Source organism: Paraburkholderia strydomiana (assembly GCF_046030495.1).
GTDB classification, from domain to species: Bacteria; Pseudomonadota; Gammaproteobacteria; order Burkholderiales; family Burkholderiaceae; genus Paraburkholderia; species Paraburkholderia strydomiana_A.
Genome location: NZ_JAQQCJ010000010.1, coordinates 1 through 115,343 on the forward strand (window position 1 = coordinate 1; position 115,343 = coordinate 115,343).

General features: G+C 60.9%; 95 protein-coding genes and 8 pseudogenes (1 of these 103 running past the window's edge). 37 read left to right on the forward strand and 66 right to left on the reverse strand.

All coding sequences use genetic code 11. The features are described 5' to 3' along the window. Positions 1-100 precede the first annotated feature (100 nt). Positions 101-1,285, reverse strand: a complete 1,185-nt coding sequence (locus tag PQQ53_RS14955) for a porin (RefSeq protein WP_408324631.1) — start codon at positions 1,283-1,285, stop codon at positions 101-103. A gap of 539 nt (positions 1,286-1,824) precedes the next feature. Between PQQ53_RS14955 and PQQ53_RS14960 the strand changes: the two genes are divergently transcribed. After that, a complete protein-coding gene (locus tag PQQ53_RS14960; RefSeq protein ID WP_408324633.1) occupies positions 1,825-2,145 on the forward strand; it encodes a hypothetical protein in 321 nt (106 codons plus the stop codon). Between the two features lie 834 nt (positions 2,146-2,979). Here the strand turns inward: PQQ53_RS14960 and PQQ53_RS14965 are convergent. The 15 genes and pseudogenes from PQQ53_RS14965 to PQQ53_RS15035 form a co-directional block, all read right to left on the reverse strand. Further along, a pseudogene (locus PQQ53_RS14965) lies at positions 2,980-3,276 on the reverse strand (DUF3047 domain-containing protein); the annotation flags it as partial. A gap of 207 nt (positions 3,277-3,483) precedes the next feature. Continuing rightward, positions 3,484-3,950 (reverse strand): annotated as a pseudogene (locus tag PQQ53_RS14970) (ATP-binding cassette domain-containing protein); the annotation flags it as partial. A gap of 38 nt (positions 3,951-3,988) precedes the next feature. Then, positions 3,989-5,305: an MFS transporter gene (locus PQQ53_RS14975; protein WP_408324634.1), complete on the reverse strand. Its 1,317-nt coding sequence runs from the start codon at positions 5,303-5,305 to the stop codon at positions 3,989-3,991. A gap of 101 nt (positions 5,306-5,406) precedes the next feature. Then, the gene (locus PQQ53_RS14980; protein ID WP_408324636.1) at positions 5,407-6,300 is read right to left on the reverse strand and encodes a phosphate ABC transporter substrate-binding protein; all 894 of its coding nucleotides are present in this window, start codon (positions 6,298-6,300) and stop codon (positions 5,407-5,409) included. A gap of 26 nt (positions 6,301-6,326) precedes the next feature. Continuing rightward, positions 6,327-7,184 (reverse strand): HpcH/HpaI aldolase family protein, encoded by an 858-nt coding sequence (locus PQQ53_RS14985; RefSeq protein ID WP_408324637.1) that lies wholly within the window; start codon positions 7,182-7,184, stop codon positions 6,327-6,329. Between the two features lie 42 nt (positions 7,185-7,226). Then, positions 7,227-8,075: an amidohydrolase family protein gene (locus tag PQQ53_RS14990; RefSeq protein ID WP_408144518.1), complete on the reverse strand. Its 849-nt coding sequence runs from the start codon at positions 8,073-8,075 to the stop codon at positions 7,227-7,229. Positions 8,076-8,120: 45 nt separating this feature from the next. Continuing rightward, complete coding sequence (locus PQQ53_RS14995) at positions 8,121-9,146, reverse strand: amidohydrolase family protein (RefSeq protein WP_408324638.1); 1,026 nt, start codon at positions 9,144-9,146, stop codon at positions 8,121-8,123. 11 nt (positions 9,147-9,157) lie between these two features. Further along, entirely contained in the window at positions 9,158-10,132 is a 975-nt protein-coding gene (locus PQQ53_RS15000; RefSeq protein ID WP_408324640.1) for an ABC transporter substrate-binding protein, read from the reverse strand. 251 nt (positions 10,133-10,383) lie between these two features. Continuing rightward, a pseudogene (locus tag PQQ53_RS15005) lies at positions 10,384-11,585 on the reverse strand (MFS transporter). Between the two features lie 55 nt (positions 11,586-11,640). Continuing rightward, the gene (locus tag PQQ53_RS15010; RefSeq protein WP_408324642.1) at positions 11,641-11,880 is read right to left on the reverse strand and encodes a thiamine pyrophosphate-binding protein; all 240 of its coding nucleotides are present in this window, start codon (positions 11,878-11,880) and stop codon (positions 11,641-11,643) included. A 12-nt stretch (positions 11,881-11,892) separates the two neighbouring features. After that, the gene (locus PQQ53_RS15015; protein ID WP_408324645.1) at positions 11,893-12,150 is read right to left on the reverse strand and encodes a hypothetical protein; all 258 of its coding nucleotides are present in this window, start codon (positions 12,148-12,150) and stop codon (positions 11,893-11,895) included. A gap of 167 nt (positions 12,151-12,317) precedes the next feature. Then, positions 12,318-13,862, reverse strand: a complete 1,545-nt coding sequence (locus PQQ53_RS15020; RefSeq protein ID WP_408324647.1) for an acetolactate synthase large subunit — start codon at positions 13,860-13,862, stop codon at positions 12,318-12,320. 33 nt (positions 13,863-13,895) lie between these two features. Then, a complete protein-coding gene (locus PQQ53_RS15025; RefSeq protein WP_408324648.1) occupies positions 13,896-14,855 on the reverse strand; it encodes a Bug family tripartite tricarboxylate transporter substrate binding protein in 960 nt (319 codons plus the stop codon). Between the two features lie 4 nt (positions 14,856-14,859). Beyond that, positions 14,860-15,753, reverse strand: coding sequence for an ABC transporter substrate-binding protein (locus PQQ53_RS15030; RefSeq protein ID WP_408144532.1), 894 nt, complete (start codon positions 15,751-15,753; stop codon positions 14,860-14,862). Positions 15,754-15,766: 13 nt separating this feature from the next. Next, positions 15,767-16,618, reverse strand: coding sequence for an amidohydrolase family protein (locus PQQ53_RS15035; RefSeq protein WP_408144534.1), 852 nt, complete (start codon positions 16,616-16,618; stop codon positions 15,767-15,769). Positions 16,619-16,876: 258 nt separating this feature from the next. On the opposite strand from PQQ53_RS15035, the gene PQQ53_RS15040 reads away from it, so the two are divergent. Beyond that, the gene (locus tag PQQ53_RS15040; protein ID WP_408144536.1) at positions 16,877-17,092 is read left to right on the forward strand and encodes a hypothetical protein; all 216 of its coding nucleotides are present in this window, start codon (positions 16,877-16,879) and stop codon (positions 17,090-17,092) included. 79 nt (positions 17,093-17,171) lie between these two features. On the opposite strand, the gene PQQ53_RS15045 is transcribed toward PQQ53_RS15040, so the two are convergent. The 6 genes from PQQ53_RS15045 to PQQ53_RS15070 all read right to left on the reverse strand — a co-directional run bounded on the left by PQQ53_RS15045 (position 17,172) and on the right by PQQ53_RS15070 (position 23,854). Beyond that, positions 17,172-18,152, reverse strand: a complete 981-nt coding sequence (locus PQQ53_RS15045) for a LysR substrate-binding domain-containing protein (protein ID WP_408144538.1) — start codon at positions 18,150-18,152, stop codon at positions 17,172-17,174. Between the two features lie 49 nt (positions 18,153-18,201). Then, the gene (locus PQQ53_RS15050) at positions 18,202-19,824 is read right to left on the reverse strand and encodes a tripartite tricarboxylate transporter permease (RefSeq protein ID WP_408324650.1); all 1,623 of its coding nucleotides are present in this window, start codon (positions 19,822-19,824) and stop codon (positions 18,202-18,204) included. Positions 19,825-19,827: 3 nt separating this feature from the next. Further along, on the reverse strand, positions 19,828-20,322 hold the full coding sequence (locus PQQ53_RS15055) for a tripartite tricarboxylate transporter TctB family protein (RefSeq protein ID WP_408144542.1): 495 nt from the start codon (positions 20,320-20,322) through the stop codon (positions 19,828-19,830). 36 nt (positions 20,323-20,358) lie between these two features. Continuing rightward, entirely contained in the window at positions 20,359-21,345 is a 987-nt protein-coding gene (locus PQQ53_RS15060) for an aldo/keto reductase (protein ID WP_408324651.1), read from the reverse strand. A gap of 36 nt (positions 21,346-21,381) precedes the next feature. After that, positions 21,382-22,395, reverse strand: coding sequence for a porin (locus tag PQQ53_RS15065; RefSeq protein ID WP_408144546.1), 1,014 nt, complete (start codon positions 22,393-22,395; stop codon positions 21,382-21,384). A 481-nt stretch (positions 22,396-22,876) separates the two neighbouring features. Continuing rightward, entirely contained in the window at positions 22,877-23,854 is a 978-nt protein-coding gene (locus PQQ53_RS15070) for a Bug family tripartite tricarboxylate transporter substrate binding protein (protein ID WP_408144548.1), read from the reverse strand. Between the two features lie 257 nt (positions 23,855-24,111). On the opposite strand from PQQ53_RS15070, the gene PQQ53_RS15075 reads away from it, so the two are divergent. Beyond that, positions 24,112-24,552, forward strand: a complete 441-nt coding sequence (locus PQQ53_RS15075; protein WP_459252109.1) for a sigma 54-interacting transcriptional regulator — start codon at positions 24,112-24,114, stop codon at positions 24,550-24,552. Between the two features lie 828 nt (positions 24,553-25,380). Further along, a complete protein-coding gene (locus PQQ53_RS15080; RefSeq protein WP_408144550.1) occupies positions 25,381-26,466 on the forward strand; it encodes a porin in 1,086 nt (361 codons plus the stop codon). An 86-nt stretch (positions 26,467-26,552) separates the two neighbouring features. Here the strand turns inward: PQQ53_RS15080 and PQQ53_RS15085 are convergent, their stop codons facing one another. After that, positions 26,553-26,900, reverse strand: a complete 348-nt coding sequence (locus tag PQQ53_RS15085) for a cupin domain-containing protein (RefSeq protein ID WP_408144552.1) — start codon at positions 26,898-26,900, stop codon at positions 26,553-26,555. Between the two features lie 501 nt (positions 26,901-27,401). On the opposite strand from PQQ53_RS15085, the gene PQQ53_RS15090 reads away from it, so the two are divergent. Both PQQ53_RS15090 and PQQ53_RS15095 read left to right on the forward strand, forming a co-directional pair. Beyond that, positions 27,402-28,469 (forward strand): hypothetical protein, encoded by a 1,068-nt coding sequence (locus PQQ53_RS15090; protein ID WP_408324653.1) that lies wholly within the window; start codon positions 27,402-27,404, stop codon positions 28,467-28,469. 240 nt (positions 28,470-28,709) lie between these two features. Continuing rightward, positions 28,710-29,174, forward strand: a complete 465-nt coding sequence (locus PQQ53_RS15095; RefSeq protein ID WP_408144556.1) for an MFS transporter — start codon at positions 28,710-28,712, stop codon at positions 29,172-29,174. Between the two features lie 335 nt (positions 29,175-29,509). Here the strand turns inward: PQQ53_RS15095 and PQQ53_RS15100 are convergent, their stop codons facing one another. The 5 genes from PQQ53_RS15100 to PQQ53_RS15120 form a co-directional block, all read right to left on the reverse strand. Beyond that, a complete protein-coding gene (locus PQQ53_RS15100) occupies positions 29,510-30,862 on the reverse strand; it encodes a methyl-accepting chemotaxis protein (RefSeq protein ID WP_408324655.1) in 1,353 nt (450 codons plus the stop codon). A gap of 648 nt (positions 30,863-31,510) precedes the next feature. Continuing rightward, complete coding sequence (locus tag PQQ53_RS15105) at positions 31,511-32,683, reverse strand: lactonase family protein (protein WP_408324656.1); 1,173 nt, start codon at positions 32,681-32,683, stop codon at positions 31,511-31,513. A gap of 404 nt (positions 32,684-33,087) precedes the next feature. After that, positions 33,088-34,029 (reverse strand): helix-turn-helix domain-containing protein, encoded by a 942-nt coding sequence (locus PQQ53_RS15110; RefSeq protein WP_408144562.1) that lies wholly within the window; start codon positions 34,027-34,029, stop codon positions 33,088-33,090. A gap of 1,432 nt (positions 34,030-35,461) precedes the next feature. Further along, positions 35,462-36,487: a porin gene (locus tag PQQ53_RS15115; protein WP_408144564.1), complete on the reverse strand. Its 1,026-nt coding sequence runs from the start codon at positions 36,485-36,487 to the stop codon at positions 35,462-35,464. An 86-nt stretch (positions 36,488-36,573) separates the two neighbouring features. Continuing rightward, on the reverse strand, positions 36,574-37,083 hold the full coding sequence (locus tag PQQ53_RS15120; RefSeq protein WP_408324657.1) for a hypothetical protein: 510 nt from the start codon (positions 37,081-37,083) through the stop codon (positions 36,574-36,576). Between the two features lie 691 nt (positions 37,084-37,774). Here PQQ53_RS15120 and PQQ53_RS15125 point away from each other — a divergent pair. From PQQ53_RS15125 to PQQ53_RS15135, 3 genes are all read left to right on the forward strand, one after another. Then, complete coding sequence (locus PQQ53_RS15125) at positions 37,775-38,713, forward strand: helix-turn-helix domain-containing protein (RefSeq protein WP_408144568.1); 939 nt, start codon at positions 37,775-37,777, stop codon at positions 38,711-38,713. Between the two features lie 481 nt (positions 38,714-39,194). Beyond that, entirely contained in the window at positions 39,195-40,535 is a 1,341-nt protein-coding gene (locus tag PQQ53_RS15130) for an MFS transporter (RefSeq protein WP_408324658.1), read from the forward strand. A 78-nt stretch (positions 40,536-40,613) separates the two neighbouring features. Further along, complete coding sequence (locus tag PQQ53_RS15135; protein ID WP_408324660.1) at positions 40,614-42,050, forward strand: aldehyde dehydrogenase (NADP(+)); 1,437 nt, start codon at positions 40,614-40,616, stop codon at positions 42,048-42,050. 102 nt (positions 42,051-42,152) lie between these two features. Here PQQ53_RS15135 and PQQ53_RS15140 read toward each other — a convergent pair whose 3' ends face one another. From PQQ53_RS15140 to PQQ53_RS15180, 9 genes are all read right to left on the reverse strand, one after another. Beyond that, positions 42,153-43,886, reverse strand: a complete 1,734-nt coding sequence (locus PQQ53_RS15140; protein ID WP_408324662.1) for a hypothetical protein — start codon at positions 43,884-43,886, stop codon at positions 42,153-42,155. A gap of 351 nt (positions 43,887-44,237) precedes the next feature. Then, positions 44,238-45,131: a substrate-binding domain-containing protein gene (locus PQQ53_RS15145; RefSeq protein ID WP_408144576.1), complete on the reverse strand. Its 894-nt coding sequence runs from the start codon at positions 45,129-45,131 to the stop codon at positions 44,238-44,240. A gap of 28 nt (positions 45,132-45,159) precedes the next feature. Then, positions 45,160-46,710 carry an acetolactate synthase large subunit gene (locus PQQ53_RS15150; RefSeq protein WP_408324663.1) on the reverse strand — a complete coding sequence of 517 codons (1,551 nt, stop codon included), beginning with the start codon at positions 46,708-46,710 and terminating at the stop codon, positions 45,160-45,162. Then, positions 46,711-47,568: an HpcH/HpaI aldolase family protein gene (locus PQQ53_RS15155; protein WP_408144580.1), complete on the reverse strand. Its 858-nt coding sequence runs from the start codon at positions 47,566-47,568 to the stop codon at positions 46,711-46,713. 55 nt (positions 47,569-47,623) lie between these two features. After that, positions 47,624-48,610, reverse strand: a complete 987-nt coding sequence (locus tag PQQ53_RS15160; protein WP_408144582.1) for a DODA-type extradiol aromatic ring-opening family dioxygenase — start codon at positions 48,608-48,610, stop codon at positions 47,624-47,626. A 72-nt stretch (positions 48,611-48,682) separates the two neighbouring features. Further along, positions 48,683-49,963, reverse strand: a complete 1,281-nt coding sequence (locus PQQ53_RS15165) for an MFS transporter (protein ID WP_408324664.1) — start codon at positions 49,961-49,963, stop codon at positions 48,683-48,685. A gap of 97 nt (positions 49,964-50,060) precedes the next feature. Further along, a complete protein-coding gene (locus tag PQQ53_RS15170; protein ID WP_408144586.1) occupies positions 50,061-50,906 on the reverse strand; it encodes an amidohydrolase family protein in 846 nt (281 codons plus the stop codon). A gap of 71 nt (positions 50,907-50,977) precedes the next feature. Further along, positions 50,978-52,003, reverse strand: coding sequence for an amidohydrolase family protein (locus PQQ53_RS15175; protein WP_408144588.1), 1,026 nt, complete (start codon positions 52,001-52,003; stop codon positions 50,978-50,980). An 80-nt stretch (positions 52,004-52,083) separates the two neighbouring features. Beyond that, a complete protein-coding gene (locus PQQ53_RS15180) occupies positions 52,084-53,061 on the reverse strand; it encodes an ABC transporter substrate-binding protein (protein ID WP_408144590.1) in 978 nt (325 codons plus the stop codon). Positions 53,062-53,534: 473 nt separating this feature from the next. On the opposite strand from PQQ53_RS15180, the pseudogene PQQ53_RS15185 reads away from it, so the two are divergent. After that, positions 53,535-53,696 (forward strand): annotated as a pseudogene (locus tag PQQ53_RS15185) (IS21 family transposase); the annotation flags it as partial. A gap of 925 nt (positions 53,697-54,621) precedes the next feature. Here PQQ53_RS15185 and PQQ53_RS15190 read toward each other — a convergent pair. Next, positions 54,622-54,858 (reverse strand): SET domain-containing protein-lysine N-methyltransferase, encoded by a 237-nt coding sequence (locus tag PQQ53_RS15190; protein WP_408324666.1) that lies wholly within the window; start codon positions 54,856-54,858, stop codon positions 54,622-54,624. A gap of 310 nt (positions 54,859-55,168) precedes the next feature. Here PQQ53_RS15190 and PQQ53_RS15195 point away from each other — a divergent pair, with 310 nt between their 5' ends. Further along, positions 55,169-55,654, forward strand: a complete 486-nt coding sequence (locus PQQ53_RS15195; RefSeq protein WP_408324668.1) for a beta-ketoacyl-[acyl-carrier-protein] synthase family protein — start codon at positions 55,169-55,171, stop codon at positions 55,652-55,654. Between the two features lie 107 nt (positions 55,655-55,761). Then, a pseudogene (locus PQQ53_RS15200) lies at positions 55,762-56,137 on the forward strand (IS630 family transposase); the annotation flags it as partial. Positions 56,138-56,208: 71 nt separating this feature from the next. On the opposite strand, the gene PQQ53_RS15205 reads toward PQQ53_RS15200, so the two are convergent. From PQQ53_RS15205 to PQQ53_RS15225, 5 genes and pseudogenes are all read right to left on the reverse strand, one after another. Continuing rightward, complete coding sequence (locus PQQ53_RS15205) at positions 56,209-56,436, reverse strand: helix-turn-helix transcriptional regulator (protein WP_408324670.1); 228 nt, start codon at positions 56,434-56,436, stop codon at positions 56,209-56,211. A gap of 330 nt (positions 56,437-56,766) precedes the next feature. Then, positions 56,767-57,977 (reverse strand): annotated as a pseudogene (locus PQQ53_RS15210) (tyrosine-type recombinase/integrase). Between the two features lie 314 nt (positions 57,978-58,291). Further along, positions 58,292-59,299 (reverse strand): sterol desaturase family protein, encoded by a 1,008-nt coding sequence (locus PQQ53_RS15215; protein WP_408144592.1) that lies wholly within the window; start codon positions 59,297-59,299, stop codon positions 58,292-58,294. 68 nt (positions 59,300-59,367) lie between these two features. After that, positions 59,368-60,375, reverse strand: coding sequence for a YVTN family beta-propeller repeat protein (locus PQQ53_RS15220; protein ID WP_408324672.1), 1,008 nt, complete (start codon positions 60,373-60,375; stop codon positions 59,368-59,370). A 531-nt stretch (positions 60,376-60,906) separates the two neighbouring features. Beyond that, on the reverse strand, positions 60,907-61,785 hold the full coding sequence (locus PQQ53_RS15225) for a LysR family transcriptional regulator (RefSeq protein WP_408144596.1): 879 nt from the start codon (positions 61,783-61,785) through the stop codon (positions 60,907-60,909). Between the two features lie 123 nt (positions 61,786-61,908). Here PQQ53_RS15225 and PQQ53_RS15230 point away from each other — a divergent pair, with 123 nt between their 5' ends. From PQQ53_RS15230 to PQQ53_RS15250, 5 genes are all read left to right on the forward strand, one after another. Next, positions 61,909-62,694: an SDR family oxidoreductase gene (locus PQQ53_RS15230; protein ID WP_408324828.1), complete on the forward strand. Its 786-nt coding sequence runs from the start codon at positions 61,909-61,911 to the stop codon at positions 62,692-62,694. A gap of 25 nt (positions 62,695-62,719) precedes the next feature. Further along, on the forward strand, positions 62,720-63,448 hold the full coding sequence (locus PQQ53_RS15235; protein WP_408144600.1) for a ribonuclease activity regulator RraA: 729 nt from the start codon (positions 62,720-62,722) through the stop codon (positions 63,446-63,448). Positions 63,449-63,494: 46 nt separating this feature from the next. Next, the gene (locus tag PQQ53_RS15240) at positions 63,495-64,433 is read left to right on the forward strand and encodes a dihydrodipicolinate synthase family protein (protein ID WP_408144602.1); all 939 of its coding nucleotides are present in this window, start codon (positions 63,495-63,497) and stop codon (positions 64,431-64,433) included. Between the two features lie 289 nt (positions 64,434-64,722). Then, on the forward strand, positions 64,723-66,372 hold the full coding sequence (locus PQQ53_RS15245) for a methyl-accepting chemotaxis protein (protein WP_408144770.1): 1,650 nt from the start codon (positions 64,723-64,725) through the stop codon (positions 66,370-66,372). Between the two features lie 304 nt (positions 66,373-66,676). After that, positions 66,677-67,993, forward strand: coding sequence for an MFS transporter (locus PQQ53_RS15250; protein ID WP_408324673.1), 1,317 nt, complete (start codon positions 66,677-66,679; stop codon positions 67,991-67,993). 357 nt (positions 67,994-68,350) lie between these two features. On the opposite strand, the gene PQQ53_RS15255 is transcribed toward PQQ53_RS15250, so the two are convergent. Then, entirely contained in the window at positions 68,351-69,271 is a 921-nt protein-coding gene (locus tag PQQ53_RS15255) for a LysR family transcriptional regulator (protein WP_408324675.1), read from the reverse strand. A 129-nt stretch (positions 69,272-69,400) separates the two neighbouring features. Here PQQ53_RS15255 and PQQ53_RS15260 point away from each other — a divergent pair, with 129 nt between their 5' ends. After that, positions 69,401-70,408, forward strand: coding sequence for a zinc-binding alcohol dehydrogenase family protein (locus tag PQQ53_RS15260; protein WP_408324677.1), 1,008 nt, complete (start codon positions 69,401-69,403; stop codon positions 70,406-70,408). A 56-nt stretch (positions 70,409-70,464) separates the two neighbouring features. Beyond that, entirely contained in the window at positions 70,465-71,118 is a 654-nt protein-coding gene (gene nfsB, locus PQQ53_RS15265; protein ID WP_408324679.1) for an oxygen-insensitive NAD(P)H nitroreductase, read from the forward strand. 376 nt (positions 71,119-71,494) lie between these two features. On the opposite strand, the gene PQQ53_RS15270 is transcribed toward nfsB, so the two are convergent. After that, positions 71,495-71,806 (reverse strand): DUF4148 domain-containing protein, encoded by a 312-nt coding sequence (locus PQQ53_RS15270; protein WP_408324681.1) that lies wholly within the window; start codon positions 71,804-71,806, stop codon positions 71,495-71,497. Positions 71,807-72,508: 702 nt separating this feature from the next. On the opposite strand from PQQ53_RS15270, the gene PQQ53_RS15275 reads away from it, so the two are divergent. The 5 genes from PQQ53_RS15275 (at position 72,509) to PQQ53_RS15295 (ending at position 77,821) form a co-directional block, all read left to right on the forward strand. Further along, positions 72,509-73,180, forward strand: a complete 672-nt coding sequence (locus PQQ53_RS15275) for a heavy metal response regulator transcription factor (protein WP_408144612.1) — start codon at positions 72,509-72,511, stop codon at positions 73,178-73,180. Then, positions 73,177-74,571, forward strand: a complete 1,395-nt coding sequence (locus tag PQQ53_RS15280; RefSeq protein WP_408324682.1) for a heavy metal sensor histidine kinase — start codon at positions 73,177-73,179, stop codon at positions 74,569-74,571. The genes PQQ53_RS15275 and PQQ53_RS15280 overlap by 4 nt, the downstream gene beginning before the upstream one ends. A 273-nt stretch (positions 74,572-74,844) precedes the next feature. After that, entirely contained in the window at positions 74,845-75,261 is a 417-nt protein-coding gene (locus tag PQQ53_RS15285; RefSeq protein WP_408324683.1) for a putative periplasmic lipoprotein, read from the forward strand. A 413-nt stretch (positions 75,262-75,674) separates the two neighbouring features. Next, the gene (locus PQQ53_RS15290; RefSeq protein WP_408144774.1) at positions 75,675-77,129 is read left to right on the forward strand and encodes a catalase; all 1,455 of its coding nucleotides are present in this window, start codon (positions 75,675-75,677) and stop codon (positions 77,127-77,129) included. A gap of 77 nt (positions 77,130-77,206) precedes the next feature. Then, positions 77,207-77,821 (forward strand): ankyrin repeat domain-containing protein, encoded by a 615-nt coding sequence (locus PQQ53_RS15295; RefSeq protein WP_408144618.1) that lies wholly within the window; start codon positions 77,207-77,209, stop codon positions 77,819-77,821. A gap of 96 nt (positions 77,822-77,917) precedes the next feature. Here PQQ53_RS15295 and PQQ53_RS15300 read toward each other — a convergent pair whose 3' ends face one another. The 4 genes from PQQ53_RS15300 to PQQ53_RS15315 all read right to left on the reverse strand — a co-directional run bounded on the left by PQQ53_RS15300 (position 77,918) and on the right by PQQ53_RS15315 (position 82,033). After that, on the reverse strand, positions 77,918-80,182 hold the full coding sequence (locus PQQ53_RS15300; protein ID WP_408324684.1) for a xanthine dehydrogenase family protein molybdopterin-binding subunit: 2,265 nt from the start codon (positions 80,180-80,182) through the stop codon (positions 77,918-77,920). Further along, entirely contained in the window at positions 80,179-80,631 is a 453-nt protein-coding gene (locus tag PQQ53_RS15305) for a (2Fe-2S)-binding protein (RefSeq protein WP_408144622.1), read from the reverse strand. Before PQQ53_RS15305 ends, PQQ53_RS15300 begins: the two co-directional genes overlap by 4 nt. Before the next feature lie 75 nt (positions 80,632-80,706). Continuing rightward, entirely contained in the window at positions 80,707-81,018 is a 312-nt protein-coding gene (locus tag PQQ53_RS15310; protein ID WP_408324686.1) for a high-potential iron-sulfur protein, read from the reverse strand. A gap of 16 nt (positions 81,019-81,034) precedes the next feature. Continuing rightward, entirely contained in the window at positions 81,035-82,033 is a 999-nt protein-coding gene (locus PQQ53_RS15315; RefSeq protein ID WP_408324688.1) for an aldo/keto reductase, read from the reverse strand. Between the two features lie 386 nt (positions 82,034-82,419). Here PQQ53_RS15315 and PQQ53_RS15320 point away from each other — a divergent pair, with 386 nt between their 5' ends. Beyond that, a complete protein-coding gene (locus PQQ53_RS15320; RefSeq protein WP_408324690.1) occupies positions 82,420-83,637 on the forward strand; it encodes an MFS transporter in 1,218 nt (405 codons plus the stop codon). 195 nt (positions 83,638-83,832) lie between these two features. Here PQQ53_RS15320 and PQQ53_RS15325 read toward each other — a convergent pair whose 3' ends face one another. After that, positions 83,833-84,651, reverse strand: a complete 819-nt coding sequence (locus tag PQQ53_RS15325; protein ID WP_408144630.1) for a TetR/AcrR family transcriptional regulator — start codon at positions 84,649-84,651, stop codon at positions 83,833-83,835. Between the two features lie 117 nt (positions 84,652-84,768). On the opposite strand from PQQ53_RS15325, the pseudogene PQQ53_RS15330 reads away from it, so the two are divergent. Then, positions 84,769-85,185: pseudogene (locus tag PQQ53_RS15330) on the forward strand (MFS transporter); the annotation flags it as partial. On the opposite strand, the pseudogene PQQ53_RS15335 reads toward PQQ53_RS15330, so the two are convergent. Further along, positions 85,183-85,377, reverse strand: a pseudogene (locus PQQ53_RS15335) (class II aldolase/adducin family protein); the annotation flags it as partial. The pseudogenes PQQ53_RS15330 and PQQ53_RS15335 overlap by 3 nt on opposite strands. Positions 85,378-85,898: 521 nt before the next feature. Here PQQ53_RS15335 and PQQ53_RS15340 point away from each other — a divergent pair. From PQQ53_RS15340 to PQQ53_RS15360, 5 genes are all read left to right on the forward strand, one after another. Continuing rightward, positions 85,899-86,333: a winged helix-turn-helix transcriptional regulator gene (locus PQQ53_RS15340; protein ID WP_408144632.1), complete on the forward strand. Its 435-nt coding sequence runs from the start codon at positions 85,899-85,901 to the stop codon at positions 86,331-86,333. Positions 86,334-86,978: 645 nt separating this feature from the next. Then, a complete protein-coding gene (locus PQQ53_RS15345; protein WP_408324692.1) occupies positions 86,979-88,280 on the forward strand; it encodes an MFS transporter in 1,302 nt (433 codons plus the stop codon). Between the two features lie 47 nt (positions 88,281-88,327). Beyond that, positions 88,328-89,269 carry a glutamate cyclase domain-containing protein gene (locus tag PQQ53_RS15350; RefSeq protein ID WP_408144635.1) on the forward strand — a complete coding sequence of 314 codons (942 nt, stop codon included), beginning with the start codon at positions 88,328-88,330 and terminating at the stop codon, positions 89,267-89,269. 35 nt (positions 89,270-89,304) lie between these two features. Further along, entirely contained in the window at positions 89,305-90,405 is a 1,101-nt protein-coding gene (locus tag PQQ53_RS15355; protein WP_408324694.1) for an alanine racemase, read from the forward strand. Between the two features lie 37 nt (positions 90,406-90,442). Further along, the gene (locus tag PQQ53_RS15360) at positions 90,443-90,913 is read left to right on the forward strand and encodes a RidA family protein (protein WP_408324696.1); all 471 of its coding nucleotides are present in this window, start codon (positions 90,443-90,445) and stop codon (positions 90,911-90,913) included. A 27-nt stretch (positions 90,914-90,940) separates the two neighbouring features. On the opposite strand, the gene PQQ53_RS15365 is transcribed toward PQQ53_RS15360, so the two are convergent. Further along, positions 90,941-91,912, reverse strand: coding sequence for an amidohydrolase family protein (locus tag PQQ53_RS15365; protein WP_408324698.1), 972 nt, complete (start codon positions 91,910-91,912; stop codon positions 90,941-90,943). A gap of 170 nt (positions 91,913-92,082) precedes the next feature. Between PQQ53_RS15365 and PQQ53_RS15370 the strand changes: the two genes are divergently transcribed. Next, on the forward strand, positions 92,083-92,982 hold the full coding sequence (locus tag PQQ53_RS15370) for a LysR family transcriptional regulator (RefSeq protein ID WP_408144642.1): 900 nt from the start codon (positions 92,083-92,085) through the stop codon (positions 92,980-92,982). Between the two features lie 121 nt (positions 92,983-93,103). On the opposite strand, the gene PQQ53_RS15375 is transcribed toward PQQ53_RS15370, so the two are convergent. After that, the gene (locus PQQ53_RS15375) at positions 93,104-94,096 is read right to left on the reverse strand and encodes a LacI family DNA-binding transcriptional regulator (protein ID WP_408144644.1); all 993 of its coding nucleotides are present in this window, start codon (positions 94,094-94,096) and stop codon (positions 93,104-93,106) included. A gap of 217 nt (positions 94,097-94,313) precedes the next feature. Continuing rightward, the gene (locus tag PQQ53_RS15380) at positions 94,314-94,577 is read right to left on the reverse strand and encodes a hypothetical protein (protein ID WP_408324700.1); all 264 of its coding nucleotides are present in this window, start codon (positions 94,575-94,577) and stop codon (positions 94,314-94,316) included. A 585-nt stretch (positions 94,578-95,162) separates the two neighbouring features. Here PQQ53_RS15380 and PQQ53_RS15385 point away from each other — a divergent pair. Next, a complete protein-coding gene (locus PQQ53_RS15385) occupies positions 95,163-95,930 on the forward strand; it encodes an N-acyl homoserine lactonase family protein (RefSeq protein WP_408324702.1) in 768 nt (255 codons plus the stop codon). 823 nt (positions 95,931-96,753) lie between these two features. Here PQQ53_RS15385 and PQQ53_RS15390 read toward each other — a convergent pair. From PQQ53_RS15390 to PQQ53_RS15440, 11 genes are all read right to left on the reverse strand, one after another. Beyond that, positions 96,754-97,410 carry a glutathione S-transferase family protein gene (locus PQQ53_RS15390; protein WP_408324704.1) on the reverse strand — a complete coding sequence of 219 codons (657 nt, stop codon included), beginning with the start codon at positions 97,408-97,410 and terminating at the stop codon, positions 96,754-96,756. 7 nt (positions 97,411-97,417) lie between these two features. Next, positions 97,418-98,587, reverse strand: coding sequence for a Rieske 2Fe-2S domain-containing protein (locus PQQ53_RS15395; protein ID WP_408324706.1), 1,170 nt, complete (start codon positions 98,585-98,587; stop codon positions 97,418-97,420). Beyond that, positions 98,577-99,563, reverse strand: a complete 987-nt coding sequence (locus PQQ53_RS15400) for an aromatic ring-hydroxylating dioxygenase subunit alpha (RefSeq protein ID WP_408324709.1) — start codon at positions 99,561-99,563, stop codon at positions 98,577-98,579. Before PQQ53_RS15400 ends, PQQ53_RS15395 begins: the two co-directional genes overlap by 11 nt. A 13-nt stretch (positions 99,564-99,576) precedes the next feature. Then, entirely contained in the window at positions 99,577-100,743 is a 1,167-nt protein-coding gene (locus PQQ53_RS15405; RefSeq protein ID WP_408144656.1) for a BMP family ABC transporter substrate-binding protein, read from the reverse strand. After that, positions 100,740-101,642, reverse strand: coding sequence for an alpha/beta fold hydrolase (locus tag PQQ53_RS15410; RefSeq protein WP_408153506.1), 903 nt, complete (start codon positions 101,640-101,642; stop codon positions 100,740-100,742). Before PQQ53_RS15410 ends, PQQ53_RS15405 begins: the two co-directional genes overlap by 4 nt. Further along, a complete protein-coding gene (locus PQQ53_RS15415) occupies positions 101,639-102,616 on the reverse strand; it encodes an isopenicillin N synthase family dioxygenase (RefSeq protein WP_408324711.1) in 978 nt (325 codons plus the stop codon). The genes PQQ53_RS15410 and PQQ53_RS15415 overlap by 4 nt, the downstream gene beginning before the upstream one ends. A gap of 127 nt (positions 102,617-102,743) precedes the next feature. Beyond that, entirely contained in the window at positions 102,744-103,697 is a 954-nt protein-coding gene (locus PQQ53_RS15420) for a LysR family transcriptional regulator (RefSeq protein WP_408324713.1), read from the reverse strand. A 139-nt stretch (positions 103,698-103,836) separates the two neighbouring features. Further along, a complete protein-coding gene (gene oxlT, locus PQQ53_RS15425; protein WP_408144664.1) occupies positions 103,837-105,147 on the reverse strand; it encodes an oxalate/formate MFS antiporter in 1,311 nt (436 codons plus the stop codon). Between the two features lie 112 nt (positions 105,148-105,259). Further along, positions 105,260-106,903 carry a gamma-glutamyltransferase family protein gene (locus PQQ53_RS15430; protein ID WP_408324715.1) on the reverse strand — a complete coding sequence of 548 codons (1,644 nt, stop codon included), beginning with the start codon at positions 106,901-106,903 and terminating at the stop codon, positions 105,260-105,262. A gap of 136 nt (positions 106,904-107,039) precedes the next feature. Then, entirely contained in the window at positions 107,040-107,810 is a 771-nt protein-coding gene (locus PQQ53_RS15435; RefSeq protein ID WP_408144668.1) for a GntR family transcriptional regulator, read from the reverse strand. 683 nt (positions 107,811-108,493) lie between these two features. Then, positions 108,494-110,128, reverse strand: coding sequence for a methyl-accepting chemotaxis protein (locus PQQ53_RS15440; protein WP_408153632.1), 1,635 nt, complete (start codon positions 110,126-110,128; stop codon positions 108,494-108,496). Positions 110,129-110,613: 485 nt separating this feature from the next. On the opposite strand from PQQ53_RS15440, the gene PQQ53_RS15445 reads away from it, so the two are divergent. After that, positions 110,614-111,201, forward strand: coding sequence for a rhomboid family intramembrane serine protease (locus PQQ53_RS15445; RefSeq protein ID WP_408324717.1), 588 nt, complete (start codon positions 110,614-110,616; stop codon positions 111,199-111,201). 66 nt (positions 111,202-111,267) lie between these two features. Continuing rightward, complete coding sequence (locus PQQ53_RS15450) at positions 111,268-112,179, forward strand: DUF72 domain-containing protein (RefSeq protein ID WP_408324719.1); 912 nt, start codon at positions 111,268-111,270, stop codon at positions 112,177-112,179. A 456-nt stretch (positions 112,180-112,635) separates the two neighbouring features. On the opposite strand, the gene PQQ53_RS15455 is transcribed toward PQQ53_RS15450, so the two are convergent. After that, a complete protein-coding gene (locus PQQ53_RS15455) occupies positions 112,636-113,085 on the reverse strand; it encodes a hypothetical protein (RefSeq protein ID WP_408153566.1) in 450 nt (149 codons plus the stop codon). A 574-nt stretch (positions 113,086-113,659) separates the two neighbouring features. Here PQQ53_RS15455 and PQQ53_RS15460 point away from each other — a divergent pair. Both PQQ53_RS15460 and PQQ53_RS15465 read left to right on the forward strand, forming a co-directional pair. Beyond that, the gene (locus PQQ53_RS15460) at positions 113,660-114,964 is read left to right on the forward strand and encodes an MFS transporter (RefSeq protein WP_408324721.1); all 1,305 of its coding nucleotides are present in this window, start codon (positions 113,660-113,662) and stop codon (positions 114,962-114,964) included. Positions 114,965-115,122: 158 nt separating this feature from the next. Further along, on the forward strand, positions 115,123-115,343 hold the 5' portion of the coding sequence (locus PQQ53_RS15465) for a porin (protein ID WP_408324723.1). 994 nt of this gene lie beyond the right edge of the window; the window shows 221 of its 1,215 coding nt (coding positions 1-221); the start codon lies at positions 115,123-115,125; its stop codon lies beyond the right edge, outside the window.

Here is a 115,343-nt window from a genome sequence, read left to right on the forward strand (position 1 = left end):
CTTAGGCTGCATGGCAGCAGCCTGACTTTTGTTCCGCTACGAGTTCGAGGTCAAGGGAAATCCAGAAGAATCGTCTCCCCTGCCGGACTCTCATGTCCTTTTAGAACCTCGTAGCCAAGCCGGCCATGACCCCAAACTGACTCTTGCCATAGTTCGGATTGCTGCTGGACGCGCTGCCATTGATTGGGTCGTTATTGAGGTTCGCTCCGTACAGGCCACTATCCAGGCCCAAATTAGAGGTTGAGCTGTTTCGCAGATACGCCAGTTCGGTGTACAGCAGTGTTCGCTTGGAGAGCGAATAGTTTGCACCGAGCGTGTACAGCGTTGCGTTGCCATTGCCATTGTTCGCGTTGGCATGGTAAACAGCGCCGGTAATTGCAAGCGCAGGTGTCGTCTGCCATATCGCGCCAATCCATTCATGATTGACGTTTGTCGGGAGGCTCGCTCCCGCAGGCAACGCGGACGGAGTAGCCGTGCCGAAGTATCCGGCATTGGATGCATCGGGAGCGCTGAGGTGTTGATACCCGAGATAGGCGGTCACGGAACCGACTGTGTAAGTCAAGCCAGTGAGAATAGATCGGGACGTCAGATAAACGTTGCTGAAATTGCCGTCAGGATCGCGGATCTCGTCGTACGTCGCTTGCCAGAATAGCCCTCGATTTATGTACGACAGTTTGATGCCATCGGAGCGACCTTGAGCACTTCCAAGTCCACTTGAAGTTCCCAGCTGACCGGGCGCGCTGCCGGGATCGCCAGCGTTCCACGTGGACGAGTTGGTCAGGTCATACTGACCTTGCAGCGTGAAGCCGAAGATCGTCGGCGACAGATACTCCACACCGTTCGCAGCCTGAGAGAAGATGCGCCCTCGCACGAGGGTCCCTATTGAATACCTTTTGGTCTGCTGCGGGTCGACATCGCCCGAATACTGGCTGATTTCGGCCGAGCCCATGTTTCCCAGCTTGACCTGCCCCCATGTATCGTTCTGCAGACCCACTGTCGCTTGTCCTTCGAAGAAGCTGCCGTTTGCGAAGCTTCCGTTCATCGTATTTAGCCGAGACTCCAACTGGAATATCGCGTGTGTGCCGCCGCCGAGGTCCTCGGCGCCTTTGAGACCGAATCTCGATTGCGCCCAGCCTCCACTTTGCGTCCCGAATACGTTCCCCTTCGGCTGATTCGTCTCGTACACGACACCGTTATCCACGATGCCATATAACGTGACACTGCTCTGAGCTGAGGCTGTTGCAGCCGCCGGCAATATGAACACGCTGAATAGAAGCTTCTTCATCGTCATCTCCATTAATATAGTTGTACTACTTGAATTGCATGTGATCGAGCGCGTTCTACTTCTTCATTAGCCCGCAATTTTCTGAACCTGCCATGCCCAACCATCTTCCATCTTTCATCGAGCGCTATCAGGCTGCATGACGTGGAGCCGCGCAGACGCTCGCATGAAAGCAAATGAGATTTGGAATCGGGGAAACAAAAGTCAGGTAATGAGGAGTTCGATAATTTCTCCGGGGACGTCTCCTGAACTGCGCGGGTGTATTTTTGCCGGAGTGTATATTCCCCATTCCCTCAAACAAAGAGCAGGAGGGGGAATCTCTTTCATGAAATCAGGGAAAATGCGGCTTAAAGCGAGCGTGCGAGCGTCTTCCAGCGTTACGTTCGGTCCCCTCCTCGCGGTTAACCCCTGTATCCCTGTCGATGTCTCGTCGACTATGGTTCAATCGTTCGGACACGAAAAGACACGCTAATCCCAGGAACTGAGCGCATCTTGTCCGTGAGCACTCTCACCTCGCCTTACGCATTGATACGGAGATACGCATGAATACCACACAACTGCGCGCTTTTGCTGTGTCAGCAGGCATGGCTCTGGGTCTCCTCTCCCTTTCGTTTTCACCGACTCATGCGGCGACAATCGATACCGGCGCTAGCGATGACGCTATGTCAAAGCAGGAATCGAAGGCAAAAAAAAAGGCCGATCACAAAGCACATCGCGCAAAAAAGAATGCTGAGCTGAGCACACTGGAAAAGAACGGATATAACCCGGCAGGCAATCAAACAAACTATCCACAAAATCTGCAGGACGCTCAACAGAAAGCGGCCGGTCAGAAGCCTACCAACGCGCCTGCGGTCGCTCCTTGACGATTTACGAATACTGATTCGCGCGTACCAGGCCAGGAACGGCGCGGGTCGTCCAGCCGATAGAACAAAGGGCGTTTTCGGGAACGGGGAGCGCCGAACAGCGACCGGTGGCACATCGCATCCGACGCGCGCCCGGATTCACAAGGCAGTAGCGTATCCCTGCCTCGATGCGAGGAGATACCATCGAAGGTAAGGGAGACGCTGCGACGTGTTCAATGCATTGCCGCGCAGGCGTCATCCATGCTCGACGCCAAGCAGACGCGCGTCCGGCCGCCGCGCGAGCGCCGCGCCGCCTTCGCTCATTATTACCCGCCATAGTCCGGTCGGTCGGCAGGAGGTCTGGAGGACCAGCGCGCGCCAACGCCCATGGTGATGCTCCGTCGGCTGCCCAGATCACTTCGAAACCGTTCAGACGAAGAACGGTCGACCACGCCGCAGCGCTCAATTCGTCATCCCCAGCCTGGAGGATCACTGGGCCCCGCTCAAGCGGTGTCACGGAAGATTCTGTCGGCCAATACGTTTCTGCGGCCGCAAGCTTCGAACCAGGACTGCGATCGCTCTCTGGGGGACGCCCCGGAGACTCAATCTTATTTTTCGCGGCAATAGTGACGTATATTCAAATTTTGACCGACCGCAGCGACCCTCTCGACGAACGCTCGAACTACGGCGGCGATAGTCTCAAAATGGCCGGTTGTATCCCCTGACTTATGCCGCCACAAAGCTGTCGTTGGCGCAGGGAAAATGGTTGCGACTGGCAGTCGTACGGCGAAAGGGTTGAAGAACAGCCACTCGCATCGTACCGATCGGCTCAGTTAGTTCGACGGCCTGGCGTTCTCAAGGTCCGCGCAGGAACTCGAGGTCGCCGTACCAGGCGCGTGTCGTAGCTCCGGTATTGTCGGTATCGGTCAGCAGCCCAAAGCCTGTTATCCGTCCTGGCGGCTCGTGAAAGACCCGCTCGTAGTCTTGTACGATATTGCGGCGCAGGCTTTGCCACTGGCCCGCATCGCCGGGCAGACCGGAGACCACGATCATCTGCACGCGGTCGGTGTGAGGGTTGGCGATGGCGGTGCCCGGCGCGGCGGTAGTCGGCTAGATATACATCAGCGTGGCATAGGGCAGCTCTTCGCCGCCCGAGGTCTCGATAAGGGTTTCACCCTTGACCACGAGCCAACTGAATCCAGGGCAATCGGATCGTCAACAACTCGATCCGCAGCAGCGCCAACGCGCCCGCAAAGTGCTGTTATGGCGATAAGGACTGCCTTCATCGGCTTCTATAGCACGAATGCGGTGATGGGACTCTGGATCAGTGCGACCGGATACAAGAAACACGTCGCCCCCTTACATACGCGCCCGCAATGCGTTCGGCTCGCCCGAGGGCACCGCCTCCAGGAAGCCATGTCCCATCTCCCGCTCGAAGCTCGACGGACTTCCCTCCCAGATGATGCGCGCGTGTTCGAGCACATACACGCGGTCTGCGTGCGGCAGCGCGAATTTGACGTTCTGCTCGCCAAGCAGAACGGTGATCGACATGGACTTCTGCATCGCGTCCAGCGCCTTCGACAACTGCTCCAGGATCACGGGTGCAAGACCGAGTGTGGGCTCGTCGAGAATGAGCAACCTGGGCTGCATCATCAGTGCGCGGCAATTGCGAGCATCTGCTGCTCGCCGCCGGACAGCGTCCTTGCGGTCTGGTTCTGGCGCGACTTGAGAATCGGAAAGAGATCGAACAGCCACGCGAGATGGTCCGCGCGAATGTTGTCGGCGAGATGATAGCCGCCCAGGTCCAGGTTCTCACGAACGGTCATGGCGAGCACCCGTAATCCTGGCTAAATGGCCCCAGCAGTTAGGGCGCGCTTTGACTCATCACAGCCGGTGGTGAGGCTTTCCGCTCTGACGGCTCTTCTGCGGGCTCGTTGACCTTCGGCGCCCATTTGCGGCGCATCAACACGACCGTGCTCGTCGCGCCAAGTAGCAGGAACATGAAAATGGCCATCATCGGCAACGTGTAACTATGGCTCACATGCAGGAGCCAACCCGAGAGACTCGCGGACACGCCGCCAGCGAGGCTCGTTGCCACCTGCTGCAAACCTGTATTCAGACCGACGGCCTGCTTCGGAATCAGCGTGAGCTTGACGAGCGCGAGGTTGTTCGTCGTCACGAGGCCTACCAGCGTCAACGAAAGCACATTCCAGAACAGCGCCATCCGAACCGATGGCGCATAAGCGCCGAACAACACTGTCATGCCGCCAATGAAGCCGACCACCATGAATGACTTGCGGACCACGACGGCGTCGTAACCGCGGGCGATGAGCCGGTCCGCCAGCCATCCGCTGAGCGCTGCCGTCACAGCGACGCCACAGAAGCTGAAAGCCGTATAGAACCCCGACTGCTTCAGCGACAGCCCTCGTTGTTCGACGAGGTAAGCCGGCATCCACGTCATGCAATAGAACGCGAAATAGGCGTAGCAGAAATTGGTCATCAGCCCGCCCCAAACCACGGGGCTCGCAAGCAGGTTACGAAGCGGCACCGATGCTGCCCGCTTCTTTCTGGTCGCCAGTTCGTTCGAATCCGGAAAGTCACTGCGCACCATCAGCAGCCACGGCAGCAACCACACGAGTCCCGCGACGCCGGTCACGATGAACATGACTTTCCAGGAGGTGCCCGCGATTAGCCAGGCGGCAAGCGGTGCGCCAAGCGCCGGGCCCATCTTCCCGCCGACCGAATAAATGCCGAGCGCCGTGCCTTTTTGAGTTTCCTCGAAGCGGTTGGCGATATAGCGATAAGTAGCAGGAACGACCACCGCTTCCGCTGCGCCAATCAGCACCCGCACGAGGATCAACGCGGAAAGAGTCGTCGCAATGCCAGTCGCCGCGGCCGCGATGCACCACAGCAGGAAGCAGATTGCATAGGGCCATTTGACGCCATATCGATCGACCAGCCATCCCATCGGCAATTGCAGCAGCCCGTAGGCCCAGAATACGGAAGATCCGAGCCAGCCACGCTGAACATGGGTGAGCGCGAAATCGTTCACGAAATGATGATCGGCAAGCGCGGCCGACATGCTCGTGCGGTCCATGAACGCGATCATCAAGCCACAGGCGAGCAGGAAGACGACGCCCCATCGGCTCTCAGGGCGTACTGCTCTCCGGATTGTCTCCATTACTTCGTCTCCGATTGGTTGCTTTTTTAATTTTCAATGCAAGGGGCTTTGCGCCTTTAGCCGGGCTTTCACCCGGCGTCATGGGCTTACGAGGCTTTCATTTACCCCAGGCTTCCGGTCACATCGTCGAATAGCTCATCCACCGACAGACGGTGTGGAATGATCTTCTGTTCGAGCGCCCAGTCTATAGCGAGTTGAATACCTTTGCGGTTTGCTTCCAGTCCAAACGGCGGAAACACGGCCGGCACGCCCTCGCCCAACGCGCGACTTTCTACAATCATCCGGTACAACTCGCGAACGATATCTGGTCTTTTCTTCGAAAGATCGGCGTGAACGACGAACATGTGATTGATCGGCACCACGCCCTCGCGCGCAAACCAGTCCTTCGCGGCGGTCTGGGCATCGGGTACCAGCGTGTTTATGCGCGGATCCTTCGGCATGTCGTCGCCAAGCAGCGCGGCGGTAAGTTCACCCGTCAGCATCATCTGCGGGATCGACGAGCCTTTGGGCAGGCGCTGACAATTCAACGGGTCCGTGTACTCGGCGAGATGACCTTCGCCGAGCGTCATCCACGTGACCTTGTCCAGATCCACGCCATATTCGTGGCGCAAAATGCCGCGAATCCACAGGCCCGTCGTCTGTGCATAAGTGCGCACGCCGACCCGCTTGCCTTCGATATCCTTCGGGTCGAGATGGCCGAATTCGCCGTTATAACCCGCGCAGTGATGCTGGAAACGTCCCGAGATCGGCGCGGGAAGCAGCACATAGGGCTTGCCGTAGGCCTTCGCCTGCAAATACGTGACGATCGCAAGCTCACCCGCATCGAAAGCGTTCTCGCGCACCATCGGCTTGAAGCCGTCGTGCGCGCGCGTTGGGCCGCAGTAATCGAGATTGGCGAGGCCGGACGTCACGCGTCCCTCCTTCATCGCCTTCGTCGCCGCGTAGTCGGCGAGATTGACGCGCAGCGTCGGCAGTTCCGTTTGAATCGTTGCCATCGTGTAGTTCCTCGTGCTTCGTTCGATCAGTAACCGGCAGATTCGCGCGTCAGACCCACGACGCCGTAACTGCGCGTGGGGGCCGACATCAGAAAGCGATAGCCCTCGTCGAGCAGCCGCTGATAGTTCCTCGTTGTCACATGCGGATGGCCGACCACGACGCCGTGCTTTTTGCACGTTTCAACGATCTTGCGCATCGCGTCAAGCACCTCGGGATGCTCGTACTGGCGCGGCACGCCGAGTTGCTGGCTCAGATCGCCTTCGCCGATGAGGATAAAGCCGATGCCCGGCACATTCGCGAGGATGTCGTCCAGATTCTCGATAGCCTCGGTGCTTTCGCACATCAGTCCGACGAGAATCTCGCCCTGCGGTGCGAGCGGCCATACATCGGCTTTGGCGTAGTACTCCGCGGTGCTCACACCCCAGTAGCGCGCCGCCGCAGCGGGTCCGTCGCCGCGCAGGCCCTTGGGTTCATAGAGCGGTGCGTTCTTCGGCCGCGCATAACGGCACGACGCCACCGCGTTATAAGCCTGCTCGATCGTCCAAACGTGCGGCCACACCACCCCATAGCAGCCGCGATCCAGCACCTGCTTGGCAAATGCCTGATTCAGCTCGGCGCCATTGGACGGAATGCGCGCGACAGGCGTCACGCGCGGAGCAATCGAGGCAGCCATCGCGATTTCCGCGCGGTTCAGCATATATTGCAGCGCATCGCCAAGCGCGCCCACGTCGTACGGGTTGTGCTCCATTTCGAAGACGATGCCGTCATACGGCGCGTCGCTCATCTCACTGGCGGTTTGCTTGTCGAGCCTGGAGAAAGCGGTCAAGGCCGGCTTGCCGGATTCGAATGCACGGATGATGCCGTTCAGGCGGGTGTCACTCATGGGTTCTTGTCCTGTCTGATGTCGTTTCTGCATCCGGTTCCCTCAAGCGAGCGCCGGATACAACTCCTGAGCCGTCCTGCCAAATATCCATGCGCGGTCTTCCTCGTTCACGTTTTGCAGACCTGCCTGAGCCGCCGCAAGAATCTCGGTCAGCGTGCCCTTCGAACTCGGGAAATTCGAGCCCCAGGCCAGACGCTTCGCACCAAAGGTTTCGATCAGCTTCGGGAAGAAGGTTTCCGCACTCGCATCGCCTTTCTGCATATCGTCGAAGATGCGCGGGGTGAGCTTCATATAGATGTTTTGCAGCGCAGCCAGATCGAACAGGCTTTGCGCCTTCGCATACGGCGCGCCGTCGGTGACATCGGGGCGACCGAGGTGATCGAGAATGATCTTCACGGTCGGAAAGCGCTTCGCGAGGTCGGCTACCTGAGGCAGACCGATCGGGCCCGTCTGAATGCACATCGGCAGATTCAGTTCCGCACACATTTCCCAGGCGGGATAAGCGCGGGCGTCTTCGAGTTCGCCCGGATCGAATGCCTTCGTGCTGCCGCCGGTGAAGAGCCGCAGACCCGCGAGGCCACGCCCGACGCAGGCACGGATGGTTGCCGGTGCATCGGGCAGCGTTACATCGACGGAACCCACCGCGACGAGACGAGCCGAATATTCGGCGCAAGCATCGAGGACATAGCTGTTGTCGAAGCCGTAGGTGGTCGACGAATGCACGACGGCGGCTTTCGCCACGCCTGCCTCGTCCATTGCGGCGATCAACGACTCGACGGTCGACGGACGCTCCTTCGACCAGTCGGAACGCTTGCCGCCCAGCGGTGCTACGGGATAACGCGTCACGTCGTCGGAAATGATGTGCGGATGAATATCAACGATTGAAGCCATGGATCACTCTATTTTGTTCGGTTTGTTTGATGTCCGACGCCGCGCTTACTTGCCGGCCGCCTTGAGGTGCGCGTCGAGACGTGGATACACGCGCCGCGCGTTGCCTTCGTAGATCTGATAGCGATCCTCGTCCGACAATGCCGCGCACGCGTCGACATAACGCCTGGTGTCGTCGAAGTACTCGCCAGTAGCAGGGTCCTTGCCGCGCACGGCACCGATCATTTCCGAGCCGAACAGCACGTTGCGCGTGGGAATGACCTTCGTCAGCAATTCCACGCCCGGCTGGTGATACACGCACGAGTCGAAGAAGATGTTGTCGAGCAGACCTTCGAGCGGACGTTCGCGCATCTCGAGCGACATGCCGCGATAGCGTCCCCAGTGATACGGCACGGCGCCGCCGCCGTGCGGAATCACGAAGCGCAGCGTCGGAAAGTCCTTGAATAGATCGCCTTGCAGCAATTGCATGAATACCGAAGTATCCGCGTTCAGGTAATGCGCGCCGGTGCCGTGGAAACATGGATTGCATGACGCGGCGACGTGAATCATCGCGGGCACGTCGAGATCGACGAGCGCTTCGTAGAGCGGATACCACGTGCGATCGGTCATCGGCTTGCCGGTCCAGTAGCCGCCGCTCGGATCCGGATTCAGGTTGCAGCCGACGAAACCCAGCTGCTCCACACAACGGCGCAGTTCCGGAATCGAATTGCGCGGATCCGCGCCCGGCGACTGGGGCAACTGACACACGGGCGCGAAGTTCTCCGGATACAGTTCGGTCACGCGATAGACGATGTCGTTCGACATCTCCGACCATTCGAGGCTCGTGCGCTCGTTGCCCAGGTGATGGCTCATCAGGCCCGCGATCGGCGAAAACAGCGTGAGGTCACTGCCGCGTTCACGTTGCAGCTTGAGTTGGCCGTTCTCGATGGCGTCGCGCAGCTGGTCGTCGCTGACAGACGCGGCGGCGCGCGGCGGCGCGTTGGCGGGATCGTCTGCGGCGGCGACCTGTCTCGCGCGCCAGTCGCGGAATGAAGCGGGTACGGTCGTGAAGTGGCCGTGGCAATCGATGATCATGTCGTCTCCGTTCAGTTCGCAAGCGGGTCGACGAACAACTCGGCGATCGACATGCGACGCGGCGTGAGCCGTTGCTTGAATGCGGTCGCTTCCAGCGCTTCGATGGTCTTGACGTTTTCCTCGATTCCGTACGGCAGCGGATCGTGCCCGACGATCTTGCGAAGCTCGAGGTACTTCTTGTCGCTGGCGTTCGTCGCATCGCTGGTGTTCAGGCCCGCGAGCCACGCTTGCTTGGCTTTGTCGAACGCGTCATAAAGCGACTTCGCGATCCACGGATGCTCGGCAAGGACCGAATCCTTGACCACGATGGTGCCGTGCATCGGATAGACACCGGTGCGCTGGTAATAGTCGGCTTCGAGCTCGGTCGCGTTCGGCAACAGATCCGGATAATCGGCCTCGACTTCCTGCCATCCGCCGGTCGGATTGCCGGTGCGGCCGATACCCGCGTTCGCAGCGAAGCCTGCCGCCAGTTCACCGGAGGCCATCATGTCGGCGAGCGACGTTCCTTTCGGCGCGTGGATCACGTTCGACGGAAGCTTGAGTTGCGTGACGTGTTCCTCGTCATCGACGACCCACGTGACTTTCGACGAATCGAGACCGAACTCGTCGATCAGCGCCTGGCGCGTCCACACCCCCGTAGTGACCGAATAGGCGCGCACCCCGACCTTCTTGCCTTCGAGATCGCTGGGCGTCTTGATCCCCGCGTCGGGACGCACGAGCAGGCCACCGTGATGGAAGCGCCGCATCACGAAGATGGGCAACGCAACGAACGGCGCGCCATGCGCACGGGCGATGATGTACGTCGTCGGCGCCAGTTCGCACACGTCGAACTCGACATCGCGAACCATGCGGCGAAATGCGCCGATCTGCGGCTTGACGGTGATGATTTCTGCATCGACCCCTTCGATGGGGATCGAGCCGTTTCGAATGGCCGATGTATGCGGATATTCGGCAACTGCAATCTTGAGCGGGACTTTCTTGGTCAACGGCGTCTCCTGTCGAGTGCGAATGAAGATCCGGGACCGGCCGGTGATCATTTGCGACGGCGGCTTGTCGAGCCGTGTGCTTGGCGCGGCGATCCGGTGAGGAGATCATCGGGTAGCGCGTGTTTCCCGTCTATTGAAAAAACCCATGGGTGCGTTAACCAAACGGTAAAGCGTCGCGCGTGCGTGCATCATCGAGCAACGCGGCTCCCGACCCTGAACGCGAGCACTTCAACGGTACGAAGCGACGGGGCTCAGTGAAGGGTTTCTCGATGCGCCAGCGGCGTGAACAAGCGGCGCCACAGGATGCTGATGAAGATGGTCGAGCATCCGTCAGCCACGACCGAGCCGATGACGCCAAAGGCCGCCGCCGTCACACCCGATTCGAGCTCGCCCAGTTGATTGCTCGCCCCGACAAACAGCGTGTTGACTGCCGAGACCCGACCGCGCATGTGGTCGGGCGTTTCCAGCTGCACGAGCGTCTGACGCACGATCACACTGACCGTATCGGCGCCGCCCGCAATCGCCAATAAAAGGAGTGAGAGCGGAAACCAGCGCGAAAGCCCGAATGCGACGATACAAGCGCCGTAGATGCCGACTGCGGTCAACAGCTTCTTGCCTACTCCACGCTGGATCGCGCTGCGCGAACGAATCAATCCGACGCATAACGCGCCGGCGGCAGGCGCCGAGCGCAGCAAGCCGAGGCCTTGGGGCCCGACATGAAGGATCTCTTTTGCGTAAATCGGAAGGAGCGCCGTGGCGCCACCGAACAGCACGGCGAACAGATCCAGCAGATGCCGCCGAGCACCAGCGGATTGCTCCAGACGAAGCGAATGCCCGCGAGCATCGTTGCGAGCGTCACCGGCTCGCGTGCCGGAGGAGCCACGTATTCATAGCGGATGAGCAAGCACATCCCGGCGCTCAACGCGAAGAGCACCCCGCACGTTTCGTACAGCCGGCTCACGCCAAGCGCAAACAGCATGCCGCCCAATGCGGGACCCGCAATGACCGATACCTGCTGTCCTGCGGTACTGAGTGCCATTGCCTGCGTCAGCACAGCAGGCGGCACGAGCATCGGCAGCAATGCCTGCTGCCCTGACATCTGAAATGGGCGAATCGCGCCGAGCAGAAGCGAAAGCCCTAGCAGGACATCACAGTTCACGACATGCTGGCCTGTCGCGACCGCGAGAGACGCCGCAACGGCTGCCTGTGCAGCCAGACACAGCGACACCAACCTCCCTCGATGCACGCGATCGGCACAATGTCCGGCGACAAATGTCGTCATCAACGACGGCACGAACTGAAAAAGCCCGACGAGGCCGAGATACCATGCGCTGCCGGTCAGGTCGTACATCTGCCAGCTGATCGCCAGTAGCAGCATCTGCTGACCTGCGATGGAGCACACACGGGCGATCAGAAAACGCCTGAACGACACGTGACGGATCGCTGTGTTCATCGCTTCTTCCAATGTTGGGCGTCGCGCGCTGCTGGGGTTCGCTCGTGTATCGGTCTCACGCTTCACTCCCGTTGTGTGAACGGTGTGCTGATGCGTTGTAGATGGCCATCGACGCATGCTGCAAGCCAACCGTGCTATGTACGAGACAGGCCATCGGTTTGCCCGCGACTTTCGCGTACCCATGAGCGATCGCCGCGGACGCCTCCTCGTGGGTGCAGACGATCGGTTGCGGATGCGCGTTACCAGCGTAGTTCACGATCGACTCGTGGATGCCGCACAACGTCGAACCCGGCATCGTCGATACATACTAGATACCCGCGACTCGTAACAGATCCACCATGAAATCCGAACCGGGATTGCCAATGTGCGCGGTGTCCGCCGCGGGTGCCTCGTCGAGCGACGGCGCTCGCGTCCCGGCCGCTGCGAGCGCGGGCGACGGCTTGCTGGACGCAGGCCGCGCCACAGCCGCCTGCGCGGATGACGTCGCGGCGGTCGCTGGTTTCGCAAGCGCCGCGGCCGTGCCGGTGATGAGCGCTTCCTTCAGGAAGGCGCGTCGGCCTGTCATGCCGCTTCTCCTTTTATGTCGTTATTCGATGGCCGGCAGGCGTCCTTCGCACGGCGGCTCTCGCCGTCGCGGTGTGGTGTTCGATCGGACATGCCGTGTGAAACGCGCGAGGCTGACCGCCCGCGCACCAGCGGCCAGGCGCCGTCATGTCGGTTTTTGTGCGGGCGTCAGAGCCTGACTTCGATGAGTCGTGGTCCGGGTTCGCGCACCGAGTCCGTCATCGTCTTGTAAAACGCCTGGGCGGTATCGACGGCGACCGCAGGCACGCCCATGCTTTTCGCCATGGAAAGCCAGTCGATACGCGGACGGTCGATATCGATCATCGACAGCGCGCGTCCACTCGGTGCGCCAGCGCCCATGTTCGCGTACTCGGCCTTGAGAATGGCGTAGCTGTTGTTAGCGAAAATGATCGTCGTGATGTTCAGGTTCTCGCGCGCCTGGGTCCAGAGCGATTGAATCGTGTACATCGCGCTGCCGTCGCCGACCATGCAGAACACGCGCCGATCGGGGCACGCGAGCGCGGCGCCCGTCGCCACCGGCGTGCCGTAGCCGATCGAGCCGCCCATGTTGTTGATGCAGTCGTGTGGCGCGGCGCCCGCCGTGATGCTCATCGTTTCGCGTCCCGTGGTGAGCGATTCATCGACGAGAATGCAGTGCTCCGGCAATGCGGCAGCCAGCGCCTGCGCGATGCTCGCGGGCGTGAGCCCGCCGCTCGGCGGCGCCATGTTCGAGCGTGGTTGAAGCACGGCCTGCGTGCTCGTCGCGCCAAGCGCCTGAACCAGCATGTCGAGGGCCGCCGTGCCGTCTTCGCCGATTTCCGCAAGCGGATGCACGAGCGTGCAGGGCGCTTTCAACAGACTAGGTTTGTCAGGGTAGCTGAAGAAGGCGATCGGCTCGGTCGTCTCGACTGTGACGATGTGTTTGAACGCTTTCAGATAGTCGAGCGCGGCGTCCACCGCGTAGGGAATGCGTTCGAGCGCGACACGTCCCGCACCGCGCTCGCTGCGCGCACAAAAGAACTGCGTCGCGAGACGACATCCGGTTGCCGCTTTCAGCTTACCCGCGAGTTCGAGTGCGCGGCCGCGCGTCGCACGCCCCGCGAGCACGAGAAGCGTCGGCTCGCCCGAATGCAGCACCTTCGCAATCGATTCGACGCGTGCCGCATCCGGCTGCTTCACCTCGGCTCTGACGCGCGGCGGGGCGACGTACTCGCCCCCGTCCTGCCACGAGGTATCGCCCGGCAGCACGAGCGTCGCGATACGCCCCGGATATTCGTTTGCCTTGCCCACGGCCATCGCCACGTCCCACGCCACCGCTCGAGACGATTCGACCCGCCGCACCCAATGGCTCAGCGGGCGTGCCAGTCCTTCGATATCGGACGTGAGCGGCGCGTCATGTTTCAGATGCGACGACGAATGCTCGCCGACGACATTGATCATGCCCGACGACGCGCGCTTCGCGTTATGAATGTTCGCGAGGCCGTTGGCTAGTCCCGGTCCGAGATGCAGCAAGGTGGACGCGGGCGCGTCCGTCATACGGTAATAGCCATCGGCCGCGCCCGTGCATACGCCCTCAAAAAGGCACAGCACGCTGCGCATGCGCGGATTGTCGAGTGCCTTCAGAAAGTGCATCTCTGAAGTTCCCGGATTCGCAAAGCAGATATCGACGCCCTGCGCAGTCAGCGTGCGCACGAGGCTTTCAGCTCCGTTCATGTCCTGATTTCCTGTCATTCGATCATGCGCTGCTCAGTGCAGCGGAATGCCTGCCTGCCCGATGACACGTTGCCATCTCGCCGTGTCGTCATCGACAAGCTTGCTCATGTGTTGCGGCGTGCTCGATTGCGCGACCGCGCCGAGCATCCGCATCTTCTGCTGCACGTCGGGATCGGCGAGCACCGCCTGGGTTAACGCAGCGAGCCGCTGCACGACGGCCTCGTCTGTCTTCGCGGGCACGCTCAGGCCGCTCCACGATGTCGCATCGAAGCCCGCGAGGCCGCTTTCCGCGAGCGTGGGCACCTGCGGCAAGCCGGCGAAGCGCTGCGCCGATGTCACGGCAAGCGCGCGCACCACGCCGGCGCGTACCTGCCCCAGCACCGACGGAATCAGTTCGACCGCCGCCTGCACGTCCTTGCCGCGCAATGCCGTTGTCACTTCACTCGTGGTCTGAAACGGCACTATTTGCATGTCGACGCCGGCGCGCGCCTTGATGAGATCGGCAACGAGGTTCTGCGTACTGCCCGTCGACACGGTCGCGACGTTCAGCTTGCCGGGATGCGATTTCGCATACGCGACGAGATCAGCAACGCTCCTGAATGGCGAGCTTTGATCGACCAGCACCACGAGACTGAAAAACGCGACGGTCGACACCTGACGAAAATCACTCATCCGATACGGCAGATTGCGAAACAGCACGGAGGATATCGCCACTCCGTTGCCGCCGAGAAAGACCGTGTAGCCATCGGCACGCGAATGCGCGACCACCGTCGCAGAGTTCGCGAAACCCGCGCCGGGGCGGTTCAGCACGATCACGGGTTGGCCGGAACGTTGGGTCATCTTCTGCGCGAACACGCGCGTGGTGAGATCGCCCGCGCCACCCGGCGCGTACGGCACGACGATCGTTACCGCGCGCTGCGGATAGTCGTCTGCATGCGCCGCACCCGCGAACCCGATGCACAGCGCAACCAGCATGGCGCGACAATGTCCCATGCGCTTATGCACCGGGCGTGCGCGTGACATCGCTGAACAATTCGTCCACGCTCAACCGGCGATCGATCAGGTTCTGCCGGTAGCAATAGTCGATCGCCACTTCGAGATTGCGCCGGTTCGCTTCCAGCCCGAACGCGGGTTCCTTTTTGCCGCCCTTCTCCGCCGCGAGGCGCCGGCTCTGCTCCAGCAGGCTGAACACTTCGCGCACCGCTTCGGGATGACGCTCGAGAAAGTCCTGCCGCGCGACGATCATATGATTGATCTGGATCGCCTGATTGCGGTCATGCCACGCGGCGGCTTCCGACAACGGATCGGGAAACAGTGTATGGATACGCGGGTCGGCCTTCACACCGTCGCCTACGATGGCCGCGTCGACCTCCCCCGCGAGCAGCATCTGCAGGAGTTCCTTGTCGTTGTCGGCGCGATGGACGTTGGGCGGGTCGACGAACTCGGCGACATGCGGCTCTTCGAACGTCACCCACTGCACCTTCCCGAGATCGAGACCGAAGTCGGCTTGCAAGATGCCGCGAACCCAGGTCGCCGTCGTCACCGAATATGAACGCAGGCCGATGCGCTTGCCGTTCAGATCGCGCGGCGACAGCGGCCCGCGTTCCGCGTTATAGACGATGTACGGATGCTGAAAACGTCCGATGATCACTGCCGGCAGCAATACGAGCGGCTTGCCGTGCGCCTTCGCCATCAGGAACGTGATGATGGCGAGTTCGGCCATGTCGAACTCGAGGTCGCGCACGGCTCGCTTGAACGCGTTGTTGGGGCGCGCAACCTTCGCAAAATCGAGCTCGACGATGTCAGATCGCAGCGTGCCGTCGACGAGTGCCTGAGTGCTCGGATACGTGCCGAGCAGCATGTGCAGCGGAATCGGATGGGATGCGGTCACGAAGCGGCTCCTGTCAGACGAGGCTCGGATAGAGTTGTGTGGCGGTGCGATTGAAGATCCACTCCTTGTCATCTTCCGACAGCCATTCGACGGCCTGCATGTTGTCGGCAAGAATCTCCTTGAGCGATCCGGGCGAGGCCGGAAAATTCGATCCCCAGGCGATGCGCCTGGCCCCGAACGTCTCCACCACGCGCGGGAAAAATGTTTCGGGCGAGGCACTGCCCGCACGCGCGTGACGAATGATCACGCTGCTCAGTTTCAGATAAATGTTGTCGTGCTTCGCAAGCGCGAAGAGCGGTTCGGCGTCCGCGTACGGCGGGCCGTCTTCGAGCGCCGGACTCATCAGGTGATCGATCACGATCCGTACGGTCGGAAAGCGCTCAATCAACGTGTTCAGTTGCGGGATGCCCTGAATGCGCGCCTGCACGCATACGGGCAGATCCAGTTCGGCGGCGCACTCCCAGCCCGCGAACGAGCGAGGATCGGCGAGCCAGTCGCCTTGTCCCTGCATCGTGCTGCCCGCCGTGAACAGACGCAGTCCCGTCATGCCGCGGCTGACCCAGTGGCGGATCCTGCTCTGCGCATCGGTTGCGAGCATGTCCACCGAGCACACGCCGGTGAATCGATCGGGATGCGCCGCGACGGCATCCGCGCAATACGAGTTGTCGAAGCCATAGCACGTCGACGAATGCACGATGGCCGCCTTCGCGACGCCTGCCTCGTCCATCGCGGCAAGCAGTTGCCCGTACGACGTCGGGCGCTCCAGCGACCAGACCGATTGCTTGCCGCCTAGCGGATTGCGCGGATATCGCTTCTCGTCGGTCGAGATGACATGCGGATGAATGTCGATCACTCGAGTCGGCATACGTTGATCTCCTGATGACGTGGTGACACGACCGCGCTCGCCGGCTCGCATGCGCGGACCTCATGCCGGTGCGCTGCGAGTCGGAGAGTCGGTTCCCGGTTGTCGGAAATGTGAATCGCGCCGCTATGGACGCTGAAGAAGCGCTGTAAAAGCGCTGTAAAAGCGCTGTAAAAGCGCGGAGGCTAACGCCGTGGCTGACTCAGGTCGCTCACGCCGAAAATGTCGATCAATACGGGCAACTGCTCGGGATAAGCATGAATGACGTTCTTCGCCACGCTCATCGCTACGCCGCACAGCGTGGCGGCGCGGCACCACGCGTTCGTCATCTGGATACGCATCCGCCTGTCTCCTGATCGTGTGGAACTGGGGCGCGTCATCGTCCCCGATCCTTTAAGCCATTGCCTTTGCGCTGTTTGCAAACTGCGCGAGGCCGATGGAGACATCATCGTGCTGCCCGAGATTTCCGTCTATTGAAATAAAGCACCGGCGCGTTAGCCTGCAGGTTAAGCCCCCAATGCCGATTCGGCGCGTAAAGAGGAAAGGCTGCAGGCGCTCAGCCGGCTTTTTCCGCCACCATCCAGCTACCGGATTCGCCCCTGTCCGTGATCGGCGGGCACACCTTCTCCAGACAGCGCAGCAGCAGCGTCGCACTTGGCGCGAGCGGCTTGTCGCCGCGCCACACCACGCCCATCGGGCGCGTGACGAGACTCAGATCGAGCGGCAGCACGTGTATCGGGCCGACATCCGTGCGGGGATACAGCATATCGACGGTGTGTAGCGCAATGGCGTCGTTGATCTGGATGTAGGCGCGGATCAGATGCGTCGACAAGGTCTCGATGTAATTCGATGGCATAGGCAGACCGTGGCGCGCCAGGGTGTTCTCGATCGGCTCGCGCAGCAGCGATCCCGACGGCGGCAGAATCCACGGAAATCCACTGAGGTCCGACCATTGCAGCTTCTTCTTGCCTGCGAGCGGGTGATGCACGGCCGTGACCAGCTTGACTGGTGTATCGAACAGCATGCGCTCCTGCAGACCAACGGTGTCCGCCTTGTTCGGCAGGCGGCCCACAATCATGTCGAGGTCGCCGCGCCGCAAATCCTGCAGCAGCGCGGTCATGCGGCCTTCGAGTATCAACACATTGGTGTGCGGCGCTTCCTGTTTCAGAAGCGCGAGCGCCCTCGGTATGAGGGTGGAGATCGGCGTCGGTAGCGCGCCGACATGGACCTTGCCGGCGCTGCCCGTCTGCAGCGCCTTGATTTCTTCAGCGGCCTGACTCAGGCTGCTCAGCACCGCGCGCGCGTGGCGCACCACGCACTCGCCGTAAGCGGTGGGCCGCAAGCCATTGACGGTGCGCTCGAAGAGCTTCACGCCCAGCGCGCTTTCGATTTCACCGAGCGCCTTGGATACCGCCGGTACGGTTACGTATGAATTCGACGCTACCTGCCGCAGGTTGCGGAAGTCGTAGACCGCGACGAGAAGGCGCAGATGACGCGCCTTCAGGTTGACGCTCAGATACCAATCCAGCTGACTCATAGTGTCTCCGGTGCGCACGCCGCGCATCGGACGATGCAGCGGACCAGCGCTATTCGTTCTGCGGGCGGCCTCCCGAACCTGTCGCCGCGTGATCGGGATACTGCGCGCGTTCGGCCGCGTGAGCTTCTTCCATCGTGGGTGGATGAGGGAGCAAGCCGGCGTGCCGGCGCGACCTGCGAAGCCTGATACCGCCACGCACCGCGAAATACGCCTGCGCTGCGATCAGCAGCAAGCATACGAACAAGAACGTCGCGCTGATCGGCCGCTCGACGAAAATGCGCAGGCTCCCATGCGATAACAACAGCGCACGCCGAAAGTTTTGCTCGACCATCGGCCCGAGCACGTACCCGAGCATGATCGGTGCAATCGGAAAGCGCAGTGCGATGAATACCGCGCCCATCAAGCCGAACACGAGCACCTCGCCCACCTCGAACAAGCTGTTGTTCGTGCTGTACACGCCCACCGCGATAAAGAATAACGCAGCCGGATAAAGGAAACGATAGGGAACTTGCAGTACGCGCACCCAAACCTGAATGAGCGGTACGTTCAGCAGCACCAGCAAAACGTTGCCGATCCAGAAGCTCGCGATCAAGCCCCAGAAAATATCCGGGTGATCCCCCAGCAACTGCGGCCCCGGCTGGATGCCCTGAATCAGAAGCGCGCCGAGCAGAAGCGCCATCACCGGATCGCCGGGAATGCCGAGGCTCATCGTCGGAATGAAGTCGATCTGCGTCTTCGCGTGCGAAGATGCTTCAGGGCTTGCCACACCTTCGAGCGCGCCGTGCCCGAAACACTCCGGGTGCTTCGCGATGCGCTTTTCCAGTGCATACGCGATGAAGGTCGTGATAGTCGGCCCGGTCCCCGGCATCGCGCCGAACAGCGTGCCCACCGCCGTACCGCGCACAATGGGCCAGAACGCCTGCTTCAGTTCCGCACCGCTCGGGCGCATGTCGCGCAAACGCAGTCTCGCGCCGCTGCCCACCACATGCATGCGATTCACGCTGCGCAGAAACTCTGCGACGCCGAACAGGCCGAGCGCGAGCGCGACGAGCTGCACGCCGTCCGCGAGTTCCGTAAAACCGAAGGTGAAGCGCACCGTGCCCGATGTCGAATCCGCACCGACCATGCCGAGCAGCAGGCCGACCACGGTCATCGATACACCTTTCACACGCGATCCGCTCGACATGGTGCCGCCCGCGAGCAGGCCGAGCAGCATGATCGAGAAGAGCTCGGTCGGACCGAACTTGAACGCGACACTCACGAGCAAGGGCGACGCGAACACCATCACTGCGATGCCGAATGACGCCGCAGCGAACGACGCCACCATCGTGATGCCGAGCGCTGTTCCGCCCTTGCCCTGCCGCGTGAGTGGATAACCGTCGATGCACGTCACCGCATGCGGCGGATGGCACGGCAGATTGAGCAAAATCGCGCCGATCGCCCCGCCATATTGCGAGCCATAGAAGATGCCTGCAAGCATCAGGATGGCCGGCACCGCGTGCATGGAATATGTCAACGGCAGCAGGATGGAGATCGCAGACAACGGCCCCATGCCGGGCAACACGCCGATCAGATTACCTGTCAGCACGCCGGCGAACGACCAGATGAAGTTATGCGGCTCCAGCGCCACGCCGAAGCCCTGCCACAGCGCGGAAAGCGACTCCCAGATCATCCATCACCCCCAAGTGAACAGAGGAAACTGTACTTGCAATGCCCACCAGAACACCACGACGCAGACGATCGACATCGCCACGGCCAGCACCAGAGCACTCAATAACGTGTTGTCGCGATCGCCGAGCGCCGAGATGAACACGACAGCGAAGGTTGCGGGCAGCAGTCCGCCGTATTTGCCGAGCACGACAAACGCGGCGACGCTCGCGAGAATGCAGAGCCAGCCGCGCCATTCCCGCGGGACGGGTTCTTCCTGCGGCGCGATTTCAGTGGCGCCATCCGCCGCGTGATGCGCCGTCGCTGCGATCCAGACGCCGAGCAGCGTCAGGACCACGCCCAGCGCGACAGGGAAAAAACCCGAACCCATCGCGGTGAGCGAGCCGAGCCCGTAGCTCGCGCCTTGCGCGATAGCGCCCGTGCCGATCAGCATCATCAGCGCACCACCGTAATATTCCCACCGGCGCGCGCCAGCGCCGTTTCCTTCGGTGCGAGTGTTCATGGCATGTTTCCTTGATGAACGGCTTCGTACGCCGCTTCAACCGAAACCCGCCACCGCATGAGGCACGTAAGGCTCCTCGAGCGCGGCGATCTCGTCGGCTGTCAGCGCAACATCGAGCGCCGCGACGGCATCCTGCAGATGCCGAAGCTTCGACGCGCCGACAATCGGCGTCGTTACTCCCGGCTTGTGTATCAGCCACGCGAGCGCGATCTGCGCATACGGCAGGCCGCGCGCCTCGGCCACTGCACCAAGCGCTTCGACCACGCTACGGTCCTGCTTCTTTGTCGCCGAATAGATTTTTTTCGAAAACAGATCGGTCTGGTCACGGATGGTGGCGGGCTCGTCTAGCCACGGACGCGCGAGCTTGCCGCGCGCGAGCGGACTCCACGGCATCACCGCTACGCCCTGATCCCAGCACAGCCCAAGCATCTCGCGCTCTTCCTCGCGGTAAAGGAGGTTAAGATGGTTCTGCATCGAGACGAAGGGCGTCCATGCATTCATCTTCGCCAGATAAAGCGCCTTGCTGAACTGCCACGCGAACATCGACGACGCACCGACATAGCGCACCTTTCCCGCCTTCACGATGTCATGCATCGCCTCGAGCGTTTCCTCGATGGGCGTCGCGTTGTCCCATCGATGCATCTGATAGAGATCGATATAGTCGGTACCGAGACGTTGGAGGCTTGCATCGACCTCGGTCATGATGGCCTTGCGCGACAGCCCGCGCCCGTTCGGATCGCCGCGCATCGGCCAGTAGACCTTCGTCGCGATCACGACCTCATCACGCCTCGCGAAAGCCTTCAGCATCTTGCCGACGATCGCTTCGCTCGTGCCCGCCGAATAGCTGTTGGCGGTGTCGAAGAAGTTGATCCCCGCTTCGAGCGCGGCTTGAAAAATGGGCCGCGCGTGTTCTTCATCGAGCGTCCATTCGTGCGTGCCTGATTGCGGATCGCCGAAGGTCATGCACCCAAGGCACAGCTTCGAAACCTGCAGGCCGGTCCGGCCGAAGTTCACATACTTCATCTGCCAGTACTCCTTCTTCAGATGCACTCCGCACCGTCAGAAACCGTGATTGATACCGACCGTGAGTGCGAGTTGATGCGGCTGCTGGGTCGCATTCAAGGCCTTGTTGGTGATGTATGAACCGGAGAATCTCGTGTAATCGCACTCCGCATAGAGCACGGTCTGCTTCGACAGCGAATACGCAATGCTTGCAAGTCCCTGGCTGCGCTTGCCGCTGGTATTCGGCAAGTCGGTGATGTAGTACGCCGCGCCGATACGCGTATACGGGTTCAGTTCGTAAGTCACGCCCCCCCAGTAGTTGAGCGTGCGCACGTCCTTATTCGGCTCGGCCGCGTTGACGTTATCGTTCATATAGCCGCCAGCGAAACGCAACGCACCGAACGTCAGCGCCGCGCCCACCGTGTAATAGTCGGCCGGCTGATACGTCGTGCCCGAGAGCACCGTGCGATAGATATACGCTCCGCCTACATTCACCGGTCCCATCTTGTATTGCAACCCCGCTCCGCGCGCAGAACCGGCGTTGAAATCTCCCGCCACACCGCCGAACGAATTCTCCGCACGCACCCGGAAGGGTCCATACGAGCCGGTGTATTTCGCGTCGTTATTGAAGCGTGTGCCGGCGGTCGCGGGCGTGAGAGGAATGATGCCGGGATATTGGAAGTTGAACGGGTCGTAATCGTAGACCACGTCATGAGCGATGGTGTATTGGCGGCCGAAATCGAGCGAACCGAACCAGCCGCCCACACCCACGTAGGCACCCCGGTTGAACAACACTCCGTTTGAGTTGTCGAGAGCGCCGTTGCCGAGATTGAAGCCGGTTTCCAGCTTGAAGTGAGCGTTGTAGCCCCCGCCCAGATCTTCCTCTCCAACGAAGTCGAGCCGGTTCGACGTGAAGAACCCGTTCGAGTTCATCGAGTACTGACTGCCCTGTCCGGTGCGGGTATAGCGGATGCCTCCGTCGACTACGCCCGCCAGCGTGACTGAGGATTGCGCATGAGCCGCGCCTGCGATCTGGCAGGCGGCCAGTAATACCGATAATTTTTTTATCATTGGATGTCTTCGATAAGTAGCGGATTGACACTTCCCGTGCTGGCCGCTTACGGCGTATGCCGTACAACCCGGCCGGCCGGGGTCGCCTGTCAGTCGTGCAGCATGGCGACCTCCGCCCCTGACTCGCCGGTCCGATCTGTTTCTCTTTTGCTTCGTTGCATGACTGTCTCCAGATAGCGCCCTGTCTCAAGGCTTCTTTTATGCGGGCATGTGCGCCCTTCACCGCTTCGCCGAGCGGTCGGTTCTGCTGTGAAATCTTTCTCCGTGGCTTCCCGCATCCCGTCACTTCGCAAGCGGATCAGCCAGTAGTTCTGCCCACCGCACGGTGTTCCGTGCAGTCCACCTTCCTGCTATGAGTGCTCGATCAACGCCGCGCTCCCGGGTCGATTCGGTTCGGTTCGATACCGGGGCGGCGGGGATCGCCGACGATCGCGGCGATCGGTGTCCATGGCGGACGAATCGATGAATTCGCCTCAGAACTTCATTGACGCGGAATGCCTGCCCTGTCGATGACGACCTTCCACTTGTCCTGATCCTTCTGCACGCGTTGCGTCATTTCGGCGGGCGTGCTCGAATGCGCCTCCGCGCCGAGGTCGAGGAGTTTCTTCTGTACGTCGGGAGCGGAAACAGCATCGGCGATGTGCTTCGCAAGCGCGTCAACGATGGCATCCGGCGTTCCGGCGGGTACGCTCAGACCGTTCCACGACGTCGCTTCGTAGCCTTTGAGTCCGCTCTCGCCGAGCGTCGGCACATCGGGAAGACCCGCGAAGCGCTTCTCACCGGTCGCGGCCAACGCGATCAGCGACTTCGACGCGATCTGTCCAATCACGGAGGGCATGATCTCGAACGCGGCCTGAATTTCGCCCCCACGTAGTGCGGTGACGACTTGGCTCGTCGAGTCGTAGGGAACGATTTGCGCATCGATGCCCGCCATCGACTTGAACAGATCCGCCGCGAGGTTCTGCGTGCTGCCCGTTGCGATGGTGCCGATATTGACCCTGCCGGGATGCGCCTTCGCATAGGCGATCAAATCAGCAACGGTCCTGAAATGCGACTGGCCATTTGCGAGCAGCACGAGATCGAACGAGGAAATAGACGACACGTGCTTGAAATCACTCATCGTGTACGGGAGGCGCTTGAATAGCTGCGTCGCTACGGCGGTACCCCCACCGAGCAGAAAAATCGTGTAGCCGTCCGGTTTTGCGTGCGCGACCATGGTCGCCGAATTCACGAAGCCCGCGCCCGGCCGGTTGAGAATGATGACGGACGCCTTGGTCTGCTGCGTCATCTTCTGCGCGAAGACGCGTGCGGTGAGGTCGCCCGCGCCGCCTGGACCATAAGGCACCACGATCGTGACGGTGCGGCTTGGATAATCCTGCGCAGCATGACCGGAGAGGCTTGAAAACAGGCACAACGCAGCAATGAACCGCCACAGACAGCGAGCTAACTCGCGAGGCATGTCGTCTCCTTGTGTGCGGCTGTGAACGCCACATCGTTATGCTGGTTCCGGAAGACGTAGACTCGCGCGCGGCTTGCATCGATTCGTCTGCGGCTTTCGATGCTTGCATCGTCTCACCGCGACATGACCAGGTCCATTGAATAAAATCGACGGCGCGTTAACCTCCCGGTAAAGATACACGCCGAATTTGATGCGAGAAGTGGACACGGTCCACCCATGCCAGGTAAGCAACTCAATAGCCAACCGAAGCCCAGACTATGACCGCCCGGCAAGGCGAGTTATTCGGAGAGCACCCCACCATTATCGAAGCACGGCGGCTCATTACCCGTATCGCGCAAAGCCAGGTCCAGAGCGTGCTCATTTACGGGGGAGACCGGCACCGGTCAAGGGCTGGTGGCGCGCATGCTCCACCAGCAGCCGCATCGCGCCCAGCAGACTTTCATCGATCTGAATTGCGCCGCCATACCTGCGGCGCCGCGGAGAAGAAGAGCGGCCTGATCGAGGCGGCGAACGCGGGTACCGTCTTTCTCGACGAAATCCGCGAGATGGACCTCGTGCTTCAGGCGAAGCTGCTCAGCCTGCTCGACACCACACGCTTTCGCCGCGTGGGCGCCGTGGAGCCCATCGAGGTGGCCGTGCGCTTCGTTGCGGCTACCAACAAGATCCTGTTCAACGAAGTCAAGAATGGCGAATCATAGTTCCGGGCTCACCGATTTTGATTTCGTAACCGAAGCCTGTGGTCAAGTAGCCTTACGGCTAAGTAACCAGAGTCTCGCTCGATGGCTTAGACGAGGCCGCGAACCCACGCGAAGATGTCCTTTGAGGCCCGCGAGAATCGCGTATAGGCCGTGCCCAAGATCTGTGAGGCGACGACGACACGCTGACCCCGGTCCGATATGCGCCGGCGGCGCCAACCACGGCTGCCAAGGCCCCCATTTGCACCATGAGATCGAGGCTGCGTTTGTAGTCGGACACTCATCGGCCCTGCAAAAACAAGTACGGAAATCCGCGCCAAGTGTCGCACAACCTCGGCGCTGCAGTGCTTCGCCAGTTCGTTTTTGCCACGCATAGACCATCCGGTGACGTCCCCAGCCTTCGCTCGGCTCACCGGATTGATACTGGTTTACCCGGTCCGGTTACCAGTAAAAAAATACCATCCAATCGAAGTTTTATACATGGACGCATCGCCATCCGCGCAATTAATCTTCGCCGGGTGACGTTCGGTACGCGTTTCGCGGGAATCGACATCGAGCACGCGAAAAATACATTCAATCAAAGGAAATCAGATTGAGCAGCGAAACTACTTCAGGCCGTCAGCTTGCCCCGCTGTTACCGGCCTCCGATCCGACAGACAACAACTCGACGGGCCGCCCCTAACCGACCCGCCATCCGTAAGACCGTGGCATATCCGGGCGTATCGGCACGCTCGACCGTTCCACTTCATGACATTTAGATTAGTTGTACAAACATAATAATTATTTATAAAAGCACCAGCATTCCGGTGTCAATAAAAACGGAGATTTCGCATGAGAAGGTTTATCACTATCGCATCCGGCGCAGTCTTGTCCTGCGCGTCCGCCACTCCTGTGTTCGCACAGTCGACGGTCACACTCTACGGCGTGCTCGACAATGGCTTCGTCTATCAGAATGCGGGCAGCAACAATTCGGCGATCAAAGCGGTACCGGGCGGACTCTTCTCGACACGGTACGGCCTTAAGGGCAGCGAGGATATCGGCGGTGGCCTGCACGTCAATTTTCAGTTGGAGCAGGCCTTCTCCGGTCAGACGGGTGCAGCGACAGACCCGACCAAGGCCTTCAATCGTCTAGCGTTTGTCGGCATGTCCGGTGGTTTTGGAGAAGTGCGCTTAGGCTTGCAAAACACGCCGCAATACGACGTGCTGCAAGCGGCAATGGATCCTTCCTGGGTGAAGAGCATTGCGTCGCCGATGAATAATTTCAACGCGTTGATCATCCGCGCCAACAATGGCATTTCGTATTACACCCCCACGTTTGGCGGCCTGAATGCCAAGTTCATGGTGGCATTGCGCGATAGAACGACCGCGACGGGCAACGGCATTGGGTTGTACAACGTTGTCGTCCAGTACGTTAACGGGCCGTTAAATGTGGCGGCCGGCTACGAACGAGGAGACGAACCCAGCGTCGGAGCGGGTGGGAGCTATTCGCTGGCGGGCGGTGCTTCCGCGGGCCCAGGCGCTGTACTGAGCGTGTTCAACGCGGGTGCTTCGTATGCGATCGGGGCCAACCGCATCTGGCTGGCCTATCACACGGAGAATCTGACCAATACACCGAAATACCAGCAGCACGACGTTTACCAGATCTCGGACTCGTATCAGATCGACCCATTCTCGCTCCTTTCGCTGATGTACGGTTACCTGCACGATCGCACGGGGAAGGGCAACAATGCGCAGCAATTGGGCCTGCTTTTCGAGTACTCCCTGTCCAAATCGACCGAGCTCTATACGGCGGCCGGCTTTATCCAGAACAAGAATCTGGCGGCATACACGCTTTCCGGCACCGCGTATTCAGGCCTTGCGGTCACTCCCGGCACCAACAACCGCGGCATTGGAGTCGGCCTGGTACACAAGTTCTGAAGGCCGTGGCATAAATCCCGTTAGCTTTGTCCAGAAGCGTCGTTTCGGCATTCTCGGTGTTTCCAGGAGTGGCCATTCGGGAACGGTCAATTGCAGGTAGTCTCGAATGACAGGATTGGCCAAGCTCTCGCCGCCTGACACAACTGCCTGGATGACCGTTTCGACCGAATCTGACGGTCAACGTCACGAACTCCGCGGCTCAACCTTAGCTCGATCGCGGTCTGAGTGGAACCGGCAAGCGGTATCGGGCGAGGCACAGACCACAGCGTGCTGAACTCGCGCAGCTCGGCATTGATGTGCCGGAGATAAACCTCGTCAGTCGTGACGACCCAGCGGTCGACATCGGTCTCATAGTCGAGACCACGCACGCATTTGGTCGGCAGCAGCAATGTGCAGGGCCCCTCGAAGGGCACACCGCTTTCTTCTAGATTCATGATGCCCCGCCCGCACAGCATGAGATCACTTTCCCATAGGCTGGATGCGCATGCGGTTCAGTATGCCAGCGGCCTCGCTCGGTCACATGCCCGACGTGCACGAACCAGTTCTTGTCATCCGGGCGTTCGACCTTCGGCACGGTTGTCTGCTTCACGGCTCCGCTTTGCTTACGGTGATGATCCTTTGTCATCGCGCCAGGTGTCATGGAACCCTTTTCCGACTGAAGCAGCCAGCACATCCTTTTCTGCTGTGTCCGCTGAACAACTTCGGATATTCGACCAGAAAAAAGGCTAATGAGACTTACCCGAAGATCTCACTCATTAAAAAGTGCCAGCGAATCTCAATTTTGTGTAAAGGCATTCGCGCGGGCATCGCATACATTCCATTCCACCGCGACAGGCTTCAACGTGTTGACGTCCGCAACCTGTTATCGACGGTACGAAAAATAGATAGTCGTGAAACGACCGCGTCTTGTATATCAACAAAATATGGAAGGGGACATGAAGAAATCCAACGCCGTCCGCGTGCCACTGCTGGGTATCGCTCTCTTCGGCTGCCTCACGGGTCTGGCGCATGCAGCAGAGATGCCGCTCGCCTCAGGAGGAGATGCACAAGCACTGCAACTTGCTCAGACGGACAGCACAACTCCCGTCGCCACATCTGATTTAACCGCGGCACCCGCGAAGCTGGCCCAGGCCAGCACAGTCACCGCGCCGCTTTCACCGCCGCCGGGGCTATTCGCCCCACCGTCCTCGTGGAATGACACGTATATCGGCTATCGTGTGGGCACCAATTTCCGCTATCCCGGCGTACGAACCGAGTCTGGTGCGCCGGCCAAGATCACGCAGAACATCGGCTTTCTGACGACCGCGGGCGGCTTCCGGTACGGCAGCTATGCGTTCAATGTCGACTACCTGGTCTCCAGCATGGCGAATCCCGAAGCGGGTCCGACCAATCAATATGGTTACCCCACGCCCGGGTCAGGCGGCGCGCAGGAAGTCTACAGCGTCGGCCGCGTCTCGTTGAGCGCGAGCAAGGTTTTCGGCAGATCGTTTTCCTATGGCTTCATCCGGGACTTTGGCCTAACCACCGGATACGAATTCGGCGCCAAGAACGATTCCTTCGGCGAACGGGCCCGTATGCTCGTTCTCGGACCCACCATCGAGTTCTCCATACCGCAGGGTTTCTGGAATGTCACGCTCGGCGTTCGCACGGAAAGCAACCACAACGGCATCACCAACGTGGACGTGCGCTTCAATCCGGCCGTGCACCTCGAGAGTTCCTGGCTGTATCCGTTCCGTCTGGGCCCGGTTCCGCTAGTCTTCAAAGGTTTTGCCAGCTTGACCGGACCGAAGGGCAAGGACGGCTTCGGCGTCAACACCACCACGGAATTCCTGACCCGTGTGTCGCTGCTGGCGGATGTCGGATCGTTCGCCGGCCATCCGCGCACCGCGTATGCAGGTATCGGCTACGAATACTGGCACAACATGTACGGCACGCCATCCTCCGAGCAACCGGGGACGACCCAGACCTCTTGCCCGATGTTCGTGGTCGAAGTCCACTTCTGACCGTTGGTCCTGGGAAGATTGACCATCGGCAACCGCGATCCGCGGTTGCCGATGGTTACTTTCACGCGCCTGATTGCGGTATGCAGTTTGTGACTTCATTCAATTCATCGCTCCGATACCTCTTTTTGGGTCGCGTCGCGACGGCCGTGTCCACCCAGATGCTTATGGTGGTCGCGGTGCAAATAGGCTCATCGGGTCGGATAAAAGTAGCTTGGCGCGGCCGCCTTCTGGTCCTACGGAATGCTCCAGCTGCCGATGGGCTGGCTCGTCGATCGCTACGGCGTGAAATGGCCTTACTCGACCTGCTTTGTGCTTTGGTGTCTCGGAGCTGCGGCAACCGGCCTGCTCGGTACGCTGTCCACCCTGATCCTCGTGCGCCTGCCGATTGGCGCCACTGAAGCGGTGGTGGCTCCTGCCACGTATCGCTACCTGGCCAACAATTTCGAAGAATCCCAGAAAGGCACGGCACTCGGGATTTATTCAGTCGGCGGCAAGATAGGTCCCGCGCTTGGCGCACCGATTGCGGCCTGGCTGATCGCCTCGGCTTCCTGGAAGATGATGTTCATTACCCACTGGCCTGGCCGGGCTGATCTGGCTGATGCCGTGGTTGCTGATGCTCAGGAACGATTTCCTGTCCAAAACCGAGCTTGTCGCGGCTCTCGGGTTGGCTGCTTCACATGGGCGGCAACTACACGCTGCCCATGATGGCGATTTTTGTGTTCTTGATGCTGGGCGCGACTAGCACGGCAGTGCTGCCGCGACGGAAGTGGGCACCGAAGGTCATGATTACGAGTCGGTGCAACAACAGTGCGAAGGGCTCGCGCCGCAAACCCCTACGAACAAAACCGCTGCATGACCGCGTCGCGCGCACGCATAAGCAGCAATCTATTCACAGGTAACCCCTCCGCAGCCACGTTCGAGCGCGACTATAGCTATGCGGCAGACACCCGCAGATTCGCCCGTTTCATTCACGCTCGCATTGCCGAACCCGGTGCCCTGATTCGACGACGACGTCCGCGTCCAATTGACGGCGGTTTTCGTCACAGCTGGAACTGGGCGACGGAGTCGACCAAACGCGTCGCTTGCTGCCTGAGGCTTTCGGCCGCCGCCGCGCTTTGCTCGACCAGCGCGGCGTTCTGCTGCGTCGTCTGATCCATCTGGCCGACCGCTTCACCCACCTGTTCGACGCCCGTGCTCTGCTCCGCGCTGGCCCTGCTGATTTCGCCCACGATGACCGTCACGCGCTGCACGGCGCCGACGATCTGTGTCATCGTCGCGCCCGCTTCGTCGACAAGCGCCGTGCCGTAATCGACCCGCTCGACGCTGGCGGCAATCAGCGTCTGGATCTCTCTGGCGGCCTGCGCGCTGCGCTGTGCGAGGCTGCGGACCTCCGTCGCGACTACCGCGAACCCGCGGCCTTGCTCACCCGCGCGGGCCGCCTCGACGGCCGCGTTGAGCGCGAGGATATTGGTCTGGGCCGCGATGCCGTCAATGATACCGATAATGTCAGCAATCTTGCGCGAGCTCTCGTTGATGCCCTTCATGGTCTCGACCACCTGGCCCACCACGTTGCCACCCTGTAGGGCGATCGACGATGCACCGGAGGCCAGATCGCTGGCTTCGCGGGCGTTTTCCGCGTTCCGCCTGACGGTGGCGTTGAGTTCTTCCATCGACGCCGCCGTTTCCTGCAGCGCGCTTGCCTGTTCTTCCGTGCGCTGGCTGAGGTCCAGGTTGCCGGACGCAATCTGCGCCGAGCCGGTCGCGATCGAATCGCTGCTGTTGCGCACCTGCCCCACGATCCTCGCGAGCGAGACAGTCATTTCCTTCATTGCCGCCATCAGGCTATCGGTGTCGCCGGGGTACACGTGCAGATCGATATCGAGCTTGCCGCCCGCGATCAGGCGCGCCGCCTCGCGCGCGTCGTCCGGTTCTCCGCCGAGCTTGCGCGTGATCGAGCGCGAAAACATCACCCCGCCGACGATGCCCGCCAGCACGGTCAGCATCAAGGCGGCGAAGCTCGCCGCGATCGCGCGTGTCTGCTGCGCCTTAGCCTCGGCGCCGGCCGCCGCGGCCCGCTGCACGATCTTGCTGCCGGCCTCGCGCAGCAGGATGACGGGCTCGCGGTCGAGGCCATCCATTGCCTTGTCCCCGGCGGCGCTATCGAACCCCGAGGCCTTGAACTGATCTAGCGCCTTGCGGTACGACTGCGCCATTTCATTGTGGAGCACATTGAATCGCTCGATCATCGTGCGAGCTTCGCCGGGCGGCAACTCGACCGCGAGCTTCTCAGTGGCGGCCTGGACCGTCTGCTCGTATTTCTCGAAGGCGCCCCAGTACTTGTCGAGTTGCTCGGGGTTCTTGCCGCGCAGCGCGACGTCCTTGCCGTTCTGCACCTGGTTCTTGAACGCCATCAATGCATCGGAGACCTGACGCGCCTGCGCGCCATCCACTGCGATGATCCGCTCGTACGCGTTCGCGGCGTCGTTCATCTGGAAAACGCCGAACAGTCCCGCCGTGGATGCAACCAGCAACGCGGTGCCCAACGCCAGCGGGAGTTGATGAACCAGTTTCATGTATCACCCTCACAAGTAAGCTCAGCGTGCCAGACGCCGGCCATATCGACACGCCGCGCCACCAGGTCGGCGGCTTGATCAGGACCGTGTCGGGTCTCCATCAATGTTTTTTAGCGAAAGATTCCTGACAACCGCTATTCAATGTCGAAGCATGGTCAGGCCTGCGGCAGCGACTCAGCTGCGCCGCTCATAGGCTGATGCGCGATGAAAACCGAGTATTGAACGCTGAACGTTGAACGACACCAGCAACACCCGGTCTGGCGAGCGCAAATACGCAAGACAACGATATCGTCAGTCCGTTGACAGCGCATCTGGCCAATCCGATGCGTGGCGCACAACCCACGCGCGCGTATGCCCAGCGATTGCAAATTGAATTCGGCCAACTCTGATCAACCACTTTCCTGTCGTATTGCCACGACAGAGACGACCGAGTCTCAAATTGCAGTAGCGCAGTCCTGGGACAACGACTCAATTCACAAACGCAACGCTGGTAGGTGACGAAATAGCAGCCGATTTACCGGTGTCCGATAGCAACCCCGACGTCGTGTCGATGCTGAACACACTCACCTTGCCGTTACGTTGATTGGCGACCAGCAACCACCTGCCTGACGGATCGATTCCAAAGCCCCACGGTTTGTCGCCGCCCGACGCGATACGTTGAACAAAAGAGAGATCTCCCGTATCGGGGCTGACGCGATAGACCACTAGCGAATTTTCTCCGCGATCTTCGACATAGATGAAACGGCCGTCATGACTGAGTTCAATCTCGGCCCCGCTTTTCGCACCCTGGAAACTCTGGCTGGAAATGGGCAGCGTTTGCTCCAGCGTCAAATGCCCTTGCGCGGCGTCCCAACGCAGGACCATCACCTGAGCACTTAGTTCGGTCAGCAGATAGACGAACTTACCGCTCGAACCGAACTGAAGATGACGAGGACCGGTGCCCGCAGGCGCGACGAACTCATGAGAAGCGCCATCGATCTTTGACATCGCATGCGTCGCCCGATCGAAGTGATAAATGAACACGCGATCCGCACCCAGGTCAGGGACGAGTGCATACTGGCCGGACGGATCGATTGCAACGCTGTGTGCGTGCGCGCTCGCCTGACGCTTGCCTGGCCCGGAGCCGGCCTCGGCAATCGTCGACACCAGGAGCCCCATGCTGCCGTCAGCATTGACTGCGACACTCGACACGGACCCGCTGTTGTAATTCGCACCGAGCAACGTATTCGATGGAACGTCGAAGTGCAAAAACGTGGTTCCGTGGCCACCCGTGAGAGTCGCGTTGATCTTGCTGATTGTGCCCGTTCCGCGATTCACGGCATAGGCGGTGATGCTGCCTTCCTTCGCGGCGTCGTCATCGACACCATACAGGATAGGCAACTCGGGGTGCGCCGTGACCCACGTGGATTTCAAACCTTGGGCAACCGGACCTATCGTGGTCAAGTCGCCGGTGGACGTATCGAGGCGCAACGCATCGATCTGGCTTTGCAGCGTACCAACGTAGACGAATTCCGCATGCGCAGATCCCGCCGATGCGGCGCCAGTCGTTGCGTCGGTCGTGCAGGCCGACAAGGCCAGTACGGAAAGTGACGCCAACGCGCCAAACAGCGCCAGGGGTTTTCTCTGGAACAACCGGGTCATATTCGATTAATGTAGAGACACTGAGGATGTGAGAGAAATGATTACCACCTGCCCCTGAGAACTAACAGACCGCAAGCGGACAATCGTCCGTGATTCCATTCCCGGTTCGCCACTGAGTTTTCTCCATCAATATGATCAGTAGTTTTCGCACAGTCAGGCGGAAACGTCCGGTTAAGCGTATTCGATTCGACTGCATGCGTCCCTGTACAAAAGTCGGATTCACTGGCATTTTTTCGAAGCGATCAAGCACATCTCCAGCTTGAATCCGGTATTCAGGAGCGACGTCACGCAGAACGGAAAAGACTCGAGATTACGCGTTCCGGCGCCGAATCAATCAGCCATACTGAGCGGACTCGAAGTCCAGGCATAACTAAAAACATAAGCCACTGAGTCATACCCATTCACTACGACAGCACCTTGCGATGCGGCTGTTGTCGCGCAGCGACGCGGAACTGGCTCGGCGCCTGGCCCACTTCCCTTCGAAAGAAACGCGTAAAGTACGCAGCGTCGGCAAAGCCAAGCCAAAACGCAATTTGCTCGACCGACATATCGCCGAAAATAAGATTACGTTTCGCCTCCGCGATGATGCGGGCGTGAATCATCTTCGTCGGACTTTGTTCCGACGCCGACGCGCATGCCGCACGCAGTTGCACCAGAGAGACCGCCATCATCGACGCATAGTCTTGCAGCGGCAGATTCTCGCGGTAATGTTCGTCGATCAGCTTGCGGAAACGGGCTACCTGGCGAATATCGTTGCGAACTGCGCCTTCGCTGCTGGCCTGCTCCAGACGCGTTTCCCGGACGAGCATCAGCAGAAGACTGGTGAGCAGGGCTTCTGTGCCCACAACATGGCCAACCGCTTCTGACTCGACTTCCTGCTTGAGGCGGTTGATCAGATTATAAAACTCCATTCCTGCCTCCGCAGAATAGGAAAGCGGAATCATACGGGCTAACGACCAGAGCGAAATGAATTCGCGAAGTTTGGCGTTGATCTGCGTCAGATAGGCGACTTCGATGGTCACGACCCAACGGTCGACATCGACTTCGTAGTCAAGACCATGAACACACTCGGTTGGCAGCAGTAACGCGCACGGGCCTTCGAATGGCACGCTGCTACCTTCCAGGTCCATGACGCCCCGTCCACTACGAACGAAAATCACCTGCCCGTAAGCGGGATGCGCATGAGGTTCGGTGCGCCAGCGGCCACGGTCGGTAACATGCCCGACATGCACAAACCAGTTCTTTGTTTCAAGGCGCTCAACGTACAACCGGACCTTGGGAACCGTCGTCCGCTTCGCTTTCAGAACCGATTTGGGTTGATACTTTGCCAGTGCACTGTGGGTCATAAAGTCTCCTTTCCGGCTGAACCGATTTCGGCGGCGGCCGTCATTGAAATTCCAGTCTTACACGGAAGCGTTCTCTCTCTAATCCGCGCAGACCATGATTTTCTAGTCAGGCGACTGATGCCGTTGACCGGAAATGACCCAACCGGGTTAGAGCAATATTTCGTGGACGCCGCCGCGGCGTTCGCAGCGGATACGAATACAACGGACTTTGCGGAATCAGACGTACGGTGGACCACCCAACGATGCGCTCCGCGGCAGCCGCCATATCCGGCGCAGCGCTGGGTAATCACTGGATGAAGAGTGCGTTCGCGTAACGGTCGTCGATCTGGCGTGCGGTTGTCGCTGAGATCGGCGCGGAACATTGACCGGCTTTCAGATGCCCGACCTTGTAGTTCCAGCATCGCGGAGGTCGTGTCTAACAGAAGCAGCGGGTGCGTGACATCGCGAAGTTTCGCGCCAATTATGGCGACGGAGATGTCATTAGGGTTAGGAGTGAGAGGGCACCTGAAACCTGTTCGTGTATGGCCCGTGAAGTTTGGCCGGGTTCCAGGGCTGCATGCACCGCGCGACTCGCCGGCAAGTTCAAGACACTCTGCGCGAAGCCGGGCAGGCTGACTGGTTAAAACCCGTCTTGCCAGACCTTGTGCAACGAGTCCCAGCCACCAACCACCCTTCAACGCTTCAAACGTTCGTCGATTCCGTCCGGACCGACGTCGATTTCCGTGGACGGATCGCGCAGGTCTGAGCGCGTTGTCCGCACGTACAGAGCGCTCACAAGCTCTGCCTGGTATGGCATCAGCTTGCGCCCCGGACTCCTGATGCACAAGAGCCTCGAATGCGGTAACAACGGTTCGATACGTGACCACAATTCTTCATCCTGAATCGGCTTACACTTCACCTCCCTCTACCACCATTTCGACAGTAGGAGGTTCGCTGCTCGGCACAGAAGTTATCAGCCTCGAAGGCCTTGATGAAATCGCCTCTATGTTGTTTCGCCGCCATTGAAACAGGCTCAGGACGGGCGAACATCTTTAACGAATACGACGGCCCTGGCCTTTTTTCGAGCAGAGAGCATTTTCCTCTCCGGATCGTGGCAAGCAACCACAAAATACCAGGCTCATCATCGATCCATTGCTTTACACAATGGACTCCGAATCACGCTCCGTGCATTCGCGAGTCAAGCCAGTATTTACCTTAATGGTTCGTTATGGAGAGTCCGACAACTCTTCTCGAAAGGAAGAAAGAACTCCTACTCATGCTATTCAGTAAGCTTCCTTACCATAACCTGAACCCGCATCCACGGGGAGTGCCATCCTGACACTCCCTGAGTACCGCGGAAACAGCCCATATTTTTCCACACATTTTGCGGAACGGGGCTTGCCATTTACCCGCACGCCGGTCCCGTTCTCACAACATCGGCGTGCACCCGGGATCAGAACTTATGCACGATCCCCACGGTCACGCCGCGGGTGTCTGCGCCCGGCGCACCCTTGAGACCCTGGTAGTTGGTGCCGTTAAGACTGAATTGCGCGTCATTCCGGTTCTGGATAAAACCAGCGGACGCATAGAGCGTGGTCCTCTTCGAAAGCAGGTGCTCGTAAGTCAGACCGATTTGCTGCGCGTTATTCCCTTGCCCCGTCCGGTCATGCGCATAACCGTACATCACTGAAAGATCGTCGGCGGGAGTGAACGAGTAGGAAGTCGATGCTGCGTACACGTCACGCTTCACGCTGTTGTCGGTCTGACGTTCCGTGTGATACGCCAGAAAGAACTGGGCGTTGCCAACGGTCACCGAAGAACCGATATTGAGCACTTTCAGCGTCGATGTTCCGGCCGCATTTTGCGCCTGCTCATAGCCGGCGGCGAGGTGGAAAGGACCGTTGACATAGCGGACCGCCGCGTTATAGAACTGCAACCCGTTAGTCGGCCTGGTCGTCGTGTCACGCATCGCCACCATGAACTGGGCAGTCAAGCCATAGAATGTCGGCGTGAAGTACGAGATCGCGTTATTGACGCGAACAGTCAGGGTGTTGAAGTTGTTCATTGGCGAACCCAGACTCATCACCGCCAGCGGGTCGAGTTCGGGGTTCAGGAAGATGTACTGTGGCGTATTTTGCAAGCCGATACGCGTCTCACCGAACGCACCCGACAATCCTACCCACGCCTGCCGGTTAAAGGCTGCAGTTGAACTGGCAGCGGCACCGGTCGCGCCGGAGAAGCCCTGCTCCAACTGGAAATTGACGTGAAGTCCGCCGCCAATATCTTCACTGCCCTTCAGGCCATATCGGCTTGCGAAGAGTCCGCCCGATGTCGCACGGACCGCCCCGCCGCTGCCTGCGTTCTGATACTCCACCCCGTTGTCAACGACACCGTAGAGTGTGACCGACGACTGCGCATGGGCAGCGTTAAAAGCACATACAGATGCAACGCCCGACACAAGAGTGATCAACTTTTTCATCCAGTCTCCGGATCAACGTGTATTTTTTAAATTCTTCATTCGGCATCCTGCTTTACCAAATTTATAATTATTATTTCGTTGGTAATCTAAGTTTTGTAAACCATGGCGCCATTGAGAGTGAACATAATCTCGGCGCGTCGCAAGGCGTTTGTCATGCCGCGCGCGCCTCGCCTGTCCGTGCCGGGCATAATCTGTCCGCGAAACAGAACGGACCGAACCTTGATCTGACTAATCGGTAGAAACGCGTCTTTCTCCCAAGAGCAAAGCGCGGCGTAACAGGCTGAACAGGTGGCGACGCTTGCGTCGTGCGGGTGCGGGCGTTCGATGACAGGACCGAGGTATTCGCCGATGCTGCTCGTCAGCGCGTAAAAAAATGTAAGCAGATGTGGGACACAGAGATCAATCGATGCATGGCGGCGCGGCGCGCGCGTAACACAAGCATCTGCGTGGACAACAGCCCCCGCGACGCACGCGTGCGACTCTGGCCGCCCGACCGTCCGGCTCGCGTCGTCCGGCGCGAGGTTGCTTGGCCGCGCCGATGCCACGGCGCCGACCATCATTGCGCCGAAAAGGCGACGAGGTGTCCCTTTTCGCATGAATGTCTCCAGTGCTTCTTTATTTGAATGTGACCGACTGCTGTGTGCTTCTATCGTCGCCTCAGTTGACGCGCGACGTTTCCGTCCGTTACTGCTTTCGCCCCGAAACGGCGCGCCTCCGGCGCGGGCGAGGACTAGATGAAACCACCAACCGCCAGACGCTTCGTCTTGTGCTTGTAAGAATATTTGATGCCAGATCGCTAGTCCTTACACAAAAAGTAGATTCACTGGCATTTTTTGCGGTCGAGCGAGGATTGCCGAAGCCCCGACCCTGCACGCAGATTCATGGACTCACGTCCTGGTCCAATCGCCGATGCAGCCCGAAAAAGCTCGTCAGACGGGGCCTGATCGCGAGACCTCGCGGCCAACGCGCTGTGCGGATTCCGCAAAAGGTGCCGAAGTCTGCCCACCAACCGGCAGGTGCGCCTGCAAGATATGTCATGCTATCGGCTTCGACTTCCCCGTTTCCCGGAAACAAGCGCGGCCCTTATCAGATCAAAGCCGGACGAGAGCCAGGATGGCGACGGTCACGGGTCACTGATCTGGGCCATCGCCGCGGGAACGACTCGCCGCCCGACCGCTGAGCTATGTGTTTAACGGGGACGGTACCGAAAAATTTTTCTGTTCAGGACCGGACAACGATGACCGGCCTTCGCGGAATGTTCCCGTTGATCTTCGCCACGGAGACTTTATGACACACAGTGCGATGACAAAACATCAACGCCAACCAGACAACAATGTGACGCTGAAAACGGTGCCGAAAATCCGCTTGTATGTGGAGCGCCCCGAAGAAGAAGAGAAATGGTTTGTCAATATCGGCCACGCTACCGAGCGCGGCCGCTGGAGAACCGAACCTCACGCGCATCCGGAATACGGCCAGGTCATCTTTGTTCGCAGCGGTCGCGGCGCGATGAACCTCGAAGGGTCCAGCGTGCCGTTCGAGGGACCATGCGTTTTGCTGCTCCCCACCGAATGCGTTCACGGGCTCGACTACGAGATCGACATCGACCGCTGGGTGGTGACGATCGAAGTGTCCTATCTGACGCAAGTCAACGCCAGGCTCCACGAGTTCATCCAGTTGTGGTCGGCCCCGCGCATGATCCCGCTGCCCTCCACTGCCGGCACGGCAACGGAGTTCTTCGGCCTGATCACCAGACTGGCGCGGGAACTCGAGTCCAAGACGGTCGGCCATGTGGTCGGCACGGAAGCGCTGCTTACGTCGCTGTTCCTGATGCTGGTTCGCGGAACCCAACTCGACCAGATCGACAATGGTGGCGCGAACCGCAACGAAATCAGACTGGCTGACCGGTTTCGTGAATTGATCGATCAGCATTACCGCCAGAATCTGCCGCTGCAGGAGTACGCGTCGACGATGGCGGTATCTCTGGTGCAACTGCGTGCGGCCTGCGCGTCGGCAACAGGGCAAAGCCCCACCAAGATGATCCACGCACGCATCATCACCGAGGCTAAACGGAATCTGATTTTCGGCGAGATGTCTGTGGAACAGATCGCCTTTGGGCTCGGTTTCTCGGACGCCGCGTACTTTACGCGCTTCTTCCGCAAGGAAGTCGGCGAAGCACCCAGCCAGTTCCGGGCAAACGCTCGCGACCAGTCACAAAAATCGAAGTAGGCCGCGATGCCAGACGGTGTCTTCACGCCGTCCGGATTGCCGGTCAAACCTCTCTTCGCCTCGATCATCTTTTAACTGTTCGCCCGATTCCGTCTGCAATCGCGGATAACCGCAAACTCGTGACTGCAAAAAATACCAGTGAATCTGACTTTTGTGTAAAGGCAGACACCCGACCATCCAATACTATGCTTCCCACGCTGAGACAGACTTGTCCAGTGTGGGATTGATTAGCTAGTTGCCAGAAGTGCAGCGCAAGAGTCGAAATACGACCGAGCCTCATGGCTGAAATCCATTTCTGATCAGCGTCCATTGTGAATCCGACTATTGGCGGCCCCGCAAGGGGCCGCCAATAGTCGTTTAAGAAGATTATTTGTTATTACCTGTTGATTGCTTCTGAAATCGCTCGTCCGCTTCGCTCTGACGCCGTCCTGAATGCCGTGCGTAGTGTGTTGTGCATTTCCCTCTCCGTTTATTTTTGCCCATGAAGAACCCGGTCCTCGAGATTTCGTCGTTCCGATATTTTCTTCTGAGCCGCGTTGCGATGACCATGTCCAATCAGATGCTTATGGTGATCGTCGCCTGGCAGATGTACGACATTACGCACAGCGCTTATGACCTCGGCATGGTGGGTCTGGCGCAGTTCATCCCCGCACTGGCGCTTTGTCTGGTCACAGGCCAGGTTGCCGATCGATATGATCGCCGCCGCGCTTTGATGGGCTGTCTGCTTGCACAATTCGGCGTTGCCCTGCTTCTGATTGCAGGCACTGCAGGAGGCTGGCTGGGACGCGAGGTGATCCTCCTGGCTTCGGTCGGGTTGGGGGTGGCAAAAGCATTCCAGATGCCCACTCAACAAGCGCTTCTACCTACGCTGGTTCCGCTGCCTGCATTACCAAGAGCGCTGGCCATCAATTCGGCCGGGTCGCAATGCGCCACCATCGTGGGACCTGCGATTGGTGGCTTCATCTATGTGGCTGGCGCTTCTGTCGTCTATTGCGCATGCGCGGCGATGTGCCTGTTTTCGGCTGCGATGATCTATTTGATCCGTCACCAACAGGTCCGCTCGGCTCGCGAGCAGGTCACTCTCCAGAGTCTGTTCGCAGGTATCCGTTTTATCTGGACGCGCAAGGAAGTACTCGGCGCGATCTCGCTCGATCTGTTCGCGGTTTTATTCGGCGGCGCAACAGCGCTGCTCCCTGTCTTTGCCCGCGACGTTCTGCATACCGGCTCATGGGGACTTGGCCTGCTGAGATCGGCGCCCGCAGTGGGCGCGTTGTTGGTGTCGTTGTATCTGGCGCGCTATCCCATCCAACGGAGGGTCGGAAAAATGATGTTCGGTTCGGTGGCTTTGTACGGTCTCACGACGCTGGTTTTCGCGCTATCGCATTCGATTCTGTTGTCCCTTGCGGCGCTGATGCTAAGCGGGGCATTCGACATGGTCAGCGTCGTGGTGCGCCAATCGCTGGTTCAACTCGAGACGCCCGACGAGATGCGCGGGCGGGTTAGCGCGGTCAATTCGATCTTCATCGGCGCCTCGAATCAACTCGGCGAGTTCGAGTCTGGTGTCACGGCCGGTTGGCTGGGCGCAGTGCCTTCCGTATTGGTCGGCGGTGCGAGTACGGTGCTGATTGTCGCGCTCTGGATGAAGCTGTTTTCCTTCGTTGGCTCAACGAGCGAAGCTCACGGTTTCGTAGCGCGGCTGGTTGCTCCATTGCTTTGGTTGAGTCGCTCGGCACGCGCCAAACAACTCAACCTCGTAGACCTGACCACGCATCGCCGTCACTTCAGCCTGTCGCGGCGAGTGGCAGCCGCTAGACGTCAATGAAACAGCACCGGTGGTACTCGCCACCTCAAAACGTCACGTCGTTCAGACCATTCGTCTTTCATCCTTTTTGGAGTAGTCATGCAGATTCAGGAATACACCGCCGCGCAAATCCTGGCAGCCGTCACGGCGGCCGCCAACGTATCCGATGATTGGGCTCAGTCATCCGCGCAAACGAGAGCCGCATTGTTGCGCGGGCTCAGCGACGTGTTGGTCGCGAATCGTGAAGAACTGGTCCGTCTCGCCGATGAAGAGAGCTCGCTAGGCACTGCTCGCCTGAACGGCGAACTTGATCGCACCACCTTCCAGCTCGGCGGCTTCGCTATCCACATCGAAGCAGGCCACGCCTTCGCGCTGACCGACAATGAAGCGATTGCCGGCGCGCCGCCCATCGGACGCCCACATCTGACACGCGTTCGAGTGCCGCTCGGACCGGTCGCGATGTTCTCGGCGAGCAACTTCCCGTTGGCGTTCTCAGTGCTGGGTGGCGACACAGCCTCCGCGCTTGCGGCGGGCTGTCCGGTGGTGGTCAAGGCTCACCCAGGTCATCCGAAGCTGTCGCGCCGGGTTTTCGAACTGGCGTGCTCCGTGATTGCGCAACAGGGACTGCCTGCGGGTTTGCTCGGCATGGTGGAAGGTGCGGGCATCGACGTCGGCGTCGAACTTGTGCGCAACCCGGATATCGCGGCCGTTGCGTTTACCGGTTCGTTCAAGGGCGGCACGGCGTTGTGGGCAGAAGCGAATTCGCGTTCGCGGCCGGTTCCGTTCTACGGCGAACTAGGTTCGATCAACCCGGTCGTCGCACTGCCCGCAGCGCTAACCGCGCAAGCCGAGGAACTGGCGCAGGCGCTGGCGTCATCGATCGAATTCGGCTCGGGACAGATCTGCACCAGCCCGGGTCTGGTCGTGCTGTTCGACGGCGCGGACGCCGACCGGTTCGAAAATACGCTGCGCGAAGCACTCCAAGGCAAGAAGACCCACGCGATGTTAACGCCCGGCATGAAGCGCAACTTCGACGCAGGCGTCGCGCGTCTCACGGGTACACCCGGCGTGCAGACCGTCCTCGCCGCAGAATCGAACAACGACGTCAACGCGCCGCCGCGTCCGGTGCTCGCGCGTACCTGTGCGCAAAACTTCATCGCGGAACATGCATTGCGCGAAGAGATTTTCGGTCCGGCCTGCCTGCTCGTGCGCGTGGCTTCCGTCGATGAAATCGTGGACGTGCTGAAAGCCGTCGGCGGAAGTTTGACCGTCACGTTGTGGGGCGCGGAAAGCGATTCCGCAGACGTGCGCCGTATCACGCGCCGTGCCGCGCAGATCGCCGGACGCATTCTGTTCGGCGGCGTGCCGACGGGCGTTGCCGTGACGGGCAGTCAACAGCATGGCGGACCGTGGCCCGCATCGACCGAGCCGTTCACTACTTCTGTAGGCTACGCCGCAATGGATCGCTTCCTGCGCCCCGTGGCGCTTCAGAGCGCCCCGGCGTGGCTCGCGGAGCGCGCTGGGCGGCCCTGCTGATTGCAGCGGACACCCGCGCGCCTCGCTAACCGTTCACGCCCATAAATAAAAAAACGCCGTGCTCCCGCACGGCGCCTCAACTCCATCCGCTCAATCGCCCGCTTATTGATTCGGGACGTACAACGGCATGGAGTCTTCCCACAACGTGTCCGTAATTGCATGCTGATCGGAGCCATCAGCATTCATTACCCAGTTCTGACCGTCAGGCTGGAAAGTGTTGTCGTACAGCGCGAGTTCATCGCGAAAGCCATACACGCCCGAGCTGTACCCAATGCGGCCGTCATAAAGCCACACGGCATGGCCCTGGTTCGCGCCGGGCGTCGTCAGACGGGTTACGTCCGTGCCATCCGGCTTGATCGTGTAGACGTCGTAGTGGAACTTGTTCGGATCGGTCGGATTGACTTCCTTGCGCGTGAACACGATCTTCGTGCCGTCCGGCGACCAGCCCGGCAGATTATCCGGCTCTGTCGTCAGGACCCTCGTCTTGCGCGTGTCCAGATCCAGAATGCGCAGGCCTTGTACCGTCGGGCTCCAAACGCGGTACACGATCTTCTTGCCGTCCGGCGAGTAACTTGGGAAACCCGCGTTGATTGAACCGTCGGTCAGGATTTCCGGCTTGTTGTCCATGCTGCCGTCGGCCTTGATACGTGCAATGCGTCCCGGACCCATGCCACGCGTAAAGAACCAGTCGCCAATGCCGAACGCGACCCACTCACGATTGGGCGACCACGTCGGCTGGAACGCACCCGCCAGGCCTTTCTGGATCATGTCCCTAGCCAGTCCGCTGTCGGCCGGATCGTAAATGCGCTGATAACCGGAGAAATCCGGATTGATGATGGCGATCGACGAGCCCATCGCCTTTTCCGTGTACACCAGCTTCTTGCGATCCGCCGACAGTTGCGGGAACACGTCGATATAACGGTAGTTCCACGTCGGGTCGAAGCTGAACATCGCCGTGCCGTTCGGATGCGCCGGACGCATCGTGATCTTTTCGTAGACCGTCCTGGTGCCGTCGGACGAATAGTGCGGCGAACGGATGCCGGTATTCGCGGTCGGGCGGAACGTACCCACCGTGGTGTAGAGACCTTCGGTCTGCCCACCCTTCACGTGATACGCAACGTTGGTATTCGAAATATATTGCGGGAACACCTTGAAGCCCGGCGTCGACGTCAGTGAGGTGCGGGACAGGTTCGACAGATCCACCGAGATCAGTTGCGAGCTGATCTGATTGATCAGTTCCGGACGGTGCGCGCCCCAGGTCGATTCGACCGGCGTTTCATAGAAGACCACGTGCCTGCCGTCGGGCGAAAACGACGGAGAACCTTCGTCAAAGCCCGGATTGCTGGAGATTTTCTTCCAGCCCGAACCATCGGGATGGATCATGTAGATGCTGCTTTCCTGCGTACGTTCCCAGCCAACCGGCAGGTTGTGACCGCGCCACTCGGAGCCGATATCGGAAGACAGTGCAATCCACTTGCCATCCGGCGACCACGACGGACGGAAGAAGCTATGTGGCTTGTTCGGATCGAACTTGATATCGCCGGTGACGTTCTTCAGCGCGCCAGTCGCTATGTTCAGCGTCCAGATATTGGTTGTGCCGAACTTGTCTGCGCCGCGGCGTGATGAAACGAACGCGATGACGTTAGGGTCGGTCGGCGAGAAAGCAGCGGCATCGTCAACGGCGATGTGATCGGTGAGCCGCTTCAGATCGGTGCCATCCACTTTCACGCGATAGAGATTTGCCTCGCCGTAACCGTCACGCTCCGACGTGAAGACGATCCACTGTCCATCTTTCGAGAACGATGCGTGGTAGTCGAAGCCAGCGGTCGGCAACAACTTTTGCTCGTCGCTACCGTCTGCGTTGGAGATATACAGATCGGAAGTCACGGGACCGAGGCGGTCGAGCAATGCCGTGCCCTGCGTCTCAGCGTGCGCGCTGGCTGAAATTACAATCCAAATGCTACCGATGGCCGAATAAGCCTGGAGTTTTTTTAAAGACGAAGTTAAATACACAGCCAAATGCCTCCGTTTATTATGCTTGGTTGAGCGGTGTGGCACCGCTCAACGGCCTCCTGCGTGACCGCTTTAGTCAACGCGTTGTGTTTTCTTTGCTTACCACGACTTCTTGCGTGTTACGACTTCTCTCTTCGGTCTTCCTTTCGCGTTTTCGCTTGCGCTTTCGTCCGATTACCCGAGGCTACCCGTGACGTCGTCGAACAGTTCGTCGACCGACAAACGATGCGGGATGATCTTCTGATCCAGCGCCCAATCAATCGCGAGTTGCAGACCCTTGCGGTTCGCTTCGAGACCGATCGGCGGGAACACAGCGGGCACGCCTTCGGCCAGCTTGCGGCTCTCCACCACCATCCGGTACAACTCACGCACCACATCCGGACGCTGCTTCGAAATATCTTCGTGAACAACGAACATGTGATTGATCGGCACCACATTCTCACGCGCGAACCAGTCTTTCGCCGCAGCCTGCGCATCGGGAACCAGCGTGCGCACACGTGGGTCCTTCGGCATGTCTTCACCGAGCAGGGCGGCAGCGAGTTCACCGTCGAGCATCATCTGCGGAATCGACGAACCTGCGGGCAGGCGCTCGCAGTTATTCGGATCGCGATATTCGGCAAGGTGCCCGTCGCCCAGCGTCATCCACGTCACCTTGTCGAGATCGACGCCGTACTCGTGGCGCAGAATGCCGCGAATCCACAGCGCTGTGGTCTGCGTGTAAGTGCGCACACCAACCTTCTTGCCTTCGATATCTTTCGGATCGAGATGGCCGAAGTCGATGTTGTAGCCCGCGCAATGGTGCTGGAAACGGCCCGAGATCGGTGTCGGCAGCAGCACGTAAGGCTTGCCGTAGGCCTTTGCCTGCAGGAACGTCACGATCGCCAGTTCGCCCGCGTCGAACTTGCTTTCGCGCACCATCGCCTTGAACCCGTTATGAGCTGGCGTCGGCCCGCAGTAGTCGAGGTTGACGATGTCCGATGTCACGCGGCCATCCTTCATCGCCTTCGTGACCGGGTAGTCGGCCAGATTGGTGCGCAGAGTTGGCACCTCAGTGGGCGTCGTTGTCATTTGTCTCTGTCCTTATGCTTGAATTGAATTACAGCCTGACCTCGATGAGACAGGGACCCGCCTCGTTCGCCGAGTTGGCCATAGCCTTGTGGAAAGCTTCGGCTGTGTCGACCGCGACGGCGGGAACACCCATGCTTTTCGCCATGGCCAACCAGTCGATACGCGGACGATCGATATCGATCATCGAAAGCGCGCGTTCGCCCGGCGCACCAGCGCCCATGTTGGCGTACTCTGCCTTGAGGATCGCGTAGCTGTTGTTGGCGAAGATGATCGTCGTGATGTTCAGGTTCTCGCGCGCCTGCGTCCACAGCGACTGGATCGTGTACATCGCGCTGCCGTCGCCGACCATGCAGAACACGCGCCGCTCAGGGCAGGCGAGTGCCGCGCCGGTCGCTACGGGCGTGCCGTAGCCGATTGAGCCACCCATGTTGTTGATCAGGTCGTGCGGCGCGGCGCCGACGGTCAGCCCCATCGTTTCGCGACCGGTGGTCAGCGATTCGTCGACGAGGATGCAGTTTTCCGGCAGCGCGGCGGCGAGTGCCTGGGCAATGCTGGCGGGTCCGAGTGAGCCAGTCGGCGGCGTGGCGTCCGCACGTTGCTGGAGCACCGCTTGCGCGTTCGATGCGCCCACGGCCTCGACCAGCATCTCCAGGCCTGCAACACCGTCTTCACCGATCTCGACCAGCTGATGCACGCTCGTGCCCGGTGACTTCAGCAGGCTCGGCTTGTCGGGATAGCTGAAGAACGCGATCGGCTCGGTGGTTTCCACCGTGACGATGTGTTTGAAACCCTTCAGATACTCGACGGCCTGGCCCACTGCATACGGAATACGTTCGAGCGTCACACGCCCCGCGCCACGTTCGATCCGCGCGGTGAAGAACTGCGTCGCGATGCGGCAGCCGGTTGCGGCCTTGAGCTTGCCCGCGAGTTCGATTGCACGACCACGAGTCGAATGACCCGCGAGCACGATCAGCGTCGGCTCGCCCGAACGCAGCACCTTTGCAATGTGCTCGACGCGGGCCGCGTCAGGCGCTTTTGCTTTCGGTGCAGAAAGAGGGCGCGACGGCACAACTGCGTCGCCCGCTTCCTGCCAGGACGCATCACCCGGGAGGATCAGCGTCGCGATCTGCCCGGCGTGTTCGCTAGCCTTCTCCACCGCCGCAGCGACGTCCCACCCCACCGTATACGACGACTCGACGCGACGCACCCAGTGACTCAGCGGACGCGCCAGCCCTTCGATATCCGAGGTCAGCGGCGGATCGTATTTCAGGTGCGCAGCCGAATGCTCGCCTACGATGTTGACCATCCCCGACGATGCGCGCTTCGCATTGTGGATATTGGCCAGCCCGTTCGCGAGACCCGGCCCGAGGTGCAGCAGTGTCGAAGCGGGCGTACCCTTCATCCGGTAGTAGCCGTCCGCCGCGCCCGTGCAGACGCCTTCGAACAGGCACAGCACGCTGCGCATCGCCGGGTTCTCGAGCGCCTTCAGGAAGTGCATCTCCGAGGTGCCCGGATTCGCGAAACAGATATCGACGCCCTGATCGGTGAGCGTCTGGACCAGGCTTTCGGCTCCGTTCATTTAATACCCCGCCAGCTCGCGTGCAGCGCCCACAACGCCATAGTTGCGCTGCGGCGCCGACATCAGGAAGCGATAGCCTTCCTTGACGAGACGCTCGTGATTCTTCGCGGTGGTGTGCGGATTGCCGACCACGACGTTGTGCCTGTGACACGTCTCGACGATCTTGCGCATCGCGTCCAGCACTTCCGGGTGTTCATACTGACGCGGCAAGCCGAGTTGCTGGCTGAGGTCGCCTTCGCCGATCAGGATGAAACCGATGCCCGGTACGTTCGACAGGATGTCGTCCAGATTCTCGATCGCCTCGGTGCTTTCGCACATCAGGCCGACGAGGATTTCGCCTTCCGGCGCAAGCGGCCATACGTCGGCCTTCCTGTAGTAGTCGGGCATGCTGAGGCCCCAGTAGCGCGCGGCCGTTGCGGGACCATCGCCGCGTGCGCCCTTCGGCTCATACAGCGGCGCGTTCTTCGGACGTGCATAGCGGCACGATGCGACTGCGTTATACGCCTGCTCCACTGTCGAGACGTGCGGCCACACGACACCATAAGCGCCGCGATCGAGCACCTGTTTGGCAAACGCCTGGTTCATTTCCGCGCCATTCGCGGGAATACGTGCAATCGGCGTAACACGCGGCGAGACCGAGCCGGCCTCGGCAATCTGCTTGCGGTTCAGCATGTATTGCAGCGCGTCGCCCAATGCCGAGACGTCGTACGGATTGTGCTCCATCTCGAAGACGATGCCGTCGTACGGTGCATCGCTCATCTCGATGGCGGCCTGCTTGTCCAGCTTCGAAAACGCGGTGTAAGCGGTCTTGCCGGATTCGAATGCGCGAATGATGCTGTTGAGACGAATGTCGCTCATGTTCTTTCTCTCTCGAAATCTCTTGAATTAGGTGCGTAATGCCACATCAGCCAGCTCAGTCAGCCGCCTTCCAGTACATGAAGCCCATACCTTCGCCAGTGCCGGCGGCCGTGCGCCAGCAGGGGACGTAGTCCACCAGCGTCATCTCGGCGCCCGTTTCCTGCACCGCTTTCATCACGCTGACGTAGAGCTTGATTTCGGAAGTGCCCGACTGGTACGACCGGTTGTCCACCGCTGCGAGGCCGTCGTAGTCGTAGTCGGCCAGCATCTTCATGATGCTGTGATCGAACTCTTCGTCGTTGACGAAGTGCGACAGACCGCCCGACGCGAAGATGCCCACACGCACGTCGTCCGGCCATGCGTTGATCGCATCGCGCAACACGCGGCCGAATTCGATACAACGCGACATCGACGGCTGGGTCGGCGGATAGAAGCAGTTCATGATGATCGGCACATGCGGCGGCGGGTTGTCGCCCATGATCTGGTGATACACGAAGCTGTATGCATGCGGCACCACCGGATATTCCGGCAGCGGCTTCATCCACACATTGTCTGGCCATGCGAACAGATCGGTCAGGTCAAAGTTCTCGCGCTGGAAATGTTCGATTAGATACGTCGCCAGCTTTGGATGACACTCGTGCGTGACGTGATGATCCGGCGCATAAACCGAGCGTTGCGGCGGACCGTTGTGCACTTGTTCACCGGTGTAGATCGCGATTGACGGCGAAAAGTCGGTGAAGATTTCCTTCTGGTCCTTGCCCAGAATGATCGCGACGTCCACGTCCGCTGCGCGGTAGGCTTCGGCCATCTTGTCGAGTGCGGTACGGCAGCGCGCAGCGCGCGCGGCGCGCTCCTCGATCGTCAGGAATTTCTCGAACGCTGCACCGCGGTGCGCTTCAAGCTCAGGATACGTCCACGTCCGATTGCGGTACCACAGTTCCGGATTGTTACGATCGCGCTCCCCGTTCTTGAGCCAGTCCTCCGGTGCCTGACCCAGCATGCCACTGTGCGGCACGGCCATCCCGAATACAATCTTCGCCATTTACGTTTCTCTGTGAATTAATGTGTTCAACAAGGCCGGTTATTCAAACCATTCTGGCCATGCCGTGATGTCTTAGGCTCGTCGCAGCGAACCTTGGGCCTCGGTCACCTTGGGAGCCCATTCGGGGCGGTACAAAATCGCCGTTGCCAGCGCGCCGACAACGAGGAATCCGAGAATCACCATCATCGGCAGGTCGTAGCTGCCGCTTACGTGCAGCAGCCAGCCCGACAGGCTTGCCGCCACGCCGCCAGCGAGGCTGGTGGCAAGCTGCTGCACGCCCGTCACGAGGCCGATGGCCTGCTTGGGAATCAGGGTCAACCGCGACAGCACCAGGTTGTTCGCCGTGACGAAACCGAGCAGCGACAGCGAGAAGACATTCCAGAACAGCGCCGTGTTGAGCGTCGGGGCATAAGCGCCGAACAGCACCGTGCATCCGCCGACAAAGCCCGCGATGGTAAATACCTTGCGCACCGTAATCGGGTTGTGGCCGCGTGCAATGATCCGGTCGGCCGCCCAGCCCGCGATCGCCGCGACGATCGCGATCCCGGCGAAGCTGAAGAACGTGAAGAGTCCGGAGCGAGTAATCGATAGCCCGCGTTGCTCTACCAGATACGACGGCATCCAGGTCATGCTGTAGAACGTGAAGTAGCCGTAGCAGAAGTTCGTGACCATTCCGCCCCACACCACCGGACTCGACAGAATGCTGCCGAAGGTCACCGTGCGGGCGCTCCGATTGGCCTGCGTGAGTTCGACCTTGGAAGGCATGTCATTGCGCACCATCAGCAGCCAGGGCACGAGCCACAGCAGCCCGACCAGGCCCGTCGCGATGAACATCATCTTCCAGGAATAGTTGACGATGAACCACGCCGCGACCGGCGCGCCGATTGCCGGACCGAACTTGTTGCCCATCGCCAGAATGCCGACGGCCAGTCCATTCTGACTTTCGTCGAAGTTGTGCCGGATCCAGCGGTAGCTCGCGGGAATCACAATCGCTTCGGCCGTGCCGATGATCAACCGCATGACGACCAGGCTGGCGAGCGCCGTCACGGCACCCATCAACGCGGTGGCGATACACCACAGCGCGAAGCTGACCGCGTAGGGCCACTTCACGCCGTAGCGGTCGGCCACCCAGCCCATCGGAACCTGAAACACGCCGTACGACCAGAAGAAGGCCGCGTTGATCCAGCCGCGATCAACGTCCGTCAGCGCAAAATGTTGAACAAAGTTTGCGTCCGCCAGCGTCGACGAAATGCTGGTGCGATCGACAAAAGAAATCAGCACGCCGAGTGCGAGGAGCGCTAGTACGGCCCAGCGGTTTGCCGACCCGGGTCGTCCAGAATTGCTTGTCTCCATCTATTCGTTTCTCTTAAATGTGATTGGATTCTGCGTGCCGGCCACCGTGAAAGCGCTTTTCAGTGCCCCGGGCGGCCGGCCCGGATACAGCGCAAAATCAGGCCAGAGCCGGGTACAGTTGCAGAGCCGTCTTGCCGAAGATCCATTCGCGGTCTTCATCACCCAGGCTTGCCAGTCCGGCTTGGGCGGTCGCGAGAATCTCCGACAGCGCGCCCGGCGAGGTCGGGTAGTTCGAGCCCCATGCCAGCCGCTTCGCACCGAAGGCTTCGGCCACGCGGGGGAAGAACGTTTCGGCGCTCGCCTTTTCCTTCTTCACGTCGCCGAAAATGCGCGGCGTCAGCTTCAGGTAGATGTTCTCGAGCGGCGCGAGGTCAAACAGGCTTTGTGCCTTTGCATACGGTGCACCGTCGGCCACCTCGGGGCGGCCCAGGTGATCGAGAATGATCGCGACCTTCGGGAAACGCTTCGCCAATGCAGTGACCTGCGGCAGGCCGATCGGGCCGGTCTGGATGCACATCGGCAATCCCAGCTCACCGCACAGTTCCCAGGCCGGGAACGAACGCGGATCGTCGAGTTCGCTTGGATCGAACTCCTTGGTGCTGCCGCCCGTGAACAGGCGCAGACCCGCGAGGCCCTGGCCAACCCATTCGCGGATGCGTTGCGGCGCATCCGGCTGCAGCACGTCGACGGAGCCTACGGCGACGAGGCGGTCCGCATACTTCGCGCAACCGTCCACGACGTAGCTGTTGTCGAAACCGTACGTGGTCGACGAGTGAACCACGGCGGCCTTTGCGACGCCGGCTGCGTCCATCGATTCGATCAGCGTTTCGACGGTGGTCGGACGCTCCTTCGACCAGTCCGAGCGCTTACCGAACAACGGCGCCGGCGGGTAGCGGCCTTCGTCGTCGGAGATGATGTGCGGGTGAATATCAACGATTGTCATGAGTGTCTCTGTGTTTGTCTGGTTGCAGGCGGCCGTTGCCGGCCGCCATTGCTCGCGCTGACTCACCGCGCTTATTTGCCTTGCGCCTTCAGGCGTGCGTCAAGGCGCGGGTACACGCGACGTGCGTTGCCTTCGAAGATCTTGTAGCGGTCTTCGTCGGACAGCGCCTCGCAGGCGTCGATATAGCGCTTCGTATCGTCGAAGTACTGACCCGTGGTCGGGTCCTTGCCGCGCACCGCGCCGATCATTTCCGAGCCGAACAGCACGTTGTCGGCCGGAATCACCTTGGTCAGCAGTTCGACGCCCGGCTTGTGGTACACGCACGAATCGAAGAAGATGTTGTCCAGCAAGCCTTCGAGCGGACGGTCGCGCATTTCGAGCGACATCCCGCGATAACGGCCCCAGTGGTAAGGCACCGCACCGCCGCCGTGCGGGATCACCAGACGCAGCCTCGGGAAATCCTTGAACAGGTCCGATTGCAGGATCTGCATGAACACCGATGTATCCGCATTCAGATAGTGTGCGCCCGTGCCGTGGAAGCACGGGTTGCACGATGCAGCGACGTGGATCATCGCGGGCACGTCCAGATCGACCAGTGCTTCGTAGAGCGGATACCACTCGCGATCCGTCACCGGCTTGCCGGTCCAGTAACCACCGCTCGGGTCCGGATTCAGATTACAGCCGACGAAGCCCAGTTCCTCGACGCAGCGGCGCAGTTCCGTCACGCTGTTCGCGGGCGCAACGCCCGGCGATTGCGGCAACTGGCAAACCGGCGCGAAGTTGTCCGGATAGAGTTCCGTCACGCGATGCACGAGGTCATTCGACACACGCGCCCATTCGATGCTCGTGCGTTCGTTGCCCAGGTGGTGGCTCATCAGGCCGGCGATCGGCGAGAACAGCGTGAGGTCGCTGCCGCGTTCGCGTTGCAGCTTCAGTTGACCGTTGCCAATGGCTTCGCGAATTTCATCGTCGCTGACATGAGCGCCGTCGAGCGAAGGTGCGTTGGCCGGGTCGTTGGCGAATTCAACCTGGCTGGCTCGCCATGCGCGGAACGAAGCAGGGACGGTCGTGAAGTGACCGTGACAATCAATGATCATTTTGTCTCCAAAGTCGACCGGAATTGGCGCTTCAGGATATGTTCCGGTCTCATGCAACTTGTTGCGTTCGAACCGGCGACTTAGCTAGCCAGCGGGTTCACAAACAGTTCGCTGATGGACATGCGGCGCGGCGTCAGCCCTTGCTTGAACGCGGTCGCTTCGAGCGTTTCGATCGTCTTCAGGTTTTCCTGCAGACCGTACGGCAGCGGGTCGTATCCAACGATCTTGCGCAGTTCAAGGTACTTCTTGTCGCCGGCGGTCGTGGCTTCGCCTGCATCGAGACGTGCCAGCCATTCCTTTTTCGCTTGTGCAAACGCGTCGTAAATCGACTTCGCGACCCACGGATTCTCCGCCAGTACCGAATCTTTGACGACGATCGTGCCGTGCATGGGATAAACGCCGGTGCGAGCGTAGTACTCCGTTTCGAGTTCGGTCGCGTTCGGCAGTAGATCCGGGTAATCGGCTTCGACTTCCTTCCAGCCGCCCGTCGGCGCGCCTGTGCGGCCAATGCCTGCGGCAGCCGCAAAGCCTGCCGACAATTCGCCCGACGCCATCATTTCAGCGAGCGAGCTACCTTCCGGCGCGTGAATCACGTTTTCCGGCAGCTTGAGTTGCGTGACGTGTTCTTCGTCATCGACAACCCACGTCACCTTCGACGAGTCCAGACCGAATTCGTCGATCAGCACCTGGCGGGTCCACACGCCGGTCGTGACCGAGTAAGCGCGCACGCCGACTTTCTTGCCTTCCAGGTCCTTCGGGTGCTTGATGCCAGCGTCCGGGCGAACCAGCAGGCCGCCGTGGTGAAAGCGCCGCACCACGAAAATCGGCAGACCGACGAACGGTGCGCCGTAGGCACGAGCGATAATGTAGGTCGTCGGCGCCAGTTCGCAGACATCGAACTCGACGTCGCGCACCATTCGACGGAACGCGCCGATTTGTGGCTTGACTGTGATGAACTCGGCGTCCACGCCTTCGATGGGAATGGAACCGTCGCGGATGGCAGACGTATGCGGATGCTCAGCGATTGCGATCTTGAGCGGGACTTTCTTGGTCAACATCCTCTCCTGTGGATTAGTCGCCGACAACCGGATCAGAACACCAGTGCCGGAGGTGTTGTCTCGATAGGGCAAGAATATTTGAGGATCGCTCCTGTGTCCCTACACAAAAGTTAGATTCAATGGCACTTTTGTGGATCGGCAAACAGCCGCGCTGCTCGGGCGCTTCAGCCTTGTGTGGCGTGATTTTGAGCAACTGTTCAAGTAGCTCGCGGACGTGTTGTGCGGGTGCGGAAGTGGCGCACATCGGGTGAAGACGGAACCAGAAATTCCAACGTTCCGCAGGTATACCCTCGTGGGGGAAACGCCCAGTCCCGGTTGATTTCGCGGAATAACAGGAGGTCGCTGAAATTGATTGCGCGACATTGAGGAACCGCTCTTCGAGGGCGGCCTGACCGCGACATACGAGACCATCTGATGCTGGTGCTACAAGTTTGGCAAGGGCTTTTCTCAGCGTCTAAAAGGGCACGATAAAGCCGGCGCTGATTGTGCCCGACAATCCCCGCGCCTTGATCGCTGGCGCCAACCGCTACGAACCGCGCACCAACGACACCGTGCTCGACTTCGCCGTTCATTACGGGACCTCGTTTCTCCTGGCGCGCCCCTATCACCCCAGGACAACTATCACGTCGAGCTCGACATGCATCGTTACAGCGTGCCGTAAGCGGCGCACTCCATCAAGTTTAGTTACCCGAATCGTTAAGGAATAGTTGCTCGAGGTTGTCGCAAAGCCGTCTGTCATCGCTCCCACTGGAATCGATAATCACCAGGTCATGCGGTGCCGGCATGTCAAGTGCGGTTCATCGTCCATCGGCAGGAGGCGCAAGCTACCTGCGGTCGAAGTGCGGTTTACGACCGAATTCGGTCAGACGGGGCAGAGCGCCGGCATTGCCCTGCCTCTATGCATGAAAGCTAAGTTCCGACCGGGGCTGTCAAAGACCTACCAAAACAGCGGCAAAGATTCGACGGTGGTGTAGCGCCGACGGCGCGGAGGCGCGGATCAACAGGTTCGTGCGGGACATTTCTCGCCGACCGAGCTGAGGTGCTTATCAAGATTCGGAAGTGCTTCACAGACAGACGTGCGATCGGGGCTTCCCGCCAATGCCAGCTCGAGCCGGTATAGCAGTACCGGCAGTCTCAATTCTCCAGTTACCTTTCCTGCTAACTTCCGCTTCCGCATAAGACCGTACCCTGATCGGGAAAACGCCGCCTGACGGCGTCATCACCAATCCTCAAGATTCAGCGACATCTGTTTTTTCGCCTTGGCGTTAACCGGCGCGTCGGATGCATCTCCCCTTCGCAACGTCACTTTTAGCGTATCGAGATGGAAAACCACATCGCCACAGATCCGGCGAAGCCAACATCCTCCCGCTTCGAGCCCTCGGCGCTTTCGGGATAGCGATGCTGCCCACTACTACCTCCGCCACCCTGTTCACGCAGCGTCCGCCAGCATCGAGTGACGACAGTCCGCCGTGGCGCAGCGGCATGCGTACTGCGTACTGCGCCCGGACGTCTTCATCCAGCGGATCGTCAGTGGTGAGCAGATATTCAATGAACAGTTCTTCACCGGCCCCGATCCTCGACGGTTTCGCAATTCGGTGCGCAGGCGCGATTCAGCCAGCATGCACTGTTGCCACTGCGGCTCCCGTCGATCACGCACCCGTCTGACAGCCCGAAGAGAAACGTGTGGCCTTCGACGCCTTCGCGCTGGTGACGGCGCACCGCATTGCGCCACGACGTGATTTCACCTTTGTACTGCAGCACGCGTTCACCCGCCCCGAGCGGTTCTATTGCGAACACGCCCCTGCCGTGAACTGACGATCGCCGGATCGATCACACGCCTCATGGTGTTCCCTCAACTGTTATACGCGTCAGGCGTCGGTATAGAAGAGGCATAAATCCACATCCACACTGACGTGGACGGCTGTGTGCCGAAGTCGGTACGCCGTGCTTTCCTTTTTCGGTCTCGCAACAGCATGGTGTATCGCCATTCACTGCATTAAGGCTTGCGGCCGACCTGTTCGGCGCTGAACCCGACATCCATACGATACTGGTCGCCGCGGCCGAGAAGTGGTACCCACCGTTTTCCAGACTATGCGGACCTGGCATCGTGCATGGTGACGCCGCAGGTGCACTGCTCGTCGAAAGGACCGACCACGGAACAGGTGGCCTGCAGTTGCTCGATGCGGCAGCCCGGCACGTTCCCGTTGACATCTGTCGCCGTGCAGGCGGAACCCCCGATGGTCGGACATTCGCCCTGCTATCGATGATCGAGTCTCTGCTCGCGCGACACGGTCTTTGTCACGAGGATATTGACGAAGTTATCGGGCACCCAGGCATTCCGTCGCTCACGGCTGCAGTATCCGACCTGCTCGGCCGGCCGGACACAGGTGCGCAGCATGAACATTGCATTCATCTCGGCGCCGCCGAATCCATCGTACGCCTCGTACAGATGCTCGGCCGCGCCGCCTGTTGCCGAACGCACCGCGTGCTGCTGTGGGGCTACGGGATCAGCGGTTTTGTCGGCACCGCACTGCTGGAGGCGCGCGGCGCGCCCGCTCTTTATCAGCAGGATGACGTCCAGCCCGTCTCATGATCCCCGATCTCGGCATCGCGCACGTCGCCTTCCATTTTCCCCAACGCATCGACGACGTCCGGAGCTGGGGAAGGCGAACCCGGCAGGAGACCACCACTGTGCTGAACGGGCGCGCGGCCGCCACGACTCATGACTACAGGCGCAATGGCACGACCACGCTGTTTGCCGCGCTCAACGCGCTGGACGGCCAGGTCATCGGCCAGTGCCAGCAGCACCATACCCACATCGAGTGGCTTCATGCCCACTTCGGCGTCGTGGCTGAACATGGTCGAGCGGTTCTTGCGTGACATCACCACCGAGCGGTTGCATCTAGGTGTGGTCGTCAGCGTACCCGAACTCGTCGCTGCCATCGATGAGTACGTCGTACATCACAACACCAACCCCAAGCCGTCCATCTGGACCAGGAGCGCTCACGATATCCTGCAGAAGGTCACTCGTGCCAACAGCCGCTTGAGTGCCAGACAGAATGGAACACTGCACTAGCGTTACGAAGCACGGGTACAACGTGATGCCAGGGTAACAAGGTCGTACTCGCAGCGACAGAATGAGCTGCATCATCCCGGCTCGCGCCGCGCGGCTTCCAAGCAACTGGCAATCCACGCATCAATCTCGCTTTCAAGCCACGCAACCCTGCCGCCACCGATCGCCACCGGCCGTGGGAACTTCCCTGCTGCCAGATAGCGGTAGACGGTGCTTGCACCGAGACCAACGCGGGTACGTACCTCGCGAAGGCGAATCAGGCGCGCTTTCGCGCCTGCGCGTTCAACAATCTGTTCAGCCATCGCTAAGTCCTCCTGACTACGCCCGGATCGCCCCAGATGTCACCAATCTAGCTTCCTGCTGACGGTGTCGCAAACGCGCTGTGCGGAAGAAAATTGCCCGAATCCGGAGTCATCGTCCGAAAACGACGTCCCCCGAATTCCCTGCTGTTCCCACGTCCGGTGACGATCGGTTAAACCTTGCTCCGACAAAGCCGGCAGGGAGCAAAACCTTGCGATTTGCGGCGATGTAACTCCCGGGCCCAGGCGGACAAAATCCACCCGGAGCAGACGCACGGCCTGTGCGACCCTCCCGCGCCGCTTCGCCACAGCAGGGCGGCGACCCGCACAACATCAGGCCGCTTTTGCCTTCCTCGCGCAGTACATCGCCCAGTCGTCCATCATCTGTCTGCGTCGCTGGAACATGTCCCCGCGACGATACGCGGCCTCAACCTTGTCGTCCACAGCATGCGCGAGCGCCATCTCGGCCATTTCGTTGGGGTACGTCGTACATTCTGCCGCCCAGTCGCGGAAGGTCGAACGAAAGCCATGTACCGTGAGGTCGTCTCGTTTCATGCGCCGAAGCACGGGAGCATCGCCATGTTGGACAGTGGTTTGCCCTTCTTCGCACCGGGAAAGACCAGATCGCCGTCCGCCCCGTCAAGCAGCGTACGCACGCGTACGAGGGCTGATGCAGACAGTGGAACCCGATGTGGACGTTCGGCCTTCATCCGTTCTGCGGGAATCGTCCACATGGCCCGCTCAAGGTCGAATTCGCTGCGCACTACACCGATCACTTCATTGGTCCTGGTCGCGGTGAGAATCAGCAGCTCCAGCGCACGTGCCGCGAGACCGTCCTGCTCCTTCAGGGCATTCATGAATGCGGATGCTTCGCCGTAGGGCAACGCATGATGCCGGGCCTTGCGTACCTTCGTGCGCGCGGGCAGGATCTTGTCCAGATGCCCTTTCCAGCGCGCCGGGTTCTCCCCTTCCCTGTACCGGTGCGCCGTTGCCCAGTCCAGTACCGACTCGACACGCCCCCGCACACGACTTGCGGTCTCGGGCTTGGTCTGCCAGATCGGATCGAGGACGCTGACGATCAGCCCCGTGTCGATGTCACGCACGGGAAGGTGCCCGATGACCGGTGAAGCATAGGTGGCCAGCGTGTTCTCCCATTGCGTCACATGCTTTTCGTTTTTCCAACCGACGCGGTTCGCCTTGATGAAGGCTGTCGTGCATTCGTCGAATGTCTTCGTCCGGGCCTCAAGCACGCGCTGCTGCGCACGCTCCTTCTGGCGAGCCTCAATGGGATCGACGCCGTCGAGAACCAGCTTCCTGCATAGTGCAGCACGCGCGCGCGCATCGGTCAGCGTCACCGTGAGCAACGGGCCCAGGCCCATTTCGCGCAGCCGGCCGGCCCGCCTGAAGCGGTAGACCCACGAGCGCGTGCGCGCCGGGGATACCTGAAGGTACAGTCCGCCGCCATCGCAGTAATAACCAGGCTTCGTCAGACGCGCGACGCCGAGCGCGGAAAGACGGTGGATGGAGCGTGAAGTCGTGCTCATGACTGCCTCCTTTCTACCCATACTTCTGCTTGCCATTCAGTGGGACAGGGCGGGAAGGTCCGGCAAAAGAAAAAACCCCGAAAGGCCCATGTGGCGGCCTTCCGGGGTCGGTCCCGAGACAGTGTGGACTGCTCCGGGAAGGACTCCTGGCGGAGACGAATCCGCTCACTTTGCCCATGATTCCCGTTATGGACACAGTCACATTTGCGCCCTGGGCCAGCATCGCGGGGCCGCCTCTCTTCTTTAGCCGAGTCGCAAACATGCTGCGCGGTTCCGTACGACCGCAACAACAAGGTGCGCTACGCCGGCTGCACTCACTCCACGGCACCAGCCGCGTAATTTCTTTGCCCGCGCAAACGCTTCGCAATTCTGCCGAATGCGTGCCACTGCTGCGCGATCAATCCATTGCCATACGAACGTCCCGGACCATGCGGCGCGGGGAGTTGGTCGCGGATGCCGGTCGGCTCGACGACGGGGTTCCATGAAGCGGTGCGGAACAACATATCCCACCACGGAAATAGCACACCGAAATTGCAACCGTAAGCGCTGCCTTCATGGCCGTAGCCCACCGCATGGTGGCGACGGTGAAAGATCGGGCTGACGATGATGCGCTCGAGCAGCCAGCCATACGGCAGTCGTGCATTGACGTGCTGGATACTCTGCATGAAGTTGCTGACTGCGACCAGTACCACGAACTGGTTCGGCTGCACGCCGATAAACAGCGAGATCGCCGCAAAGAACGCTATCTGGATGATGTCGTCGAGAAAGTGATTGCGGTCATCGGCCCACAACGACATCTGCTGCTGGCTGTGATGCACCGCATGCAGTTCCCACCACACTCCGAAACGATGCTGCCAGCGGTGATACCAGTAGCCGGCGAAATCGAGCACGACCAGGTAGATCAGGAACGATACGACTGGCTGATCCGTCACGCCTGGCCAGAGGTTGTCGATATCGATGTTCGGTATGCCGTAGATCGCGATCAGACTCTGCCAGTGATCGAACAGAGGCTGCAGCATGAAAAAGAACGCAATATTGATGATGCCGAGCTTGGTGATCCACGTGTAGATCACGTCGGCGCGCAGCGCCCTGCGATCCGGCCATAGCTCGATGGGGCGCAGCGCTTCGAGCGGCCGTAACGCGAGATACGTCACGACGATTTCCAGCACGCCGATGATCACCCAGTACAGCGCGTCATAAGTGTCTTCATCGTAACCCATCAAGCCGAAGCGATAGAAGAACGGCTGCACGACATCGACATATAACAGCGTCTGCAGCGCGGACACCATATTGTCGAGTTGTGCGACGATTTCATGAAACATCGGAATCCTCATGTTTTTCGGTTCTGCCGCTGCTCATGTAACGGCAAGTTCTAGACGACTCGCCCAGCTTAGTCCGGATTGGGCGACACGACCGGCGCGCGATTGTCGAAATAGATGCCGTGCGGAGAGCGGCCCACCGCAATAGTGTCGATCAGCTTGCGGGTGGTCAGATCGATGATGCCCACGTGCTTCGCGAATCGGAACCCCACCCATAGATAGCGCTTGTCGGGCGTTAGTTCCATGTCGTCGGGCCCAGGCATCAGGCCCGTGATATCGCCGGTATTGGTGAGCGTGGTGTAGTCGATGATGCTGATGGTGCTTTCGACGCGATTGGAGACCACCACATGCTTGCCGTCATCGAGGTTGCGGAAATTGTGCGCGCCACGGCCCGTGTGGATCTTCTTGACGACCTGCTGCCTGTGCCAGTCCACCACGGTCACGTCGTCTTCGCCGGTCATGCCGACCAGCAGGTAGCGGTCGCCGGGGGTCATCCACAGACCTGCGGGTTCATCGCCCACGTGCATTTTCCAAAGCACTTTCTGGGTCGGCAGATCGATCGCCGCGAGTTCGCCGGAATCCTGCAACGTGACGAACACGGTGCGGTTGTCCGAAGCGAACGTCATGTGGCTAGGAGTCTTCGCCAGTTCAATATGCTTGACCAGCGCCATATTCGTGCCGTCATAGCGGTAGATGTCGACACGGTCCATGCGCAGCGCAGCCGTGACAAACCACTTGTGATCAGGAGAGAAGCCAAGTTGATACGGGTCTTCGATGTCCTGCGCAGTACGCTGCACCTTGCCGCTATGCGGGTCGAGAAACATCAGGTTATTCGACACCGAATCGGCAACGATCAGCGAGCGGCCGTCGGGCGTGATCATCAGATGGTGCGGTTCCTTGCCGGTCGGCTCCGTGCCGATAACCTTATGCGTGGCCTCGTCGATCAGCGTCAGTTGCGATTCACCTGAATCGAGAACGATCACGTTATCAGCGGCATTCGCACAATTCGCCACGGCCAGGATACCGCTCAGCGCGGCGAGCGCTCCGATCCTTTTAATGAAAACGAAAGAAGATGGCATTGGGATCGTAATCACGAGGGAAGTTACTTTGAGGTTGAATGTAATGAAAATGGCAGGGTCTCATCGACCGCGGTCGATACCATCATCATTCAACGTTTGTAACGCCGCGACCGATGACACGACAGGTCAGGCCAGATGCGAAAATTGCGGCGGCTGTTTCGCATACGACTGCATTGGCAATGCAACGTTCACGCGATCCGATTCGCCGCTTCGATGAGCGAGTTGCTGCTTTGGCTGGGACCTGGTGTGGGACCAAATCGTTCTGTATTGCGCGTCGTACGGAGAGACGCCGTGAGCCTACTGTCATGCGCCAGTTACGAAGCGGGATGTGCAAGCAGATTCCTGGCGAAGCCGTTTAGTAGTTGGCCACGATTTCATTCTTCGACACGAGGTTCGACACACCAGCCAGACCGCTCTCCTGTGAGCCGTCTGTGCTTGCGAGCGCCGGTGTCCGCGATACCAATCCAGGCCGGACACGCATGACTGGCCAGCGGATGACTCGAGGCGCGACAGCAAAGGCTGCCGACCGCGCTACCGCCGCTGAAAGTTGCGCGCTTCGGCCGCAAGACTCTCAATGAGCATCGTTGTTGACGGCCTGCTCTTGGCCGAAAGCCGGACCAGAATCCCAACTTCCCGGACAAGCGGACGGCCCGGCAACTGTAGAACCTTGATCCCCGGTGTGTCGCTCACCGGTACCAGTTCGCCGGGAATGATCGAACAGCCCAGTCCCTGGCTGACCATCTTCAGAATGACCGCGGGTTCATCCACTTCGATGCTGTCCCTTGTCCATAAGCCGTGCTCCTTGAGAAAGCGGTCAACGAGGTGGCCGCCGTGAGAACGGCGGTCATAGCGGATAAAGGGCCGCTCGCGAAACAGGTCACCCAGATCGCTCGGCCAGTCCACGGGTGCCACGCCGACATAGCGCTCCTCCATCAGCGGGATCCATTTCAGGTCGGAAGTCAGGCCGAGGCGAGGTTTGATCATGACGGCCATATCCAGCTCGTGCGAATCGACCCACGTCAGCAATTGAAGCGATGTGCCGGGGGCGATGTTGAGATGCGCGACGGGCTGTTCGCGCCGGAAACGCAGCAGCGCTGCCGGCAGGAAGCTGTTCTGCACAGTGGCGATCACCCCGAGACTCATTGCGCCCCTATCTACGCCGGTCTGATTGCGCAGCTTCAATCCTTCGAACGATTCGAGAATACGCGCTGCCTGCTCGAGCACGTCTGCCCCTTCGTCACTGAGCGTGACCGATCTGCCGGTGCGGGTGAACAACGCGTAGCCCAACTCGTCTTCGAGTCGCCGGATCTGTGTGCTTACTGCGGATTGGGTGAGCCTCAGGCGATTGGCCGCCGCGGAAAAGGATTCCGTTTCCGCAGCGACGACGAAGGTTCGGAGATAGCGAATCATATATCGATATTTTCTATGCTTAGACAGAAATTTATGCGTTTGGTATCGAAGTTCTGGCTGCCTATACTAGCGCGTCTGCTCGCTGTCGGCGTGAAAACGGCACACACTTATGGAGTTCGAAACGTGGATTTTGGAATTGCAGGAAAGACAGCGCTAGTGTTTGGCGCGGCAGGCGGATTGGGCGGCGGCATTGCGCGAACGCTCGCTGCCGAGGGCGCGAAAGTCGTCGTTGCCGATATCAACGAAGATGCGCTGGTGCAAACCGTGACGGATATTCGTGCAACCGGCTCTGCCGCGCTGCCGCTGCAGTGGGATCTGTCGGACCTTAGCGTAATAGACCGCCGGATACAGGCAATCGAAGACGCGTTGGGTGGCGTCGACATCCTGGTCAACAACACCGGTGGTCCTCCGCCGACGCCCGCTGCCGGACAGTCTGTCGATCTATGGACCAGGAGCTTCGAGTCGATGGTGTTGTCGGTCATCGCTATCACGGACCGGGTGTTGCCCGGCATGCGCGCGCGCAAATGGGGGCGGGTGATCACCAGCACGTCGTCCGGCGTCGTCTCCCCGATCCCGGGGCTCGGCATCTCGAATGCGTTGCGGATGTCCCTCGTGGGCTGGTCGAAGACACTCGCGCGCGAAGTCGGCCGCGACGGCATCACGGCCAACATCGTCCTGCCAGGCCGCATCGCGACGCCGCGCATCACTTTCCTCGACGAGCAGAAAGCAAAGCGTGAAGGCCGCAGCGTCGCCGAGGTCAGCAGCGAAAGCGTGGCGTCGATTCCAGTCGGGCGCTACGGCGATCCGAAAGAGTACGCAGCTGTGGTCACCTTCCTCGCGAGCGTGCAGGCGGCCTATGTCACCGGCTCGGTGGTTCGCATCGACGGCGGGCTGATAACCAGCGTTTGACGAATTAGTTCACGGAACCTTGCTTATGACCACCGAGACACTTCAACTGCATCCCGACATCGCGCACGCGCTCGTCGGCATTACCACGGCTACCCTGTCGACGGTCCTACTGGAAAAAGGGCTTCGGAACGTCTGGATGCGTGGGCCAGCACCGCTTGCGGGCAATCGGACGCGTCAGGCCGGACGCGCTTTTACGCTGCGCTTCGTCCCTGCACGCGAAGATCTCGCCACACCGGCCGCCTGGGCTTCGCCCGTCTCGACGCGCACAGCAATCGAAGCCATGCCCGCGGGGTGCATCGCCGTCGTGGATGCCATGGGTGTCACCGACGCAGGGATTTTCGGCGACATTCTGTGCGCGCGGATGCAAAAACGCGGTGTCAGCGCACTTATCACGGACGGCGTCGTTCGCGACCTGGTGGGCGTGATCGACACGGGCCTGCCGGTCTGGTGTCGCGGCACTGCCGCGCCCGCCTCCGTCGCGGCGCTGACCTTTGTCAACTGGCAAGAGCCGATTGCATGCGGCGGAGTCGCCGTATTTCCAAACGATGTCGTGGTCGCCGATGCAGACGGCGCCGTGCTGATCCCCGCCGCGCTGCTCGACGAAGTGGTCGAGCTCGCCGCGCGCAAGGAGCGCTTTGAAGAATGGGCTGTGCGACAAGTGAAGAACGGTGCTCCTCTGCCCGGACTTTATCCGCCGAACGCCGAGACCAAAGCGCGTTATGAAGCTGAAATCGCGCAACGAGAAGGACTGTGACGCCGCCATCCTCTGCGCCACAGCTCCATAAAATTGAGAGTCGCATATGAGCAACGTGTTGAACGCCGATGCCAAAGGCGTGTTTGTGATCGCTGTGACCCCGTTCACCGAAAGCGGTGAACTCGATCTTGCCAGCACCGATCGCATGGTCGACTTTTATCTGGAGTCCAGAGCAACAGGTTTGACGATTCTCGGCATCCTTGGGGAAGCGACGAAACTCACCGCTGAAGAATCGCGCACCTTCGTCAAGCGCGTACTGGCGCGCGTGGCGGGCCGCGTGCCCGTGATTGTCGGCGCGTCGGCGGCGGGCTTCGCGCCGATGCGCGAGCTGAGTACCAGCGTGATGGATTTGGGCGCCTCCGGTGTCATGGTCGCGCCCGCTCCGACGCTGCGCACCGACGACCAGATCGTCGCTTACTTCGACATGGTCAACACGACACTCGGCGCGGACTGTCCGTGGGTGCTGCAGGACCATCCGGTATCTACGGGCGTGCAGATGTCCACTTCCGTGGTGCTGCGCGTGCTGAAGAACTCCCCGGCCTGTGTGATGCTCAAGCACGAAGATTCACCCGGTCTGGCCAAACTGTCGGCGCTCAGGGCGGCCAGCGACAAAGGCGATCTGAAACGCGTGTCGATCTTGACGGGCAACGGCGGCGGCCTGTTCCTTCCTGAAGAGCTCACGCGCGGCGCGGACGGTGCAATGACCGGTTTTGCATATCCGGAAATGATGGTGGATGTCTGTCATGCGCATGCAAGCGGAGATATCGAAAAAGCACATGACATTTTCGATGCCTATTTGCCGCTCGCGCGCTATGAACAACAATCGAATATCGGCCTGGCAGTCAGGAAATACCTCATGGCGCAACGCGGTGTGATCGCATCGGCCGCGCTGCGCAAACCCGGCCCCAAACTGTCTGAAGCGGACATCGCGGACATCGACCGTCTGGTGAGACGGCAGACTCGGCGACTGCAAGAGATCCAGTAGGCTGGAATGCCGCCTGGCCGCGCGGAACCGGCACTTTCGCGCTCACAGGGCCCGCGAGATGCGACCCGACATCCAGGCAATAAATGATGTTTTGATTAGGCATCCTAGTTACATATTGTAAGCCAACGATGCCGTCTTCAGCGATTGAACGAGACGCAAATAAAATTGCGCGATTTGTCTAAAGAATGACCCAGCTTCGACCGATAGCACTTAGGGAATGCTTGGGAAACTACTCAGGCATCCGACAGAGTTCATTCGTTTCAATCATGCCACCGGGGAGGAATTGATAGTGAGTCGCCTGAGTTTGAACGCAAAGTTATGGGCTGCACTTGCCGTCATGTGGGTGGGTCTTCTGCTTCTCGCAGGCAGCGCAGTGATCGAGTCCCGTTCGACCATGCTCGCCGAACGTAAAGCCACGATCCGAAGCGTCGTCGAAACGGCTTCGGCAATCGTCAGCGACCTGGCCGCGCAAGCGGATCGCCACGAGATTACCGTCGACGAAGCAAAGAAACAGGCAATGGCACGGTTGAAAGCGATGCGCTACGGCAAAGGGGGTTATGTCTTTATCCTCGACTCACATCCGACCGTGCTCATGCACCCCACCCTCCCGGATCTGCTCAACAAGGATGTGAGCCAAGCCAAAGATCCCGACGGTAAGTTGCTGTTCGTTGAACAGGTCCGGGCTGCGCAGACCAACGGCGAAGGCTATGCCGAATTCGTAGGGCGCGTTCCGAACGGCTCAGGGTACAAATATGAGACGAAGCTTGCGTTCGTGAAACAGTTCAAGCCCTGGGACTGGTATATCGATTCGGGCCTCTATTTGACGGACGTTTCCGACTCGTTCTACGAGAAGTTGCTGGAATACCTGTTGATCGTGCTCGGCATCGGCTCGGTGGTTTCAGCGGCGATGCTGCTTATCAGCCGCAGTGTACGCCGGAGTCTGGGTGGGGAGCCGTCACTGGCCGCCCGGATCGCTACCCAGATCGCTAGCGGCGACCTAAGCGCGACGGTCGTGACGGCGCCGACTGACCGTTCAAGCATGCTGTACTCCATGAAGCAGATGCAAGAACAGCTCACGTCGACAATCGGCAAGATCATCGTGTCTACCGACGCGATCGCAACGGCGACCAATCAGATTGCGGCGGGCACCACCGACCTGTCCCAGCGCACGGAAGAACAGGCCGCGTCGCTGGAGCAAACGGCTTCGAGCATGGAGCAGCTGACCGGCGCGGTTCAGCACAACGCTGAGAACGCCCGCCAGGCAACGTCGATTGCCGACACCGCATCGCGCGTCGCACAACGCGGCGGCGAAGTCGTCGGCCGGGTCGTCGAGACAATGCGCGGGATCTCCGGCAGTTCGGCGCAGGTCGCCGAGATCATTACCGTGATTGAAGGCATTGCGTTCCAGACCAATATTCTCGCGCTCAATGCTGCCGTCGAAGCGGCGCGAGCCGGCGAGCAGGGTCGCGGCTTTGCCGTCGTGGCCGGTGAAGTCCGGGCCCTCGCACAACGTAGTGCGACGGCCGCCAAGGAAATAAAGCAGTTGATCAGCGAGTCGGTCAGTCGGGTCGATGCGGGATCAAAACTTGTCGAAGAAGCGGGTAGCACCATCGAAGAGGTTGTCGCCTCAGTTAGCCGCGTGACGGCAATCATGAGCGAAATTTCGGCTGCGTCGGCCGAGCAGAGCACGGGTATCGGTCAGGTCAATCAGGCGGTCAGTCAAATGGATCACGTGACGCAACAAAATGCCGCGCTAGTCGAAGAAGCCACCGCCACTGCGCAGATGATGGCTGAGCAGGCTCAGCTCCTGCGACATGCAGTGGCGGTATTCAAGGTTAAGGGCGACAGCGCGACACGCGAGGCGAATACCGCGGCGCCGCGTCACGGACCGGCCGTGCCCGATATGGCCTTGAATCGCTTGGCTGCGACCCGGTTCTAACTCATCGGCATCGACGAAAGGAGCACTGTCAGTGCAGTCGTGCTCCCGCCTGCGAACGCGCCGCGGCATGACCTGGACCTCGGGTGATTTGCCATGATTTTGCATTCTTGACGGCTCAGGCCGTAAGCAACGGTTTGCGGCACAGCGTGAGCGCAACGGATATCCCGGCAACAGAATGGGAGGTCGTTCACTAGCGGCTGGTTCCAGGTTTCCTGTCGGGAGACGGCGCCTCGCCAGCGAGCAAGCAACTTGAATAACATGCCGGCGCGCAGCTGGCATTTCGACGATCGCGTCCTTGGATACTATGCAAAAGCTCAGCGAAAAGACGGTCATACGCAAGATTTTCTGGCGCGTGATTCCGCTTCTGATGGTCCTGTATGTCATCTCGTTCATCGACCGCATCAACGTGGGATTCGCCGCCCTCACGATGAACCGGGATATCGGCCTCACGCCGTACCTGTTCGGTTGGGGCGCAGGCATCTTCTTTTTCGGGTACTTCATTTTCGAAATCCCGAGCAACATGCTGATGGCGCGAGTGGGCGCACGAAAATGGATCGCCCGCATTCTTTTTACCTGGGGCGTTCTGGCGTGCGCGATGGCGCTCGTGACCGGGCCCGTCAGCTTTATCGTGCTCCGGTTCCTGCTCGGTGTGGCCGAGGCAGGCTTTTTCCCCGGCGTGATCCTGTACCTGACCTACTGGTTTCCCGTGCGTTATCGGGCGCGCATCATTTCGGCTTTCATGCTTTCCATCCCGGTTTCGATCGCCGTGGGTGCGCCGCTCTCGACACTGGTTCTCGGGATCAATGGCGCATTAGGCCTCAAGGGCTGGCAATGGCTATTCATCATTGAAGGCTTGCCTGCCTTGCTCGGCGCGTTCGTGGCGCTGGGACTGCTGACGGACAGCCCGGATCGGGCACGCTGGCTGACTGACCAGGAGCGAGACTGGCTGAAGCGCGAACTCGCCGCCGATGACGCCGCGCCAGGCACCAGCGGCAAAATCTCCGCGTTGGGCAAGGCTTTGCTGAACCCGTCCGTCATCCTGCTTGCCTTCATCTATTTCTGCGCAACGGGTGCGAACCTCGGGTTGTCGTTTTTCTTACCGCAGATCATCAAGCAGCAAGGCTACAGCACCGTCGCGGTTGGCCTGATCACGTCGATACCGTATATCGCCGGTTGCCTGGGCATGCTGGTAATCGGCAACCTGTCGGATCGATTCAACGAACGCCGATGGTTTCTCGCCGGCACGATGGTACTGGCCGCCGCGGGGTTGGTCGGCGCCAGTATCCTGGGGGCGTCCATCTGGTCTATCGTGGCGTTGAGCGTCGCGGCTATCGGCATCTTTGGTTGCAAGGGTCCGTTCTGGACATTGCCGGCTTCATATTTGCGCGGCCCAGCCGTTGCTGGCGGGATCGCCTTCATCAACTCGATCGGCAACCTGGGCGGTTTCGCCGGCCCCTATCTCGTGGGACTGTTCAAGACGTCGTCCGATAGCTATGCAGACGGACTCCTCGCGTTGGCCGGCTTCTGCGTGGCGGCCCTGCTTGTCACGCTCCTTTTCATTCGGCCGCGGCGAGACGCAGAGTCTGCGTCATTTAGCGTCCTCGACGCCAGTCAACACTAGATCGAGTTGTCGCCGTGATGCCGCTGCGCGCCGCACAACCCGTGTGCGGCGCGGCGGCTCCGTCACGTTGGCGGGGTGCTCGCGTAAGATGCCATCACGTCGTAGCCAGCCGTGCCCGTGATAGGGCGTTTTTCGATTTCCGCTTTTTTCATCGCATTATGTTTCCCGACCGCATTCCCAGCCTCAGATCCGGTCGACTCCTCTAAACGACAATTTGGCCCGCGTGCTGCCGAACGGCGGCGAGTCCGTGGTTGGCCATGGCAATCGGGTGACCGACCGGCTCGAAGCGCCCTGCAGTGCCATTGCGGGCGCCGTGGCTGCATACCGCCGGTTTCCTTCCATCTACGGCTGTCCGTACTAAGCCCCATACGTCGGCAACAGCGCTGCCAGCACCGAGACGCGCTCCTTCAGCACTTCATGCAGTTGCCGGATCGCGGGAAGGAACTGCTTGCGATGCGCGCAGATCAGATTCAGCGGTGCGGCCTCGCCGGGCTGCTCGGGCATCAGCACTTCGAGTCGGCCCGCCTGCACGTCTGCGCACACGTCGAGCCACGACTTGTATGCGATACCGTGGCCCTCGATCGCCCAGCGCCGTGCCACGTCCGCGTCGTCGCAAAAGAGCGACCCGACCACGGCGACCTGGCGGAGTTCGCCCCCCACAGGGAACATCCACTTGTCGTAGACACGTCCGCCCAGAACATAGAGCAGGCATTGGTGCACCGCCAGTTCGTCCAGCGTGCGCGGCCGGCCATGCCGTTGCAGATAGGCGGGCGAAGCGACGAGCACACGCCGATTGTCGCTCGCGAGCGGCAGCGCGACATAGCTCGCGTTGTCGGCGCGGCCGTAGCGGATGGCGATCTCGACCGGATCGCGAAACATGTCGGTCAGTTGATCGGACAGAAAGAGCCGCACCGACAGCTTCGGATGCGCCTCGCGAAACGCAGTGATCCAAGGCAGCAGAACATTGCGGCCCAGATCCGACGGCGCGGCGATTTGCAAAAGCCCCTGCAACGTATCCGCCGCGCTATGCAGACACTCCCGCCCCTCCTGCAATGTCGCGAGCACCTGCTTCGCGTACGGCAGATATTCCTCGCCTTGAGCAGTAAGCCGCAGGCTGCGCGTTGAGCGCGCGAACAAACGAATGTCGAGTTCCCGTTCGAGCCTCTGAATTGCCGCGCTGACCTGGCCTGGCAGCAGGTCCGCTTCGCGGGCGGCCCTCGAGAAGCTGCCGAGCGCGGCAGTGCGCACGAACAGCGCGAGGTCGTCGAACCGGATCATTTTCATTCCTCTAGTGAAAGTTCTACCCAATTTTCCCTGTTTTTCGAACGGCTTGTGCGGCGCATCATCACATCTATTTCCGGGCCGCCCCACGCGGCTCGCTCTCGAACAGCACGTCAGAAACACAAAATGAAAGCCATTGTTTACGACCAGCCCGGCCTGCCGATCGAAGATCCGCGTGCACTCTACGAAACCGATTTGCCGAAGCCCGAGCCGGGGCCCCGCGATCTGCTCGTGAAGATTCGCGCCATCGCCGTGAATCCCGTCGATACCAAGGTCCGTGCGGGAATGCTCGGTGACACGCCGCGCCTGCTTGGGTGGGATGCCGTCGGCACGGTCGAGGCCGTCGGCGCGGCGGTCACGCTCTTCAAGGTTGGCGACCGCGTGTTTTACGCCGGCTCCATCGCCTGCCCCGGCGCCTACGCCGAGTACGGCGTCGTCGACGAGCGCATCGCCGGTCATCAACCCACCACGCTCGATGACGCGCGTGCCGCCGCGTTGCCGCTCACTTCAGTCACGGCGTGGGAGCTGCTCTTTGATCGATTCTGCGTCGCCGAGAACGGGGGTGACGGCGATGCGCTCCTGATCATCGGCGCGGCCGGCGGCGTCGGCTCGATTCTCACTCAACTCGCGCGGCAACTGACGAAGCTGCGCGTGATCGCCACGGCATCACGACCGCAAACGCAAGAATGGGTCCGCGATCTGGGGGCGCACGACGTCATCGATCACACGCGCCCGCTGCAAGAAGAGTTGCGCCGGATCGGCGTTGCACAGGTGCGCTATGTCGCGAGCCTCACCCATACCGAGGAGCGCTATCCCCAGATCGTCGAGGTGCTCGCGCCGCAAGGCAAGCTTGGCGTCATCGACGATCCGAAAACGCTCGACGCGACGCCGCTCAAGTTGAAGGCAATCTCGCTGCACTGGGAACTCATGTTCACGCGGTCTTTGTTCGAAACGCCGGATATGATCCGCCAGCACGAGATCCTCGAGCGCATTGCCGCGCTGATCGATGCGGGCACGCTGCGTACGACACTCGGCTCGCATTTTGGGGCGATCAACGCCGCAAACCTGCGGCGCGCGCACGAGCTCATCGAAAGCAATCGCGCGTTCGGCAAGATCGTTCTCGAAGGGTTTTGAGTGACCCGTTGGCTTTCTGCTTCAATTACCTGTCATCTCCATAAGAAGATATCGCCATGAATTTGATTGACGCCGTGCAAACCCGTCGCACTGTGAAAGCATTTGAGCCGGGTCATTCGTTGCCGCAAGCCTCGGTCGATGCGCTGCTCGCCGCGCTTCACTACAGTCCCTCTTCGGTCAACTCGCAGCCTTCTCACTTTGTCGTCGCGTCGACACCGGAGGGCCGCGCGCGCATGGCCAAAGCAACGCAAGGCGCCTACGCATACAACGAACCGAAAGTGATGAACGCCTCGCACGTGATCGCACTTTGCATGCGCACGGATATGGATGCGGGCCACCTCGACACTATCCTCAAGCAGGAAGGTCACGACGGGAGGTTCCAGATGGACGGAGCGAAGGACATGCAGGATAAGACACGACGCTCGTATGTGGACATGCATCGCTACGAGTTGCGCGACATGCCCCAGTGGATGGAGAAGCAAGTGTATCTCGCGCTGGGCGGACTGCTCGTCAGCGCGGCCGTGCTCGGCATCGACGCGACGCCGATGGAAGGCTTCGATTCGCGCGCACTGGACCTCGAGCTTGGGCTGCGCGAACGTGGGCTTACGAGCGTCGTGCTGGCGGCTTTCGGGCGCCGCAGCGACAAGGATTTCAACGGCAAGCTACCGAAGTCGCGCCTGCCGCGTGAACAGGTCTTCACTTTCGTGTGATCGTAGCAGGCGAGGTCCGTGGGTTCTTCTCTGTCGCCGACGCTGGACGCTTCAGCGATTGTCGCTCCGGATGCCGGCGTGGAGTTCCTGCCTGGAATACGTGGCCAGTCGGTTCGACCCTCGCCCGCGGCCGGCCGACGCCGGACCTCATCGCTGCGGCTATGCTCGGTATCAATACCACTGCGGCCAGACGGAATACCACGATCTCGAAGAAGCACGCCGGTACGCCAGCTACGAAAATGGCGGTAAGGCAACCAACTGGATCGCCACCGCCGACGCGACTACCGGCTCGTGTCTCCGGCATGTTTAATCAAACCGGTTGACGTAGACCAGAGGAGACCGGCACTGACAGTGCGGATCGTCACCGCGACCAGTATCAGTGATGGGAGTAAATCGAGTGGGCGCCCACGCTCGTCTTGGGAGCACTCGTTTGTGAAGCCCCATCCAACACGCCCCCCACATCGTTGTTGCTCGATGCTGTGACGTCCTGCGCGTCGAGGCGGGCCTCTGCCGTCTGGATATCAGCGGGATATTTCAGTTTGCTCGGCCGGTAGCCGGCCTGTTCCAATCTGATCAGGTCCGCCTGTACGTCCTTATGCGTCAGTGACACGCCAGCGTCCTGAGCGAAGGAGGCAGTCGGGAGTGCGAGCAGCCCAATCACCAAGGCAGCATACAAATGTCGCTTCATCGTGAATTACCTCATAAACGTGGGTTTGGTCAGCTTCGATCAGTAATCGGAACCACTGATCTCCTTCCTCGCCGCAACGAGAGCAGGTGACAGTTATTTTGCATGGGCGAAGATGGAGGGATCCTGACGCTCGCATTACATCGACGTCATGTTTTGATTTCGAGGCCGGGATCGAGGCGCCAGTTGTTCCGTGCATCTTCCCAGCCTCTTTCCCTGCGTTGTGCTCGGCCATTGCGCCTGAGCCAGCCCTGGAAAAGCGCCCCGCTTTATGACTTCTTTGTCATCTTCCGTCCATCCTGGCGCAAGGAAGTCTCTCTATAATCGTCTGCCTGTCGGGTCGAACAGCGCTGCCGAGGCGATTCCAACAGAGTTTCGAGTATTGGCAATTGACCTGGTAGTTCTTATCGCATCCAGTATGGTCGGGAGCGAATAGTTCGGACGGTGCAAAGCGCGGCCTGTCGGCAGGCAGGCAGGCGAAGAAGTTTTCCGGCACGCGCGATGGAGTGTTGACGTACAGGTTATATGCCCATCATTCTGCCGCCGTCGCGAGGAACAAGAGGCCTTGCGCAATCACGCACTCGGCAGTGCAGACATATCGTATGCGACCCAATTGACTTCGCCTCAACGCGCTGCGCGGACGCAATTTGCGTAATGTACTATCTGGATTGAATGCACGACTTGCTAAGCGAAAGGGTTTTCATCATGCGTATTCTTATCGTCGAGGACGAACAGAAGATGGCCTCCTACCTTCGCAAAGGCCTGATGGAGGCAAGCTTCATTGTCGATGTATCTAACGATGGCAACGACGGTTTGTTCCTCGCGCTCCATGAAGACTACGATCTCATCGTACTCGACGTGATGCTCCCGGGCATCGACGGGTTTGAGGTACTCAGGCGTTTGCGAGCGCAAAAACGCACACCCGTACTCCTCTTGACGGCGCGCGATGCGGTCGAGGACAAAGTCGCCGGACTTGAAGCGGGGGCAGACGATTATCTTGCGAAACCCTTCGTCTACTCCGAATTTCTTGCACGGATTCGCGCGGTGCTGCGCAGACCGACGCAATCGGTCGACACCGTGCTGCGCGTCGGCGATATGGAAATCGACCTCCTCAGGCGCCGTGTGCGGCGCGGTAACGTTCGCATCGACCTGACCGCGCAGGAATTCACGCTGGTGAAGCTCCTCGCCGAGAGGCAGGGGGAAGTGGTCACGCGCGCGATCGTCACGTCACAGGTCTGGGACATGAACTTCGACAGCGATACGAACGTCGTTGAGGTGGCTGTCCGACGTCTGCGCACAAAGATCGACAACCCATTCGAGAAGAAACTGCTCCATACGGTCCGTGGCATGGGCTATGTGATGGAAGAGCGAGCATGACTGCCGCGGACGGAGCGTACTCGCTGCTCAGGCGTTTGAGTCTCGCTTTTACTATTGTCGCCATATTGGTGCTCTCGATGGCCGGCGGCCTTCTCTATCATTCGCTGTCGAGCCAACTCATGCACCGCGACGACAGCGAGATTTCGGTCAAGCTCGACGAGTTTCTGTCGACAGCTCGCCGATACGGCTCTGTGGAAGCGATCGGCAGCAATAGCGGCCTGTTTCGCGAGGAATTGCTCGCGCATCCGGCAATCTCTTTCGCCATACTGGATGGTCAAGGAAAGGTGTTGGCCGACTCGGACCGGCGGGACCAGCGCTTGCGCTCGATCGGGTCGGGCGATCCGGCACAACGGCAGCCTTATTCATGCTCCCCCCCGTCCCTCGGACCTTCGCGCTGCGTATTCGGCGACGAAAAGTTGCGCTCAGGTGAATCGATACGCGTGCTGCTCGCCCATGAAGCGGCAACGCGTTACTCCGTCCTTCGCGAGTACCAAGGCGATGTATGGCTCGTGATCCTCGGCGGCTCGGCGCTGACGGGTCTACTTGGCTACGCCATCGCCAAGCGGGGATTATCCCCGGTCAAAACCATCGGCCAACGAATTTCGCGCATCGAGGCCCACAATCTTGGCGAGCGCCTCGATATTCGCGGCGGTCCCGTCGAACTCCGTGACATCGCGGGTCCAGTGAATCGCATGCTCGACAGGCTTCAACGTGCATTTGCGCGACTCTCACAGTTCTCCTCCGATCTGGCGCACGATATGCGCACTCCGCTCGCCAACATGATCAGCGCGTCGGAAATTACTCTTTCGCGTGAGCGATCCACCGAGGAATACGAGGCGCTCATCGACTCGAATATCGAGGAATGCCAGCGCCTTCAACGGATGATCGAGACCATGCTGTTCCTCGCGCGAGCGGACCATTCAAAGGAACTGCTTCGGCTGGGCGTGTTCGATTGCCATGAAGAATTCGCGAGGCTCACCTCGTACTTTGAAGGAGTGGCCGAGAACAAGGGCATCCATTTCGCCCTCGACGGTGCAATCCAGGTTCGCGCCGATCCGTCCATGCTTCGACGCGCCCTGAGCAATCTCGTATCGAACGCGCTTGAGCATGCCGACGCCGAATCGGAGGTCGAGCTGCGCGCCTACCGGTCTGACGAGTACGTCGCCGTCGAAGTCACGAACACCGGCCACACCATTCCGCCGGAGCATATCGGCAAGATCTTCGACCGCTTTTATCGAATCAATCCGGCGCGGCAAGGGTCGGCGAAGAACATGGGGCTGGGCCTCGCCATCGTGCGATCGATCATGGAGTTGCATCGTGGCCGAGTCGACGTCGTCAGCCGCGCCGGCTCGACGACCTTCACGCTTTACTTTCCTTCCGCGACCGCGTAACAGCCTGAGTCGCCGTCGCGCGCAATCACGCGGCATCCTTTTCTCGCAGAGTTCCGTTAGCTAATCCGCGCAAGATGGCGCGCCCGCGTTCGTCTTGCGTCGGCTCGGCAAGCCGACGATGCATTTCGCGCGTGCCTTCCCAAGATGTCCGAAATGACATCTCGCCGCCACCTCGTAATCAGACACGCAACACGAAAATACGCTCTCCAACGCTGAGGGAAGACGTCGCGATACCTCGGTGTCCCAAGGTCTGTTCAACCATCGAGAGCTTTCGTGAACATTCGCTATCGCAGGCGTCTGCAGCTGTCTGTCGGGGGAGCTGGCATCCTCGTCCTTTGCGGTGCGCTGTTTTCCCTTCACTCGCGGACTTCGCCCGCGGCTAACGAGTCAGCGCTGCCCAATGCCGTAGACCTGTCGCCCGAGGCGCTCGCGAACGTCAAATTGCAGTTCGACGTTCGCGTCAAACCAACCGGGATACAACAGGTGATGAAACGACTTTTTCCAATTTGTGCGTTCGCGATCGTGCTAACCGGTTGCGCGACGCAGTCGCAATCGCGCCATCCCACCGGAAACCGGCAGACATCGCACGGCACTGTAGTCGACTACGATGGCGTGCCCTGCCGCAATCAGAATATGCATGTGAAATCGCCCATCTGTCTGTTTCCGAGAACCCTTACCTCTCTCAATTAATTCGCTTTACGAAACAATGTTAATTGAATTCCACAACTTTAATAGAATACTCATAAATACATATGAAAACGTACTCGATGAAATAGTGTTTTTTAACTGCGCGAGACGTACAGCCTGCTCCCATATCACGATCATGTGGCGCACACGGCTGTATTTTTCAATCACTCCGCATAGCAATTCACATTCATTGTTCTTTCTCTTTTTCCAATGTCTTTAATTTTCCAAAGCAATTAGTCGACTATTGAAATGATAGGAAAAAGAGATTGGATAGTAGAACGGATGAGTCATAGGATTCCTCCGGCTCCCTCTTTAACCAGGAATACAACGTGAAAGTACTGAAGACACAGATTGCTGCAAGCATTTTCTCGATCGTCTCAGCAGTGGCGCTCGCTCAAACGTCGTATGCGGCGGATATGACCCAGGATAGCGGGTCGCCGGTCGGCGACAATCAGAACTCCCAGACCGCCGGCCCCGAAGGTCCGGTCCTTTTGCAGGACTCTCATCTCATCGAGAAACTGCAGCGTTTCGACCGGGAGCGCATACCCGAGCGCGTGGTGCATGCGCGCGGCACGGGTCTCTTTGGCGAGTTCGTGCCGACCACGGACATCAGTTCCCTGACCTCTGCCCAAGTGTTCACGCCTGGAACGAAGACCCCAGTCTTTGTTCGATTCTCGACGGTGATGGGATATCGTGGTTCGCCCGAGCAGGCACGCGACCCGCGCGGCTTCGCAATCAAGTTCTACACGCAGCAAGGGAACTGGGACATGGTCGGCATCAACTGGCCCATCTTCTTCATTCGGGACGCCATCAAGTTTCCTGACTTCGTGCATGCGAACAAACCATCGGCAGTGACCGGTGTGCAGGATCCGAATCTGGCGTTCGACTTTTTCGCCCATTCGCCCGAAGCAACCAACATGCTCACGCACCTTTACACGGACGAGGGCATGCCGGATTCATACCGCCACATGGACGGCTTCGGTGTGCACGCCTTCAAGTTCGTCAATGCGAAAGGCGAGGTTCACTACGTGAAGTTTCACTGGAAGAGCCGTCAGGGTATCGAGGGCATTCGCCCCCAGGATATCCCGCACTCGATCGGCGCCGACTGGAATCTGATGACCAATGATCTGTACAACTCGGTCAAGGCCCATTCGTATCCGCAGTGGGACCTTTACATCCAGGTGCTCTCGCCGAAGGATCTGGACAAGTTCGATTTCGATCCGCTGGACGACACGAAGGTATGGCCATCTTCCATCCCCGAGCAGAAGGTGGGCACGATGACGCTCAACCGCATTCCGGATAACTATTTCGAGTCCACGGAAGAATCGGCATTCGCGCCTTCGCGCCTCGTACCGGGCATTGAACCTTCAGAGGACCGGATGTTGCAAGGCCGCCTGTTCGCCTATGCCGACACACAGATGTATCGCCTCGGGCCGAACTACAACCAGTTGCCAATCAACCGTCCTGCCGTCCCGATCTACAACAACAACCAGGACGGCCTCATGAATGGGGAAGATCGAAAGGGCGAAGTGAACTACGAGCCGTCCGGAATCGCCGAAATCGCGCAACAGGACAAGTACAAGTCCGTGCAGACGCCGCTGAAGGGGACGACCCAGCAAAGAGCGATTCACAAAACACTCGACTTCCGTCAGGCCGGCGAGTACTACCGGACGCTGTCCGATACCGATAAGACAGACCTGATCACGGCGCTGTCGGGCGACCTTGGCCGCGTGACCAACGACGCTAACAAGTACGCGATGCTCTCGTACTTCTATAAGGCTGATGCCGACTACGGCACCCGCCTCGCGCGTGCCACGCATGCGGATGTCACGCGCGTGAAGGACGCCGCGGCACACCTGAGCGACAACTGAAGCAAATTGGGGAAGCCTGCGCAAGCAGGTTTCCCAACCCGATAAGTAGATAGGTACGCTTTCTCACGGAGGACGCAATGCGATGCTCTTTTGCTGCCCGGCGCCTTGTTCGGACCGTGGCGGCCATTAGCCTGACCGCACTGTTGACAGCAAGTTGCGCGCAGCATGTGTATCAGTCGGGAACGTATTCGGCCGTGACGGACATGCCGCGTTACACCGAAGACTGGTTTGCTGCGGCGCGTGCGGGACGCACGGATATTGTTCAGGCGTTGATCGCCGCCCATTTCCCGCTCGACACAACGACGCCTGAAGGCTATACCGCGCTGATCCTGAGCGCGTACGACAATCACCCGGAGACCCTAACGGCCCTCCTTGCCGCAGGCGCCAACGCTTGTGCGGCCGACCGGCATGGGAATACGGCTCTGATGGGGGCGCTCTTCAAAGGCGAGCCGAAAATCGCCGCGATGCTGCTCGACAAGCATTGCGACATCGATCAAACCAACAATGCGGGGGAAACGGCATTGTCGTTTGCCGCGCTGTTCGGCCGACTCGATATGATTCCGGTGCTCGTCGCACACGGCGCCAACGTGAACCATGTCGATGCGCGCGGCGGCACCGCATTGCAAATGGCGATCGCACAACGCAATCCGGCGGTAGAGGAAGCGCTACGCCACGTCGGCGCGACACAATGAGACGTTGCCGATGAGCCGCGTTTCATGCCGCCTCGACCATCGGCAGATAAAAGTGACCGCAATACCCGCGCGGCCGCGCCCTTACCCCTGTGCGGGTCACGCCCGCTTCAACAGCGCGCTGTCTACCGGCAACGCCCGAATCCGCGTACCTGTCGCATTGAAGATCGCGTTGCAGATCGCAGCCGTTGTCGGCGGCACACCCGGTTCGCCAACGCCACCGGGCGGCGCGGCGCTCGGCACGATGTAGACATGGGTTTCCGGCACGGAGTCGATGCGGGCGACCCGATAGTCGGTGAAGTTCGATTGCTCGGCCGCCCCCTGACCGAACGTCAGTTCGCTGTATAGCGTATTGCCGAGCGCCATCACCACCGCGCCTTCGAACTGCGCGATCACGCGGTCGGGATTGACGATACGTCCGCAGTCGACCGCCAGATCGACACGCGTCACCCGCACCGAGCCATCGTCGGCCACTTGCACCTGGGCGACCGCGGCAACGTACGTCAAAAAGCTGCGATGGACAGCGATCCCGCGCCCGTGGCGAGCGGGCAACGCCGCAGCCCAGTTCGAACGCACCGCGGCCGCGCGGACCACAGCGGCATAGCGCGCGGTATCGATTGGATACTCGTCGATCGACGCGCCGTAGTTCGGATAATCGACCCCCAGCGCATGCAGATCGACATGACGCGGAGTGCCCAGCAGCGCGAGCAGATGCTTCACCGGATCCTGTCGCGCCGCAACGGCGAGCTCGTCGACGAACGAGCCCAGTGCGAAGCCGTGCGGAATGTTGTACACCGACCGATACCAGCCGATACGCGTATGCGCCGGCGCCGCTCCGTTCTCGCACTGCACATTGGCGATTTCATACGGCATGTCGGTCACGCCCTGACCGAGTTCGCCCGCCGAACCATAAATCACGTTCGGCGTGAACGTCGAACCGATGGACGGAAACACGCTCCGGTGCAACCACGCAATCGTGTTGCCCTGCGCATCGAGGCCGCCTTCCATGTGCTGCGCGCACACGGCATGGAAATAATCGTTGCGTATGTCGTCCTCACGTGTCCACGTCAGCTTGACGGGAGCGCCGACCTCGCGCGCCAGGTACGCGGCTTCGGCCACGTAGTCCGGCTTCGACTTGCGGCCGAAGCCGCCGCCGAGCAACGTGACATTGATCGTCACGGCCTGCTCCTGCAAGCCGAGTACTTGCGCGACGGTCGTGCGTGCTTGCTGCGGATTCTGCGTGGCGGTCCAGACTTCGACGGCGCCGTTCGCAAACGATGCAGTGGCAGCCAGCGGCTCCATCGCCGCGTGCGCCATATGCGGCACGTAATAGTCCGCCGACACATGTCGTGCGGCGTTCTTCAACGCGCCGGCGGTATCGCCATTGTTGCGCACGACCTTCCCAGGCTGCCGCGCAGTGTCTTCAAGCGCCTTGCGATACGCCCGGCTATCGTACGTGCCGTTGGGCCCGAGGTCCCATTCGAGCTTGAGTTTCCGGCGCCCTTGCAGCGCGGCCCAGGTGCTGGTCGCGATCACCGCGACGCCGCCCAGCGGCCGGAAGCCGGCGGGCAGCGGCGCCGAAACGATGCGCACGACGTGCAGCACGCCGGGCACCTTCATCACTTCAGTCGAGTCGACGCTTTTGAGCGTTGCGCCGTACACAGGCGAACGTTCGACCGACGCGTACGTCATCCCGGGCAACACGACGTCGATGCCGTACGTTGCGCGGCCATGCACGATGTCGTCGAGATCGACGATTGGCAGGGACTTGCCGATATAGCGCCATGTGTCCTCGTTTTTCAGCTTCAGCGTGTCACGGCCGGGCACCGGCTGACGCGCCGCAGCCTCCGCCACCGCACCGTATGAAACGCGCCGCCCGCTCGCCGCATGCACCACGTGGCCGGGCTCGGTCCGGCAGCTCGCCGGGCTCACTCGCCACTGCGCAGCGGCCGCCGCGATCAGCATCTGCCGCGCGCAAGCGCCTGCCTCGCGCAATGGCTGGAAGAACTGGCGGATGCTGCGGGAGCCATCGGTATTCTGGTCACCGTACTTGGCATCGCCTTGCGCCTGCACAACCTTGACTGTGTTCCAGTCGGCATCGAGTTCGTCCGCGAGGATCATCGCGAGGCTGGTACGGATGCCGGTGCCCATCTCGGAGCGATGCGCGACCAGCACGATCTCGCCAGACGGCGCGACCGACACATAGACGTTCGGCGCAAACACTGCTTTGACACCACTTGCCGAAGCGAGCGGGGTCGCCGCAAACGCCTGGCGCGCGCCGCCGACATGCAGACCCAGCACCACGCCGCCCGCCAATGTGCCCTTCAGTACCCGGCGCCGGCTCAAATTGACGATCTCGCTCATGACGTCTGCTCCGCCGCCGCCTTGATGGCAACCTTGATGCGTTGATAGGTGCCGCAGCGGCAGACATTGCCGGACATGGCTTCGACGATCTGCTCGTCGCTCGGCTTCGGCGTCTGTTTGAGCAGCGACGCGGCCTGCATCATCTGGCCCGGCTGACAATAGCCGCACTGCGGCACATTCGCGGCTTTCCACGCCCGCTGCACGGGATGTTCGCCGCCTTTGCCCAGGCCTTCGATCGTCGTCACGGGCTTGCCCTGTACATCCGCAAGCGACGTGACACACGAGCGCACTGCCACGCCATCCAGATGGACGGTGCACGCGCCGCATGCGCCCACGCCGCAACCGAACTTGGTGCCATGCAGCCCCAACAGGTCCCGCACCGCCCACAGCAGCGGCATGTTCGCGTCGGCGTCGACGTTGTGATGCACGCCATTCACAATCAGTTCCATCGGTTCACTCCTTGTCGTGGACGCACGCCGCACCTGCCGGCGCTGCCTGGTCATCGCCTTATCTGCGCACGCCGTTCATGCTCTTGCCTGATAGGCGTTGCACCATCCGGCGCCGCTCACCTGCTTTGCGCCGAACAGCGCACAGAGCGCGTTGGCGTCGGCTGGCTTACCCTGGTAGAACTGGCAGTTCGCGCAGCGCTGGTTGGTGCGGTAATGCGGATATTTCGTGTGGTCGACCTGGGTCGCATTGGCCTTGTACCCGAGCGCCTGCGCAGCGGGATCGCTCTCCTGAAGCTGCTGCGGCGCCGCCCAGACGGAGCGTCCGGAAACCACCAGCGCGGCGGCGCCGATCGAATGAATCATGAAGGTGCGTCGAAGGGTTCTCATGTTCAATACCTCCCTGTCAGGCTACGAGCAAGCGTTGCGGCGGCGCCATGAACTCCGGTCCCACGGGCTCCCTGACGAAGTTCGCGATAATCGCGTCGATCTGCGCGAACGCCTTCTCGTCGAGGCGCCAGCCGAACACATCTTCGACCCCGTCCAGTTGCGCCGGACGACGTGCGCCCCATAGCGCGATCGTCGGGCCGCGATCGAGCACCCAGCGCACCGCCAGCGCGAGCACCGACTTGTCGAAGTTATCGCGCGCGAACACGTTCAGCGCTTTCACGGCCGCGACATATTGCTCGCGACGCGGCGCGCAAAACTTCGGATCGCGCTGGCGCAGATCGTCGCCCTCGAAGCGCGTCTCGACGCCGATGCGCCCCGCCAGCAGTCCGCGACACAGCGCCCCATAGGCAAGCGCGACCAGCCCATGCTGTTCGGCGTACGGCAGCACGTCACGGTCGATATCCCGTTCGAACAGGTTATACGGCGGCTGTGTGGCCGATAGCGGCGCCACGCGCCGGAACGCATCCATTTGCGCAGGCGTGAAGTTGCTGACGCCCAGCGCCCGCACCTTGCCTTCCTTGCGCAGATCGTCGAGCACCGCGGCGGTCTCTTCGATCGGCACGAGCGGGTCGGGCCAGTGGACCTGATACAGATCGATGTAATCTGTCCGCAAGCGCCTCAGCGTGTCCTCCACTTCCTGACGAATACGCTCCGGCGATGAATTGCGAAATACCGCGCCGTCGTGCCATTCCAGTGCGACCTTGGTGGCGATGACCGCCTTGTGCCGGTAGCCGTCGGCCAGCGCCTTGCCAATGATCTCCTCCGAAGCGCCGAAACCGTACACCGGCGCCGTATCGATCAGATTGACACCGCTGTCGAGCGCCCGGCGGATCACCGCGATCGAGTCTTTCTCGTCGGTGCCACCCCACATCCACCCGCCAATGGCCCAGGTGCCCAGGCCGACACGTGAGACAGGGGTCGTTAAGCCTTCAATTGCGATTGTTTCGATAGTCATGTGAAGCTCTCAAATCAAAGCACTACATCAAGCGGCGCGTCCGGGTCGAATGCGATCTGACCCATAGCGGCGTGCCCATAGAGCAGGCAGGCGAGCCGATTATTTCAGCGGCATCCGCCGATCACAAGAAGGCACCTGACGGTTTCATACTTTCCCCGTGGAAACTAATTGCTGCCACGGCGCTTACACGCACGACAACCCGCAAAGGAGAACCAATGATCTTGCGCGGGTCGGCTATCGGCTCACACCACTGGGGCGTCGCCCATCGCCTCGCGTAGCCGCCGCCACGTGAGGTCGACGCTGGCCGCCATTGTCGGGCGCTCAGCAAAGCCGTGAGAAATTGCCCATAATGGCCCGCGGTCTTCGAGCAACCGTTGGGATATTTGATGAAATCAGTTTCTGGCACACCGCAATCCCCGATCGCATTTCTGGCTGTAGCATTGGCGTTCGCGATCAACATGATGGGTACAACGCTACCGACGGCAATCTATCGGTACTACCAACAGCAGTATGGTTTTACGCCGACTGTCATCACCGTGATCTACGCCTCATATGCAGTCGGTGTGCTCGGTGCGCTGCTGTTGATCGGCAACTGGTCCGATCAGCTGGGCCGTCGTCGCATGATGATCGCGGGGTTGTGTGCGTCGGCCGCATCGGCGCTGACGTTCCTGCTCAGTGACGGGTTGGCGCTTTTGATGCTGGGCCGCCTGCTGTCAGGCGTCTCTGCTGGCATCTTCACAGGAACCGCCACCGTCGCCGTGATCGAACTCGCGCCGCCTGCATGGCGCGGTAAAGCCATGCTCGCGGCTACCGCCTCCAATATGCTCGGGCTGGGTTTCGGTCCTTTGCTGAGCGGCATCCTGGTCGAACTATTTCCATGGCCGACGCAGTTGCCCTATGGGGTCCATCTGGTGCTGGTCGGCATCGCCGCACTCGCCGTGCTCGGTGTGCCGGAGACCGCCGCGATTCCCGCGCGGGTGAAGCTCGGCTTCCAGAAAATTTCGCTTCCGGTCGAGGTACGCCGTGCGTTCATTCCTGCCGCGCTGGCGGGGTTTGCCGGTTTCGTCGTGGTGGGCTTCTTTGCGGCGGTCGGCCCTCAACTGATTCGGGTCGTGCTCGGTTTTCACAGCGGAATCGTGACCGGCTCGATTGTGTTCCTGCTGTTCGCGTGCTCCGCTTTCGGGCAAATCGTGCAGACGATCATTGCTGCGCGGTGGCGCCAAGCGGTCGGCTGCATTGGACTCGTCGTGGGACTCGTCTGTGTGGGCCTGTGCGTGCCCGAACGCTCGCTGGGCGCGCTTTTGCTCGGCACCGTCCTGGCTGGAATCGGGCAAGGCATCAGCTTCCGTGCCGGGTTGGGCGAGATCGCGTCGGCGGCGCCCGCGCACCGGCGAGCGGAAGTCACGTCGAGCTATTTCGTCGTGCTTTATGTGGCGATCTCACTACCTGTGATTGGTCTGGGTATCGCCGTGCAGCTCACCGGCATTCAACGCGCGACCCTGCTCTTTGTCGGCCTGACGATAGTCCTTGTGCTTATCGCCCTGCTCCTGCTGATGCGCCGGCAAGCGAACCGGGAGCCAGACGCCCATGCAATGGGTGACTAAAGACGAAACCCCTCGCAGTTCGAGCGCAGCAATCGCTTGAAGAAACGGCGGCGACGGCCGCCCGGAATTCACCTGATGGATTGCGGGCGACCTCGATCAATTCACACCGTGCGGCGAAGCGGTCCACGACACGCGCTTTTGTGCAGCGCTTCCCGACCGTTTGCCGCGCTGTGCGAGCCCGCCGGCGCGTCACGCTCAGGAAGCCTCCAGCGCCGGTAGCAGCGCTGGCGCGCTCGTGAGGAAGGCGCGCACGTGCATCGCAATCACCGCGTCGCTGGGCGTGGTGTTGTCGTTCGAATAAATGCGGCGGCGAATCGCAAGGTGCGATACCGCGCCATGCAGCAGCCAGCCTACCTCGGTCAGATGCGCCGGATCGGCCGGTACGCCGCATCCCAATTCGTGCGCCGTCTCAGTGACAATGATCTCAAGCGCATGCGTCACGACGGCATTCGTGTACGTCGGCGCCATCTGCAGATCTTCAAGCGACGAGTAGAGGAACAGGCGAAGCCACTGCCGCGTCAGCAGGGTGTCGTAGTAGTCGCGATAAAAAGTATTGAGCCTGCTTTCAATCGGCACACTGCGGTCTTTCAGTTGAACAAACCAGATCGCCTTGAAGGTTCCTACAATTTCTCGCTTATAAACTTCGTCGATCAAGGCAGCCTTGCTGGGAAACAGGCTATACAGCAGACGTTGCGAAACGCCGCAGGCCTCGGCAATCGCGCGAGTCTGCGCGTTCAAACCGTGCTCGGCAAAATATTCGGCGGCCTTCTCCAGCACGCGCGCCTGACGCTCGGCGCGCGGCAGGCGCTGCGGCGCTTTCATCGGCCGCTTGACCGGCGCGCGGCCCGCTGCGCTCTTGCTGCCCGGCTCTGCAACATCCCTGGGTTTGGCCTTCATGACGCTCCTGTGTCCATCACTGTCGAAAAATAAGTCGCCACATGACGACTTATGATTTGGTAGAGTATATCGTCCGGGTCCGAGCAAAAGCCTCGCGAGGCACCCGGGCGCAGTCATGCATTATCTCAGGCTACCGCGCTGCGAGTCCCATCTTTGGCCGCCAGCCAATGCAAACGCTCCACCCTGAGGCGCGTTTGAGGACCTGCCGCACAACCCGAATTCCGTTCTCCATCCATGTCTTTGTCAAGCCGCCAGTCAGTCATCATTGCGCTGATCGTCGCCAGTGCCTATTTCATGGAGAATCTGGATGCGACGGTGATCGCGACCGCCCTGCGCCACATGGCCGCCACATTCGGCGTCACGTCCGTGAGCCTGAGTATCGGCATGACTGCCTATCTGCTGGCGCTCGCGGTCTTCATTCCCATTAGCGGATGGGTGGCCGACCGCTTTGGGCAACGTTCGGTGTTCGGCGGCGCGATCATCGTGTTCACCGGCGCCTCCATACTTTGCGGGCTGAGTAACGGCCTCGTCGAATTCACCGTTTCGCGGATCCTGCAGGGAATCGGCGGCGCGATGATGATGCCGGTAGGCCGCCTCGCCGTGCTGCGCAGCACCGAGAAACGTTACCTGATGCGCTCGATAGTAAAACTCCGGATCGCGGACCGTGATATGTCCGGCGATGCCTTCGGCCGGCCCAAATCGCGCAAAGATGCGAAACGCCGCGGCGAGTTTGAGCTTGCGATGCTGCCGTTCATCGTCGAGGCTGCCGAATACCGGTGGCTCCGGCAAGCGTCCGCCGATTGGTTTGGGAGTCTGCAACTCGCGGACTTCCGCGTGGCCCATGACATACTCCTTCGTGCTGGTCGACGACTTGATTTTCGTCGGCACAGAGGACACAGGCCATCGACGATTTGTCACAAGATCGCCTCTTGCGCTCATAACGTGCGCAGACGACTCGACCTTGGTGTCCGGATATGCAAGGACGATGTATGCCTCGCAACCCTATCGTCAGGTCGATGATCCAGCACTCAGCGCGACGCGACGAGCGCGGCTTTGCCGAAGGTGTCCTGAGCAAATTTATCGAAGGCCCGCCGGATCACCGCAATTGATTGCCTTTATTGGCGTCACCACTTCCTTCGCCGATAGCACGCGTCCGGGTCCAAGGCTTGAAACGGGCATACATAAAAAATTCAATCGCAAGGGTTTCGCTAGTCATGCGATACTTGTTTTTTGACAAACCGCACCTGGGTCGGATGCTGTCGAGGAACTGAAGCACGCTGACTAAATGAGCAAGCGAACACGCTTACGATCATGTCAGCCACATCAGGCGACCACCAAACACCTCGCGGCCCCATACCTCCCCCATGGAAACAAACTGCGACGATGCGCTTCGCGCCGACGGCAATGCGCAAAAGAAAACCGATGATCTTGCGCGCGACATCATCGAGCAGATCGCCGACAAGTGGAGCATTCTGGTGATCGATGCACTGGGAACTCATGGCGAGATGCGTTTTTCGCGCCTACGCGAACACATCGGCGGCGTCAGTCAGAAGATGCTCACGAAAACATTGCGCCAACTCGAGCGCGACGGCCTGGTGTCGCGCCACGTGCATCCCGTGATACCGCCGCGTGTCGACTATCGGCTGACACCGCTCGGAAACAGCCTTCTGGACAAAATCTGCGGAATTTGGGATTGGGCCGAAAGTCACATGACCGAAATGGAAGCCGCGCGGCAGCAGTTCGACGGCAGAGAAAAGCGCGCCGACACCTCACGGTCACCCGACGGGGCGACTCTTTAGACGGCACGGCTGAAGCTGCTGAATTGCAAATGCATGCGGCAGTTCTATGCCCACAACGGTGGCCGACGCGTTACACGAGCGGGTCAATGACGCTCCGTTGGCAACGAACCGCGTAGCTATCTCCTCCACCACCTGGCTACTGCACTGGCTTGCCTGGCGTTGTCCGAATTCTGCTTGACGATGCCGGTGAGTTGATGTCGTTGATGGTCGCGAGGCTCGCATTGATCCTGTTGACTCGCGTGATCCCTACGAGCGCCAGCGCGATGAGCGCAAACGGAATCAACCCAAACCCACGGCAACCCGCGTGCCGGTGCGAACATTCTGAAGTCTCAACATCGCTCCCTGTGCGATCGCTCTCACCAGGCACTGTAGCTGCTTGCCAAGGTCGGATGCGCGATTGTGCTCGATCTGAGCACCGCCGTGCTTGCGATTTTCGTGCTGAAGCCGCCGCACACGTGATCACCGATTTCTATCGACTGCGCGGCTCACTTTCGATTATCTGCACTCAGGTCCGCGCACCTATACTCGAATTCAACCAGTACGAAACGGGCGCCTGCGCGTAGCAGACGACCGGTTCATCTATCGCCGACGCGCAACGCGCCGGGCGTGTATCTGACATTCAAATAGAGCATTAGGAGAACAGGCATGAGCGGTGCACCTGCGGCGGTCGTTGCGTACGCCCAGCCGAAGACATCGGTTCGCTGGAAGATTTTCTTCATCATGTTGCTGCTGGTGACGGTCAACTACATCGATCGGGCATCGCTGTCCGTTGCGATGCCGATGATCGCAAGCGAGTTCACGCTTACGCCGGTCATGCAGGGCCTCATTATGAGTTCGTTCTTCTGGTCATACACGCTGATGCAGATTCCAGGCGGCATGGCCGTCGACCGCTTCAAGCCGCGGCTGGTCCTCGCGCTGTGCACTTTGCTCTGGGGCGCCTTCCAGGGCCTTGGTGCGCTGACGACCAACGCGGTGTCCTTGCTCGCCACAAGACTCGGACTTGGTGTGGCAGAAGCGCCCGTGGCTTCGGCGGGAGGTGCGCTCAATGCGATGTGGCTCACGCAGCATGAGCGCGTCCGTGGCGCATCGCTGATGGACGGTGGCTCGCCACTCGGCGCCGCGCTCGGATCGGTACTGATCACCTGGCTGATCGTGGTCGCGCACTCATGGCGCACCGCGTTCGCGATCGCCGGCGTCGGCACCGTCCTGTGCGGGATAGGCGCCTGGTACTACATCAAGAATCAACCGCGCGAGCACGCCGGCGTCAATGAAGCCGAAGCGGAACACATCGAACTGGCCCGGCGCAAGGAAGACGAAAAGGAAGCCAAAAGCCTGTCGGGCAACTCGCTCGATTTCTTCAGGTATCGCTCAGTGTGGCTGATGTTCATCGGATTCATGTGTTGCACAACGCTTTACTACGGCCTGTTGACCTGGATGCCCACCTATCTGCAGAAAGCGCAGGGCTTCAACATTCAGCAAATGGGCGGCGCCAGCTTCGTGATCTTCTTCTGCGGCTTCATCGGCGAACTCTCCGGTGCCTACGTCGCCGACAAGTGGCTCGCCAGCGGCGCCGCACCGAACCGCGTCATGCGTACTTTCTTCGGCATCGCCGGCGTGGTTGCCACGATCGCGGTATTTTCGGTGGCGCATGCGACGAACCCCACCATGGTCGTGATCCTGCTGTCCATCACGCTCTTCTTTCTGCGGTGGGGCGGCCTGTACTGGTCGATCCCCGCCATGCTCGCCTCTCGCAACAAGGTGGGCACGCTCGGCGGGATGCTCAACTTCGGCGGGAATATTGGCGGCATGGTGATCCCGATTGCGATTGGCGCGATCGTTCAATTCACGGGCTCGTATTTCCTCGCGCTGATGTGTTTCGCCGCAATGGGCGTCGGCCTGCTGCTCTGTTCAATCGGAATCGATTATGAAACGAAGATTCCAGTCTGAGCGATCGCCGCGCCGCTTATAAGCAAAATTGCTACTGAGATTGGAAAATGGGAATAGCAAAAGTCGAAGACATCATTGGCCAAACCGTCCGGCGCGACATTGGCCGCATGAAGCGGTTCGTCGAAGGTCAGCTGGAAGCGGCCGCGCGTTCGATCATGAGCACGCCGAACGCCCACGTCGGTATCGTGACCGGTTTCTTCATACGCAATGCCGTCCCGCCCTCGCCGGAGACGGACGGACTGGGCGGCATGGCCCATCTCGCCGCCGCACTGTCGAACCTCGGCATACCGGTGACGGTGATCTCGGACGCGCCATGCTGCAAGGCGGTCTGGGCAGTCACCACCGAATTGCCGAAAGAGGTGGCGTTCGAAATCACCTCGGTGAGCGCGGCATCGGTCAAGTCGCTGAGAGCCCGGCTAAGCGAGGCGGAACGTCCGATCACGCACATGATCGCGATCGAGCGGGTCTCGCCCGCGAGCGACGGCAAGCCGCACCGGGAATACGGCGCGGACATGTCCGACGATACCGCTCCGCTGCATCTTCTGTTCGAGGATCCCGAGTGGTCGCGTCCGTGGGTCACGATCGGCATCGGCGACGGCGGCAATGAAATCGGCATGGGCGTGCTGCCCGAGCAAATCGTCCACGACGACATTCCCAACGGCCCGTTGATCAGCGCGGCCATTCCCGCGGACTACCTGATCGTTTCCAGCGTCTCGAACTGGGGCGGCTGGGGACTGGTATCCGCGATGGCGATGGTCGCGCCGCGAGACGCGGCAGCGCGGCTGCTTAGCGATTTCACGCCAGAGCGTGACCGGGCGTATCTGACTGCGGCCGTCGACATCGGCCAGGCGGTTGACGATAGCCGCATCGACCGCCCGGCGACGCCGAAGATGAGCGTCGACCGGCTCTCGTGGGAACAGCATGCGCAAGTGCTGGGTCAGCTCAGGGCACACGTGGACGGATACCTCGCAGCGCCGTCGCACGCGTGAGCGTGACGCCCTTTCAATTTCTTGACGTACCGACCATGTCCGACCTTTCGAGTACCACTTTTACACGTGCGCCGTCGTGGGCCGCCAGCTTGCCAGGAGAATTGCAGACACCGTGTTTCATCGTCTCCGAGCGCGGCATTGTCGATAACTTGCACGCGACCGCCCGTGCGTGTGGAGGGGTGGAGCGGCTCATGCCGCATGTGAAGACGCATCGCGCCCGCTGGATCGTAGAAAGACTGATGCGCGAAGGCGTAACGGCGTTCAAGGCCGCTACCGTCGCCGAAGTGGCGATGGTGCTCGAGGCCGGCGCGAAACACGTCCTCTGGGCATATCCGACCGTGAACAGTGCTCATATCCACACCGTGCTCGCGCTGGCGCGCGCTCATCCGGCCGCACAGGTCGATGCGCTCGTCGACTCGGCGGCAGGCGTAGGCGCGTGGCGTCGCGCGACGAATGAGGCGCCGCCGGCCAATCTCGCGCTGCTCATCGACCTGGATGCCGGCATGGGCAGAACTGGCGCGCCAATGACAGTGGCGACGCTGCAACTGGCCCGTACGCTTGCCGCGCTCGGCTGCTTTGGAGGATGGCATGTCTACGACGGCCATATCCATGATCTCGATACTGCCACGCGCCGCGCGCGAGTGGACGCCATCGTGGGACAAGTGGCCGTGCTGACGCGCGCAGCCGATGCAGAGGGACTGTCGACAAAGCTCGTCGCCGGGGGCAGCTACACGTTCGATCTGTGGCCAGACACGCTCGCCGACTTCGTATCCCCGGGCAGTTGGACCTATTCGAGCGCTCAGCACGACCTGGAGTTGCCCGCGCTCGGCTGGACGCCAAGCGCATATGTACTGGCAACGGTAATTTCACGCAACGGCGCAACCGCGACGCTCGATGCGGGCTCGAAGGCCATCTCGCCGGACAAGCCGATGGCGGAGCGCTTTCGCTGGGACGGCAAGATCGTCATGATGAGCGAAGAGCACGTCGTAGTCGAAAACACCGATCTGGCTGTCGGCGACCGGGTGATGTTATTGCCGCGCCATGCTTGCACGACTGCCTATCTCTACCCCAGCGCGCGGGTGCTTACCACCGAAGGGTCGTGGGAAGTGCGTGAGCAACTCGGGAGCCGCCGATAGGCCGCGAGCCCGGCAGCGGTAAATGGCGATTGAAGCCATGCAACGCGACGCGGCCACGCACGTCATGCGGCAACTCGGAAAAACACGACATCAAGGCAAAGGGAAAAACATGAACGACAGTGGCACACGCCGCGCATTGCGTGGCGTCAATCCAGGCGAGCTCAATCCGGGCGGGCACTATTCTTCCGCGATGATCGCGGGCGATTTCGTCTTCCTGTCCGGCCAGACGCCGCGCGACGCCGACCGGAATGTGATCGGCAACTCGATCGAAGAGCAGACCCGTGCCACGCTCGCCAACATCGAGCGGGTGCTGGCCGCCGCCGGCGCGAGACCCCAAGACGTCGTCAAAGTCACCGCCTATCTGACCGACTTGACGCTCTTTAGCCGCTTCAACGCGCTCTATGCGAGCTGGTTTGCCGAGCATAAGCCCGCGCGAACAACCGTGGAAGCCGGTCTCCAGGGTGTGCTCGTGGAGATCGACGTGGTTGCCTACATCGGCGAGCGCTAACCCTGCCGGCAAGCCGCCGCACGCACGCTAAAAGCCGTAAAGCTTTGCAGGATTTTCAACAAGGACTCGATGCCGCGTCGATTGATCAGGTATCCATAGCGTCAGATCGTCCAGCAAGCGTGCGGCGTCCGGCTTGTTGTCGGCTGCTTGTGTCGGATGAGGCCAGTCCGATCCCCACAGCATCCTGTCCGCGGCAAGTTGGGTCAACCTGAGCGCGACCATGCCGGCGTCCGCGTAAACCGGTGCTCCGCTTCGCGACGCAAGATAGGGACCACTCAATTTGACCCAGGTGCGACCGCCCGCCAACAGCGCCTCGACCGCCCGGAATGCGGCATGCTCCGCGCCGTCTGGTTGCGGGATCTGCCCCATATGATCGATCACGAGCGGCGACGACAGACTCGCAAGCAACGGCCGATGCGCGAGTAGCTGCGCAGCAGTGGCATTGACTTGAATGTGCCAGCCAAGCGGTTCGATCCGCTTCGAGAGCGGCTCCATCATCGATACCGTGACGCCGACCAGGTATTCGAGATTAAAGCGCAGCCCGCGGACACCCCTATCGTGAAGACCGGCCAGCTCAGCATCGGTCACGGTGTCGGGCACGGTCGCTATACCGCGCGCGGTCTCTCCGAACTGCGACAGGGCATCGAGCAGACAACGATTGTCGGTGCCATACGTCGACGGTTGAACGACGACATGTCGCTCGACGCCCAGCCTGCGCTGCAGCGCGCGATAGTCGGCGACCGTCGCGTCAGGTGGCTGCAATTGCGCAGACGGATCGACTGGATACCGTGCATCGTAGATGTGGTGATGACTGTCGGTTGCCTTCGGCGGAACGGGAAAGCGCCGTTGGCCGGCGCGGCCCACGCTGGCCGGTTCCTCGGCAAAAGCGGATTCGCCGGATGGGGGCGGTGTGGCCGCGAGGCCGGTCGTCCGGTTGCCACGGCGATGGTCTTCGTCGCCTTGAGCTTGATCACGGTGACTTTGCTTCTCCTGCTTCAATCGGCATCTCCTTTAGTCAGCGGTCAATGGCAGCGACGGAGTGTCCTGCAGCAAAATGACCAACCACGCACTGCGTTCTGACACAACGAAAAGAGTGGCTCAGTATACGAATGCAATTTGTCCGGGGGATAATCAAAGTTAGTGACGCCCTCTGATAGAAACCTTCGATCATGCGCATTTCTCTTCAGCAAATTGAAACCTTTTATTGGGTTGCGCGATTAGGCGGATTTCATGCGGCGGCGCGTCATCAGCACCTGACGCAGCCGACCATCTCGGCACGCATCCAGGAGTTCGAAGAGCATCTCGGCGTGCAGCTTTTCACGCGCAGCCGAACGCGCTCCGAACTCACGCTCGCGGGCCGCGACGCGCTCGTCAATGCGGAACAGGTGCTAAAGCTCGCCGAAAAGCTCGAACAGATTGCGAAGCGTAGCGACCCCATGTACGGACTGCTACGTCTCGGCGCGATCGAGTCCATCGCCCACGCGGGGCTTGCCGATCTGCTCACGCAACTCAAGACGCGATATCCGCACATGAAGATCGAACTCACGATCGATGTGGGCGTCACACTTGGACGCAAGCTCGGTGCGCACGAACTGGATATAGCGATCCTCAACGATTCCACCAATGCGCCCCACGTGGTCGAGACCGCCATCGGCTACACCGACCTACACTGGGTGGCGTCGCCGCAACTCGTGCCCAACTGCAATGTTGCGCCTCACGAGCTTGCGTCGGTGCCGATCATCACCGTCTCGCAACCGTCATCGAACCATTCGCTTGTGATGAACTGGTTCCGCAGCGCCGGTTGCACTCCGGACAACATCAGCTCATGCAATTCCCTGTCCATGATGTCGCGGCTGGTCGCGGCGGGACATGCGGCGGCCGTGTTGTCGCCCGCGATCATGCGCACGGAGATCGATGCCGGGCTGATTCACGTGCTGAACACCGAACGGCCAATCACCCAGCAAGGGTTCTTTGTCGCCTATCAGGAAGAGTGTCTGAGTGGCGCGGATACCATCGTGGAGCTGGCAAAAGAGGTGCTCGCGCGCAGTCGCGTGCTGATTCCGGGGTAGTCGGCGCCAGGGCGCGGACTATTGCTACGGCACGCCCCAAAGAGCAACACCGGAATCGCAGCCGCGCAATCCCGGGGCGCTTCGAACGAACGCCTCGTCATCGACGCCGTACATCGGCGACCTAAGTGTTGCGAGGCCGCGCCGTCGTGCCCCGCACGATCAGGTCGGTCGGCACGATGTACTGGGAACTCACCGGCCGTCCTTCGATTCGTGCCAGCAGATACTCGGCGCTGCGCGCGCCGATTTCATCGGCGGCGAGCCGCATGGTCGTCAGCGGCGGCGACGTGAAGCTGGAAAATTCGATGTCGTTGATGCCCGCGATCGACAGGTCGCCCGGCACGTCGATGCCCGACTCGCGCGCCTCGGCCAGCGCGCCGATTGCGAGCAGATCGGTGCCGCAGATTACGGCCGTCGGACGATCGGGGCCGTTCATCAGCGCCTTCATCGCCATCTGGCCTTCAATGATCTTGTGCGGCATCTCGATCAGATGCTCGTGGCGCAACTGCAGCCCGCGCGACTGTAGCGCCGCGCGCACGCCGATGATGCGATCAGCCGCGCGATCGCTATGCTGCGTCATTTGCGTAATCATGCCGAAGCGCGTGTGCCCGAGATCGAGCAGATAGTCGGCGAGGCGACGGCCGACAGCCACGTTGTCGAAGCCGACATAGGGATGGTCGTGATCGACCGTCCAGCCATTGACGAGCGGAATCTGTTCCTTTTCGATCAGTTCGTAGAGCGCGGGCGAGTGACTGCGGCCCACGAGCATCAGTCCGGCGATGCCGTCCGCGATAAGGGCGCGGACCTGCTTCAGCTCATCTTCCTGGTCGTAGTACGAGCATCCAAGCAGCAATGTATAACCGGCTTCACCGATGCGCTTTTGCAGCGCGAACACGCCGATCGCGAAGTTCTGGTTTTCCAGCGATGGGATTACCGCGCCGATTGTCTTCGAACGCTGCGAAGCCAGCGCGCGCGCCGCGGCGTGCGGTGTATAGCCGAGTTCCAGCGCGATGTCGCGCACACGATTCTGCAGCTCTGCGGCTACCTTTGCGTTACCGTTCAACACGCGTGAAACGGTCGCAGTCGATACCCCAGCCGCGCGCGCGACATCTGCCACGGAAATCGCATTCGATTTGCGACGCGACGCTCTTTTCTTTGTCTCGTTGGTCAACTTGCATCCTGCCCGGTGTCGAGGCGCACCATCGCGCCTGCCCTGTCCGGCATACTATAACGCGGCCCCTTGAGATATGGCCACCGCCGGACGCGGACCTTCGTCTGGTTGGTGCGTTGGGGGCTCGCGTCAAACTTCATTTTTCGGCACATAACCGAGCTCCTCACGTTTTGTTCCAGCGGCTATGAACATCGCCTGACACACCGTGCAAGATCACGAAGTTGTAGCCGGTCATTCGATGCAGCGCTTCGCCAGTTGCATCATGCCGCGATGGTTGAGCCGTACGAAGAGATGACGCGGCGGCATTCAAGATCAGCTGGTCGTGCCGATGCACTCCCGCCGCGCGATTCAAGCTCGCGAACATCACGCGATTTGCGCCGGCATGCTGCGAGGCTTCGAAATGGTTGTAGCAAGGCTCGATGTTCACGTTGCGGAGACCGGGGCGAGGTACGCGCCAGGCAGCGTTCACTCAAGCGCGCAACTTAAGTAATCGCTTTCTATATTGCTGAAATTTTCGGGCAACACTCGATTAAGATATCTTGAATTTCAGGGTATTTTACGGGTAAACACCGAGAAATTCAAGAGAAAGCGCTTACACAATTCACCTACACTGTGACTTCGCGAGCGAAATACCGGCGACCGTGGCGGAGTCCGTTATCGCCTGCGAATACGTCCGGCAGGTTACGTGTGCCAGGTCCGACGGCAGCGTCATCATGTTCATGTATTCGCAGGAAGGAAGCGACCGATCGGCCCGCGCCCCTACTGCCCGAGCGCTGTGCAAATCTCTATTTTGACGGCCTGGCCCGCAGCCGGCTTTGCACGGCTGCGTCGCAATCGATTTGGCCGGTACAGGCGAACACGCAGGGCGCTGTTGGCGAATGCAACGTCATTGCCCGACGTGATCGTTCATCGGGTCAGGAAGCCGGACCCGGCCCAGCTTCGGCCAAGGTCTGAGCCTTCCAGCAGGCACCCGGCGTCAGCACCATCAACACCGTTGAAGTGAGACTCAGATATGACATTCACCATCGTACCGATCCGCTGCGGCGATATCGTCAATCATGAGCGAGCGTGCTTTTTGTACCGCAAGAACTGCGGTTCCGCGCGCCTGCATGCACCGTGTATCGCGTGGTTGCTGCGCAGCGCTCGCCATACGATCGTCGTCGATGCTGGGCCGGGTTCCCGCTCGCGCGCACCGCAGTGCTACACCGAGACAGATGCCGGGATTGACGACCTGCTGCAGTACGGCCTGGCGCGCGAAGGCGTCAACCCGGCTTCCGTCGAACGGGTCATTCTCACTCATCTGCATAACGACCACGTTGGCGGCGCGCGGTTGTTCACGAATGCGCGCTTTCACGTCCAGGAAGCGGAATTGAAAGAGGCGGTCTGGCCGGTGCCGTTCCAGCGTCCGATTTACGAAACCAATCAGCGCGGCCACACGCCGCCGTGGGTGGACATTCTCGACCGGATGGATGTGGCGTTCGGTGACGCCGACGTGGTGCCCGGCATTCGTGTGTTGCGCTTGCCGGGGCATACAGCAGGCTCACAGGGTGTGCTGGTCGATACGCAGGCAGGGCCGTATCTCATCGCGGGCGACCTGATTCCGCTCTACGAGAATTGGCCGGAGGACGGCAGCGAGCCGATCCCGAACGGCAACCACACCGACCTGCGCGCTTATGACGAAAGTTTCCGCCGCATCGCGACGCTTGGCGCGACAGTGCTGCCGGCCCATGAGCCACGGATCTTCGAGCAAACGGTGTATCCCCCACTGCTGAGCCGCTAAGCCTCTGAGCGGCCAGTATTTCCACGGAAACCGGCGATGAGACAAAGATGGGGCCGGCTGCAGTAAGTGACGGTGATCACGTTCATCATCGGTCTGATGGAGTGAACCCACGTCGGCTTCGCGACACCAAGCGTGGCCAGCGAGTTGGCGTCGACCTCGCGGGTACTGGATTTCGCCTCCACGGCGTGCTGCTTTTCGGCTATGACATCGCGCAAGCGATCCACGGCTGGCTCGCCGACCACCGAATGGCAAAGCGCTGATCGCCCTGACAACGACGGCGCCGTTGGGCATCGCCGAACGATCGCGGACATGTCCATAACGCATCGCATCTGGTGGTCACACGTTTTGCGATCGGTTTGTTCGAAGTGCGCATCTTCCCCGACCTTCCTGCCGTTTGCGAAGAACTGATTCGCGCCGTATGAACGCGCTCGCGTGGACGGCGTTTGGCAGCTTTGCTACTCGCTGGCCGCAGTCCTGAGCGGTCCAGTCAGCGGCCACTTCCTGTCGTTCGGATCGTGGCGGGGGCTGTTTGCGTCATTGCATGCGAAACGCCGCCGCCAATGACGCGATTTTGCCTGTGCGAGCTGGTTTGCCCGCACGGTTCTGAATTCCATCGCGCAGGTGTGAACGCGAGCACGTGGTATCCGGCGCGCCGCTGCGGCCGATATGGCGCGAACACATTCGCCGCGTCATTGATCGTTCAGGCGCATACCTGCTTGAGCGATTGCCTGCTCATCAAACGCGGCGCTGCACGAGCCGTGGCCTCTAGCAAGCCTGAAGCATGTTGATGACGCGGCAAACATGACGCCGTGTGGTTGGTCACTCAAATGGCCGCATACACACCGGCCATCGTCGTAAAACCTTCCAGCCGTTTGAGTCGAACCATCCAGCGTCCAAGCGCTGGATAGTCGATCGATTCGATCTGCGCTTCGTCGAGCAGCGCAACCGGCACAAAGCACGCGATATCGGCGATGGTCGGCTTCGGCGTCGCGCAGACGAAGGGCACGCCAGCCGCTTCGTTGAACCAGCACGTCTCGTCGAGAAGGCGCAGCAGCTTCTTCGCCGCGTGCCTCGACGCATGAACGGGCTGCGGCTCACCATGCAGCACTTGCGAGCGCAGCGGCAACACCACGTCGCTCAACTGGGCCGCGAAGTCGAGCCAGCTTTGCACTTGCGCAAATTGCCAGGGATCGTCGGCCGGCAGCCAATGCGCGCGATCTATTTCAGCCGCGCCTTCATTCGCGCCGTAGCGACGCGCGAGATACACGAGGATCGCGTGCGCGCCGCGCAGCAACGCGCCGTCCACATCGAGTACGGGCAGCGTACCCAGTGGATTCAGCGCGAGAAACCGCGGCGTGCCGTTCTGCTTCGACGGATAAAGCTCGACGCGCGTGCGTTCGTAACTGACGTCGAGCAGACCCAGCATCAGACGCACCTTGTAGCTTTCTCCGCACAATTCGTCGTCGTAGAGTTTGAGCATCGCGGCCTCACAGATCCAGAGTCAGCGCAACGCCGCACGCGCGCGACACGCACACCATCATGCAGTTTCCCTCCGCGCGTTCCTGCGGCGTCAGAAAAGCGTCGCGATGCAGCGGCGTGCCGTCGAGCACACGCGTGCGGCACGTGCCGCATACGCCTTGCTCGCACGAAGTCGGCACGTCGATACGATGCTCGCGCAAGGTTTGCAGCAAGCTGACGCCAGCGGGCACATTCAGCGTGCGGTCGCTGCGCGCCAGATGAACCGTGAATGCGTGGTCGGTGGCGTGGTCATCGGTGCCGGACGCCGAAGCCGCTTCGGTGGAAACCGCTCTGGCCATCGCGGGCGATAGAAACACCGGTTGCGTGGACGGCTGCGCATGCGGCATGACAGGTGGCGGCTGGTCCGCGAAGCGATCGCGCGATAAATGCTCATCACGTGCGGCTGGCTGTTCCAGCGCATCGCGCAATGCGTTGAGCCGCTGCTGATGATGCCGTTGCACAGCCAGCCGCTCTTCTCCCGCGAACGCGCCGAGCGCGATTCCGTGCAGATACGTCCGCCCTGCCCGCGCGGGCTGCGTCAGAAACACCACGCGTTGCGCCGCGTCGTCGGGCTGTTCGATCAATACCGCGTGTGTGCTGAGATGGAACGCGACGCAATCGGTGGTACGCCATGCGTCGAAGTCCGCATGGTCGAAACAATATGCGCTCAGCGCGCGCTGCACGTCGTCGGAGCAGGCATCGATCGCGACGGTGCGCAAGCGGACCTGCTGCCCGTCGTCTTCGAGTTCGTCGAGCGGCGCAAACGACGGCGCCTCTTCCGGCTGCGCGAGACATGTCCACACGAAGCCATGACGCACCTCGACCGGCCACGTCTTCACCGCGACCGGCGGCGCAGCGCCGTCAGGATGCGCGGGCACGAAGCGGCAGCCGCCGTCGCCCGAGCCGAATTGCCAGCCGTGATACTGGCATTGCAACGCGTCGCCGCGATGATGGCCGATCGACAAGCGCACGCCGCGATGCGGGCAACGGTTCTCCCACACGTTGACGGCGCCGTCTTCGGCGCGCCACACCACGAGTTCGTTGCCATGCAGTTCGGTGCGATAGATCGCGCGCTCGCCGAGTTGATCGACGTCGCATAGCGCAAACCAGGTGAAGGCGCTGCTGTCTTTATCGGCCATGGGTGGTTCCGTAGATGACCCGCTGAGCCGCTAGCCAACGCCGGTACGCGACCGACATCGCATCGGCGCGCACCGGATGCTCGGCTCCGGTGCCGAGCGGCAAGCGCTTGGGCACCTGATTGACGAGAATCTTGATGTCCTGCGCGAAAATGGTTTGCTGGAAGCCGCGCAATTCGTCGTCGCGGCTGGCGTCGTCGAGATAGCTCATCACCGTGTGCGCGACGCACCAGTCCTCGTCGACCGGTTGCACGAACAGCGCGATCACGTCGAAGCGCTTGGGCTGCGGCGGACAGGTCTTGTAGAGAATCGCGCTGTACGGGCGCGCGACGCGGTACACATACTGAACGTCGAGCCCGGCGTCCGCGGTCATCGCCGCGCGCGGCTGATAGAAGCGGCAGTCGTATGCGTACAGCTCGTCGTTGAGTTCATCGCGCTCGATCCGGTATGGGGCGACCTCGGTGTACGGCTCGACGCCCAGATAGCCGGTATGCACGAATGGAAAATGCCCCATGTCGAGGAAGTTTTCGATCGCCCGCAAGCCGCTGACGTGCACGCGAAACGCGCCCGCATGGAGCAGACGGCGATCGGGCTCGGCGGCTTCGGGAATCGCGAGCAGATCGCGGCGCGGCTCACCGACGCACACCCATAGCACGCCGTAGCGCGCTTGCACGTGACACTCGGCCTGCGTATCGAGCCGCCACGCGCGGTAACGATGCGAGGCACGGCCCGCCGCGCCGGCTCGCGACACGGCGAGGCCGAGATCCACGCCGAGCAGCCGCGTGGCAGTGGTGGCCGTCGTGGCCGTCGTGGCCGGCGCCGGCGCGCCACCGGACGAAGCCGCCGCGATGAGCGCATCCAGCGCATCGAGCGCGGCCACTGGATGCCAGTCGTTCCAGACCACGGCGTCGCTGCTCGCGTCGTCCCCCATGCCGTTCGTCGCTTCGCTGTGCGCATTGCGCGCCTGTGCCGTGCTCATAGCCACCGCTCCGTCATTTCGCGACGCTGCCCTGCACACCGTCGACGAACCAGTCTATCCGGTTCGTGTCGTCCGCGGACAGCGCCGAGCCCGCGGCGACGCGCAGCTTGCCGTTCTGGTCCTTCAGCGGGCCGGCGAACGGATCGAGCCGGCCGGCCACCAGCGCGGCGCGCTTCTCCGCGAGCGTGCGCTGCGCGTTCGCGGGGACTTCCGTGGTGTTCACGTTCACCAGATCGGTGATGCCTTCCTTCACGCCCCAGTACACCGGCTTGTTGGACCATGTGCCGCGCTTCACTTCGTCGATCACCTTGCTGTAGTAGATGCCCCAGTCGTAGGCGACCGAACCGAGGTGCGCGTGTGGACCCCAGTGGCTCATGTCCGAGTCCCAGCCGAACGCGTGAATCTTGTGCTGCTCGGCGACCGCCATCGTCGCGGTCGAATCGGTGTTTTGCAGCAGCACGTCCGCGCCCAGGCCGACCAGCGTCTCCGCCGCCTGCCGTTCCTTGCCCGGATCGAACCAGCTATTGATCCACACGACCCTGACCGTGGTCTGCGGCGCGACCGAACGCGCGCCGAGCGCGAACGCGTCGATATTGCGCACCACTTCCGGAATCGGCACCGAGCCGACAAAACCGAGCGTGTGCGACTTCGACACATAGCCGGCGACGACGCCCGCGAGGTACGCCGACTCGTACACCTTACCGTTGAAGTTGCCGAGGTTGGGCGCGCTCTTGTAGCCGGAGCAATGCAGGAACACGGTGTCGGGATAGTCGCGCGCGACCTTCATCATCGAGTCCATGTAGCCGAACGACGTGCCGATCACGATCTTGTCGCCCTTCGCCGCGCGGTCGCGGAACACGCGGGCGGCGTCGGCGTTTTCGGGCACGTCCTCGATGCGCGTGACCTTGATCTGCGAGCCGAGCTGCTTTTCGGCCTCGCCGATGCCGAGGTCGTGCGCGTGAGTCCAGCCCGCATCGCCAGGATTGCCGAGATAGACGATCGAGACATCCAGCGGCGCGTTGCTGACGGCATGAGCGGGTGCGCTCAACGTCGCGAGCATCGCGAGCGCGCCGTACGAACACGCGAGCAGCGCACTGCCCGGGCGTCGCGCGAAGCGTGCCGTGGAACGGGAAGAAAGACGCGCAGAGACAAGCCGGCCGAGGCGAGATAGTCGGATCATGACGAGGTTCCGGTAGTGGGCGTGGTGAGCGTACTGAGCGAACGGGAGATGGCGGACATACTGGAAACCGTGCTTGCAGGCGACGCCGGCGCATCGCCGCTGGCGCTTGTGCCTGAACCGATGCCGATACAGGCGAGCGCATCGCACACGAGCGTCGCGAGCTCGGCGGGCCGCGCGAGTTGCGGCACGTGACCGCAGTCGATCGAGCGCACGATCGCGCCCGGCACCAGCGCCTGCATCCTGCGCTGCAAAGGCAGCAGCACCGAACGGTCGCGCAACGCTTCGACATAAATGCGCGGCACGCTGCCGAAGCGCTCGTCGCTCAACGACGTGACGAGCGCCCGGCCGCTTTCCTGTTGCGGGGTCAAGCGCGCCGCGGCTTCGCGGGCGGCGTCGGGCGGGCAATCGTGCAGAAAAATGTCGAGCGCGGCGGCTGGCGGCACACACGTCGTCGCGCGATCGTCGCTCCATTGCAAGTACGGCGCGATGCCGGCCGCGCCGGGCACCTCGGCGGCGCTCGCCTCGACCAGGTCCGCGTAGCCCATTCCGGACGGCAGCATCATTCCCGCGACGTACACGATGCACGCGACGCGCTCGGGCAAGGTCTCGGCAAGTTGCGAAGCCGGCACGCCCGCGCCGCTATGCGCGACCACGACGACGGGACCGTCGAAATCGGCAAGTGCGTCGGTGAGCGCATCGACATAGGTTTGCAGCGTCATAGCGAGGCCCCCATCGCGCGAAGGTTGCGCGCCGTTGCCGGGCAGATCGACGGCGCGGCACGTCCAGCCGCGCGCGGCCATCTCCGGCAGCCAGGCGTCCCACGCCCAACTGCCCTGCCACGCGCCGTGGATCAGCAGCATGCCCGCCGCGCGCGTGATGCGAGTGGCGGGCGCGGTCATCCGTAGGTCCTCCGGTAGCACGCTTCGAGATGACCGGCGACGGTGATCGGCGGATACGCAGGCGCGTCGCCGGGTGCGCTGCACCCCGGCAGACAGCTGACCACGTAGTCGGGCCGTCCCGTAAAGAAGAACGGCATCGAGTAGCGCTCGCGGCCCGATGCGTTGACCACGCGATGCAACGTCGAGCGATAGCGGTCGTTGGTCCAGCGCGCGATCAGATCGCCAAGATTCACCACGAACGTGCCCGGCAGCGGCGGCACGTGAATCCAGCCGCCGTCGCCGTCCTGCACCTGCAAGCCGCCGTTGCCGTCCTGCCAGAGCAGCGTCAGGCAGCCGAAGTCGGTATGCGCGCCGCAGCCCTTCTGCTCGGGCAGCGCCTGCGGCGGTTGCGGCGGATAGTGCAGCAGGCGCAGCGTGCCCATCGCGTCGTCGCAAAACGCGTCGAAATGGTCTTCCGGCAAATCGAGTGATAGCGCGAGCCCGCGCGTCAGGCGTTTGGACAGGTCGTACAGCGCGTCGAAATATGCATCCATCGCCGGACGAAAACCCGCCGATTGCGCCGGCCACTGGTTCGGCCCACAGTTGAACGCGCGCGCGACCACGCGCGGGTGATCGAGCGGCAGTTCGTTGCCGATATAAAAGCCTTCCTTCAGATCGGGCGGCGTACCGGCTTCCAGCACCTGGCCGCGCAGCGGCTCGTAGCCGCGATTGCAGAACGACTTCGCTTTGTCGACGAGGCGCTTGTCGGCTTCGTCGAGCGCGAAGAAACGCTCGGCTTCGCCGCGCGCCGCGTCGATCAGCGCGGCGTCCACGCCGTGATTCGCGATGTAGAAAAAGCCTTTGTCGATACGCGCGGCATGCAGCGCCTCGCCCACCGCCGCGCGTTGCCGTGCATCCGCCGACGCAAGGCCGGACACATCGATGACGGGCAGGCTCGCATGCGGCACGGCCCTCGCTGATAGCACTTCGGACATTCCAGCTCCCTTTGACCCGCTTTCAATTGGCTTCGAACTCGTGTTGATCCGAGTCTAGAGCGCGGCGGCTGGTCAAAAAAGAGCAGAAAAAAATCCATGCTGATGCCGTTTCGGCATCAGCATGCGGTCACAGCGTCGGCTCGTCGCCTTCGCGATCGGCGAGCGCTTCGGCGAGCAGCCGCACGAACGCGTCGAGCGCGGGCGTCAGCGTGCGGCCGGCGCGTGCGTAAGCGCCGAGTTCGGAGATCAGCGGACGCGGCGAGCGCAGCGGAATATGCGCGAGCGTGCCGTCGGCCAGATCGCGTTCGAGGCCGAGCCTTGTCTGAAAGCCCACGCCTCGCCCGCGCGCCGCCATGCGCCGCATCAGTTCGATCGAATCGCTTTCGAGGACCGTTTGCAGCGGCTTGCCGTAATGCCGGATCAGCGGTTCGAGCAGGCCGCTGATCGACAGCTGCGCATTGCCGAGAATCAGCGGATAGCGGGCGCACTGCGCGAACGTCACGCTCGCTTCATTTGCGAGCGGATGATCGGCGGCGACGATCGCGCCCAGTTGAAAACGCCCCACCGCGAGCTGTTGCAGATCGCCGGTGCGCGGCAGCGAGAACGCGAGACCGAGGTCGGCGTCGCCGTCGAGAATGCTGCGCGCGATCGTCGCCGACCCGGCCGTGTGCACCTGGAAGCGGATCGCCGGGTAACGCGCCAGCATCCGCTCGACGAGGTCCGGAAGGAAACTGGAGTTGAGGCCCTCGACGGTGACGATGCCGATCTCGCCGCGCCGGATGCCGCGCAGCGCGTCCATTTCGCTCTCGAAACGGCGCGCGTCCTGCAACACCGTGATCACGTGCCGCGCAAACACCTCGCCGGCCGCGGTCAGCGCGAGCCCCGACGCCAGCCGCTCGAACAACGGCGTGCCGACCTCCGCTTCGAGCTTCAACAATTGCCGGTTGACCGCCGACGACGCCAGATGCAGTTGCCGTGCCGCTTCACGGATCGAGCCGCAACGGCGGATCGCATCGAAGTAGCGCAGCGAGCGTGCGTGGATGTGCGAGGCGAGCGTTTCGGCGACGATGGGCTTCGGCATGGTGTCGGAGGCTGGGTGGGCGGATCGGGTTGGCGACGATCAACGCAGCCGTCCCTGACGGATGCGACGGCCGACAGGATGATACGTGCCGCGCGCCACGTGGTTCGACTTTCGACTGCCGACACAAGGCGCCTCAAGATCAATGCGTCGCGACAGCCGCGTCGGCGCTCACCGACTTCTGGAGAAAGCGCGCGCGCATCGGCTTGAGCACAAGCATTGCGAGCACCGCGGTGACGACATCCAGCGTAATCGCCACGCCGAACACCGGAACCCAACTACCCGCATGTTGATGCAGCAGCGCGGCGAGCGGACCGCCGAAGATCGAGCCGATGCCCTGCGAGATGTACAGCCAGCCGTAGTTCTCGGTGGCGTGACGTGTGCCGAACGTGTCGGTCAGCGTGGCCGGAAACAGCGAAAAGATTTCGCCCCAGCCGAAGAAGACCACGCCCGAGAGCAGCACGAACAGCAGGGCGTTGTCGCGCGTCATCAGCCACAGCGTCATCGCAATACCTTCGAGCGCGAAGGCGAAAAACATCGTGTTTTCGCGGCCGAATCGGTCCGACACCAAGCCGAACAACGGACGCGTGAGGCCATTCGTGAAGCGGTCGATGGTCAGTGCGAGCGGCAGCGCAGCCATGCCGAACACAACCACCTTCGTGATGCCGAAGTCCGCTGCGAAGGTTGCCATCTGGGAGGTGACCATCAGGCCCGAGGTGGACATCATCGTCATCATCGCGAACATCAACCAGAAGAGCGGCGACTTCATCATTTGCGACGGACGCCGATTCGGCACGCTCGATGCCGCGACAGCGGACGCACTCGTCGGCGCTACGTCACGCGGCACACGCAGCCCCTGCGACGCGAGAAAGCCCACCACCGCGAATGCGATGCCGTAGATCCACAGCGTGGCATCGAGGCCGCGCGTCGACAGCGAGGCCGAGATCGGGAAGGTCGTCACGATCGCGCCCATGCCGTAGCCCGCCGCCACCGCGCCGGCCGCGAAGCCGCGACGATCGGGGAACCAGCGCACCATCAGGCCGACTACGCCGACATACACGATGCCCGTGCCGAGCCCGCCGACGACGCCGTAGGTGAGATACAGCATCGACGTGGTCGTGACCATCGACGCGAGCACCCAGCTCAGGCCCGACATCACCGTGCCGAGCGAGATCAGCAGACGCGGACCGAAGCGGTCGATCAGCTTGCCCTGAAACGGCGAGAAGAACGTCTGCAGGATGATGAGCAGCGAGAACGTCACCTGCAATTCGGGCAACGGCACGCCGAGCTTCGCGGACAGCGGCTTGGTCAGCAACGTCCACACGTATTGCGGGCTTGAGATCGCCATCATGCAGAGCAGGCCGAGGCCGAGCTGAAGCCAGCGGTTATGCGTCGCGACGGCGGGCGTGCTTGCGCCAGCCTCGTCGTGCAGCGTTTGGATGCGTGTGTTCATATGCGTTCCCCGTAGTGATTCAGACAAAAAAGGATGAGCGACGCCCCCCGGTCCGGCAAAACGCGGGACCGGATAGTGAGGCCACTTCGATTACGTACTGCGGCTTCGGGCGTTACCAGCCTGCCGCGGCGCCGTCGCTGCGCGGATCGTGGCCCGCTTCGAACAATCCATCTGGATACCGAATGATCGCGCCGGCGTGGCCCATCGCCTCGTCGTAGGCGGCGAGCACTTCGACGTCGTGACCGAGCGCGCGCAACGCGTCGATGGTGTGCGCCGGAAAGCGCGCTTCCAGCTTGAGCGAATCCGTGGACTGCCCCCAGGTGCGGCCGAGCAGCCAGCGCGGCGCGTCGATCGCGGCCTGCGGATTCCAGCCGAAACGCGCGATACGCGAGAACACCGCGCTCTGCGATTGCGGCTGACCATCGCCGCCCATGTTTCCGTACACCATCGTGCGGCCGTCCGCGAAATGGGCAAGGGCCGGATTGAGCGTGTGGAACGGACGGCGCCCCGGCATCAGCGGATTGAGCGACGACGGATCGAGCGAGAAGCTGCATCCGCGGTTCTGCCAGTTGATGCCCGAACCCGGCAGCACGATCCCGCTGCCGAACTCGTGATAAATGCTCTGGATGAAGCTCACGGCCACGCCATCTCCATCGATGACGCCCATCCAGACCGTGTCGCCTGGGCCGCGGCCCCTGCTCCACGGCCCGGCACGCGACATCGACAGTTGGCTCGCCATCGTGTCGAGCGCGGCGGGATCGAGCTGCGTGACCGGGTCGATACGCATATGGTCGGGATCGGTCACATGTTCGTCGCGCACCTTGAAGGCGAGCTTGGTCGCTTCGACGCACGCATGCACGAACTCGGGGCCGAGCGGGTTCATGTCGTCGGTGAGCACGCGATCGAGCACGCCGAGGATCAGCAGCGACACGAGGCCCTGCGTGGGCGGCGGCATGTTGTAGACGGTGCCGAGCGTGTGCCTGAGTGCGAGCGGCGTGCGTTCGCGGGCGCGATGCCGTTCGAGATCGTCGAGCGTAATGAGCGTTTCCAGCGACGACAGATCGCCCGCGATACTGCGCGCGAGATCGCCGCGATAGAAGTCGTCGAGACCCGCATCGGCGAGTTGTTGGAGCGTCGCGGCGAGGCGCGCGTTGACGAAGCGCTCGCCTGTGCGCGGCGCGCGCGAATCCGGCATGAAAGTCTGCGCGAAGCCCGGCACGTTCTCCAGTTCGCCGCGCTTGCTCGCGATGCAATCGGCCTGACTGCGCGTGACCGGAATGCCGTGCTTCGCATACTGAATCGCATCATCCAGCAGACGCGCGACGGGCACGCGGCCGCCGAGCGCGTCCTTCGAGAAGCGCTGCGCGAAGTCCCAACCGGACACCGTACCCGCGACCGTATTGGCCGCAAGCGGACCGCGTGCGGGAATCGCGCTCAACCCGTGCGCGCGATACGTTTCGATGTCGGCACGCATCGCCGCCGCGCCGCATGCCTCGATGCCGATGGGCGCGTGACCTGGACGCGAGATCAGCCAGAAGCCGTCTCCTCCGATGCTGTTCATGTGCGGATATACCACCGCGATGGTCGCGGCGGCGGCGATCATCGCCTCGACAGCGTTGCCGCCTTCGCGCAGGACTGCGAGCGCGCTTTGCGAAGCGAGCGCGTGCGGCGCGACCGCCATACCGCGCGAACCGCGTGTGGGATTGAGTGCTTCAGTTGCGACGTGGGCGTGTGCTGCAGTGACTTCCGTAGACATCGAGCTTTTCCTTGTATACAACGAAAAGCGTCAATGCGAAATCCATGCCAGAACTTGGTAAAAACCCTAGGAAACGTTGCTGGTCAAGGGTTCCGGGGATACATTGCGGAGGGCGAAACGGCGGCGAGGGATGCCGTCAGATGGTGCGTCGCGGCCTCGCCGGTGCGTGCGCGACGGGTGAGCGCCCCGCATCGGTGCGTGCGGCGAGCAGCCGTTGCATGGTGAGTCCGCTCACGCTGGCCTGGCTGCCGCCGATATGACGCGACACGAGATCGACGCTCAGCGTGCCGTCGCCGCGGCGAATGGCATCGAGAATGGCGGCATGCTCGTCATAAGTCTCGGCGATGCCGTCGCCATGTACGAGATCGAGCCGCCGAACGACGCGAATGCGGTCGGTGACGCGCTGCATCGTGGCGGTGAGTTCCTCATTGGCTGCGGCCGCGACCAGCGAATGATGCAGCGCTTCGTCCAGTTCGACGAGTTTGCGTCCATCGGAAATGCGCTGCGCGCGCGCAACTTTCCAGATGCGATCGAGCGAATCCAGCAGAAGACGGAGTCCGGCCTGCGGCACTTCGCCGTTGCAAAGCTTGCGCACGGCGAAGGTTTCGATCATCTGGCGCATCTCGTAGAGATCGTCGAAGCGCTTGTTGTCGATCGGCACGACCTCCCAGCCGCCGCGCACGTAGCCTTGCATCAGACCATCGCTTTGCAGGCGTTGCAGCGCTTCGCGCGCGGGCGTGCGCGACACCGCGAAACGTTCGGCAATCGCGCCTTCCGTGAGCCGGTCGCCCGGCAGAAGGTGCATATCGAAGATTTCGTCGCGCAGCGTGTGGTAGACGCGATCCGCCCGCGAAAGCGCGGCCGGCGGGCGTTCCTGGAGGGTCATGTTCAGCTTGATGTCGGGCATGGTCAGCGAGCTTATCAAAGGAGCGCGCGGGGCAAAAAGAATCGCCCACCGCGATTTGGCCGACCGAGGGCGTGCGCATCGCTAGTCGAGCGTCATCGGCCACATGAGGATAGCGCATGGACAGGCGAACCCGGCTCGACACGCCGGCCATGCGTCCGGTAAGCGACCTCAGCCAGAGCACCTGCAGTCCGGGCCGGACGACCGTCTCGAAGACGGGCGCGACAACGCCGCACCGGCGAACTCCCGCTGAAACAGGCCGGGTGCCTATTTCGGGTAACTGGTCGCATGAATATCCAAATCTCTGGTCATTGCCGTGCAAGGGCATCAGGTGACGGGGCTATTCACCACCCGCTCATGGAAGAGCCGGACGAACCACTAAGGTTTTCCCTGAAACTTTCGCCGCCCCGTCGGGGCGTAGGTCCACCGAGAGCAAGCGCAGCGTTGGTAACCGAAAGGTGGATCACGTCAGCGTTTTATCAAGGCGGGGTACAGATGACGACATTCCGAAACCAGGCGATGTCGAGAAATCGCGCTATGCAGTGTGTGGTTGCAACGGCGGTAGCGGATCAGAGAATCCGGGCAGTTCAAATCGCACAACGACGGAGCAGCGCCGAGCGACCCGTTCTAACACGGATCCCAATGTAACTGGATCGCGAACGCCGACCCGCGCGCACCTCGAAGTCTCAGCTTGACGTCACCAGTCCCGGCGAAGTGTTGCTCCGATTCCAGGCGATAACCCCCGAAGATTGCGCTTCGACTGGAGCTGTCTGCAAACGAAACGTGCTGATCGACGACTGCAGTAGTGTCGCCTGCTCGGTCAATGTTTGTGCTACCGCAGCAGCCTGTTCGACTAGCGCGGCGTTTTGCTGGGTAGTGCTATCCATCTGAGTGACTGCATTGTTCACCTGGTTGATACCCGCACTCTGCTCTGCCGCGGCGGAAGCTATCTCACGCGCAACACCAGATACTCTCGAAATCGCTTCCTGCGCCGCGCGAATCTTCGCGCCTGCGCTATCAACCAGTTCTGCACCGCTGTGAATTCCCTCCACCGTACTGTTGATCAACGCCCGGATCTCCTTGGCTGCGGAGGCGCTACGCTGCGCAAGTAGTCGAACCTCACCGGCGACAACGGCGAATCCACGTCCCTCTTCACCTGCCCGAGCCGCTTCTACCGCAGCATTCAGCGCGAGAATATTCGTCTGGAATGCAATTCCTTCGATCACCGAGATGATCTCCACCATCCGCTGCGATTCCTTCGACACCTCATGCATCGTCGACACCGCGTCGCCAGCCATCGAACCACCCTGATTGACGATCTCCTCTGCGTCAGCCGTCAGTTGACTCGCCATTTGTGCGTTTTCGGCCGTCTGCCTGACCATCGCGGTCATCTGTTCCATGCTTGCAGCCGTTTCCTCGAGAGACGCCGCCTGATTTTCTGTGCGCGCGGACAGATCGGCGTTGCCGGCGGCGATTTCGTTTGCGCCCGTGGCCACTTTGTCCGCGGCGCCCTTGATCCCTGCAATCGTGCGGGCGAGCGCATCGCGCATGCCTTGCATGGTGTGTAAAAGACTGGAACCGTCGCCCTGACGGATCCTGATCACGATGTCGAGGTTACCCGCGGCAATATCCCCCGCCACTTGAGCCGCGTAAGCAGGATCTCCACCGATCGCGCGCTGGATGCTGCGGTTTGCAAAGAAGCAGAACGTCGAAAGTAACACCGCGAGTGTCCCGAATATTCCTCCAACGATATACAACGACTTCCTGAACGCCGAATTGATATCGTCTACATAGGCACCCGTCGCGATGATCCAGTCCCAGGACGCGTACCGCACTACATAGCCAATCTTGCCGACGGCGGCGGCGGACGGGTCGTGCGGATGCGGAAACACGTACTCGACAAAGCCGCCTTCCGGAGTCTGCGCCTTCGATGCAAACGCCACGTAATGGTGCCGGCCGTCGAGATCGGTCACGCCGCTGAGATCCTTACCATTTAGTGCCGGTTTCATCGCGTGCATGATCATGCGCGGCCTGGAATCGATCACGAGAAAATAGCCATCCTCTCCATAGCGTATATGTTGCAGCCGTTCAAGCGCCTGTCGGCGCGCGTCCGCTTCACTGAGGGCGCCGCTTTTCGCCAGCAGGGCGTACTCTTCCACGATACTGAGCCCTACGTGCGCAACATTCACCAGATCGTTTTTGCGTTCTTCGATGCGGGTCTGCCGGGATAACCAGGCCGCTGAGACAGACACGACGAGAAGTGCTATCAGACTGACGACCAGAGGCAGCCAGAGCTTTTGCGAGAAACTCAATCGGTGCATGCGTACTCCCCATTCAGACCATGGCTTGGTGATCGCCACGCTTGCTATCGTGGACCGGGATCAGTGCAAAACGCGGTTGCCCAGTCCGTTTATCGACCGCCACGGCATCGATATTTCTAGAGATAAACCCTCGTTGAGCGCATAGTCGGCTCTACTACGCGGCCTCACTGCCAGTGGGCGACCCCGGCCGTCCTCGCCTGCGTCGCGTAACGGCGCGGGAAATTCGGTCCTATGGGCGCGGCGAAGCGTGGAGAACGAGGCGCGAGCACTCGAGACAACCTTGCTCTGTGTCTTTCAGTGCGAACGCAAGAGCGGCCATTACCAGGACATGGAGCTTAACGAGCTCTTTGTTGCCGTAGGCTTCGGCCGTTCTGGTTGAAGCTGATTGGTAGAAAGTATCTGCCGAACGTTACCAGTTCGACGCCAACGCGAATTCCTGAAAGGAGGCACTGGATATCCAGGCCTGAGCCTGACAATGAGAAACCATGATGATTGTGCACACCACGCATCAGGTCCCACTGCTCGCCTATTGCTGGATGACCATTCGTAAACTTAAATGGCTCAACCCGTCGGCGACTTCATCATCGAGCGATTGCGTGCTTGGGGCGTATGCGCACGGCGTGGTGCCACGTTCGCTCAGCGGCTTGCAAGGCATCCTGTTCGCCCCATGGCTGCACGCAAGTCTGGGTCACATTGCGGCCAATACCGGCGGCCTGCTGGTGCTCGGATGGCTCTGCATGTGGCCTCGCATCTCGCTCCTCTGGGAGGCGACCGCGGGCGCGATGCTTGGCGCAGGCCTCTGCGCGTGGCTATTCGGTGCATCCGGCTCCGTGCCCATTGGAGCGAGCGGGCTGGTATTCGGCTATGCCGGCTACCTCGTTGCGCGAGGTTACTACACCCGCAAAATCGTTTCGATACTTGTGGCATTGCTCGTTATAAGCAGCTTCGGTCTCAGCATGCTGCTCGGCGTTTTGCCGCTCTATCCCGGCCTGTCGTGGCAGAGCCATCTCGGCGGCCTGCTGGGCGGCGTTCTTGTAGCGCGCCTTGGCTCGTCCGGCCAATCACGTGCGTGACGACGCGGCGACCACGAGACAATCCATTATCGTCCTGCAGGCACCACACTCGGATCAGGAGGCATCGTGAAAATACTTTGCGGGTCGGCTGGCTGGACGGATAAGACGCTCATCGCGTGCAAGCGTTTCTATCCGCCCGAATGTCGAAGCGCCGAGGCACGACTGCGGTTCTATGCATCGCAGTTCCCGCTGGTGGAGGTTGATTCCAGCTACTACGGCATGCCCTCTGCGTCGAACTCAGCGCTGTGGGCGGAGCGCACGCCCGACGATTTTACTTTCGATGTCAAGGCGTTCCGGCTGCTGACTGGACATCAGACCGCGCGGGAGTCTCTGACGAAGGACATCGCGATGGCGATCCCGGAGACGGGCAAAAAGAACCTCTACTACCGTGATATTCCGGACGAGGTGCTTGATGAACTCTGGCGGCGTTATCGCGAGGCGCTCGCGCCACTGCACCGCGCTGGCAAGCTTGGTGCCGTTCTTTTCCAGTTTGCTCCATGGCTGACCTGCGGTCCTGGAGGAAGCGCCCACGTCGAAGAATGTGCGGACCGCATGCAGGGCTACACGGTCGCGGTAGAGTTTCGGAACAATTCATGGCTGGACGACAAACACGCATCCAGCACATTAGACCTGCTAAGGCGATACAAGCTCGTACACGTCATCATGGATGCGCCTGTAGAAGTCACGAACCGTGCGCACACCGTGTGGGAAGTCACCAATCCCGACCTTGCGTTCGTACGGCTGCATGGTCGCAATGCGGATACGTGGAGCCCGACCGGTGCCGCCACCGCCTCGGCACGCTTCGACTACGACTACAGCGACGGTGAACTGACCCAGTTATCCGGACCCATCCGAGATATCTCGAGGCAGGTGGCAACGACGCACGTGATTTTCAATAACTGCCGCGAAGACCAGGGTCAGCGAAACGCGCGCACCCTTATGGCGATACTTGGCCAACGAGTACGAGGGGCATGGTGAAGCCCGAAAATCTTCAGGCCGCGGGCCAACAACTGATTGGGCTGTGGTCGAATCTATAGACAATCTCATCGAAGACCCAGATCTTGTCTCCTGGAGGCCCTCGCACAGCATCTTTGGGCACCGGCGGACACAAGGGACAACTCGTTGCTGAAGGCATCCGCCGATGGAAAGAGCCGAATTACCGCCGTGGTCGAACGCAGGATACTCACGGCGACGCAACTTCACGAGACTGCCTCGCAGAGAGGCCACTGCGTATGCCGTCTGGAATACCGCTCTTTCGGCATCTCGAAGCAGCCCATCCACGATCCTTTTACACCATGTATTGGCACCACGGCCCAGCCTGAAATGTCGCACTCACAACGGCATCACACCCTCAAACGGATAGCACCCGTCGCCGGCGCCGTTGAAACATGGCACGGCCGCGTGTTGGGGACAACGGCGGGGGGCCAACGGCGCTCACTCCGCGCTCTCCCCACCCGCCGTCTGCCTGCACACAATGGCCGTCAGCACCATTGGAATGACCGAATGAACAGTCGCCGTGCTCCCCGCGCCGGTGAGAAGACGCTTGACCGAATCCGCCGAACCAAGCACCACCACACCGTAGACCGCGCCTGGCGCAGGATTTCCGTCGCCAGCTTTGAAAAGCGGATCATCCGGCTGATATCCGAAAACGGCATGAACGCGCAGGCCGAATGCAGTCAAACCTGCGCCGCTCGTCGGGCGAAACGCGTTCACCGAGTTTGCCTCGACCCGCATTGCGGGAACTGCGATCGACTGCGTATCGACGAGACTGGTGACGAATTCGTGCGCGGTTTCTCCGCACGTCAATTGATTGTCCAGGGCATGGCTGAATGCCGGCGCTGGAACCATAGCAACGATTGCCAACAACTTCGAGAGCGGTCGCATTTGCACATTCTTCCTTAATGTGATCCTGGAAACGCTCACCGCGTTTCGCCCCCTCCGGCGGAGGTGAGCCCACGATCGGGCGCTCCATGCGCTTGGGCACTCTCAAGCATCTCCCGTGCCACTCGCGCCTGTCGCCACCTCATATTTTAAACGGCCCCAGAGGAATGCGGTTCCTTCCTTGCCCCTTTGTTGGCTGACGATGCCCTAAGCCCGATTGTGTCTGGGCAGGACAACCACTTCTGAACGGATGGCGCACGACTGCGCGAGCACGCCGTCCTGCTACCCGACGGCACCAACACCGTGCAGCCATGCCGCCGCATACATCCCCATTCTCTCCGAATCAGGAATGACCGGCGAACGAACCCAAACGTCCGACGCAGATCCTTTGGGCATTCCAGTCGCGATGCCCCACCCTGCATAAGGCACATACCAAAATTTATCGGCCCAAAAAAATGTGAATAGCCGAAGGTTTTTTTCCCGGAAATACTGGCTTCACCTCAAGCCGATGCCGGTTCCCACACTTGTGAGGATCGCCCGTGTGCCTGCCATCAAACCGTCGTCCTCCGGGAATTCGATGAGCAACGTCACTCTACAAACCGCCGAAACCCCCGCTGCGCTCCGTCCCATTCAGTCGAGTCCTCAGATACGCACGATCGCCGCCTGCTCGATCGGCAACGCGCTTGAGATGTACGACTTCACCGTCTACAGCTTTTTCGCCATGCTGATCGGCAAGCTGTTTTTCCCGGTCGATAGCGCGTACGGTTCCCTGCTGCTCGCGGTCGGAACCTTCGGCATCGGTTTCGTCATGCGCCCGCTCGGCGCGCTGGTCATCGGCAGCTTCGCCGACCGCCGCGGGCGCAAGGCTGCGATGACGCTAACGATCGCGCTCATGGTGGGCGGCACACTGTGCATCGCCTTCGCACCCACGTATGCAACGGCCGGGACTCTCGGCACGCTCGTCATCGTATTCGGCCGCATGCTGCAGGGTTTCTCGCTCGGCGGAGAAATCGGCGCGTCGACCGCGATGTTGATGGAATCAGGCAGCTTCGGCAGCCGCGGCTTCCGGATCGGCTGGCAAGGCGCGAGCCAGGGATGCGCCGCCGTGCTCGGCGCATTGAGCGGTGCGGTGCTCTACGCAAGCCTGTCGTCCTCCGCGCTTGAGTCCTGGGGCTGGCGGATGCCGTTTCTGCTGGGGCTGCTGATCGCGCCCGTCGGTCTCTATATCCGCACTCATCTCGACGAAACGCTGGATGGCGATGCAGCGGAATCTCATCCGCTCACGACTTTGTTCACCGAGCACGGCAGCAAGATCGTGCGCGGTGTGTTGTCTATCGTCGCCGGAACGGTCGGCATGTACCTCGTCGTGTTCTTCATGCCGACCTATCTGGTACGCGTGCTGCACCTTTCCACCTCGCTGTCGTTGATGGCCGGCTGTGTGTCGGGTGCAACGATGACGGTCATGTGTCTCGTGTCCGGCCTGATCGCCGATCGGACCGTCTCTCGCAAGCCGATTGCACTCGCCTCCGTCGTGCTGACGACACTGCTCATCTACCCCGCGTTCTGGGCGATGAACATGCATCCGAGCATTCCGCTGGCCCTTGTCGTGGTCGCCATCGTCACGGCGGCGAGCAGCTTCGGCAGCGCACCGATGTTGCTGCTGCTCATGGAGATGTTCCCGGCCAGCGTGCGGGCGAGCGGACTCTCCGTCATCTATAGCATTGGTGTTGCACTCTTTGGCGGTTCCGCGCAGTTCATCGTGACCTGGCTGCTTGCAAAGACCGGCAATCCGATGTCGCTGGCGCTCTACATGATCGCCTGCGGAATCGTCACCGTGTGCGCGATGTCCAGCCTCCCCGAGCCGCGCAAGCGCGCCTCATAACAAACGGCACGGTCCGCCTTTGGGCGGCCGGACGCCGGACTCCAGGCCGATATTCATCCCGCTGAGTCAATCAGCATTCGCGTTCGAATGAGACGCGAGGGAGCGGCTCGCCCCGTTCACCCGCGCATTGATTAAAAACACGCAAGTGGAGATTTGCAATGAAAAAAACATTGGGTGCGCTGCTCGCTTCGCTTGGCACATTAGCGTGCTCCGGGGCATTCGCCGAAGTATCTCCAGGCGCGCCAGCCGACCCGGCCGCTGTTCTGTACGCAACCGGCTCGCAAATGCAGTCGATCTTCAGATACTGGGGCGCCGGCCTGGGGCCGCAGACACTGGGTGTCGCGTCACAGCGTACCTTTGTCACGCTCTACGGGACGCT

Bases quoted from the DNA above. Each gene is read 5' to 3' on its own strand.
- PQQ53_RS15145 (WP_408144576.1), bottom strand. From the start codon at position 45,131: ATGACAACGACGCCCACTGAGGTGCCAACTCTGCGCACCAATCTGGCC.
- PQQ53_RS15240 (WP_408144602.1), top strand. From the start codon at position 63,495: ATGAGCAACGTGTTGAACGCCGATGCCAAAGGCGTGTTTGTGATCGCT.
- PQQ53_RS15270 (WP_408324681.1), bottom strand. From the start codon at position 71,806: ATGAAGCGACATTTGTATGCTGCCTTGGTGATTGGGCTGCTCGCACTC.
- PQQ53_RS15045 (WP_408144538.1), bottom strand. From the start codon at position 18,152: ATGAGTCAGCTGGATTGGTATCTGAGCGTCAACCTGAAGGCGCGTCAT.
- PQQ53_RS14980 (WP_408324636.1), bottom strand. From the start codon at position 6,300: ATGGCAACGATTCAAACGGAACTGCCGACGCTGCGCGTCAATCTCGCC.
- PQQ53_RS14955 (WP_408324631.1), bottom strand. From the start codon at position 1,285: ATGAAGAAGCTTCTATTCAGCGTGTTCATATTGCCGGCGGCTGCAACA.
- PQQ53_RS14985 (WP_408324637.1), bottom strand. From the start codon at position 7,184: ATGAGTGACACCCGCCTGAACGGCATCATCCGTGCATTCGAATCCGGC.
- PQQ53_RS15175 (WP_408144588.1), bottom strand. From the start codon at position 52,003: ATGATCATTGATTGTCACGGTCACTTCACGACCGTCCCTGCTTCGTTC.
- PQQ53_RS15295 (WP_408144618.1), top strand. From the start codon at position 77,207: ATGCGATGCTCTTTTGCTGCCCGGCGCCTTGTTCGGACCGTGGCGGCC.
- PQQ53_RS15430 (WP_408324715.1), bottom strand. From the start codon at position 106,903: ATGTCTACGGAAGTCACTGCAGCACACGCCCACGTCGCAACTGAAGCA.
- PQQ53_RS15360 (WP_408324696.1), top strand. From the start codon at position 90,443: ATGCAACGCGACGCGGCCACGCACGTCATGCGGCAACTCGGAAAAACA.
- PQQ53_RS15290 (WP_408144774.1), top strand. From the start codon at position 75,675: ATGACCCAGGATAGCGGGTCGCCGGTCGGCGACAATCAGAACTCCCAG.
- PQQ53_RS15170 (WP_408144586.1), bottom strand. From the start codon at position 50,906: ATGACAATCGTTGATATTCACCCGCACATCATCTCCGACGACGAAGGC.
- PQQ53_RS15155 (WP_408144580.1), bottom strand. From the start codon at position 47,568: ATGAGCGACATTCGTCTCAACAGCATCATTCGCGCATTCGAATCCGGC.
- PQQ53_RS15385 (WP_408324702.1), top strand. From the start codon at position 95,163: ATGACATTCACCATCGTACCGATCCGCTGCGGCGATATCGTCAATCAT.
- PQQ53_RS15125 (WP_408144568.1), top strand. From the start codon at position 37,775: ATGACACACAGTGCGATGACAAAACATCAACGCCAACCAGACAACAAT.
- PQQ53_RS15225 (WP_408144596.1), bottom strand. From the start codon at position 61,785: ATGATTCGCTATCTCCGAACCTTCGTCGTCGCTGCGGAAACGGAATCC.
- PQQ53_RS15255 (WP_408324675.1), bottom strand. From the start codon at position 69,271: ATGATCCGGTTCGACGACCTCGCGCTGTTCGTGCGCACTGCCGCGCTC.
- PQQ53_RS15460 (WP_408324721.1), top strand. From the start codon at position 113,660: ATGAGCAACGTCACTCTACAAACCGCCGAAACCCCCGCTGCGCTCCGT.
- PQQ53_RS15160 (WP_408144582.1), bottom strand. From the start codon at position 48,610: ATGGCGAAGATTGTATTCGGGATGGCCGTGCCGCACAGTGGCATGCTG.
- PQQ53_RS15405 (WP_408144656.1), bottom strand. From the start codon at position 100,743: ATGATCCGACTATCTCGCCTCGGCCGGCTTGTCTCTGCGCGTCTTTCT.
- PQQ53_RS15025 (WP_408324648.1), bottom strand. From the start codon at position 14,855: ATGGGACATTGTCGCGCCATGCTGGTTGCGCTGTGCATCGGGTTCGCG.
- PQQ53_RS15275 (WP_408144612.1), top strand. From the start codon at position 72,509: ATGCGTATTCTTATCGTCGAGGACGAACAGAAGATGGCCTCCTACCTT.
- PQQ53_RS15315 (WP_408324688.1), bottom strand. From the start codon at position 82,033: ATGACTATCGAAACAATCGCAATTGAAGGCTTAACGACCCCTGTCTCA.
- PQQ53_RS15055 (WP_408144542.1), bottom strand. From the start codon at position 20,322: ATGAACACTCGCACCGAAGGAAACGGCGCTGGCGCGCGCCGGTGGGAA.
- PQQ53_RS15300 (WP_408324684.1), bottom strand. From the start codon at position 80,182: ATGAGCGAGATCGTCAATTTGAGCCGGCGCCGGGTACTGAAGGGCACA.
- PQQ53_RS15010 (WP_408324642.1), bottom strand. From the start codon at position 11,880: ATGCCGGGTTCGACGTTGTGCGGCATCCACGAGTCGATCGTGAACTAC.
- PQQ53_RS15110 (WP_408144562.1), bottom strand. From the start codon at position 34,029: ATGACCCACAGTGCACTGGCAAAGTATCAACCCAAATCGGTTCTGAAA.
- PQQ53_RS15220 (WP_408324672.1), bottom strand. From the start codon at position 60,375: ATGCCATCTTCTTTCGTTTTCATTAAAAGGATCGGAGCGCTCGCCGCG.
- PQQ53_RS15400 (WP_408324709.1), bottom strand. From the start codon at position 99,563: ATGAGCACGGCACAGGCGCGCAATGCGCACAGCGAAGCGACGAACGGC.
- PQQ53_RS14990 (WP_408144518.1), bottom strand. From the start codon at position 8,075: ATGGCTTCAATCGTTGATATTCATCCGCACATCATTTCCGACGACGTG.
- PQQ53_RS15095 (WP_408144556.1), top strand. From the start codon at position 28,710: ATGCTCCAGCTGCCGATGGGCTGGCTCGTCGATCGCTACGGCGTGAAA.
- PQQ53_RS15345 (WP_408324692.1), top strand. From the start codon at position 86,979: ATGAGCGGTGCACCTGCGGCGGTCGTTGCGTACGCCCAGCCGAAGACA.
- PQQ53_RS15325 (WP_408144630.1), bottom strand. From the start codon at position 84,651: ATGACTGCGCCCGGGTGCCTCGCGAGGCTTTTGCTCGGACCCGGACGA.
- PQQ53_RS15135 (WP_408324660.1), top strand. From the start codon at position 40,614: ATGCAGATTCAGGAATACACCGCCGCGCAAATCCTGGCAGCCGTCACG.
- PQQ53_RS15015 (WP_408324645.1), bottom strand. From the start codon at position 12,150: ATGACAGGCCGACGCGCCTTCCTGAAGGAAGCGCTCATCACCGGCACG.
- PQQ53_RS15410 (WP_408153506.1), bottom strand. From the start codon at position 101,642: ATGACCGCGCCCGCCACTCGCATCACGCGCGCGGCGGGCATGCTGCTG.
- PQQ53_RS15130 (WP_408324658.1), top strand. From the start codon at position 39,195: ATGAAGAACCCGGTCCTCGAGATTTCGTCGTTCCGATATTTTCTTCTG.
- PQQ53_RS15280 (WP_408324682.1), top strand. From the start codon at position 73,177: ATGACTGCCGCGGACGGAGCGTACTCGCTGCTCAGGCGTTTGAGTCTC.
- PQQ53_RS15075 (WP_459252109.1), top strand. From the start codon at position 24,112: ATGACCGCCCGGCAAGGCGAGTTATTCGGAGAGCACCCCACCATTATC.
- PQQ53_RS15305 (WP_408144622.1), bottom strand. From the start codon at position 80,631: ATGGAACTGATTGTGAATGGCGTGCATCACAACGTCGACGCCGACGCG.
- PQQ53_RS15205 (WP_408324670.1), bottom strand. From the start codon at position 56,436: ATGGCTGAACAGATTGTTGAACGCGCAGGCGCGAAAGCGCGCCTGATT.
- PQQ53_RS14995 (WP_408324638.1), bottom strand. From the start codon at position 9,146: ATGATCATCGATTGCCACGGCCACTTCACGACCGTACCCGCTTCATTC.
- nfsB (WP_408324679.1), top strand. From the start codon at position 70,465: ATGAATTTGATTGACGCCGTGCAAACCCGTCGCACTGTGAAAGCATTT.
- PQQ53_RS15415 (WP_408324711.1), bottom strand. From the start codon at position 102,616: ATGTCCGAAGTGCTATCAGCGAGGGCCGTGCCGCATGCGAGCCTGCCC.
- PQQ53_RS15035 (WP_408144534.1), bottom strand. From the start codon at position 16,618: ATGCCGACTCGAGTGATCGACATTCATCCGCATGTCATCTCGACCGAC.
- PQQ53_RS15395 (WP_408324706.1), bottom strand. From the start codon at position 98,587: ATGGCCGATAAAGACAGCAGCGCCTTCACCTGGTTTGCGCTATGCGAC.
- PQQ53_RS15090 (WP_408324653.1), top strand. From the start codon at position 27,402: ATGAAGAAATCCAACGCCGTCCGCGTGCCACTGCTGGGTATCGCTCTC.
- oxlT (WP_408144664.1), bottom strand. From the start codon at position 105,147: ATGAACACACGCATCCAAACGCTGCACGACGAGGCTGGCGCAAGCACG.
- PQQ53_RS14975 (WP_408324634.1), bottom strand. From the start codon at position 5,305: ATGGAGACAATCCGGAGAGCAGTACGCCCTGAGAGCCGATGGGGCGTC.
- PQQ53_RS15120 (WP_408324657.1), bottom strand. From the start codon at position 37,083: ATGCGAAAAGGGACACCTCGTCGCCTTTTCGGCGCAATGATGGTCGGC.
- PQQ53_RS15020 (WP_408324647.1), bottom strand. From the start codon at position 13,862: ATGAACGGAGCTGAAAGCCTCGTGCGCACGCTGACTGCGCAGGGCGTC.
- PQQ53_RS15065 (WP_408144546.1), bottom strand. From the start codon at position 22,395: ATGATAAAAAAATTATCGGTATTACTGGCCGCCTGCCAGATCGCAGGC.
- PQQ53_RS15310 (WP_408324686.1), bottom strand. From the start codon at position 81,018: ATGAGAACCCTTCGACGCACCTTCATGATTCATTCGATCGGCGCCGCC.
- PQQ53_RS15370 (WP_408144642.1), top strand. From the start codon at position 92,083: ATGCGCATTTCTCTTCAGCAAATTGAAACCTTTTATTGGGTTGCGCGA.
- PQQ53_RS15080 (WP_408144550.1), top strand. From the start codon at position 25,381: ATGAGAAGGTTTATCACTATCGCATCCGGCGCAGTCTTGTCCTGCGCG.
- PQQ53_RS15250 (WP_408324673.1), top strand. From the start codon at position 66,677: ATGCAAAAGCTCAGCGAAAAGACGGTCATACGCAAGATTTTCTGGCGC.
- PQQ53_RS15455 (WP_408153566.1), bottom strand. From the start codon at position 113,085: ATGCGACCGCTCTCGAAGTTGTTGGCAATCGTTGCTATGGTTCCAGCG.
- PQQ53_RS15085 (WP_408144552.1), bottom strand. From the start codon at position 26,900: ATGAATCTAGAAGAAAGCGGTGTGCCCTTCGAGGGGCCCTGCACATTG.
- PQQ53_RS15390 (WP_408324704.1), bottom strand. From the start codon at position 97,410: ATGCTCAAACTCTACGACGACGAATTGTGCGGAGAAAGCTACAAGGTG.
- PQQ53_RS15215 (WP_408144592.1), bottom strand. From the start codon at position 59,299: ATGTTTCATGAAATCGTCGCACAACTCGACAATATGGTGTCCGCGCTG.
- PQQ53_RS14960 (WP_408324633.1), top strand. From the start codon at position 1,825: ATGAATACCACACAACTGCGCGCTTTTGCTGTGTCAGCAGGCATGGCT.
- PQQ53_RS15165 (WP_408324664.1), bottom strand. From the start codon at position 49,963: ATGGAGACAAGCAATTCTGGACGACCCGGGTCGGCAAACCGCTGGGCC.
- PQQ53_RS15115 (WP_408144564.1), bottom strand. From the start codon at position 36,487: ATGAAAAAGTTGATCACTCTTGTGTCGGGCGTTGCATCTGTATGTGCT.
- PQQ53_RS15070 (WP_408144548.1), bottom strand. From the start codon at position 23,854: ATGCCTCGCGAGTTAGCTCGCTGTCTGTGGCGGTTCATTGCTGCGTTG.
- PQQ53_RS15350 (WP_408144635.1), top strand. From the start codon at position 88,328: ATGGGAATAGCAAAAGTCGAAGACATCATTGGCCAAACCGTCCGGCGC.
- PQQ53_RS15260 (WP_408324677.1), top strand. From the start codon at position 69,401: ATGAAAGCCATTGTTTACGACCAGCCCGGCCTGCCGATCGAAGATCCG.
- PQQ53_RS15050 (WP_408324650.1), bottom strand. From the start codon at position 19,824: ATGATCTGGGAGTCGCTTTCCGCGCTGTGGCAGGGCTTCGGCGTGGCG.
- PQQ53_RS15355 (WP_408324694.1), top strand. From the start codon at position 89,305: ATGTCCGACCTTTCGAGTACCACTTTTACACGTGCGCCGTCGTGGGCC.
- PQQ53_RS15060 (WP_408324651.1), bottom strand. From the start codon at position 21,345: ATGAAGTATGTGAACTTCGGCCGGACCGGCCTGCAGGTTTCGAAGCTG.
- PQQ53_RS15235 (WP_408144600.1), top strand. From the start codon at position 62,720: ATGACCACCGAGACACTTCAACTGCATCCCGACATCGCGCACGCGCTC.
- PQQ53_RS15040 (WP_408144536.1), top strand. From the start codon at position 16,877: ATGACGTTCTTCGCCACGCTCATCGCTACGCCGCACAGCGTGGCGGCG.
- PQQ53_RS15320 (WP_408324690.1), top strand. From the start codon at position 82,420: ATGAAATCAGTTTCTGGCACACCGCAATCCCCGATCGCATTTCTGGCT.
- PQQ53_RS15420 (WP_408324713.1), bottom strand. From the start codon at position 103,697: ATGCCGAAGCCCATCGTCGCCGAAACGCTCGCCTCGCACATCCACGCA.
- PQQ53_RS15445 (WP_408324717.1), top strand. From the start codon at position 110,614: ATGATGATTGTGCACACCACGCATCAGGTCCCACTGCTCGCCTATTGC.
- PQQ53_RS15440 (WP_408153632.1), bottom strand. From the start codon at position 110,128: ATGCACCGATTGAGTTTCTCGCAAAAGCTCTGGCTGCCTCTGGTCGTC.
- PQQ53_RS15180 (WP_408144590.1), bottom strand. From the start codon at position 53,061: ATGTTGACCAAGAAAGTCCCGCTCAAGATCGCAATCGCTGAGCATCCG.
- PQQ53_RS15150 (WP_408324663.1), bottom strand. From the start codon at position 46,710: ATGAACGGAGCCGAAAGCCTGGTCCAGACGCTCACCGATCAGGGCGTC.
- PQQ53_RS15105 (WP_408324656.1), bottom strand. From the start codon at position 32,683: ATGACCCGGTTGTTCCAGAGAAAACCCCTGGCGCTGTTTGGCGCGTTG.
- PQQ53_RS15340 (WP_408144632.1), top strand. From the start codon at position 85,899: ATGGAAACAAACTGCGACGATGCGCTTCGCGCCGACGGCAATGCGCAA.
- PQQ53_RS15435 (WP_408144668.1), bottom strand. From the start codon at position 107,810: ATGCCCGACATCAAGCTGAACATGACCCTCCAGGAACGCCCGCCGGCC.